The sequence below is a fragment of the Novosphingobium sp. BL-S-32 genome (genome assembly GCF_056857055.1).
In genome coordinates this window covers 1935075-2050417 of sequence record NZ_CM166477.1, presented here as the reverse complement: position 1 = coordinate 2050417, position 115343 = coordinate 1935075, and the positions used below count along the sequence as shown (strand labels likewise).

Below are 115343 nucleotides of genomic sequence, written 5' to 3'. Positions count from 1 at the left end.
AACTGCGGGTTCACCAGCGCGAACTCGGCCGGCCCGAGCGGGAGCAGCGGATTGCGGAGGCTGCCGCCGATGTCGGTCTGCCGGCCAACGCGGAATTCCTTCGCCGCTTTCCGCATCAACTTTCCGGGGGACAGCAGCAGCGGGTCCTGCTGGCGCTAGCCGTCCTGCTGCGGCCAAGGCTGATCGTCCTCGATGAGCCGACCACTGCTCTCGACGTCAGCACGCAGGCGCGTGTGCTTGCGACGATCCGTGACCTATGCCGCACGCGCGATATTGGCGCAGTCTATGTTTCGCACGATCTGGCCGTAGTACGCGAACTGGTGGACCGGGTAGTCGTACTCTACGCCGGGCAGATCGTCGAAAGCGGATCGCGCGACCAGATCTTTGATGCGCCGACGCATCCTTATACGCGCGGTTTACTGGATGCCGTTCCGGACATTTCCGGAAGGCACTCGGTTCGGGCCATTCCCGGTCATGCGCCGGCGCTGACGGAGCGCGGTGAAGGGTGCACCTTCGCACCGCGCTGTATCTTGCGCAGCGCGAGTTGTAACTCGCGGCCGGTGCTGCGCGATTTCGGCGACAGGCGGCTGGCGGCCTGCCACCATCCGATCCGTGCGAAGCGGGACGAGGCGCCCGTTTCCCTTCAAAACGGGGGGGCGGGAGGTGGCTCGACGCCGCCGGTGCTCGCGGTCATCGACGGCATTTCTGCAAGCTATGGGGATAATCAGGTCCTGTTCGATGCCAGCCTCGTGCTGCCCAGGGGCCAATGCACGGCACTGGTGGGCGAGAGCGGTTCAGGAAAGACCACTTTCGCGCGCGCGCTGGTGGGCGCCGTGGAAGACGTCGACGGCGTGTTCACCTATGATGGGCAACCGGTTCCGCTCTCTGACGAACGCAGCAAGGAACTGCGGCGGCGGATCCAGTATATCTTCCAGAACCCGTTCCGCGCGCTCAACCCGCGCCAGACCGTGGGGCAGATCCTGCGCACGGCGGTGCTGCACTTCTTTCCGATCCGTTCCGCGGATGCCGACAAGGAAGTCGCGCAGGTTCTGGAGCGCGTGGCATTACCGCCCGACCTGGCGGGTCGCTATCCGCGCGACCTGTCGGGGGGAGAGCGGCAGCGGGTGGCGATCGCGCGCGCCCTGATCTGCCAGCCCGAACTGCTGATCTGCGACGAGGTTACCTCCGCGCTCGACGTATCGGTACAGGCCGCGATCATCGACCTGCTTCGCCGTCTTCAAAAGGAGTCTGGGCTGACGATCCTGTTCGTGACCCACGATCTGGGGGTAGTACGGGCGGTCTCTGATTTCGTGGCGGTCCTGCGCCATGGCCGCATCGTCGAGCACGGGGAAAGCGAGCGCGTGCTGGACCGGCCGGAGCATCCTTATACCCATGCGCTCGTGGCAGATTCCCCGCGTTTGCGGGATACGGCAGCGTAACCGCATCAGGCTTGAAAGCCCAGCTTTCGGGCGCTCAATAATTCTCAACTGTTTTAGTAGACAATCTGTGTTAGCCTCGTTCTCGACAAGTGGAAGCGGACCACCGCACTGGCTTGAATGCTAGGAGCGACAAAAGTGGGACCTTCGACATGCGCGACACGATCCTGAAATTCGAAGTTTCGGCCCTGGCCATCCGGGCGCGGACGTTTATCTTCTCAGACCCTCGATCGAAGGCGCTGCTGCCGCTGATCGAACGCACGGCCCCCAGCAATGCCACGATCCTGATCACCGGCGAGACGGGCACTGGTAAAGAACTGGTTGCCCGACACGTCCATCAGCAGAGCGGAAGGGCAGACCGGCCATTCGTAGCGGTGAACTGCGGGGCGTTTTCCGAGACGTTGATCGAAAGCGAACTTTTTGGGCACGAACGAGGGGCCTTCACTGGTGCGCACAACGCCCGGGAAGGATGGTTCGAGGCAGCCAACGGAGGGACCCTGTTCCTTGATGAAGTGGGCGATTTGCCGCAGTCGCTTCAGGTCAAGTTGCTGCGCGTCCTGCAGGAACGCGAAGTGGTGCGCCTTGGCGCGCGGCGTGCCGTCAGTCTCGACGTGCGATTGATCGCGGCGACTAACGTCGATCTGCGCGCGGCAGTGGAGGCCGGGAAATTCCGTGAGGACCTCTATTACCGTCTTGGCGTGGTCACCCTGCCGTTGCTCCCGCTGCGCGAACGGCGAGCTGATATCCTGCCGCTGGCCCGGCACTTTCTGGGGGTCTATGGGGAGAAATCCGCTTCTCCGGCGATCGAGTTGAGCCCGGATGCGGAAGATCTTGTTTTCCACTACGCATGGCCCGGCAATATTCGCGAGCTGGAAAACGTCATCCAGCGGGCTAGCCTGGTTGCTCCGGGCAAGCTGATCGAGCCCGAACACCTTGGATTGCCCAGCCACAGGCAGGTCGAGGGGCCGATGCCTGCGCGGGATGCCGAAGGCTTCGATCAGATTCGCGCCACACTTGCGAAGCTCATCGGTTGCGGAGAGCCACAGTTACTGGACCGGCTGATCGATCTTGCCGTTCGCGAGGCCTTTGCCTCGTCGAATGAAAATCAGGTTCGAACCGCGCAGGCGCTTGGCGTCACGCGCAACGTAATCCGCACTTATTTGAAAAATGCTGGGCTGATCGGCGAATAAGGGAACGCGGCGGATGGCAGGATCCGCCGCGCCCCTCACAACTGTCAGGATGCTGCCGAGAGCGTGGGGCGCTCATCGATCAGGTCGCCGCTCTGGCGCTGATAGGCTTCGTAGAGCGCTGCGTAAGCGCCGCCTCTAGCCGTGAGATCGGCATGACTGCCTAGTTCGACAACCTGACCTTCGCGTATCACGGCGATGCGGTCAGCATCGCGGATCGTGGCAAGGCGATGGGCAATGATGATCGCGGTGCGCCCTTCGCACAAGCGGCGCAGCGCGCGCTGGATCATGCGTTCGGTATGGACGTCGACGGCGGACGTCGCCTCGTCAAGCACCAGAACGGCAGGATCGGTCAGGTAGGCCCGAACGAGGCAGACCAGCTGACGCTGACCATGGCTGAGGTTCGCGCCAAGCGGCCCGACTTGCGTGTGGTAGCCATAGGCAAGGCGTGCCAGCACTTCGTGGGCATCCAGCGCGCGCGCGGCAGCGACCAGTTCATCGTCGCTCGCCTCGGGGCGGGCCTGACGCAGATTGTCGAGCACGGTGCCGCTGAACAGCACGTTGTCTTGAAGCACCACGCCGACATGGCGGCGCAGGTCAGACTGGCGCATGTGTTTCACGTCGATCCCGTCTATCAGGACCTGGCCGCTCTGGGCTTCGTAGAAACGCGTCAACAACTGGACCAGCGTGCTCTTGCCGTGGCCCGTAGCTCCCACCACGGCCACGACTTCGCCGGCATGGATGTGCAGCGAAAGATCGTGCAGCACTTGTGGCAACGTGCCGGGGGCGTAGGAGAAACCGACCGAGCGGAATTCCACTTCGCCGTGCAGGACTGGGACCGGAATAGGCTCTTCGTGGTCGAGGATATCGGGCCGGGTATCGAGCAGGAGGAAGATGCGTTGGGCTGAGGCAGAGCCGGAGGCGTAGCGTTCGAACAGGTCGTTCAGGTCCTGCAAAGGGCCGAGAAAAAGCATGACGTAGAAGAGGCTCTGCGCGAGCTGGCCCAGAGTGATCTGCCCTTCGAGCAGGCCATAACTGCCGACCAAGAGGATCATCGCCATGCCGGCGGCATTGAGCAGCCCACTGAGCGGGGCGAACCATCCTGAACGCATATTGCCGCGCACGAGGGAGCCGTCGAAGTCCGAAAGCAGTTCGCGGTAACGTTTCCTGTTGGGCTCCTCGCGCACCAGTTGCTGGATCATGCGCACCCCCGAGACTGTCTCGACGAGGTGGGATGTGAAGCGGCTGCGGTTTTCCGCGACTACAGCCCAGCTCTTCTGGGAAACACGCTTGAACAGCCAGGTGCCGGCCACAAGGATGGGAACCACGCTCGCCAGCGCCAGCAGCAGTAGAGGGGACATGACCCACAGCATCAATGCCGCGCCGGCAAACCGCAGAATCGCCGAAAGCATGTCGGGAGGGCCCTGCACCAGCAGGGCTTCCAGCGCGTCCACGTCGCGGTCCGCACGGGAGAGAATACGGCCCGCCTTGGTCCGGTCGAAATAGCCGACGCTGAGCGCCTGGATATGTTCGAAAATGCGGATGCGCAGGGTGTTCAGTACGGTCAGTGCGGCGGAACCGGCAAGATAGCCGGACAGTCCCGCGAAGACGAAACGCGCCAGCCAGGTGGCCGCAAGGCCGAGACTGAGCCAGGCAAGCAGGCGTTCGTCCAGCGTCCAGCCCCCGGCATCCTTGACAAGGCCATGGTCCAGAAGCTGGCCGATGAACCAGGGGCGGGCGAAGACGATGCCGACCAGCAGCGTCTCCAGCGCGAAGACGCTGACGACTTGGCCGCGCACCGGTCCCAGCAGCGGCACGAGGCGCCCGAACATGCCGCGATCGAGCGCGTTGCGCGCCAGCATTTCCTCGATTTCGATGTCACTCAGGACACGTTTGTTGTCAGGCGGCGGCACGGTCGATTCCCAGCAGGTCGCGATAAAGCGGGTCGTGAAGAAGGTCCTCGTGCGCGCCGCTGGCGCGGATGCGGCTGGCGGCAAGAACGAGTGTGCGATCGGCGAGCAGGACCGACGACAGCTTGCTGGTGATCAGCAGCACCGTCATACGCCCGCCATGGGCAGCGCGCAGGCCGCGTATACCCGTCAGCACATGGCGTTCGGTGACGGCGTCGAGCGCGCTTGTGGCATCGTCGAGGACGAGAATATCGGGCTGCGCCAACAGCGCGCGGGCCAGACAGAGGCGTTGGCGTTGGCCGCCGGACAGGGTAACGCCGCGGTCGCCGATCCGGGTTTGGAGGCCATCGGGCAGGCGCGCAAGCAATTCTCCGGCCCCAGCAAGGGCAAGCGCCTCTTCCAGTGCGCCGTCATCGGCATCGGGCGCGGCGGCGCGCAGGTTTGCGGCCAGCGTATCGGAGAAAAGGAAGATGTCCTGCGGCACGACATGGACGCGCTTTCTCAGCGTGGGAAGATCGAGCCGGCGCACATCGTGCCAGCCCAGCGCGTCGGAGCCGATCGCCACCGAACCGCCGTTTACATCGGCAAGGCGGGGCAGCAGCGACGCCAGCGAACTCTTGCCTGCTCCTGTCGCCCCGACCAGAGCGACGATCCGGCCCGGTTCGACGGTGAGACTGCAATCCTGAAGGACGGCGGTGTCGCCGCCCGGCGCCAGCAGGCGCACCGCTTCTAGCCGGAAGCCGAGCGGGCCGCCGGGCAGAACCTCGCGTCCGCCGACGATCGCCGGCTGTTCGTCCAGCAAATCCCAGATCCGTGCGGCGGAGGCGCGGGCGTCGGCAAAGATGCGCATGACGCGGCCCACCGTTTCGACCCGGAAGACCAGCGTGGTTGCGATCAGCAGGGCGGAGACCAGCGCGCCCACGCCCAGCCGGCCGGCGGCGACGAGATGGGCTCCGCAGGCAAGGATCCAGACATGGCCCAGTGCCACCACCGCCTGCGGTATCGGAATGCGCGAACTGCACCAGCCCAGCGCATGGCGGGACTGATCGAGAAAGAACCCGACATGGCCGCGAAACTTGCGAATGCGCCCTTGTTCCAGCCGGAAAGACTTGATGACGCGGACGCCGCCGATGCCTTCAGACAGGTCCTGGTTCACCTGATCGTAGGCATCGCTGACATTGCGGTCGAGCACGACGAGCGTGTCGGTCTGCCGCACGAAGATCAGGAAGCCCAGCACGGTCAACAGGAACGGCACGAGGCCAAGGCGCCAGTCGTACAAGAACAACAGACCCATGGCCGCGCCCACCACCAGCGCGGTCTCCACCGTCTGGCGCCAGAAGGCGACCAGTGCGTCGCGCAGCTTGTCGGCATCGCGGGTGGTGCGGGTGATCATCTCGCCCATGCCGTGCTGCCAGTGGTAGCCGAGATGAAGCGACTGCACCTGCAGCAGTATCTTCTCGCGCAGGGTCGAGAGCAGCGACTGGCTGGCGCGGATGCTGCACATGCCCGCGATGTACTGCACCACGCCGCGCGTTGCGGCGAGAGCTATCAGCAGGGTGGCCCAGTGCAGGGCAATTCTGAGGTCGATGCTGCCATCGGCAAGCCGCCTTGCGGCTTTGCCACTGTTTACCGCGTCAAGTGCACGGCCGACCAGCCATTGCTGGAGGGCGAGGCTGAGATTGACGAATGTAAACAGCGCCAGCGTGACGGTGAACAGCACTGGGATCGTCCGATAGAGGGCGAGACTGCGGAGCAGCGGATAGCCGGCCAGCGGTGAAATGCTGCTACGGGGCGAAGATGGCTTTCCGCCTTGGGGTTCTGCATCCTCGGGCTTGAGATCCGGGGCAGCGGTAAGGGTTGCGATTGTCATGTCGGCCTGGGTCAATCGCCGGACGGCGGGGCAGGGCGGCGCACGGCGGCGGCGGAGTATTCATGCGGCGGCGTACCGTTCAGGTAGTAGTCGCCAACATGATGCAGGCGCCACCGGACGGGATCGTGCGTAGTGTGGACGCGTACGTCGACCCAGAAGCGATCGAGATTGAACTTGCGGTAGGAAGAGCTTGCGCCGAGTAGCGAGAACATGTCGCTGGAGATCAAGAGTGCCGCCTCGTCCGTTTTCACGCGCGCGGCGGCGACCGACAGGATCAATTCGTCGTCCAGCGCTTCGGGACGACCGGCGACGATATAAGTGTCGTAGAGTGCGGCAGCGTCGCGCAGCAGAGATTCTGCGACGCGCAATGCCACGGCATAATCCCCAATGCGCTTAATTATGAGCGGTTCCTGCACCGCGCGCTCCACATCGGCGTCGATCCAGACGTTGGAATGGGCGTTGAGATAGCCGATCGCCGCCTCGAACGCGCCTCGAGCGATGCCAGCATCGATGGCGGCGTGAAGGATCTGTGCCCAAGTCAGGCCGGTGCGCTCCGGCTTTGCCGGTGTGCCGGCGGCGGGAGGCGTTACCTGCTCTGCGTCAAGGACCAGATTGACGAAGCGTACGCCGCCGCTCATCGAATGGCGCTGACCGAAAGCATTCCAGTCGTTGTCGAGTAGCAGGCCCTGCGTATCGCGATGGATGATGAAACCGATTTGCCCTTCTTCACTTTTGGCACCCGAGAAGATCCACTGCGCCAGATAGCTGCCGGTGGCATAGAACTTGGCGCCGTTGACCACCCATTTGCCGTCGGCTCGGCGTTCGGCTCGGACGCGGGTATCGAACTTGTGCTTGCCGCCCACTTCGGCCGCAGCATGTGCCAGGCGCTTGCCCGCGCGGACATCAGTCAGAATTCGGTCGCGCAGGGGATCGGCAGGTCGGCGCAATAGGCCGCGCAGCATCATGAAGTGGATCTGGACCAATTGACCGACGCCGCCATTGGCCGCCGAGATGATGCGCGTGATCTCGACGACGGTGGCGACCGACGCGCCGATCCCGCCGTACTCGGGAGGCAATGCGACAGTCGTGATCCCAGACCGTTCAAGGATGGCGCTCTGCTCATAGGGAATGCGGTTGCGCTGGGCAGGATCGCACGAGATCGCGGCGATCAGGGCAGCAGCGTCGTGCGCCGCGGCAATGGCTTCCGCCTCGCTGGAGAACCCACTCGCGCCGGGCGGCGAGGGAGGCGTCGCGTGGTCGAGGACCTGGCTTTCGGGTGGCACGCTCATGACGGCGAATTCTCCCTTGCGACGGTCTGCGTCGCCGTTTTCGATTTGGGGATGTGAGAATGCGAGGGGTTGGAATGCGTGGCGATGGCGATCTCCTGCTGACGCAGCCTTGCCGCGCGCCCGTATTCGTCAGGCGGGACGCCGTTCAGGTAGAAGTTTCCGATGTGGTGGATGCGCCAGCGGATCGGGTCATGGGTCGTATGGACGCGCGCGTCGGCCCAGTAACGGTGGAGGTTCCAGCGATCGAGCGTGGAGTTGGCGCCCGTGAGCGAGAACAGGTCGCTGCCGATATGAATTGATGCGGCATCCGACTGGGCGCGGGCGGTGGCGACGGCCAGGATCAGTTCGTCTTCGAGCGCCCGGTTGTCCTGATCGTCCTTGAACCGATCGAAAGTCCGCGCGGCATAGCGCAGGGAGGATTCCGCGGCGCGGACCGCTACCGCGTATTCGCCGATGGTCTTGATCGTGTACTGCTCGTCCGCGGCGCGGGCGACACCGGCTTCGGGCCAAGGGCGCATGGCGTCACGGATATAAGCGGTGGCGGCCTCCAGCGCGCCGCGGGCGATACCGGTATCAATGGCGGCGTGCAGGATCTGCGGCCAGGTGAGGCCGGTGCGCGGCATGAAATTCGCAGCGTCTCCCGCTCTGGGCCCGGGTGCGAATCGGGGATCGACTTCGACATTGTCGAAGCTGATGCTGCCGCTGACCGAATGCTGCTGGCCATAGGCATCCCAGTCATCCGCAAGGACAAGGCCCGGTGCGTCGCGGTGAAGCAGTACGCCCACCGGCCCCTCGTCGCCGACGGCAGAGATCGAAATCCATTCGGCAAGATAGCAGCCGGTGGCGAAAGTCTTGCGGCCATTGAGGCGTAAGATGCCTTGATCGTCGCGGGACAGGCGCGTGCCGCCGCCCATGCCTTTCCCCTTGCCTTCGGCGAGCGCGTTGCCGAAGCGTTTGCCCGCGAAGATGTCGGCGATCAGGCGTTTGCGAAAGGCATCGTCCGGGCGGGAGAAAACGCCCCGGATCATCACGTTGTGGATCTGCAGCAATTGCCCCACGCCGCCGTCCGCCGCAGAGATGATCCGGACAGTTTCGACGACCGTTTCGATCGATGCGCCAAGGCCGCCGAGTTCGCGCGGCACGTAGATGCTGGTGATGCCGGAGGCGGAAAGGATTTCGGCCGCTTCGTATGGAATGCGGTCATTCCGGACGGCGTCGCGGGCCAGCAAGGCGATCTTCTCCGCTGCGGCATGGGCGGCGGCGATGGCCTCGGCTTCGCTGGCAAGGCGGGGGGGAAGGATGGTTCCGGTCATTCTTGTTCCCGCTCAGGCCGTTTGCAGTTCGTGCGCGCTGGCGGCCGCCAGTTCGCGGCGGCGGACTTCCTCGCGCACGGCGGGGATGATCCAGCGGCCATAGTCCACGGCATCGTATAGCGGCTCGTAACCCCGGTTGAGGAACGTGGTGACGCCGATATCGTAGTAGTCGAGCAGCGCGGCGACGATCTGGCCGGGCGTGCCGACGAGGGAGGTGGAATCGTGGGTTGCGCCAACGGCCGTCGCGGTGCCCATCCACAGGCAGCGGTCGTGCCGCTCGCCGCGCTCCGCCGCAGCTAGCAGGCGCTTGGTACCGGTGCCCTGGACGCCGTGAAACAGCGGGTTTGGCGGAGCATTGTGGCGGTTGCTGGCCAGTTGCCCGGCGATCCAGTGTGCGCGTTCCCAGGCCTGTTCCTCGGTCTTGCCGATTATCAGGCGCACGGAGAGGCTGATGCGGGGGGCAGGCTTGCCGATAGCGGCTGCTGCGGCGCGCAGTTTGCCGATCTGCTCCTTCACGTCCGCCAGCGGTTCGGCCCAAAGCGCATAGAGGTCGCAGTGCCTAGCAGCGACGTGGTAGGCGGCATCCGAAGAGCCGCCGAAGGACACCGGGATATGCGGCTGTTGCAGCGGCTTTATCGGGGTGAAGACGTTTTTGAGCTGATAGTATTCGCCTTCATGATCGAACGGTTCGTGAGATGTCCAGGCGCGGCGCAGGACATCGAGATACTCGCTGGTGCGGGCATAGCGGGCGTCCTTGTCAGTCAGAAAGTCACCGCTTCCAGGCTCTGCGGTGATGCCGGTGATGGCGTGCACGCGGATACGACCACTGGTTACATGATCGAGCGCGGCGAGCGATTTGGCCGCGTGCAACGGCGTCGTCAGGCCGGGACGATACGGAATCATGAAGCCCAGCTTTTCGGTGTGGGCGGCAGCGAAGCCGGTAGCGACGATGGATTCCCCGCCGCCGAGCATCAACACCCTGTCAAAGTCGGCTTGCTCATGCGCGCGGGCCAGGTCTCGTAGAAAGTCGAGATCAAGGTTCTGCCCACCACCGGCCGGCCCCAGAAACTGATTGCGGGCGGCCAGCGCCCCGACAAACTCCACCGGCATTCTTGTACCTCTGACTGGGGCGCGAGACGCGCAATTCGCTCATCGCCTATCAAGAGGTGTGCCAATTTGGTGATAGTGGCCGTTCACCGGCACTGTCGCCAGTTCGATTTCCGTAAGGGTACCGCCTTTAGTTCAGATTTGCGCAGTAATCGTTGGGTAGGTGTTGAAAAATCAGAGCAGGCTGCTGTCCGGAGTGATGTTGCAACCGTCGCCCCCTAGCCTATGAGCAGGATGATAAATCTTGCCAGATTTGAGATCGGGTAGGGGGAAAATCGATCGATGGAAGTGACGGCCGGTGTTGGCGCCGCTCGGGTAAGTGCTGTGACAGGGAGCAGCATAACCGCATGTCTCCCCAGCGAGAGCCGGACGATATGCGTTGCACCATTGCGATTTGGGCGTCGCGAATTGCTTCGGCGTTTTAATCGGAAATCTGCCATTCCGGACACGCCGACAAAGCCGGCATATTCGACATTGCCGAACATCCCGATAGCGGCCATTCTCGCGGGAAATTTTTGCGGACTACGAGAGGCGGCGGTGCTTTCCAATTCGACGAATAGGCTCAAATTGGCGGGTCTAAGTTTCCTATATGCCGGCAGTGTGTTCGTTCTCGACAAGCTGGGTGTTCATGACCTTGCCAGTCCATGGCTTTGGGTTTCCCTCGTCCCTCTTATTGTAATCTACGTAGGCGAGCGCGTCGGCTGGATTTCGATGTTTCGGGGAATATCACTCCCCGCGCTGTTACTGTGGGCCTCCGCGGACGCTGTGGTCTGGCTTGTGAACACCCAATCCACGGTGCCCGTGTGGATCGGATATTTCATAATGGGCTTGTTTTTCGGCGCTGCCGCCTTCGCTTTGATACGTACATGGACCTATCAGGATAATCCGCGCCACGTCCGCTAAGGGCGATAGGGCTGCTAAAAGCCGCCATTCCGCTTCCCCAGGCAAAGCGGAATGGCAGATTTTCAGGATTTTAATCCGAAAGCCGGCTATCCGGATCAGCCAACTTTGCGGACGTAGCTGAACTGGTGCATTGCACTTTCACGGAGGGCAAATGATGAACGAAGACGACCGCGTCGCGCTAGAGCGCGTCCAATCAGAATCGTTTGGGGCTTTGGCCTCGATCCAGAGCTATCGCGATATTAGTGCGGAATACTTCGACAGGTTTCGCCGGGCGGTTATCGACACAGGCGCATATTTTCAAAACAAAGGCCATACTCCGGCCGCTCTGTTCGAAGAGTTAGGCACTGCGGCCAACATTTTGCGCAACGAAGCTACGGCCTTCCCCGGTAGAACAGCCGCCTGTAATGAGATGGCTGAATGGCTGGATCAGCAGCAGGGGTACTTGCCGAAAGATTGATCTCTCTCGTCAACGTCCACTTCCCCAACAAAGCAGAATGGCAGATTTTCAGAGTTTTAACCGGAAACCTGCCTTTCCGGACACGCCGACATCGCGGTCATTGCCCACCTACTTGCTTGGCCCCCATAGCGGACCTAGGTTCGCATAGCCGGGTGGTTGAACAAACGCCCAAGGGAGAAGGCGTAGAAAGTGGGCGAAAAGCTGAAACGGAAAAAGAGGGGCGACGAAAATGCTTATGTTCGTCGCATCGCTTTGCAGTCGCGCGCCGTTCTCGTCCTCTATGAGATCGTTGTTGGAGCAATCACCTGCTACGCGCTAGCCGACCTCGTTTTGGGGCTGAACCAAGGTTATAGCTGGAATGACGTATTAGTCGGCGCTGGAATGATGGTCTTTGGCATCGCCCTATATCTGGCCGGCCAAGGGATTTTCAGGTTCGTCGCTGACAACTACTGACCACTCACGCATTCCAATCGAATGGCGGCGGGCCAGTGGCAGCTATCGCGCTTTCTGCGCGCGAAACCGGACTGACCGGACACCCCAACATCCGAGACGTTCGGGCGGGTCAGACAGATCGCCATTAGTTGCCGTTCGCCAGGGGCTATTCTGAAAAGCAGAACGTCAGCTCTGGGTGTCGTCAAAATGGCCGCTGAGCGACCGGAATGGGCGCGTAGCCGACCGGCTGTCTTTAAATGATTTAATCCGAAACCGGCCTGACGGCAGACGCCGTCGACTCTCGCTGAATAGGTGCTAGATTTTTCTTTGATAAAGCAGGAGTCGAATGATGATCGCCCGGCACTACATATTTGCGATTTTAAGCGTAACAGCTCCCGCGGAGGCTCTCGCTGCAAATGGCCCAGTTTCAAAATTCGACGATCGCCCTTTTGAAGAGTACGTGTCCGCAGGGGCCATCTACGACATAGAGCGCTGCCTGATCGATGCGCCCGACAGCTACGTGCCGTTCGTTTACCAGCAGCCTGACCGTCCGGACTTCGTTCGGCTGCTTTATTTTTCAGTAAGCGATTACGCAGGCGGTGCGAAAGTGCGTGTAGACCTGACGCGTGAAGGTAGTGGCACCCATGTAAAAGCTTGGCCTGCCAGCACCGGCTTGACCCTGACTAAGCTGACCAACTGCGCGCCAAAATAGTAGCGGCAGCAAGCCCAACATTTCTGTCATTCAGCGCCTGCTCAAGGACTTCCCGATAGCTGCCAATCGTTCAGGCAATTCTATCCTAGCGGCGTAGAAACGCAGACCGACCGCTCTTATGTTCGTTTTCAAGAGCGTTTGACATGACAGTCTCCTTTCGTCGCTGACGACGAAATTTGAAAGTAAAGTTTGGTGCACGAAGTAGGAGACAGGGCTTTAGACGACGGTTGGCACACTCTTATTCGCGGGTTGGATACCGCATTTCCGTATGTTCGTCCGGGGCTGCCTCGGTCTTTTGGTCGGGCATAGACTTTAATAGTCCGCCACAAAGCGGACGCGAGGGTTCCCCACCGGGGCCCTGTCCCCAACTTCGTACATCAAACAGATGATATCGGCTTCGATTTTCTCCTTACTATGTTGCAGGCGTCCGCCTCAGTCCTGTGCGGCGGGTGAGACCTCTTGCCCAATGGCCCAAAGAAACGCCGCCATCTCGCGCGCAATCGCGGTTACGGCGACCGCCTTTCGCTTCCCGGCCGCCATAAGCTTTCGATAGCGAGCGCATAACCTGACTTGCGCCTTCCAGGCGATTTCCCGCACAGGGATTGGCAGATCTTCCAGGCGAGCTTGAAGCGTGTGGCTCACTCTAGCCGGGAAGCGATATGTCCACGCGCCCTCGACCAGCACCCGGCGCGCCCGCATGTTGCCTGCCTTCGTGATGCCGCCGCGCCTCACCCGTTCCCCAGTCGAACTTTCTGAGGGCACGAGTCCCAGATACGCCATCAACTGCGGGGCGCTGTCAAAGCGACGTATGTCCCCGATCTCGACAACAAAAGTGACAGCGGTGAGGAATGCAACGCCGCGCATCGCCTGATAGGCGTTGACGACGGGGGCCATCGACCAGGAGGCTGCCGTTTCGGAAACCTGTTTGGTGATCCTTTCGAAGCGGACTTCAGCATCCTCGATCGCTCGCATATATTCCTCGAGCACAATGTGGTGGGCTGGGTGCGTGAAGCTTTGCTTGGCCAGCCATCGACGATGGATCTTTGTCCATGTCGCCTTGCCTTTGTAGATCCGACCGTGTCGTAGCAGGAATGCCTGAAGCTGCTGGCGTGCTCTTCTCAGCGCGTCGTTGGCGGCTTCGCGCGCCCGTACAAGATCGCGTACTGCTTCATGCGCTTCGTCGGGCACCCATACTCGTGTCAACTCGCCAGCACGGTGGAGCCGCGCCAAGCTTAAGGCATCACGCCGGTTTGTCTTCACCCTGTCACCGGGACGCTTGGGGATAAGTGACGGTGCCACAACCTCGCAGTCATGACCCAGCCCCAGGATCTGGCGATAGAGATCGTATCCGGTCGGTCCAGCCTCGTAGCAAAAGTGAAGCCTGCCCCCGCGCTTTGCCAGCTTCGCCACCATCGCGGCTACGGATGCAGGCTCCGACGAAATGTCACCAAAAAACCGCACTTCGCCAGTCCGATCACCTTCCGCAATTGCGACCGAGATCTTCAACTTTGACGTGTCGAGTCCGACGAAAAGTTCGCTATGCTCTTCCATGGTCCGCCCTCGCTTAAGCTTGGGGCACGGCGCCGGCCCTTCCGGCGCAACCCCCGATCCTAGCTTACCGTGGGGGCGGGCCACCTTCACCAATCGAACATACGGTCTTTCAGGTTCATCAAAGCAGCTGCCGAATGATTGAATCGGGGCGCGCAGCCGACCGCGGACTCAGCCTCACGGCTAAATAAGTGGGATTGGCAGTTCATTTCTACCATCCTCCGGGACACGATCTCGCTCAGAAAGTCCAAGCCCTGGCCTTGGTGCCGGGATGGTGTCCTTCGCGGAACTTCAACAGCGTCAACCTTGCTGGGCAGAGGCGCGTGGCCGAAGCTCGCTAACGATGACACCGATCACGATGAGTAGAGCGCCGAAGAGAGCCAGACCCGGCAATCGATCGCCGGCAATACGCCCAACGATACCGGCCCATACTGGCTCACCGGCATAGATGATTGTTGCCCGTGCAGGTGACACGGACTTCTGTGCCCAGTTCATAGTCAACTGGATTATCGCGCTCATGATCCCGAGGCCCAGCGCAGCCGCAGCCCACGTGTAGGCGAAAGTGGGAATAGCTTCCCCCGCGAACGGCATCGCGAGGAATGAGAGTGCGCTGGCAACAAGGAGCTGGATGGTCGTAATCCGCGCACTATCAACTTGGGACGCGAACTGCCCGATGAGCAGAATCTCGCCTGCAATCGCCGCGGCACTGACAAGAGTCGCGAGTTCGCCAACGCCAAGCCCGATATGGAGAACACCAGGACCGGCGAGGCAAACAAGACCCGAGAAGGCGAGGAAAATGCCGAGCCAAGTCATTGCTCTCGGGCGGCGGCGCATGATCACCCACTGCAGAAGCGGTACCATGGGGACGTAAAGTGCAGTCAGGAAGGCAGAGGTGCTGCTGTTGATCGTTTGCAGCCCGAATGTCTGAAGCGCGTATCCCAAGAAGATCGATGCGCCGATCATACTGCCTGCAACGAGCTCGGTCCGGGTCACGCCCAGAAGCGCTTTGTGGAAGAAGACCAGGCTAAGCGCGCCCGCGGTCAGAAACCGGACGCCAACAAAGAAGAGGGGGCCGACCTGCTGGACAGCGAGATGGACAATGAGAAAAGTCCCGCCCCACAGGAAAGTGATCGCAATCAAGGCCAACTCCTGGCGTGAGAAGGCCACTTTACGGGACAGTGGTTGATGCATCATAATGCGCGTCTATGAGCAGTATATTGCACAGTCAAGTTGGCCGAGGCGACGTCCTCGCACACGTCGCCAGCAACCTCAGGCGGATCCGTCTGGCAGCAGGGCTGAGCCAGGAAGGGCTTGCGAAGGCTTCCGGGGTCAGCCGGCGGATGATCGTCAATCTGGAAGGCGGTGATGCCAATGTCAGCCTGTCCAATCTAGAGAGGCTGGCTGAAGCGCTCAATGTCAGTCTCGCGGCGATGATCGCGGATCCTGCTACGCGTAAAGAACGTATCGATGCTGTGACTTGGCGCGGCGTGGACAAGGCAAGCATGGGATTGTTGCGTGCGAGCATTCCGGCAGTTCGCGAAACGCAGCTTTGGGAATGGAGTCTTGCTCCTGGGGAGCGATATCCGGCTGATCCCGATCCTGATGGATGGCGACAGATCATCATAGTCTCGCAAGGAGAGCTGCGGCTTGAAAAACCCGATGGCAATGCAACCATCAGGTCAGGAGACTTTCTGATCTACGAAAGCGATCAGACCTACGCTTACGTCAACGAAGGCAGAAAGGTCGTGCACTTCGTCAGCCTCGGAGTTTTTTGATTCCGGGAAGAGGTGCGCGGATAATTTCATTTTTGGCCGTAGTTTTTTGCGCCGGTCACGGTCGGAAATTTGCCGCCGGCCGCGACCGTCGTGCATCCTTGCAAGGATAATGTGCGCGAGAATTTAGCCGCCGCAGTTCTCTTGTGACGAATGTCGATTGAGGGACGTCGGAATTCCGCGCGCTTCTGAGGATTGCGCGCAACGGTCTAAGGCTGCGCGGAAAATCTCCCGACTTTCAAAAAAATACTCAACGTAGCGATTGACTAGTTCAAAAATTGAATCAATATTCCTCCCAACGACAAAATAGCCGGACGGGAGAATGCCATGAGAGCCATTTGGCCGACGGGCGCAGCTATGCTGGCGCTGGTTGCGATCGCCACGCCCCTGATTGCCGCACCTGCCGATACGATCCGATCGAGGGTGGACAATTACCGCGAGCTTGGGGCGGCGTTCAAAGCGGTGAACGATGGTCTGCGCGGCGATATTCAGTGGGTGCTGCTGGCGCAATCCGTGCGCCAGATCCGGAATGCCTCGCGCGGTCAGTATGAATGGTTTCCTCAGGGCAGTGGGCCTCAGGCGGGCGTGAAGACACGCGCCAAACCGGATATCTGGGCGCAGCCGGCAAAATTCAGAGCCAATCAGGATGCATTCGCCAAGGCGGCCGATGACCTGCAGCGAGCGGTCACCGCCAAGGATGAAGCAGCCGTCAAGGTCAGCGCACGAAACCTCGGCGGAGCCTGCAAGAGTTGCCACGACGCTTTCCGCGCACCGGAGGGCTGAGGTGAGCCGGGAGCCTGCGGCGATGCTTGCCGCATTTGCCGCCACGATCACCGCCATTGCTCCGGCCGGCGCAACCGCGCAGCCCGCCGATTTCGCGATCGCAGCGGCAGACAGATCGCAATTGCCTGCCGGTATCCGCACCAAACGGACCGATGATGGCAGCGTCTATGTCGATGCCCGGGGCGAAGTGCTCTATGGCATGGACATGCGCACGGTCCTGCGCTGGGCGCCGGATCCGAGCAAGTATTGCGCCGGAGCCTGCGAACAGGACTGGCAGCCACTGCTTGCACCGGCCGGTGCCGCGCCGAATATCCGCTTCCCAGGTGGCTCGGGCAAGGCTGTCGATGCCGACGGCTATGTGGATCCTCGCAAGGCACCCGATTGGACGGTCATTGTCGGCGCGCAGGGGCCGCAGTGGGTCTACAAGGGATGGCATCTCGTGTTCACCCGGCATTCGGGTAACCGGGCGTCGACGGCGTTCGACGGAACGGACGGCATGACCTGGAACACCCTGAAATACGTGCCGGCCGTCCCGCAATTGGATGCACCGAGCGGGATTACCACCGCATTTGTCGACGGCGCTTACGCGCTGACGGACAAGGACGGCCGCGTCCTGTTCACGGGAAAATGCGAGCGCGATTGCCGATGGCACCCGCTGCCGGCGCCGATGGCGAGCAGCGGCTCCAGGGATTGGAAAGTCGCCCTCGCCGGCGATGGCCCGGAATGGACATTGCAGGGAAAGCGCGTGTTCGTGGCAGCGGAGAGCGATCCCCATGCCGTGCCGCCGGGAGCCAAGATCCTGCGGCCCTGAGATTGTAAGGGAGAGGCAAGGTGAATAATCGAAAAGTGCGCGGGCGCCTGCTTTTAGGGGTCATGGGCTGCACGTTCGTCGCAGTGATCGGTGTCGGCGCCTTACTGTCGCCGCAAGCTCCAGCGCAGGCCGATGCGATGGGAGGCAAGCTGCCGGAGCCTCCGGCGGACGGGGTGATGGGCTTCGTCGTTCAGGACTTCGTGCCCCCGGTGCTTCAGGACAAGGCTGCTTGCCCAACCGGAACCAGCCCCAAGATCCGCGAGACCTATCTTGCGTCGCTGTCGCCTGACGAGCGCGTGCGGTTGGAGCGAAAGGAAAATGAGCCCGAACTGACCAAGCGCTGGCAGGCAACGGTGTACGGACCGAACGGCACCAATATCTGTTCACAGCCCGATCAGTTCGACCGGCCGCTCTTGAAGACGGTGCAGAGCGCGAATGCGGGCGGCCTCGATCTCGACGGCGACGCTCCGGGCCAGAGCTGCAACCACGAAGAGTTCACCGCGCCAGACGGCCGCACCGGCATCGACAATCAGGAATACCGCGTGATGGGCTGCACGCTCGAATGGCGCGGCAAGGACGGCATCGGCGGAGACCTTCTGACCGGCATGCGCCAGTTCCATGCCTCGGGCGAATGGACGCAGGTCATCCTGCTGCGCGGTGTAGACAGTCTTGAGAACGACGACGATGTGGAGGTGATCTACGGCAATACGCCGGACCGGCCGCAACTCGACAGCCACGGCAATTTCCTGCCCGGTTACAGTTTCACGATCTCCGACAAGCCGCCTCGACACCGCAACGTGCTCCATGGCCGGATCGTGGCCGGCGTTTTGATGACCGATCCCCAGGACATCAAGCTGACGCAGACCTGGGGGCAGGGGGGCGCGCGCGATATTCGCGGTACGCGCACGGCCTATGATCTGCGCCATGCCAAGTTGCGTCTGGCCTTCCAGTCGGACGGGTCGCTGCGCGGTCTGGTCGGTGGCTATCGCCCGGTTTTTGACGTGATCCAGAGCCCGTCGATCGGCGGCGTGGGGGCCGCGCTGGCGGCCGGGATCGATTGCGCTGGAACGCTTGCGACGCTGCGCAAGTATGCGGACGGCATCCGCGATCCCAAGACCGGTAAGTGCACGGGCGTTTCAAGCGCCATGGAACTGCGCGCTGTGCCGGCCTTCGTCAACGACGTGCCGGTAGCGGCCCGTCCAATCAGGAATCAGGCGCTATGAGACCTTCACGTTTCGTGCCGCTCGGGATCGCTGCCGCTGCGCTTGCCGGTGCTCTGTGGTTTGGCGGAGCAGGGTCGACCATTCCACAGGTCCATGCCGAGGCGAACGCTTCGCAGACACTTCTGGAGGGGCCGCAAGTCGTCGGCATGCGCCGGCTGACCGAAGCCCAGTATCGCAATTCCATTGCCGACATCTTCGGCACCGATATCCGCGTGGCCGGGCGGTTCGAGCCTATCGTTCGTCCGGCGCATCAATTGATCGCCTCCGGCGCGCGCAGTGCGGCAATTTCGCCATCGGGGCTGGAGCAGTTCGATGCGATGGCCCGCGACATCGCCCGGCAGGTCTTCGATGAGCACCATCGCGGGCAGTTCGTGGCATGCACACCGAGCGATCCGGCGAGTGCGGACGCCGATTGCGCACGGCGGACGCTGGCGCCGCTGGGCCGACTGCTGTTCCGCCGCCCGCTGACCGAGCAGGAACTGGCGCTCTATGTTCGCATCGCGGGCGAGGGGGCTGGCCCCACGAAGTCCTTCGCGAAAGGGCTGGAACTCGCGCTCAGTTCCATGCTGGTTTCGCCCTGGTTTCTCTACGTGGTGGAGACGGCCGAGGCCGATCCGGTGAAACCCGGCATACTGCGGCTCGACAATAGCTCGCGAGCTGCGCGCCTCAGCTTCATGCTCTGGAACTCGACGCCCAATGCGAGTCTTCTGGATGCTGCGGCGGCCGGCAAGCTGACCGATCAGCCGCAACTCACGGCAATCGTCCAGCACATGGTCGCCTCGCCCCGCTTCGAACAGGGCCTCAGGGCCTTCTTCTCCGACATGCTGCTGTTCGAGAAGTTCGACGAGCTTGCCAAGGACCCGGTGATCTACCCCTACTTCAATCAGGACGTGCTGCAGGCACTCCCCGAACAAATGCTGCGTACGATCAGCACGCAGCTGCTCGACGGCGACGGGGACTACAGGGAGCTGTTCACCACTCGCAAAACCTGGATGAATCGGCCGCTGGGCGCGCTCTATCGGGTTCCCGTCAGCCAATCGCAGGGCTGGGTGCCTTACGAGTTTTCCGCAGGCTCCGATCGGTCCGGGCTGCTGGGGCTCGCCGGCTTCCTGGCGATGTATTCCCATTCCGGCCGCAGTTCGCCAACGCTCCGAGGACGGGCGATCCGCGAGCTGCTGCTGTGTCAGCCCGTGCCCAATCCGCCGGGCAATGTGAATTTCACCGCAGTGCAGGATGTCACCAACAGGGCGATGCCGACGGCCCGCATCCGCCTCGATGCGCACACTACCGACCCGGTCTGCGCAGGCTGTCACAAGATCACCGATCCGATCGGACTTCCGCTCGAACGCTTCGACGGCATCGGCGCATTCCGGGCGAGCGAGAACGACGCGCCGATCGATGTCTCGGGAGCAATGGACGATGCCCATTTCACCGGGGGCGACGGCCTTGGGAAGACCATCGCCGCCAGCCAGGATGCGACGATGTGCGTGACCTCGCGCGTGCTGGAATACGCGACCGGCAGGTCCAGCGAGGACGGTGAACTCGTGGAGAAGCTGGAAAGCCGTTTTGCAGGCGACGGTTATCGCTTGCGCAAGCTCGTCGAGGCGGTCGCGACATTGCCTCAAACCTACGAAATTCCCCGCGAAGACCTGAAGGCCGGCCCCGCGCAAGTGGCCAGTCGGCGCTAACGACAGGAGGATCATCATGGCATTCGACATGTCCCGCCGCTTTGCCCTCAAGGGCATGCTGAACGGCGCCGCCGTTACCGTGGGCGTTCCGCTCCTCGATATCTTTCTCGACAGCAATGGGGAGGCGCTTGCCGCGACCGGCGCGCCGATGCCGGTCCGTTTCGGCACGTGGTTCTGGGGGCTTGGCGTCAATCCCACCCGCTGGTTTCCGGACAAAGCCGGGCCGGGATATGACCTCAAGCCCGAACTGGAAGTGATCAAGCCGCATGCCGGAAAGATCAATATCCTGGGCAACTTCAATGTCATGCTGGATGGAGCGCCGAACCTGCCGCACGTTTCGGGCGGCCCGGCGATCCGGACCGGACGCGCGATCACGGCGGAGGGCGGGCTCCCCGGCGAAAGCTTCGACGTCACCATCGGCGACCGGATTGGCTCGCGCACGCGCTTTCGCAGCCTTGAGACCTCGGCCTCGGGCGATCCGCGCAACTCGCTGAGCGGGCGGGGTGGGGGCAATCTCAACCCGTCGGAGGGATCGGCGGCCGGGCTCTATCGCCGCCTGTTCGGCACGGGCTTCAAGGATCCCAACAGCGCCCAGTTCACGCCCGATCCCGAAGTGATGGCGCGCCGCAGCGTCCTTTCGGCCGTGACCGAACAGCGCCAGTCGCTGGAAGGCGCGGTCGGGGCGGCGGACCGGCAGAAGCTCGACCAGTATTACACGTCGGTACGCCAGCTTGAGAACCAGCTTGAAGTGGAACTGACCAAGCCCGAGCCGCTTCAGGCCTGTCTGGTGCCGAAGCCCGTTGCCGATCGCGCGGTCAATGCGGAGATCGAGAATGTGGTGAACAACCATGCGCTGATGACCGACCTGCTCGTCATGGCGCTCGCATGCGACCAGACGCGCGTGTTCAACATGATGTTCAACAACGGCGCTTCCTCGCTCACGCGGATCGGCAGCACCATCACCCACCATCAACTCACCCATGAAGAAGCACTCGACAACCGGCTCGGCTATCAACCGGAGGCCACCTACTTCCTCAATCGCATCTTCGAGGCGTGGACCTACTTCGTCGGGGCGCTCGACAAAGTGCAGGAGGGATCGCGTACCCTGCTCGATAACACGCTGGTCTTTGCGCATTCGGAGACCGAATTCGCCAAGTTCCACACCATCGACAATATCCCGATGATGACGGCAGGGAGCGGTGGCGGGCGGATCAAGACCGGCATCTACGTGGACGGCATGGGGACCCCGGTCAGCCGCGTGGGGCTTACCTTGCAACAGGTAATGGGTGTGCCGGTCGACAAATGGGGGGCCAAAAGCATGGAGACGGGCAAATCGATCGCGGAGCTGGTTGCATGAGGCCGTATTCGTCCATCGCTATTGCAACAGCGGCGCTCCTTTCGGCGTTCGGGCCCGTGATTTCCCATGCCCAGCAAGCACCGGCTTCGAGCTCGGTCCGAATGGTGGGCACAGTGCTCAATGCCGCCGCCATCGACAAGGAGCTTGCCTTCTACAAGGCGGCGTTCGGACTTGAGGTGGGCATGACTCTGGATCACGGGACGCGGCGCGAATACATGCTGCGCTTCTCGCGGGACCCGATGGAAGCCGGGCTGATTCTGGTTCACGACAGCGCCCCGGCCAGTCCCGCGCGCCTGACGCATGGCAATGCGTTTGATCGCATCGTGCTGCGCATCAGCGACATGGATGCGCTGGTTGCCCGGCTCGATGCCGGCGGTTTCCCTCATGAAATGGTACGCCAAGTCGCACAAGGGTATTCGGTTCTCCAGCTTCTGGATCCAGAGGGCTATCCTATCGAAGTGATCCAGAGCGGCGGCAAGGAGCATGCACAATGACCGCTTCTCGCAGACAACTTCTTGCGCAGGCATTTGCCGTGGCGGGCGCCGCATCCGTGGGAATAGTCCTTGGCAGCGATGCTTTTGCCCAGGGTGCCGCGCCCGTTTGCTACGATCCGGCGTCGCTGCCCTTCACGCAGAAGAGCCGCCGCAAGTCGCTCGGTTATATCGAGGCCTCGTCCGATCCCGCGCGGCATTGTTCGGCTTGTGCATTCTTCACGGCAACTGCGACAGGCTGCGGGACCTGCCAGATGCTGTCGGGCGGGCCGGTCAATGATGGCGGCGTCTGCAATTCGTTCGCGAAGAAGGCGGCGAAATGAGTGCTGGAACGAGCGTCCGAGTCTGGGATCTGCCCACGCGGCTGTTCCACTGGTTTCTCGTGCTGTTGTTCGCGTTCTCCTGGTGGAGCGCGGAAAACCGGCACATGGACTGGCACTACATCTCGGGCCTGAGCCTGCTTGGCCTGCTGGCGTTCCGCTTGATATGGGGCTTCGTCGGCGCCAGCACGGCTCGCCTGCACGCCCTGTTCGCGTCCCCGCGCGCGGCGATTGCCTATTTGCGGGGACGGGGCAGTCCGCGCCTGGGTCACAATCCGCTGGGCGGTTACAGCGTGATCGTGATGCTGCTTTTGCTGGCCGTACAGATCGGCACGGGACTTTTTGCGACGGATGTCGATGGCCTTGAATCCGGCCCATTGTCGTTCCTGGTTACCTTCGATCAGGGCCGTCTGGCGGCAGAGGTCCATGCCTTCAGTTTCAATCTGCTGCTTGCGCTGGTGGCGCTGCATATCGTCGCCATAGCCTTCTATCTCGTCGTTCGGGGCAGAAACCTGGTTGCGCCGATGCTCAGCGGGCGGGATCCGGGGATCGGCGACGCGCAGCAGCAAATGAAGCCGGGGCACCCGGTTGCCTTTGTCATTGCCGCCTTACTTGCTACCTTGCTGGCCTGGTCGGTCAGCAAGGGTTTCGGTTTGTGAAAGGTACACCGCGCGAAGAGCTTTTAAGGCGCGCGTTTTCCCCCCAGGAAGGGGATACTGAGCGACCGAAAGGTGCCGATGACGAGATAGAATGGAGCGATATCGCCCCGGTCATCGAAGGGCTGGTCTTTGCGGGGCGCCCGATTGGCGATGCGACGGCGGAGGTCACGGAGCGATACGATCTTGGGCCTCGCGGATGCTACATCCTCAGCGCTATCAATCGCGGGATTACCTACCCGCAAGACCTCGCTTCGCTGCTCCGGATCGGGCGAAGCTTGGTGACGGCGGAACTGAATCGGCTCAATGCTGCCGGACTTATCGGCAGCACGCCCGGCAAAGATGATCGTAGGCGTGCCGAACTCAGTCTGACCGCGCAGGGCCGGGAGGCCAGTGAGGAGGTCCGACGAGCACTGGAACAGAGCATCCGCGAAAATTTGCGAGAATATTCGTTGGAAGAGATCAGATTGTTCGCGCGGATGCTGATGAATGTCTCTCGTCCTCGCGACGCCGCAGGTGATGACGGGGCTCTCGACCGGTCCTGATCGTCCATCTTATCGTTACCGGGAAGCCAACCTGAAGAATGGACATCAGGTCGTTGATTGGGTGATAAGCCGATAGCTAGCGCGTCGTAGTCGGCTCACTGCGGATCCACGTTTACGACGAAAAAAGGGCGGAGGTCATGAGACCCCCGCCCAGTTGTTAGCTCGGAGAGAGCTTACTCGGAGGTATCAGCGAGAGCCAAAAGCGTAGCGCACGTTGATGCCGAATTCGCGAGGCGCCGTTGCCGTTACGCCGGTGTATGTGCTGGTCGCGGTGGCCGCCATGGTGCTGGTGGCGCCTGTCGGGATCAGATAGCTCGTGGACAAGGGATTCGTTCGCGAGAGTGTTTTGGTCGTGTCCAAAATGTTCTTGGCGAACAGCGACACTTCCCATGCTCCCTTCGGATCCCTGATTCCGGCGAACAGGTTGAGCAAACCGTAAGCGCCGACGTCGTCGAACTGGTTGGTCGGATCCGTCTGGGAGTGCCCGTTAAAGCTGAACAGACCGCGCAGGTACCCATCCACCTTGTGGGAAATGGGGAGCATATATTCGCTGGTCACTGACGCGCTGAACGGCGCCTGGAAACCGGAACGCTGCGAAACCTGGCAGGATGCGACATTGTTGGCGCCGACAGCTGCCTGCAACTGAGCCAGACTGGGAGCAGATGTGACCGAATCCGGTACGCCGTCTCCGTTCAAATCGTTACAGGGCACTGTCCCGTTCTTGATCTTGCCGAGCGAGTAGCTGCCGACGAGGCCGACAGACCACTGCGGCGTCACGCTGAAATTGAGATCGCCCTCGAGGCCATTCACTTCAACGGGAACTGCCCCGACGAAATTGAACTGCGATACCTGCTGTGCAAGCCCGGTCACGGCACCCGCTGCATTGCGAAGGGCAACGGTGTTGATGAAGTAGACGCCCTGGCCGCCAACGCGGTACGGATAATTTTTGAACTTCTGATGGTAGGCGGTGAGGTTGGCCCGCAATCTGCCGTCCATCAGGGTGCTTTTGACACCGAGCTCATACGACTTGGAGGATTCTGCCGGCAAGTTCGTGAACGAATCCTCGAGCGCGGAGCGGGCAAGGTTGAAGTCGCCGACTACATTGATGCCTGGGCGCCACGAGCTTCCGGTGCTTACATAAACCATCAGGTCGTGATTGATGTTGTACTTTGCCGATGCGGAGTAAATCCACTTCTTCGCATCCTGGCCGTCCGTGGAAATCGTATTTCCGTTCACAATCGTTTCGTCATTCGACGTGTAGTCGATGTGGCGCAGGCCCCCCGAAAGCTCGAACGCGTCGCTGATATGTCCCGTCAGGTTGCCGAAGAACGACTGTTCATGGGAGGATCCGACGCGTTCGATCGGCGTATAGACCACGGAAAGCAGCTGCCCGGTTGGCAGGCCGATCATCGTGGGTGACGTCAACTCGGTTGGTGAACTGTTCTTGTAGTCGAAGAAGCCTGCCACATAGTCCAAAACTCCGAACATGCGCTCGCTGTTCTGGATGCGAACTTCATGCGATGTCGAAGCCGGGTGAGAAAACGTGGTCTGATACACGTCCCCAGGGAAGAAGTTGGCACCATCCTGGTTGGCCGTGGAAAATATCTTCTGTGTGTAGTGCTGCCCCTGATAAATCAGGGTCTGCCCCCACTGGTTCGCTTCCGCGCGCCAATTGTAGATATCGTAAACCTGACGGATTTCTCGGGCGTTCTCCTGATCGGAGAGGCGGTCCTTCGTCGAAATGAAGATCGGGCTTGCCGGAGCGTCGGGATTGACCTCGCTAAAGGATGCCACCTGATCATAGGCATAAGACAGTCTGTCCAGGCGCTGATACAGCGCCTCAGCCTTGAACCAGTCAGTTGGCTGCACCAGCGCGGAAATCCGTCCGCTCTTGGTTCGCGCAAAAGGATCTTGATCCCTGAAGATCGTGCGAACGCGGTCGCCATCGCCTTCGTCCCAGACGCCGGCGGCACGGATTGCGGCAATACCCTCGATAATCGGAATGTTGACGGCACCCTTGAAGTTGGTGGTGCCGATGTCATTTGCTGTCAGGTCGACTGTGCCGCCGAATGAATAGAGATCGGGCTTCTTGGCGGTGACAGTGATGGAGCCAGACGGCGCAGCCCTGCCGCGAAGCGTGCCTTGGGGGCCGCGTTGGACCTCGATCTGCCCGATGTCGTACATTTGCTGCAGGATTACACCGGCAGTGATCGGAGCATCGTTGAAATAGAATTCAACGGTCGGATTGTTACCGCTTGCCGTGATGTCGAAATTGACGCCGCGCATGCGCGCGTTACCGCCGGTGCCGTTGGATTCCGTCGTGAGTTGCAACCCCGGCACGATCGTGGAGACATCCTTGAAATCGCGCAAGTTGAGCTTGCTGACTTCATCCGAGGTCACGGTATCGATGACGGCAGGTACATCTTGCACATCCTCATCGCGGCGCCGTGCCTGTACGATGATGACGCTTCCGACTTCTCCATCGCTGACTTCGGGTGATTTGTCCTGCGCCACAGCAGGCGCCGAAAAACCCGCCAATGCCGCAGAGCACAACCAAAGCGCATGAACCCTCATTCAATCACTCCCATATATTGTACGACTCGTTTAATTGCTTTGGCGGATAGGAGGGGGGTGTCAATTTTTTGTCGGACAAGTTCATCCCGATATAGCCGTATTCGCTACGGCGATGGCTGGGGCACCTTCGTCGAGATCAGGCTTGGTTGAGCTTGTCGCCGATATGGGCTCTGCGCTGTACAGAGGCGACCTTCCTACGAGGGGCAGGGCGTCTCCGCGTTGAAATTGATCGCCGATTTAACTGCTTTCGGCGGAATTTTGCCGACTTCGGCTGAGGTCAAATCGTTCAGCGTGCGACGAGCGTAGTCGGACAAATGTCGAGTGACGCGCCGAGCAAACTGAAAGGACCGGGCAGACAAATAAACAGAGCGGTTCGCCACCTGCTTCTTTCGCCTGCCCGATAAGGTTTTCAGAGGGTTCGGGGTTCAGGCGAGCCAAAGGGAGGGAGGTCCCTTCTGATATCACTACGGATAGTATAATTGAGTTGAGTGTCAACGCGAAGTTCGAACGCAATCGGCCCGTATATTTGGCAATCGCGCGCGCGATCCGAACCAGGCTTTCAGGTACCCACCATCAAATTCAGCCGAATGCGATGGTGGGGACCCGCCATAGCATGATGCAGGTGAAGGCACCTCCCAACGATCAGCTACCCTGGATCAGACCTCAGGGGGCTTTGACGAGGCCACTGCTTCGCACTTCCCATGATCCGTTCTTTGGAAAACCCGGTGCTTTGCCGTCCGGCGCGCCGTCCCACCCACCAGCCATCATGGCCACGGCATAGAGCAGGGATCCATTGCTCGGAAGGTAGAGCGGGATGGCAGAAAACTGCGGCGAATGGCCGTTCGGGAGGTAGGTGTTCTTATCGGATTCCATCATCAGCGCTTCGATTGCCAGATCGGGTTCGCCTAGACGCGCAGCAGTCATTGCCATGACAGGAAATTGCCAACCGATGTCGCCATGCTTGGCGTCGAGTATCTTGCGGAAGGTGCGTCGCATCACTTCGCGATCGATGCCATCGCCGTTGAGCATTCCCAAGCTGCCGATGATCATCGGCATGGTCGTGTCGGTGGCAGTTTCACCGGTTACATAGACGCCGTCGCGAATTGGGAGGGGCGGCATGTTAGCGAGAATGTGATCCCACTTCTCTTCCCGGGGCAGGCCCAGCCGCTCGCGCCATAGCTGTGCTGTTTTAAGCCCATAGCGCCAGTACGTCAGTTCGAAGACGTGGTTCCATTGGCGATCGTGATCCTGGGCGTAATGTTCATTGGCGTCCGACAACGGAGGGCCGAGGCGATAGTAGCCGAGGCCTTTATCGAAGACGATGAACGACGCCATGAACTTGGCGCTTTCAAACACCATCTCCTGATGGAGCATCAGCGTTTCGCGGGTTGGCCGGTCGCGATAGCACAATTCGGCGAGACTGATCGGGTGAGGCTGCTGCCAAACGAGAAATGGCTCGATGTCGTTGGGCTTGAGATCGCCTTCGGGTCCGCAGCTTTTTGGCCAGCGCGCCCCGTCATAACCCTGCTTTCTCGCTAGTCGCTGCGATTTCGCAAGGATCCGGCGATAGAATCCGAGACTGCGTTCGAGCAATTCGCTGCGTCCCCACAGCGCAAAGTGCGCGCTATGGAAGAAGTGCATTTCAAGGTGAAATTTGCCGTACCAGCTGTTCGTAGTCAGGCCGGTTTCTTGAGGGGGCGTCGTGCCGCACGATTGAATGCGCGTCAGATATTGCGACAGTACAATGCGCCGTTCCAACTCCTTGGCGCGGGGGTCCGTGCAGCCTGCCAAATCTATCGAACCACGCGAACTCCAGAAATTCTCCCACATGGCCGTCGAAGCGGTGGCCGTTTTTGTGGGACTTGGAAGGTTCGCGGGCAGCGCCGACGGGGCAAACGCAGCAACAAATTCGAGCGTGCGGGCAGATGCCGATGGAGATAGCAGGAACGTATGGGGCGCCGTCTCGGCCAGAGAGGCATTGCCCTGCCACTCGAGCGCAACATCGTACTGGTCACTGTCCAGATCGCGAGCAAAGTCGGCGCGCGACTTCCTACTCCGTCGCATGACGGTGCGATGGGCAGTAGGGCGATCCCATATCGCGCCATCCCCGACAAAACCGGGGAAAGCGAAAATCGGGCCTTTCTTGTGGGCTGCACCGGGACCGTATGGAAAGGCGATGCTGACGGCCAACTGCCCCTTACCGATAAGCGCCGATTCCACGCGGACCGCGATTTGAGCCTGCGTGGGATGGCAACTCGTCGTCACCGTCACGGGTTCGCCGTCGAACACGAAATGGCTTTTGATCAGGCCCTGCCACAGATCGAGCTCCTGATGGATTTCCGTCAGATCGCTCAGCTTTGCAGGCGTTCCGGCCTTGTCTTTTAGCATCATCGCGATGCGCCCGAGATTCATTCTGCCAGGCGTCGAGTACAGGTAATTGGAGGCGGCCTCCAATTCTGCCGGTGTGACACCCTTTTGGTAGACGAGATAGGGGACGTCCCGTCCATCGACCTTGCTGTTCGTCCAGGGGAAGTCTTCCAGTTTGAAGCCCTCTGGGCTCGGTTCTGTGTGGAAGCCCCATTGGGATTGGGTGGCGAGCGGAATGCCCTTTTTGTAATCGCTGGCAAAGGACTGGAGGCCAGTGACGTCTGTGGTGAATGCAAACTCGCCGTTCCCTACGGAGAGAGGGCAGTGGATGTCGACAGCGTTGAGAACCACTTTATGCCGATCGACAAGCGCGCGCCTGTCAGAATGGATATCGGCAGCGATCGCTTGTTCAGGATTCAAGCCCAAGCCGATGGCGGCCGCGCCGACCCCGCCAATTGTGCCCACTGCAAACTGTCGGCGGCTCACGCCTGCAACGTTTCGAATTCCGCTCACGTCAGTTGCCTCTCCATGGCCAAGCTCTCCGGCCGTAAGCCTACTTAAACGTCGAGGCGTATTTTAAAAGGCGCTTATCGAATTAGCGTTGATCGTAATCGGCAAGGCGATGGAGGGTGCCCGATTGTCTGCAACGTTTTCGGGTTCGTTACGTCGGCAATCTCCTGACAGCACAGACGGATTGAGGAGTGCCGTTAATTGCTGGTGTGGAGATTTAGGATGATGCGCCGGTAGCGAGTCAGCGCAGGAGTGCCGTTGTCAGTCACTGCAAGGATGACATGAGCGATGCCGCTCTTTGGGCAAGTGTGGGAGTCAATCCAGGCGGGGCGGCACGTAGAGGTGGCGATTATCTGGGGCCGGGCGGCGTGGGAAGCTGCGATAGTCACGGATCCGAGCGACGCGCCGGTGACGGCCCCTGCCTCACTGTACTGAAACCATTCGAACGCGAGTCCGTCATGGTCCGGGTCTCTGGAGTCGGTCGCATCAAGTGCAATGGGCTGCCCAATGGTCGCATCGATTGTGATCGGCTCATTGCCGCCCAGCCCATTCACCACGACTTGCGGTGGATGATTGGCGTTGGCGTATGATTTCACTGTCCAGTCCATGCGGGCGGCGAAGTCATTCTGGAATGCCGTTCGCCAGCGCCAGATTGTTGCTTGATCCGAAGTATGGCCATCTACAGTGTCGGCCGATGTAACCCTCGAGAATGAATCCCCACCCTGCGTCCATATAGGTCGCGTTTCCCCGTACGGCTTGCGAAGCAAGTATCTTCCGCCCCAGCCTCCCCAGTCGGGGTGGTCGGACGATTGGAGGCCGTTGGGGATGAGACCCAAAAAAGACGGCGTATCGCCTTCCATGATGAAGAGGTAGCGCGGGTAGTGCTTTCCAAGAGGCCCTTTCGACCTGACGTTCGCGTCGAGCCATTCATTGCTGACGGATGTGAAATCCGCGCCCTCGCCGTTGCGGTAAAACCGGTCTCCGCTGATCCCGGTCCATGTCGCGCTCGCGTATTCCTGGCTGTCGACCGTCGAAGGCTTTACGATGTAGAACAGCTTCGGGAATTCCTTGCGGATCCACGCTCCAGCATCGTCCTGGTCGGAAATTGCGGAAACTCGCAATTTCTGGACGAAACTGTCGACTTCGCTCGGGCTCCGAGTTGCCTGTACACGTTGCAAGGCTTCCGCGAGTGTGCTTGCTCCGCCCCACAAGGTCACCCACAAAGGGCGGGCGTCGTTTCGGTCTGTAGCTGCAATCAGTGCCTTGGCGCCGTCGGAAAGGGACTGCGTGCCGATCGCCTTCAGCCCGTAGCCAGCGACGCCCTTTGAAACTCGCGCCTTTAGAACTGCCGCATCGGGCCAACCGCTTGCATGCTTGCGCAGATTGGGCAGGACCTGGGCATAACCGTCGATGACGCTTAACGCGATGTCTGGGGAAACCTTCGTTGGCTGCCAAACGGAGGTTGTTGCCGCGATTCCCTCGATGTCGAGTTCGTTGGAATAAACCAGTAGACGAACCAGTGACATTTGATCGTCGGGCTCGTTGCCTATGTCCGAAAGGACGAAGATCCTTGGCTTGCCGAGAGACTCCGCAGCCAGGACGGGTGAGGGCGCGATTGCAAGACAGCCCACCGCCGCCAGAAGCCATCTGGATAACGCAGATCGCTGCTGCACAAATGCCTTGGACATATGGGGCTTATGAGCAAACGCGAGACGAGTTCTCGATCCAGGTGTCATGAGGTGTCCAGTCGATTAGTCTGAACACCTCATCGTGGAATCTACGAATCAAAGCAACACGGCGTTCGTTTTTGTGAGCAATTGATGCGAGTCATCATTTTACAACGACGCGCACCCGTCCAAGATTTTGAATGCGCCCGAATGCCGTTTTGCGATCGCCATCTCGCTGGGAAATTCCGCGCAAGGCCGGAAAGTATGTGCCCGGCTTATCAAACCTATGGGTGATTGTGACGCTCGCGGTCTTGAGACCGGGCTTCACGGGTGATTGTACGGCAAACGTTCCAGCTCCTTCGAAATCCCATTCCGCCGCAATGACTGTGCCGGTTCCCGGAGGAACCTCGATCGTGCCCGTGAACGTCACGGTCTGGCCAGCGGCGATATCGGCACGTTCGCCCCCATCCACCTTGAGTGCGACGACGGGCTGGATGCCCCGTCGTTCTGCCGCGGTTGGCGGAACGATGATCTGCCCGTCGTCATAGCGGTAGTTGGTTGAAGCTGGAGGAGCGATGCCTTTTTCAACCCACAGCGCCACGTCGCGAAGCGCCTGATTGAGAACCGGTACGTAGCTAACGGTATGGATCGCATCCTCTTGCGAGTCGCTGTCGCCGTGCAAGGCGTGGTCCGTGAACCACAGCCGGAAATGGTCATCGGCTTTTGATCCGAAATGCTTCTCTACACGCGCGCGATACCAATCCGCCGACCAGGGATAAGCTTCCCGATCCCACAGCGATTCGACCAGGATCATCTTGCCCTCGAAATTGCCCTCGGGGATCGATCCTGCGGTCGCCTTGGTGAACAGCGGGCCCAGCAACATCGGTCGTTGAGGGTAGATCGGCTTGCCGTCAGCGCCGCGGAACTGGTCCCACACCTTGAATTCCGCTTCCGGCACCTGGTGCCGGTGATAGGTCTGAGCGGCCAGGAAGTTGCTGTTGTCGACCTGGACCTCATCGCCCTGGGCGAGCTTTGCAGCCACAGTGGGATCGACGATTCCGAATACAGCGGTATCGCCTTCGATCCTGCTCAACGTCAGCCGCGCGCCTTTCGCGGCTCCGGACAGGACGATGAGATCGCCGCCCAGGAATTGGATAGCAGGCGGCGGTGAGGACAGGCGGACGGCGACGACATACTGCGCCTCCTTGCCTTGCGCCGCGGCATAGCTGTCATCGACATTGCCCTTGGTCTTGCCGTTGGTCACGCTCGTTTCAAGCTTCTGGCGCGCGGCGTCGGCGCCGGTCACCAAGCTTGCGATCGTCGCCTTGTGCTGCATTCGGTAGCCGGTGAAACTCTCCGGGTGATCGAAACCATAATAGCCCGGCTTGGTCCAGAAGTCGGTGAAGTAGCCGGGGTCCGCCATGACGACGCCGCCGTAGAGCGCCGCAAAGCCGTGGATCCCCATCGTCTTCCATCCGAACCAGGACTGGAGCGGGAAGCCCATGCGCGTCACTTCATGCAGCGCAGCGGCCTGTTCGGTGTTCAATCCCGCATAGGGATCGCCGCTGCCGCCGGGTTCCATAGCGTCGACAATCTGCGGGAACTTGTCCTGCAGCAGCCGCATCGCGTGCATGCGAATGGTGAAGCTGTTGGGGATCGCCATGCTGGACCCCAGCACATGGGGTACGGCACCGTCCCAGACGCCGCGTGTGTTTTCCATCGAGCCGACAGTGCGATAGGCTCCGCCACTACCCCCATAGGCGTAGCCGTAGGGCCGCTTGCCGCCGTACATCTGGAGAGCGACGACGCGCGAATACTGAGCGGCAGCTGCGTTGGCGCGATAGGCGCCGATTGTTGGATCCTGTGAACCGAAGCCGGCAACGGCAGGGCCGCCGCCGTTGGTTTCGACGAAATAGCCGCCGCTGGCGATCGAAAAGCTGATCTTGTCGTTTGCCGGCGAACTAGGCTGTTGGGCCAAGTTCTCGTTGTCGGGAGCGGGCGTAAAGTGCTGGAAGAACCGGCCCTGGTATTGCGCCTTTGGCGGGAAATAGAAGGAAAACCGCGTGTCGGTGCCCTTGAAGCCGCCATGGACATAGCGATGGCGGACCGGTGCATCGCGCCATTCGTCCTTGTCGATGTAAGGCTGGGCAAAGAGAGGATCGGGCGCCGGAGCGGTTGCCGGGGAGGCGTTGGTATCGGTAGATGATCCCTGCGCCATGGTGCCCCCTGCAATTGCGGCCGAGGCCAGAGCAAGCCTGATGAGTGTGCCGGTGATGCCGTTCTTGTTGCGCGCGCGCTTCATGCCGCAGGCTCCGTATTCTCGGGATGGGAAGGGTGCCGCCGCCGCCCAGGAGAGAGGACGGTGGCGGCAGATCGGGCGATCAGAACTTCTTGCTGATTCCGAACTGGAACACGCGCCCGATGGAGGTGACCGCATAGCCATCCAGCGAGTTCAGTGAACCGTTGTAGGGCGGCGGATCCTTGTCGAAGAGATTGTCGACATTGAAGGTGAGCGACAGGTCATTCATCACGCCGCTGCCCTTGAAGTCGTACTGTGCGAACATGTTGATCGTATCGAACGCCTTAATTTTCGACTGATTGAGGTTCGACGCGAGCGGAGCGACGTCCCAACCGCCAAGGTGGCGCCAGGTGGCCTGAGCACGCAGATTGCCGAAGGTTGCGCCCAGCGTACCGGTCAGGATGAAGCGCGTCTGGGCTTTGACCGTGTCGACGAAGTCCGCCCCCGCGACCGACTGCTCCTTGCGGTTCAACACATAGTTGCCGTTGATCTGCGTGTATACCGAACCAAAGCCTGTCGGGTGATCGTAGGCGAGCGAGAAGTCCAGGCCATCGGTGTTGACCGCGGCGAGATTGGTGCGCCGTCCGTCGGCAATCGAATAGACCTGCCCCTCGGTCACCGTATAGGGCGAGACTTGCGCGAGGCCGCCCGGCACTTGCGAGGCCAGCGCGTTCACCTGGGCGATCGTCGGGTTCATCACGTAGTTGCCCGTGAAGAGCGTGTAGAAGGTCGACGGGTTGAACACCGGCGGTATGTCGATGAGGTCCTTGAACCGGATATTGTAGTAGTTGAGCGTGGCGGTGAGCCCGGGCAGCGAAGGCGGCGCGATGTCGAAGCCCAGAGACCAGGTGGTAGCCTTCTGCGGCTTAAGATCTTCACCGCCACCGCCGAGGAAGATCTGGGCCTGGCCCGGCTGCGGGGTTACGGCCGGGTTGGCGAACAGGATGAATGGGAAGGCGAAGATCGTGGCGGGGGCTGCTTGGGCGCCGTCGGCAAGGCTGGGGGCCTGGAACGATTTGCCCCAAGTGCCGCGCAGCTTCAGACCGTCGAGAGGCTCATAGGTCGCGCCGAACTTCGGATTGAAGGTGCCGCCGAAATCGTTGTAGTGGTCGTAGCGTCCGGACGCCGATAGGCTCAGCGAGTAGAGGCCGCCGGTCCGGTTGTCAGGGCCGACGACAGGGACCTGAACTTCGCCGAATACAGCTGCGATCCGCCGGCTTGCCCGGTTCAACGGGATATCGTCGACAGCGCTTGCGCTCACCGTGCCGTTGATCCGGGATTGGTAGCTTTCGTAGCTGTACTCGCCGCCGACAGCGACTTTCACATCGCCGCCAGGCAGGTGAGCCAAGCTGCCGTCGATAACCACGCGCGTATTGGCCATCTCGTTCTTGCCCAGACCGTAGTCGAGGAAGTTCGAGATTAGCGGCAGGACGCCGCTGTTTGCCGGGTTGGACAGATTGTAGGGATCGAAGTTGCCGGTAAGGACCAGCGTCGACAGCGTGCCGTCGTCGATCTTCTCGTTCGCAACCTCAGATCGGCCGCGCCCGTAATTGGCCAGCCAGCGCAGTTGCCAGCCGCTGCCGAGATCGGCGGTCATGGTGGGGGTGAAGCCCCAGGTTTCCAGCTTGGTGCTTTGCCGCGTGTGCTCCCCCAGCACCGAGGAGAAGTCCATTGAAACGGACTGGGCCTGGAAGCTGTTGGCATCGCCGGTGTTGCGGTAAAACGGGTTGAACACGAGACCGGGGGCGAAGGGATTGATTGGCGCGATCGTGGCGGTCGCAGTGACCGGGCCGCCGTCGCCCTTATTCACGCGGTTCATGTAGAACGCGCGAACGTCGAAAGTGATGGGGCCGCCGTCGTCGATGGAGAGGCCGGCAAAGACCGAATGGCGCTGTTCGCTGGGATAGAACGTACGATTGTCGCTGACATCGCAGCGGTTGCCATTGCCAAGCGTCAGACCCGGAAGAGCGTAGATCGAGGAGCCGATCGAGACGTTACCGGCACCGCAAGTGAGGTCGAACGGGAGCCCGGTCGGGTAGTCGAGCCGGCGGACATAGTCGCGGTCGCGGCCATAGAGCGAGTCGTGCCACGAGTAGTCGTAACTGGCGTAGACGGATACAGAATCCCAGGTCTTGCCAACGGTGAGATCGGCATTGACGGATTGATAGTCGTCACCGACGCCAAAGCGGCCCTTCGCTTCGATGCCGTCGAAGCGCTTGCGCGTGATGAAGTTGATAACGCCGCCGACAGCGTCCGCACCGTAGATCGAAGAGCCGCCGTCGAGCACGATTTCGACGCGTTCAATAGCACCAGGCGCAATGGCGTCGGGGTCAGGCACGGTCTGGCGGACACCCATGCCCGGCAAGCGATGGCCATCAACGAGGATCAGCGTGGACGAGCCGCCACCCGACGCGCCGGGCAGGTTGCGCAGATTGGGGCGGTTGATCGTGATCTGGCTCGAACTGATGGCCGAAACAATCGGCGCCGAGTTGAAAGAGGCGGCCTGCGGGACGGTGGCAAGAAGCTGTGCCGTGGAATTGGCGCCGATGGCGGTGATCGCCTCGGAATTGATCGAGACCGCTTCCGATCCTGCCGGTGCCACGCCGCGCAGCAGCGTCCCCGTGACGATGATTTCCTTGATTTCTTTGTCGGTTAACGCCGACTGACTGTCCTGGTCGGGCGCGGCTTGCGCCAGAGCGGCGATGGGTGCGAGTGCCGCCAGCGAGACGCCAAGCAGTGCGCACTGACGGACGGCTCCGAAAGTCGTTTTCATATCCACTCCCCTGTATGGCACCTGCGGATTTTGTTCCGGGTTGCCGGTCTTTTTTTGGCGCCTGCGATATTCCTCCGAAGGTTTTCGCCCGCGTCCGTTCATAGGGGTGACAGATTCGCGGTCGGTTGTCTTGCTAAAAATTTAGATACTAAAATAAATATCCACGGGTCGGTATTGCCCGGGAGGCTGAATTGGCCGATTGGGTGGTGATGCGTTTAACCGATCAGGAATATAACCGCCTTCTGTTGCTCAAGAAGGTGCGGATGAGCGAGCCAGTGGCACGAATCGATCTGGTCGGGCTCACCGGGCTCACGGGGGGCACTATCACTGCGATTACGGCCGATCTCGTCAGTCGGGGGATCGTGATCGAAGAGAAAGTGGCGTCCAGTTCGCCGGGACGACCCCGTGTGAACCTGCGCATCAACCCGACCGGCAAATACGTCGTTGGCATGACTGCGACGGGCGAAGGCCAGGTGGTGACGGAACTGGTCAATCTGAGAGGCGAGAGCCTTGGTGCGTTCAGCACAGCCCTGCAACCGGCGACCAAAATTGCAGATCTGGCGCATCAATTTGTGTCGGCACTCGAGAATGCGGTCACCGATTGGCCCGTGAAACGCGAAGAAATCTTCCGGATTGGCGTTGGTCTCCCTGGCATCGTCAACAGTCGTACAGGAATTGTCGAGCACATCGTCACGCTCGAGCCGGGGCCTTGTGACTTTGGCGGGATCATCTCGCAGGCCTTTGGCATTCCAACGCTGGTCGATAATAACATCAACCTACTGGCCCGTGCGGAGCACTGGTTCGGGGCTGGTGCTCATTCCGATGATTTCACGTTGATCAATGTCGATCTCGGTATTGGTGCGGCGCTCTACAAAGGCGGACAGCTGATCACCGGTGCCCATGGGATAGCTTCGGAGTTCGGACATACCAAAGTGTTGCCGGATACTGGACTTCCGTGCTTCTGCGGGGCGCGAGGATGCCTTCAGGCCTATTGTTCCGTGCAATCGATCGTGCATCAGTCTTGCGAGCTGTTGGGAAGAGAGATCCCGTCTCATGAAATCATGCATGCTTGCTTCGACGGTTTGATGCGAGAACACTCGGCTGACTCAATCGACATTTGGCCGGTGCTGGAAAAGGCCAGCCACTATCTTGGAATTGCTGTCGCCAATCACATCACCATGCAGGATCCGGAGGCCGTGATCATTCTTGGGCCGCCTATAGCCAAAATGGAGAAGCTGCGCGGAGCGTTCTTCACCGCTTTGGAGCAGAACACGTTCCCGGCGCTGCGCCGGCGAACCAAGCTCCACTTCAAAATTTGGGACAAGAGCGCATTTGCGCGCGGTGCGGCCGCAATGGTCCTGGAACATGTTTACGCGGTGTCCTGAGGGAGGGTTGGTAGCCGGGTCAGGACCTAGGCCGTCGCAGCCATATGAAGCTTTGCATAGAAGTCGGCAAACATGAGTCGGGTATCAATGCTGCGGTAAAGACGCATCTTCCTCGTCCCGGTTTGCTCTTCGCGTTTTCCCTTCGCATCAAGCCGAGGCGTCGGAATTTCATCGAATTCGTGCGAGCCCCTGCTTCCCGGTATTCCGGACGTCAATGCCGTCACGGCGACGAGGGGACTATCGCCCATGGTCCAGATTTCCCCCATGTTGACCCTGTAGCGAGCAAGCATTTCAGGGCCTTCTAAGGCTCGCGCATAGAGCCAAGCACCTATCTTGCCGAGAGGCGCGACGGAGACTTGTAGTTCGGTCTGGGATACCGGGCACATAGCGTAAACTTCCGAGGGGATCTGCCAGATCGTGACATTGCTCTCGTTGAAGATGTACTGCGCGGCAAGCGGGTCCAGACTGAAATTGTACTCCGCCCCGAAATTGGCTGCGTTGCCACCAATCCAGACCAGCGTCATCTTTGCAGCGATCTCCGGCTTGATCATCAGAGCGCTGGCGATCTCGGTGAGACCACCTCCGACGGCGACAAACAGGGGGAGCTTGGTATCCGTCCGCATCGCTTCATCGATGATCTTCTGAGTGCCGGGCGAGAGCATCGGTTCAGAGGCAGCGGCAAGCTTGCGAACGGCACCGGCAAAGACGGGGACACGCTCAGTGGCGCCGGTCAGCGCGAGTATCTCGCGCGCCAGTTCGCTTGATCGTTCAGCCGTTTCCTGAGGGAGCAATGCCTTGGTTGCAATGATCCCGCGCAGATCAATGGATGGTGAAAGCACCGCATGGACGGCGGCAAACAGGCCGTCGAGGTCGCCGCTCAGATCATTGATGAACAGCATTCGCAGCCTGGGGCCCATCTCGGGCGAGAACGCCTTTGCCGAGCGGGAGGCAGTCCCGTCCAGGCTGGCGGCGCGGGCGGTCGATGAGAGAGAGGAGACCACTCCGGTCGCGGCCAGGATTTGCATCAGATTGCGGCGATTGATTGCCATTGGGCCAGTCTCCGGGCTGGTATGATTTGTCTGTTCTTAAGCGAATCTAGCAGGGGGCGACTTCACCGCCCGCCGCCCGTTATTGATGGTAGGCTTGTAGTTCGACCGGCCCGATAAGCCCCGCCGGACGAAGAGCTGCCTTCGGCAAATACGTTGGGAACGCCGTCCAGGTAATCTTGGTCGCGCCAGGCTGAGCATCGCCGATCAGGCGGTTGACCCAGAGATTTGCCACGCGCACTTCGAGCTGGTTGGATCCCGAATGCATCTGGTTTCCGATGTCCAGGCGATAGGGCTTGTGCCACACCGTCCCGACAACCTGGCCATTGACTCGTACTTCGGCCAGGTCTCCCACGTCGCCGAAGTCGACGGTCAGGCGCCGGCCAGGCTCCCATCCCGCAGGCGCGGTGAAGTCCTTGGTGTAGGTAGCAATACCGGAGAAGTAGCGAATGCCAGGTACATCGCTTTCGTTCAGCGGCGTCAGGCTCGGAAGTGCCGCACCTGCCGGTGCGCCTCGCCCCTCCTGAAACTTCACATTCCAAGAACCGTCCAACCGGATGGCGGGATTTGCTTCTGTCTGGGCGTAGGTCCGCGCGGAAGTTGTCGCTCTCTTTCGGAAGACCACGTGTACTGACTCTTCGGGGCCAAAGTTCAGCGGAATGATTGTTTCACCGTGTTCGATCCTGAAGCTGACTGGCTCGCTGCGGCCTGTGTCCGCGTGCCACAGCTCCGGCTCTTTTCCAGTCACGCGGAAACGAGCCTCGATGTTCTCCTGCCGATATTTCCTGTTCACGAGGAAATAGGTCTCGCCTTCAGGAAGCGCGCGATGAACGAAGAGGATCTGGCTATCGCCCTGTCCTCCATCGAAGTGGAAATCGGGTGCGACGCCGGCTTGCTCGAGCGCGGCACCAGCGTCTGACGTGGAAATGACGCGGCCCCGGCCGTGCCTGGTTTCCGCGCTGCCCGGCCACAGTCGTTTCACCAAGGCATCGAACGCGAGGCGGTTGTCTCCCAGGCTCGGGTCGGTAGTTGGGGGAGGGCCGGCGACAGTGGCGCCGCCTGCGACCAACGCCTCAATTTTCTTCAATACCTTCAATGTCATATGAGTGGAAGTGCCACCCAGAAAGAGCAGCTTGTAGCGCGCGCCGGCAGGTGTGATCAGGTCGGACCCTTCGTTCTGCAGCAAATTCACCAGTGCATCGGGGTTGATCAGATCGAAGGCGTTTGATTTGGGGGCACCCGAAATGCCCGACTTGCTGAAGAGAGAACCTGCGGGGGCCTCCTCACCGTAAAAGTAGGCGAGGTCCGCCACGTTCCGGCCTTGCTGGAGCATGAGCGCATTGCGTGCGATGTAAGTGACCCATGGCGCGGCAAGCTCAGCCCAGGTCTCGTGCCGGTTGAAATACTGTCCGAAGACGCCGAGCGAGAGGCCCGGCACTTTGTCGTCGGTTGGTTGGTGAACCGAGGTATGGATGACAGGCAGGTTGATACCCTGCGCAAACTCCAGATCGATAATCGGCCTCAATTCGGAAGGGCCGGTGGCCCAGGGCATGAGTATTGAGGTCATGGATTCGGCCGCAGCAATGTTTTGGCCGTAGAGATGGGCGACAGACGATGCCCCCTTCATGTCTGTCAGGAAGGAATTGGAAGGCGCAAGGTCGCGCGGACTGTACCACATGGCTGCCATTGGATAGTCGGCATGACTGCGCATGGTCATGTCGTCGCCAAGGGAAGGGCGGCCACCTTCCAGTGACTCGCCATAGACTTTGAGCCCATTCTCATGCGCAACTTGCGCCACAGTTCCGTAGTGCGCCGATGCGTGGAGATCGGCGATCGTGCGCCTGAAATCGTAGAGGAAGCCATCCCGCTGCTCGGACGTGCCGATCACTCCTCCGCTAAGAACCGGAAGCCACGGAGTTGGATCGTAGCCGCGCAAGCGCTTGAATTCATCAATCAGGCCGGGAGTCCAATTGAAGGCGCCGACTTCGGTCGAATCCGTAACGAGGGCACGAACCCCGCGCTTTCCGATCAACGCCGCTCCGGCCGTCGATCGGTACATGTCCAGATAGTGCTCCAGGTAAGACCGCACCGCGCGCGCATCGAGCTTGTCGACTTCAAGCCCTGTTGCCTCATCCGTTGCAGGATGGTTCGTCTTGCCCACCAGCGACCATCCGAGACGGACAATCCGCCACTGGCTGTCGTCCGGTAACGTTGGCGGCGTCCACTCAATAGATCCGTCAGCGCGCATCCGCTTGGTCAAATTGACGACGGCCTTAGGCGACGGGCCGATCTCTTGGCCGGGTTGGGCCCCGGAACCGAAGGCGTAGTAATCTCGCGCGACGGAGAAGCCGGCCTTGGTTTCAAATTGGTCGGTCCTCGGCTCGCTCGACAATCGCAGCTCAGCGATGCGCAAGCCACTCGGCCCGCGTCCAATCCCCAAGGAAGACAAGGCGGACAAGTCGACGCCAGAAGGTAGGCTAAAGCCGGAAGATGCCGTGCCGGTCCCGCTCGCCGCGGCAAAGACCACGCGAAAGCGCTTGCTGGTCACGGCAGGAAAGCTGATCGTCGAGGGAACATTGCTCACTTCGATATCGGCGACCGGGGACCAGTTCATGCCATCCTCGCTGGCCTCCAATCGAGGGCGAAGTCCCGCACTCATCGGCGTCGCGGCAGTGCCGGGGGCAAACAGTGTGAGAGAGCGCACGGTTTGTGGCTGCTCGAATTCGAGTTGCAGCACCGCCGGTTTTGCTTTGGTTCCGTTGGCCAAGGTCACTGCCGTGAGCAGGCTTGTGTCGAGCAGCGGGCCCGCATCTATCGGGTTGCCGTCGATGTCCGTTGCTCTCGGTGTCGGCAGTGGGCGGCTGGCTTTTACCGGGTACGCGAGAACGAGCGCATCCCTATAGAATTCCGTGATCGATTTGGCAGTTTGGTCGCTTCCTTCGGGCGGCAGATCTCCATACAGTCCGATCGTGCCTGCTGGCCTGGGGAGTGTGCCCGAGAACCGGCTTCCACCCGCAACCGTCACTTCACTCCAGACCAGTTTTTTCATCCCGTCTTCGGGCTTCATCCAGGGACCCCCGGTCTCCGACCAGCCAGGAGACGAGGCGATGCCCAGTTCCAGGCCCAGGCGATCTGCTTCCTCGGCTGCGAAACGGAAAGCATCTCGCCATTCCGGCGTCATGTAAGGAAGGCGTTTGTCGACAATCTGCGGTGTGGTCTGATTTGCATCGAAGTTCTGGACACCGCCGATCCCAACCCTCTTCATCCAGGCGAGGTCCTTGGCGATGCCCTCTTTGGTGATGTTACCATTCATCCAATGCCACCACACCCGGGGCCGGGCCGATTGGGGAGGGTTTTGAAATGCCAGGTTCAAAGGATCGGTCGATGACGTGCTTTCATTCGGGCGAACCGAAGGCGCAGTATCTTCTGCCTGTATAGACGTTCCCTGCACCGCAAGCATGGCTATCAGGGATAAATTAAGCAGGCCGTATAATTTAATGCAGGCCATCGACAACCCTCTTCCAAACTCATTTTCTATATCGGGCGCGATGAGCCACATTCACTGACAATCCCGATGGTGATCGAGGAAATCTCGTCAAATTATCGGCCGATGGCATAGTCGCCGCGGCTACCGAACCAATATCACCCCTACGCTCAGGCGCCGACTTTCTGGTGCCGAATCAAGCTTCCGCCAACTGAATGCAGCTACAATCGCAACGACACGTATATTAAGTGGTTTGCGCGCACGCGCCATAAAAAAACGCTGCGTGGTGCGAGTTCAAGATTTGGACACGGAAGGTCTGGGCGAGCGGGCGAGTGAAACCCGCATCTTTGGATCTGCGCTTCCAGGACCACCGGCCGTTAGGGCCGGTAATGCCGAACCAGCTCCCTGAAGACTGGAAGCCGGGTCGGCGTACGTCCGGTGGGGCTGGGTTGCTCAGGTAAACTCGGCCAGTGCCTGGCTTTCAAATGCGATCAGGTCCTCAAATCTTCCGGATTTCACTTTGAGGCTCCAATCCGGATCGACAATGAGCGCCCGGCCAACTGCGATCATGTCGAACTCGTCTCGTTCCATCCGACCGAGCAATCCGTCGATGCTGGTGGATGCAGCATTTTGGCCTTTGAAGACCGAGAGGAAGTCGCTGTCGAGGCCGACGGATCCGACGCTAATTGTGGCCTTGCCTGTAAGTTTCTTGGCCCACCCGGCAAAATTGAGGCCATGCTCGCCATCGATTTCCACAAACTCTGGCTCCCAGAAACGGCGCTGCGAGCAATGGAACACGTCGACCCCGGCATCGGCAAGTGGCTCAAGCCATGCCGCCATGCAGTTTGGTGTGAGGGCAAGCCGGGCCGTGTAATCCTGCTGTTTCCATTGACTGACCCGCAATATCAGCGGGAAATCGGGACCGACAGCGGCTCGGATCGCGGTGATAATTTCGGCTGCGAACTGGGAGCGCTCCGACAGCGACGGCCCGCCGTAGCGGTCAGTGCGCAGATTGGTCGCCGACCAGAAGAATTGATCGACCAGATAGCCGTGTGCACCATGAACTTCGATGCAGTCGAAACGGATGCGCTTTGCTTCAGCCGCCGCATTTGCGAAGGCCGCTACGGTATCGGCGATGTCCTCCTCGGACATTTCCCGTCCGCGTAATTGACCCGCCGCCTGAAGGCCGGACGGGCTCTCGACGGGGACGTCGGGCTCCCAATCATGGGTGTGGCTCTTGCACGCACCCGTGTGCCAGAGCTGGGGCCCGATCGCGCCGCCGGCACCATGGACGCTCTCGACTACTGATTGCCATCCCCCAAGCCTCTCGCCGTAGAACAGCGGGACATTGGGCTCATAGCGCGAGGCGGGGCGTTCAACCACGACACCTTCGGTCAGCAGCAGCCCGGTTTCCCCTTCGGCACGGCGACGATAATAATCGACGTGAGAGGCGGCGACGTAGCCATCCATGGCGAAGCCGCGCGTCATGGGGGCCATGACAATGCGGTTCTTGAGATCCATGCTTCCGATACGAATGGGCTGGAATAGCACGGCGGGATCGGCACTCATTAATCGGGCTCCAGAGCTGCTAAGCAATGGCCTAATTATGCATGTGGCCACGCGCGCCAGCCAAGGCGAGATTGTTTTGCCCCCTAAGTATCGGATCGCCGCTCGGGCACAAAGTCGCGGTCAAACATGGTATGCAAGCGTTCGATCACGCGTTCGAGATCGGCGCGATCACGATCATCGAGCTTTCGAAAATGAGCTAGGAAACGCCCCTGCGTTTCAAGCATGGTGGCAACCGCATCGACACTTGACCTCCCGGCATCGGTCAAGGCGAGCAGAAATGCCCGCCGATCGTTCGCGATCGGTTGCCGGATAATCAGGCCACGCTTCTCCAGCTTTCGGGCGCGCTCGGAGAGAACCGCGTGCGAGACATGGAGCGCCCGAACGAGATCGGTTGCGCGCAGGGCCTGTGGCTCGGCCATCATGATGGCGCCGAGCATGTGAAAGTCTGCGATGCTCAGCTCTTGCCCGGCTGCGATCCTGTTGAGATCGTTGGCCATGAGTTCACCGACTTTGAAGAGGTGCCAGATAGCGCCAAAGTGGGCGACCTCAAATCCGCGTTCGGCGAAGTACTGCTTGCCGCTCGCGATCTGCCGGGCCGGGCTTGTGGTATCGGAATTGCTCATAGGGCCTCATGTGAGTGGTTGCCGCTGTGCTCGTGGATACATGCATTCCCCGTCAAGTCCGGATCCGGATTGGATCGACGTTCTAGCTGACTGGCAGCCTGCATCAGCTCCAACTCGCTGAATTTCGCTGAGCCGGGCCAGGATGCAGGCGCCATCGCCGATCGGCTAGGCCGAGCCCATGTAGCGCCCGCCGTTCACACTGATGGTTTGGCCTGTCACGTAGTTGGCTCCTTCGGACGCGAGATAGGAGCAGGCAGCAGCAATATCCTCGGGCTTTCCTGGCCGCTTCATGGGCATGGTCGCCGCGTAGGTGTCGATGTCGACGGGCGTGTTGCTCTGCAGCATGGGCGTATCGACAAAACCGGGCGGCACCATGTTGGCCGTGATGCCCTTATCCGCATATTCGATGGCAAGGACTTTAGTCAGACCCATCAGGCCGGCTTTGGCCGAAACATAGTGCGCCATGCACGGCGCGCCGGTCTGTATGGACGAAGAGGTGATGTTGATGATCCGGCCCCATCCGGCCGACAGCATGTCGCCGACAATCTCCTGCGTGCACAGGAACGGCCCTTTCAGATTTACCGCGATCATGCGGTCCCAGTCAGCCTCGGAAAGCTGCTGGAAAGGTACGGTCCCGGTGATACCCGCATTGTTGACGAGGATGGTAACTGGCCCGAGTTTGCTGCGGGTTTCCTGTGCGGCCGCTGCGATATCAGAAGTATCTGCCGCGTTGACGCGCAAAGCCACGGCTTTGCCGCCTTCATCGCTAATACGTTTGGCGGTTTCCTGAGCACCACCTTCATCAAGATCCCAAATGGCGACGGCAGCGCCATCCTGGGCCAATCGGAGAGCAATGGCCCGGCCAATGCCTGAACCGCCGCCTGTAACAACCGCATTCTTGCCTTGAAGCGACAACATTCGTTCCTTTCAATCTTTGCCCCACTGACGCAGGCAGCCTGCCGGAGACGTCACCATCGCGGCCAACTTGCGTCTGGACGCCTGACCCGGGCATTGGGCCGACGGCTCTTCCATTATTGCCTCGTCCACGGATACCGCGGGTCGCCGGGAATTGGCGCAGTGAAACGGGCAGCACCAAGACAAAATTAGTCGTGACGTATAGCAAGGTGATATACCATTGGGCCATTCGGGCTCCGCGTGGGGCCAAACCCTGACGTTCCCAGCAGAGGGGGCTGGGGTCGATCGTTGCAACAGTCGGTGAGGGCCGCTTACCGGCTCAGGCAGCTGTCACTATCGCTCGGACACAGGGATAATATCGCGGATAATCACGAAATTAGAGCCATACCAATGATCGTTCCCCGACCTCCGACTGTCGCCAACCGATTGGCGAATCGGAAGACGAGAGGGTTTCATTTTCATCCGGGCATTTGCGGAATCGGTGCCATCGTGATGGGTGCCGGGTTCGGGCTGCTTTTTAGATATCATTGTATCGCAACGGATTCCCGAGGCGGGATACTCCAAAATTTTGAACAACGCGACGTTGCTTTGCTGCGATTCTGATGATAGCATCGGGACAGACGACCTGAATTGGCCACTTGGCAATAAAAGAGGGCGACTGGGATGGGGAAATCAGAAACAATCGTGACCGAGTTCCGATTGTAAAATCCTGACATGCAATAGTTATCGCGCCTTTTTGGTGCCGATGTAAGCTGTCTAATTGCTTCGCAGTAGATTGCGAGCGCCGCCTTCGTGCGTCCAAAAGACCCGCCAGAAAGATAAATTCTGCGAGCAAATCGCAGAGCGGGGGTAATAATTCATAACAGGGAGAGTGTCTTGAAATCCATAGCTTTTGTTTTGCTGGCTTCGACGGGCGTATCGGCGCTTTCGGCTCCCGCTCTGGCGCAGCGAGCCACCGAAACCACCGCAGAAAGTGCCAACGTCATTATCGTTCAGGCACGTCGCCGCGACGAAGATGTACAGGACGTGCCGGCGGTAGTGGATACCGTTACGTCGGAGTCCATCGCAAAGCTCAATATTCGCGACTTCAAGGAAGTGCAGACACTGGTTCCCGGTCTGCAACTTGGCACGGAAGTCAACGGTGTGGGCGGCAGTGCAAAGCTGCGCGGCGTGAATTTCGACATCAATGCAAGCGGCTTCAATTCGACCGTCGAATTCTACATGAATGACGCTCCGATCACGGCCGGCGTTCTGCTTCAGCAGATGTTCGATATTGGGCAGATCGAAGTCTTGCGCGGACCGCAGGGCACCTTGCGCGGCCGCGCGTCGCCGTCCGGTTCCATCACGGTAACGACCCGCAAGCCGGACCTGATCTCATTCGGCGGCAACATGGACATGACCGCCAACGATATCGGCACGATCAACGTCAAGGGCGCGCTGAACGTGCCGGTAATCGAAGGTATTGCAGCAATCCGCGTCGCCGGCGTCTGGGATGAGAACGAAGGCGATCGTGTGCGTCCGATTACCGCCGGCCGCGATCCCTTCGAGCGCACGAAAGCCGGCCGCATCAGCGGTCTCATCGAGCCGGCCGATTGGCTCAAGTTCGAAGGCGTCTACCAGTACATGGAACGCAATGCGGTCGGATGGGACCAAGTGGCGTCGTTCAGCGAAGTTAATCCCGATGCGCTCCCCAGTCCGGTCTTCATTTCTACAAAAGACCGGCTTTCGATCCAGACGCTGCCCCGGACCGTTCATCAGGTCTACAACGTCTACAACTGGCATGCAGAAGCAAGCCAGTGGGGACAGTCGCTGATCTATCAGGGCCAGCACTATACGCAAAAGGTCTTGGCCCGAAACACACAGGATGGCGCCAACCTCTTCCCGGGCGAGGATGTTCGGCAGGTTACGCAATCCCAGGCCATCGCGACCTCGCACGAAGTGCGCCTGCAGAATGAGACGCGTCTGTTTGACGCGCTCGACTACGTAGTCGGTTTCTTCGACCAGAAAAATGACTCTCCTACCGATCTGACGCGGCCTACTCCCGTTCGTCTGCCGATCGCGTTCGGGGGCGGACTTGCTGCGGTTGCCCAGACGCCGATTTCCCGCCTCGGCGGTTCACATGAACAGTCCTTCTTTGGGAACCTTACCGGCCACATCGGCGACGCAACCGAGATTTCAGGCGGCGTCCGGCACATCGACTATAACTCGGACAACCAGCTTGTGGTGGCGGGGCAGACGATTTCCAGCGACGGCCAGGATGCCAAAAAGTGGATCTACTCCGCTTCGATCAAGCACAACTTCACGCGCGATCTCATGGTCTATGCCAGCACCGGCAGTTCGTGGCGCCCCGGTCTCAATGTCGTTGGCGATTTCAATATTACCCCTTCGGCGTTGGAACAGAGCTTCCTCAACCTGCCCGCAGAGACGTCAAAGTCATATGAAATCGGCTTGAAATCGACGTTTCTTGACGGCCGCATGAGGTTCAACCTCACAGGCTATCATCAGAAATTCAAGAATTACCCATACCGCGTTCCGGGCAACGGTGTGTACTTTGTCAACACGGCGGTCGATCGCAATAGCGCCGGGCAGGTCATCGGCACGCACCAGGAAGTGGCGCAGTTCAATTTTGTTGGCGCGGTCCCGGTTGAAGTGAACGGCGTCGAAGGCGATCTTTCGTTCGACATCTCTGATCGCTGGAATCTCGATCTCGTTGCCAGCTACTCGCTGGGCAAGGTCAAGGATGGCACCATCCCGTGCACCGACCTTAATGGCGACGGCATTCCCGACGTTGTGACCTCGGCGCCTTCGCTTGACCAACTCAAAGCCGCCGTTGGTGTGAACAACGTTTCCGCATGTCAGGTGACGCAGCGCTCGGCATTCCAGGCACCGTTCTCGGCGACCATCCAGAGCGAGTACCGTGTCCCGGTCTCGAACAAGGTAGATGGGTATTTGCGCGGCCTCGTGTCGTTCAACGGCAAGTCGCAGACCGACCCCAGCAACATCTTTGACGACGTCGGTGCCTATGCGCTTGTGAACCTGTTCGCTGGCATTCGCGACCCTGACGGTGCTTGGGAAGTGTCGCTGTTTGCCAAGAACATCTTCGAAACCGAGAAGACGCTCACTCGCACAGATCCGCTGAGCACAAGCTATCAGCAGCTTGGCTTTGGTGGGTTCGGTCCGAACGGGCCCATCCTGACGGGCCCCACATCGCAGAACACGACCAGTACGTATAACGGCGTCACCATGACCGCGCCCCGCGAGTTTGGCATCAACGTCCGTTACGCATTCGGGTCACGCTAAAGGCGCAGCAATGCGTCCCTCCGGCCTGGAGGGGATGGAGCAATCCATCCCCTCCTTTTTTGTGCCGGACAGACCAGCTTCCGTCCGGTCAAGTAGGCCAGGACCAAGGGCGAGTTACGCCATCGCTAGAGAGAGGTTTGCGCCGGCGATGCCTTCGCTGGAGAACTGAAGGCTAGCTGGACCGGTTGTACCGGTGCCCCGAAGGATAAGCAGGGCACGCCCGCGATAGGTTTGTGCAAACGGCGCCTGGAATGATCCCACCGCCAGCGGATCGGCGCTGCCGAACCCCGCGAGCGCCGCCGGGCCGCCGATCTGGACATCGATCCTGCGCTTATCGTCGGGAAGGACGCGCCCCTGCGCGTCGACGACTTCAACAAGCACATAGCTCAGCCGATCTCGCTCAGCGCCGCCGGTAGCGGTTTCGACGGTGGCCTTGAGGCGTACGGCAGCGCCAACGGTTTCGATAGTACGCCGCGCCAGCACTCTTCCGCCTTTGTATGTCACGGCTTCGAGTTTGCCCGGCGCGTATGGGACTGCGAATTCGGCCCGCCGCCTGTCTTGCGCAGTCATGTCCTTCGTGCCGACAGTCTTGCCATCGACAAGGAGTTCGACGCGCTCACCGCTTGCGTGAACGCGCACATTCAACTTCTGTCCCTCGGAACCGGGCCATGTCCAGCTCTGGAGCTCGTCGGACCAACCCCAGTTCGAGACGTACTCGAACATTCCCTCGCCGACCGGGCGCTGCACGGCCATCTCCAACGGGCTGACACCCCAAACAACGTCGCGCGCCAGGGAAGACGCCTTCTGATGACCGATCAGATCGATGTCGCCGCACCACGCGTTCACCCAGGGGAAACTGGGCATATAGAAGGGCATAGCGTTCAATTTGAGCTGCTTGTTCGCTCCAATCCCTGCTTCGCCAAGGTAATCCATCGCGGTCCAGAGGAACTCGCCGAGGAAATACGGCGCCTTGTCGGAGAGCTCCTGATAATCGTAGACGTCCCGAGCGAAGGTTTCAGACGCATAGATCACGCGTTCAGGATGACGCGCCTCTTCCTCGACGATGTCCTCCAGCCTGTAATTGTAGCCCGGCACGTCGAGGAAAATGGTCGAGGCATTGTCGGCCTTACCGGCCCGTCCGGCATTCGCCGTCCCTTCGTCCGCCACCATTTCCTGACCCAGGACGCCATTCAGCGCAGCGGTGACAGGGCGTGTCGGATCGATCCTGCGCACAGTATTGGCAAGCTTCCATTGCCATTCGACACCTTCGTCGGTGGCGCGGAAGGGTATTTCGTTGCCGATGCTCCACATGATGACAGAGGGGCTGTTGCGTGCCGACTTGACCATAGTCTCCAGCACCGCTTGCCAATGCGCCGCAAATTTCACCGAGAAATCCTGCGGTTCCTTGGCGACATGCCAGGAGTCAAAGGCTTCCTCGATGAGATAGACACCGAGGCGATCGCACGCTTCGCGTAAGCTACGCGATGCAGGGTTGTGGGACGAACGGATGGCATTGAATCCGCGCGCTTTCAGCAAACGGAGCCGGCGTTCATCGGCATCCGGGAATGCACATGCCCCCAAGAGGCCGTTGTCGTGGTGGATGCAACCGCCGCGCAGATGCACTCGCTCCCCGTTGACCGTCATTCCGAGCTTTGGGTTGAACGAAACGATCCTGATCCCGAATGGCTGGCGAATGAGGTCGATCGTGCGTCCGCCGCGAACGAGCTCACTTTCGAGCGTGTAGAGTTCAGGCTTGTCTGCAGACCAAAGGCGCGGACCGCGCAGGCGCAAGGTCTGCGATGTGGAGGTCGCCGCCGGCGCCGTAACTTCCACAGCAACGCGCCCGCCGGGTTCAACAAGCCTCGTCTTGAGGACATCGCCGGGTTTGGCATCGACTACAGCGGTACCCACCTCGACAATGGCCCGGCCCTGTTCGAGCTTGCTGGTCCAAGCGCCAATGCCCCAGCGGTCGATATGGCCGGACCCATTGAGGACTTCCAGGTCGACGGAACGATATAGCCCGGAACCACTGTACCAGCGGCTGTTCCGGCCTTCGTTGCGCAAGCGTACGGCGAGAACGTTGTCGCCGGCGCGGTCCAGGTACGGCGTGAGGTCGTAGGCGAACGGCGCATAACCGAACACATTGGAGCCCAACAGCTCACCATTGAGCCAGACATCGCTGTCCAGATAGGCACCGTCGAAGACGATCTCGATGCGGGCGTCAGCTGGAAACTGGGAGACTGTGAAATGCTTGCGGTACCAACCTTCGCCGCCTTCCGTGAAACCCGTGGCGGTGCCACCGATTGCACGCTTGTTGAATGGACCGACAACACCGGGAGGGGCCTGGTCGGGCAGATCTTCTACGCTCCAGTCATGCGGCAAATGCACAGTTCGCCAGCTGGCATCGCTGAAATTGCGCGCGGACGCGTCCTGGGCGCCGCGCATAAAGAGCCAGTTGTCGTTGAAGTTTTGCCGCCGGCCACTTGGCGAGGGGCTTCGCCGCGTCTCTTGGGCAGCGAGTGCCACTTCAGGAAGGCCCGCAACCGCAGAAACTGCTGCGGCGGCTAGAACCGTGCGGCGGTTGGCCAGGAGGAAATTGGTAGCCATCAGCGCTCTCCCAGCGTCTTGAGCTTCACGTCGATGCGATCAAGCGCATCTACCTTCACGATCCCGAACTGGATCAGCGACCGGAACGAGAAATTGCCGAGATGCGGTTTGATCATCTCGTTACCAATCATCGCGTTGATGTTGGGGATTTCGGCGAGAACGATGGCCCATGCCTCCGGAATGTTCCTGAGATCCGCGATTGCGGTGTCGCGGGTGCTGAGCACGCGCGGAGTTCGCCGTGGCGCCGTGAAGGCGCGGGCGGCCGGGTAAATAGGTGCTTCCATCAGTTTCGTCCGTATTGAAGGATGGGAAGGGCGACCGTCGCGGATTTCGGATCCGGCAGGAAAATCGGGTTCGGCGCCGACGCTAGCTCATATTCCTGCTGCCGCATCGGCTCGGTCCAATCGCGGGTGATCGATGCCCTTCGGTTCAGATTGAGGGCGGACAGCCGGAGTTTCTCGTCCGATTTCCTGCGAAAGGGCAAGGAAGCGCGCGATCCTCGCGACTGGCAGGACGAGAACCTAACGTCCGGATACCGGTAGCGCCGGGCGGTTATGGGCGCCGCCGCATTTGCCGCCAGTGCCTGGATCGTCGCCCACCATCACCGTCTGTCGAGGCACATGCTATGTTGGCGCTTGCGGTTCTCATCGAGATGAGACTTGAGGTAAGCACGGAGCAAAGTGAATGCCTCCGGTGTCATCGCGTCAAAGAAGCGAAACGCGAGGAGACCCATCCGGGCCGTCTCGCGTCCCCCGCCCCACCTACTTCTTCGCGGGAAGCTTCGCGAGCTCAGCGTCGATCGAAGCCAGCTTCTGATCGGTCACCATATCACTCGCGTATTGCTGGATTCCCCGCAGCGTCATGCTGCGGGCCATGTCAATCTGGGAGCTCTTCACCAGGTCCGGCAGGTACTTTACGAGAATGGCCTTTGCCGCCGGGTCATCCAGCAGTGTGCCAAGGTCAGTATCCTCAGTCGTGTAGTGCTGCGCGGCTGCCTGCGATTTTGCAGGCGCCTGGCTCGTGGGCGCCTGTGCGCCAGCTGCGGTGGCAAGGCCGAGGGCGAGCGCGGTGGCGATGATCATACGCATGGAAATTGCTCCTTCTCCAATTTTTTTGTTACGCCGAATCCTGACGTTCAAAGCCGAATTGGCGACACTTAATGTACAATGCGTATATATCAATGGCGCGGGTGGCTAGAGGGGAAATGAATGGGACGTGCGAAATCCGTCCCGGCAATGGATGTCATGCGCGGTCCATAATCGCGTCGTTCACATCTTGGGTCGCCAACGCGGTCCCCACGATCCGGATTGGTTGAGCCGTAATCGGTAGACAACCGCGATGACGAAGGCGGGTGGGCAAACGCAGCACCGTCGGATCCCTGAGGCTTTCAGGTCTCACCGACATGACAAAGACGCGCGCTCGGCCAAGATCCCTGATCAACAAGGCCAGCGATTTCTTGCCTCACGAAATTCTCCACTTGAAGAATGGCGCGTGCCGCCTCTGCGTCGGGTCGCAATGCAAGAAACAGCTGGCGTTTCACCGCGGGCTTTCTCAAGCGCGCAAAAGTCAGCCGACCGAGCGCCGCTTCCCGGAGAAACGCGCTGTGGGGCAGGGCCGTGTATCCAAGGCCCGACTCGACGAGCTCTTTCATCAGGCCGTAGCTATCCGCCTGAACGGTCACATTCAGCTTTATCCCGGCCTTCGCGGCAACGGTGTCCATAAGGATGCGCAGGCCGTGGGAGGGGCTTGGTAAAATCATTGGCAAATCGGCAAGCCTGCGCAAATCGACAACGCTCTCCGTTGCAAGCGGCGAATTTGGCGGACCAACCAGCATCATCTCGTCTTCGAGCAGGCGGACCGCATTCACGCCATTGGGTGTCGGGCCATAGAGTATTGCTATGTCGAGCTCACCTGCATGCAGCCATTCGAGCAGATGGCCGGTGTAAGCATCGACGATCCTGAGTGAGATGTTGGGAGCCGACGCCGCAACGCGGCGGGCAAGGGCACCGGCCAACATTTGAACGACCGTTGGCGGCATTCCCAACACCACGTTGCCTTGAGCTTCTGTGGGCAGGGAGCGCACCTCATAGATGGCATGGCCGATTTCGCGAAGGGGTCCCGCGATCCTCGTGTAGAGCATTTCTCCGGCCTCAGTCAGGTTCATTCCTCGTGCGGCGCGTACGAACAGGGTGACTCCCAGTTCCTCTTCGAGCAGTCTCATCTGGCGACTGAGCGAGGGCTGCGAGATTCGCAGGCGTTCAGAGGTTCGGGAGAGCGATCCCAGCTCAGCGACCTGGGCGAAGTAACCTAGCCGTTTGAAGTCCATGCTGCGCTTCCTCGACGAATACGACCTATAGACCCGTTCTATATCACGCGACGCGTTTTGTCATGGTTCCGGCCAATGCCGCTTGATAAGCCGCCTCCATAAGACAGACCCATTGCCGAGAGAGACGCCATGAAGTTCGAAACAGTTGACCTCACGCCGCGCATCGGCACTGAGATCAAAGCCAGCAAGGCGGAGCTCCTTAAAGGCGGTCTTGCTGAGGAAATTCGCGAACTGCTCGAACAGCGCGGGGTCCTCTTGTTTCGCGAGTTGGGTATGACGGATGAGGAGCAACTCGCGTTCGCATCGACGCTTGGCGAGGTGATCCCGCAAGGGATACGCGGGATCTACAAGATCAGTCTCGATCCGGAGGTCAACGATACCGCCGACTATCTCCACGGGACCTACTACTGGCATATCGATGGCGCTCAGGACGAAGTGCCGACCCGCGCTTCGTTGCTGAGTGCACGGGTGCTTTCAGAGGTCGGCGGCCAGACCGAATTTGCCAACACTTACGCGGCTTACGATGAACTCGAACCCGCCATGAAGGCCCGTGTAGACGGGCTTCGAGTGATCCACAGCCAGGAATACATTCAGCGCGTAGTTGTCCCCAATCCGACTGAAACCCAACTTGCGCGCTGGCGCGAGCATGCGGAGAAATCGCATCCGATGGCCTGGACGCACCAATCGGGTCGCAAATCCTTGGTGTTGGGACTGACCGCCGGGCGCGTCGAGGACATGGATCCCAACGAAAGCCGAGCACTGCTCGACGAAATGCAGGCTTGGGCCACGCAATCGCGCTTCGTCTACCGTCACCACTGGACCGTTGGCGACATGATCATCTGGGACAACACTGGGGTAATGCACCGCGTTGAACCCTATCCCGCTGACAGCGGGCGCCTGCTCAGCCGGACTACGCTTCTGGGGGAAGAAGCGCTGGTCTGACGGCTCGGCCAATTTTTGGAGTGTGCGCCGCAACTGGCGCAGGCAGGCGAAAATAGCCCTGCGGCGAGGAGAGCGCCGCAGGGCTATTTTGCGTGAACAGCAGCAAAAACGCCTAAGGTCGGTTTTTTCGGCGGAAAGCCTCGCGCACCTTCTCCCCGTGGCGTTTGAACGTTTGTCGGTCGTTCGTGCGCGGAAATGGCGTGTCAGGCACGGGTACGCCCAGGAATGAGCAGAGCGGCTCCCAGCCTTGTTTGACATCGAACACCAGCAGCCGTTCCGAAGGAATGCGGGCTCGAACCTCTGCATTGTGGCGCTCGAAGGTAGAGATGGCATTGGTCTCGCTGATATCGTTGTGAAACGTTTGCTTCAGCACGATGGTCGACACGAATTGCATCGGGAACCTGGCCAGCGCCATCAGCAGACGTGCGGCCCGCCCTGGCATGTTCTGGAAGATGGTCTCGTTCATGCTGACATACCACGCGCGGCTCTCACGTACCGTCAGGATGACCTTGGCTTCCGGGAAGGCCTCGGCCAGTTCTGCATAATAGTGGCAGCCGGGCCAGTCGACGGTGGCACGATAACCATCGTAGACCTCTCTCCAGTCCCGTTCCTTGCCGCTTGCAATGCCATTCCAGATTGGTCCTTGGCGATGCATGTCGTCGATGACCTCGGTCATGTGGTGGCATGGCCCAAAACCAAGCTCTTCGAGCGCGCTTTTCAGCGACAGTGTACCTGTGCGTCCAAAGCCGGCGCCAATGACTTCTAAGCCCAAGCCTCTTCTCCACATCGGTTGAACGTGAGTTCGCTTTTAGGTCGTGAACCCATAAAGTCGGAATGGCCAGACTGTTGGCCTGGGAGGGGGATCCTTGTACGATTCTGCGATGAGGGTCGAGGCATCTCCCCACTGGACGGCCGCTGCGATGAGGTGAGCTGATGCTACTGATTGTTGGAACAGTGCGCCTACCGGCGGAGAACCTTGAGCTAGCGCGGCCCGTGATGAAACGCATGGCCGACGCCAGCCGTGCCGAAGACGGTTGCGTTCAATACGGCTACGCTGAGGATGTTTTTGATCGCGGCCTAATTCACGTCAAAGAGCTCTGGACAACTCAGGCGGCCCTTGATCGCCATTTTGCCTCTACGCACATCGCTGAATGGCGCGCAGCTTGGCCAAAGCTCGGGATTGGTGAGCGTGACCTGTGTATCTACGAGGTTGGCGAACCTCGGCGGACGTAAACTGATGGCGTGCGGATTATTAACAGCTGCGCCAGTTTAAGACTTTTTGCCTTTCATCTCGGAGCTGATCCTGATTCGGCGATGGAGTTCGGGCAGAATGTCAGTCGGCTTACTCACTGCTGCTCGGGGGCATACACTGCTGGAATGGCAGAGGGTTCGTGGCGGGGCGAAACACCTGGACGGCTAATCCCGAGTTTTCCGGCCGAATTTGTCCCTGCGGCCAAGGGAGATGCCTTCTCACGAAGGTGCCGATCGATGCTGGATTTGGGATGATCGCTCGTTCGATCCTGGCGTCCTCCGCCGTGCTGTCTCTTGACAAAACGCATAGGACGTAAATAAACGCGACGTATGTTATGCGGCGGATGGGATTCGTATTCCCTTATCGACCGGCAGGAGAGCGATCGTGTTTGAAGCAATGACGTCAGGGGAGCACATGCTCCGCCTCTGGTTGACAGCGTTCGTGGCGGTCGGGGTCGTGGCTGGCATCGTCAGCGGCTATTTCAAGGCCCGCAAGATCCAGCCTCGCGGATTCAAATGGAAGACTCTGCGCACAGAGGCCTTGGTGGCAGTTGTCACTATTGCGATCTCAGGCAAGATTATCGGCCTGTCGACCGGATGGCTCACGACGCATGGCTGGATTCGGTTCAACCCCGGCGGCGCCACATGGTGGGTGATCGGCCTGGAGTACGCGCTCTACTTCTTCCTGTTCGACACCTGGTTCTACTGGCTCCATCGCTGGATGCACAAGGAGCCCATCTACACCTGGGTCCACAAGCTTCATCACAAGTCCACGTCGCCGAATCTGCTGACGACACTATCGGTCAATCCGCTGGAATCGATCATCAACGGCGGGTTTGTGCCGCTGTTTCTGACCGTGTTCACAGTGCACGATGCAACGCTGGCGCTGATCCTGCCCACTAACATCTTCATGGGTCTCTATGTCCACTCGGGCTATGAATTCATGCCACGGTGGTGGAATCGTACATGGGCAACGAAATGGTTCATCACGGCCACATTCCACGACCAGCACCACCGCTATTTCAACGGCAACTACGGGGGCTACACGACGATCTGGGATCGCCTGTGCGGTACGATGCGCCCCAAGTTTGAAGCCGATTTTGACAAGATCAAGGCACGGACCGAAACGGTCGACCCGGCTGCAGAAGCGGCAGCCTAGGGTTTTGATCCACAGCGCAGGGGATTTCAGCAAGCCGATCAGCGGGCGGGCTTTCAAAATATACGAATCGTAGACATTGTGGGGCAACCGCCTTTGGTCGGTGCTGAATACACTAAGAAAATTCATGGGAGATCTTGGCATGTCGAATGCACGGCTACGGATCGGGCGGCGAGGTTGCTATCCTGATACCTCGCTCAGGCTTCTCCCATGACCCAGGCGCTTGATCGGCGGACGCGAAGCGACCGGGACCGCCGTCGCACGGTCGATCCAACGGCATTCTTTGCCACCGAGTTGCCGCGCCTTCTCGAACGCAACGGTCCTATCGCAGCGCAAGGGTTTCAGGCGCTGAACGCACCTCCCTTGACGCTGGAAATCAGTGGTGAAAGCTGGACGCTCACGTGCTTCGGCCAGACCATGTCATTGTGTCCCGGCGGCAGCGACGGTGCTCTGGTTATCAGTCTGACGCTCGGCCAATTCTCTGATTGGGCCCAGAACCAGATCACCTTCAATGGCTTGCTGGTCGCGCGACTTCTCGAATTCAGCGGCGGCAATTTGCGGGATGTGTCGGTTTGGGACTCACTGTGGATATGCCTTCTCGAAGGCTGGCCGCTCATTGACGAGGGTTTTGCCTTCCGCGCGCTCGATGGCTCTGCGCTCGATCTCGCGCAAACATTCACACTGCATGATGACCCCAGCTCCATCGCGCATTTCCTGCGCGAAACAGGGTTTCTTCATTTGCGCGGAGTTCTCGATGCTGACGAGGTCGCGGAGATCTCAGCGGATATGGATCACGCGCGCCACCGCTATGTCGAAGGCGATGGTCGGTCATGGTGGGCGACGCTTGTGGACGGGACCCGGACCTGCGTCCGGATGCAACATTTCGCAGAGCTCTCAACTGCAACGACACGCTTGCTGGCGTCGGAACGCTGGGAGCGCATGATTGCCATCCTTGAAGGGCCGGAAAATTTTGCGCGCAAGCCGATTGAAGGCAACATCATTGAGGCGCTTTTCAAACCTGTCGGCGTGGTTGCTGGGCCTTCGGACCTGTCGTTCCATCGTGACTGTCATCTCGGACGGCATAGCTATGCCTGTTCCCGGATGACGGTGGGCGTTGCAGTGACGGCGGCGGACCCTGCGAACGGCCAACTACGTGTGGTTGCCGGATCCCACAGGCTGGCAATGCCGGTCGAGACCGCCAAGTTGGCGCCGTATCTACCTGTCGTGGCTCTGGAGACCAGTCCGGGCGATCTGACGATTCATCTCTCGTGTACACTTCACGAAGCGACTGCACCGCAGTCTGCCGAGCGCCGCGTCATGTACACCGAGATTCCGCTGCGTGAACCGGACGACAGACTGATCGATACGTCGGTGGCTCAGCTGCGCGGGCAGGTCAACGAACTGCATCGGGACAAGGCGTGATGGACATTCGATGGCTTGCCAGCCTCGGTCCCATATATCCGTCGCTTACCGGTATCGGGAGTACGGACCGCGACGCTCAGCCGACCGTTCGAGGGCCAGGCCGGAGACTGCGAGGCTCGGTCGTCCAGAAGTTGGGACGCGAAATCGTATCCGGGCGTTATCGTCCCGGTGACGTCCTTGCAGGCGAAATTGCATACGCCGGGGAACTGGAAGTGTCTCGCGGTGCCTATCGTGAAGCGATCCAGGTCCTGACTGCCAAGGGTCTATTGGAAAGTCGGCCGAAAATCGGAACGCGCGTGCTCGATCGGTCTCACTGGAATGTGCTCGATCCAGACGTACTTTCCTGGGCATTCAGCGACCAGCCCGAGATCGGCCTCGTGCGGGATATATTCGAGCTTCGCGCTGTCATCGAACCGGCAGCAGCAGGCCTCGCTGCTGCGAGGCGAGAAGATCATGATGTCGCTGCGATGAAAGGCGCGCTCGATGTGATGCAGCGCAAAACCCTTTCGACCGACGAGGGCAGGGCTGCCGACCGCGATTTTCATCATGCCATTCTGCACGCCACCCAAAATGCCGCGCTCATCCATCTGACGGCCAGCGTAGGGGCGGCCGTCAGCTGGACCACGCAGTTCAAGCAGCAGGCAAAGAGCTTGCCGCGCGATGCGATAGCCGATCATGCGATGGTTTTTCAGGCCATTGCAGACAGGGACTGCGCGGCGGCCGCCGCGAACATGAGGGCTCTGGTCGAAATGGCCCTCGAAGATACTCAGCAAGTTATGGAGGGCATGTGAGGGACTTATCACGGCGAGGTGTACTCGCAGCGGGCGGTGTTCTGGCCGCAGGAGTTGCCACGCGAGCTCTGGGACAATCGGCACGGAGCGAGAGTGAATACAAGTCCTTCCGGCCGGGCGAAATCTGGCTCGACACCAACGGCAAGCCGATCCAGGCCCATGGCGGATCCATGATCCACGCGGACGGTCGCTTCTACTGGTATGGCGAGAACAAGGAGTTCACCGCCGGCAAGTCGGATATCTGGACTTGGGGTGTGCGATGCTACGCCTCAAGCGATCTCTATAATTGGGAAGATCTCGGCCTTATCATTCCGCCGGTCGAAACCGATCCAAAATCGCCGCTCAACCCGCGATCGGCCAAGCTCGACCGCCCGCACATCATCTACAACCAGCGCACCAAACAGTTCGTGTGCTGGATCAAGATCATGGGAAAATCGGACCAGACAAGGACCGTCCTGGTCGCGGACAAGATCACCGGACCTTATACGATCGTTCGGAGCGACATTCGGCCGCTTGGCATGAGTGCGGGCGATTTCGATCTCATTGTGCACCCCGCCGATGGAAAGGCGTACATGTACTTCGAGCGCGTCCACAGCGAGATGATCTGCGCCGATCTCACCGACGATTACACGGATTTCACCGGATACTATTCAACCCACTTCCCGCATCCGGCGCCGCCGGCGGTTCGCGAGGGGCCGGCGGTCTTCGCCCGGCGCGGCAAGCTCTATCTCGCGACGTCGGGGACCTCAGGCTATTTCCCCAATCCGTCGGAGATTGCCGTAGCCGATACCTATCACGGCCCCTGGACGGTGCTGGGCGATCTGCATCCGCAGGATCGCTCGCGGACGTCATTCAACTCGCAGATCAGTTGCATCTTCAAGCATCCGGGCAAGCAAGACCTCTACATCGCCATGGCCGACCGGTGGATGGGGCCGCAAGATAGCGATGCGTTTAAGAGCGGAGAGACTTCGCGCCTACTGCAAAGCGCAATCACCAAGGCCATGAGCCGTCCTCGCGGCCAGCTAACACCTGAAGAAACGAAGGCGATGCCTTTGTTGGGCTTGAACGTGGCGACCGCCCAGTCTCGTTACGTCTGGCTGCCGATCCGCTTTCAGGACGACCGACCGGTGATCGAATGGCGAGCCGATTGGACGCTTGACGAATTCGCCTGACACTTGGTGAGCGGGCTGCTCGAGAATGGATGCTGGCACGTGCGCTGTGCCAGCATCCGCCTCCGCTTCATACAGGGATGGTTGCTAGAAGGTCCGGAAGATCGAGCCGCTCTGCGTGTTCCGTGAAGACTGGTTCCAACTGAGCTTCGGCAGTGTTCAGAATGCAGGCTAGCGTGAGATAGGTGCCTATCACGTAAAGCAATTCCATCCGCTCTTGCATCGAATAGAAATTGCCAAGCTTGCTCCAGGTCTCCTCATCGATCCGTTGATTGCTCCAAAGCCCGTCTGCGGCAGCGATGATCAGCCGGTCTGGCGTGTCCCATCCTTCGCCGGGATCCTCGGATTGCAGGGCCCGGAAATTCTCTCGTGTCAGACCTTCGCGCAGGCCCGACAGCATGTGATGGACCCATTCGTAGTTGCTGCGGGCCCTCCAGGCGATGCGCAGGATCGCGATTTCCTTGGCGCGCGCGGCCAGAACCACGCCGCGTGAAACTGCCGCGTTGAACCGCAGCCAGGGTGCGGACAGCTGCGGATGGTTCGCGAGGACCAAGATCGAATTGAAATCAGACCCCTTGGCGCTTGATCCTGGCGGCAGCATGATTGGAAACAGATCCCGGACCTCCTCGGTCCACTCCTCTTCAGGAACGTTGGGAATACGCTGTTCTGCAAGCGGCATCGAATATCCTGACGTTGGTCCGCGCTGCAGCCGGGAGCGAACCGAGGCTGCGTGCGAAATTGAAGTGAGATCAATCGGGCGAGCGCGGCCAGGCAGTCGCGACAATGCGAGTGCGCTGCAGACGCAGCGTTTGGATCAGCCACAGACCGTCCCTTAGCGTGTATGTCTCGAAGTAGTGGCCGAAGCCGGCAAGTTCTGCAAAAGCGGACCCGACCGGCAGAAACAGCCTGTCGGTCATTGCCCAGATCCCGGTTGCCCCGGCATCGCCAACAATGTCGATTTCACAGTTGGGGGCTTGATGGCAGCTGACGATACCTGCGGCAGCAAGGCCATTGCCGGCGTAGGCGGCACGGCCCTGCAGCACAAGGCTGAGCTCAGGGAAGAAGTCCCTGCCACTCGCCGGATCAACGAAGCAATCAGTGTAATCGAGGACGCAATCAGGCGCGAGCACGCTACGAACGAGCCCGCCGTCGCCGGTATCGACGCCGCGAAGATAGCGTGCCTTGATCTGCTGGATCGCTTCGATCGCCGATAGCCTGTCGACGCAGGTCATGCAGTTGGGGGAGCCGCGTCGAGCCCTTCAACGATGATCGTGCGCCAGGTAGCGGCTTTCTGACGGAACGGGAGTGCATCCTGGTATGCATCGCTGTTGTACCATGCGCGAGCGGCGTCAGCGTCGGGGAACTTCAGTATCACGACGCCATCGGGCGCGGTTCCCTCCAGAGCCTCGATCTTGCCATAGACGACCAGCGGCTGCGTCCCGAAGTCTGCCTGCGCCGACCCTGCATTTTCACGATTGCGGCGCGAATATTCCGCGATCGCCTCAGGGTCGGTAACCGGGCTTTCGCGATAGACGATCAGATAAGCGCTCATTCTAATTCTCCCAATGTGCCGTACGGGCCTTCCCGCCGGCTAGATTGTCTCTGCTGGTCCAGTTTGACCTTACAGAAGATTGATGGCGATCTTGCTGAAGCTTGCCCCCGCTTCGAGATGCCTCGCAGCATCGCCAAGACGTTCCAGGTCGAAGACGGCATCGATGACGGGGCGGGTCGCGTGCTGCGCAGCAAAGGCGAGCATCGCCACGCACTGCTCCCGGTTGCCCACTACGATAGGAACGATGGGCTTGCCGATGTCCTGGCCCCAACTCGCAGCTCCCTCGAGCCTACCAACCGCCGAAATGATCCCGCCATCGTTCAAAGCGCGAGCGCAGGCAGAAACCTCTGTCGCGCCGACAACATCCACTACGATATCGTAGCCCTGACCGTCTCTGGCCTGGCGGGCGGCCTCGCTCCAGTCGGGCATTTCGCGATAGTTTATCAGGACATCCGCACCCAGTGCCTGGGCCCGCGCAAGCTTTGCATTGCACGAGGAGGTAATAGCGACGTGCGCCCCGGCAGCCTTGGCCCATTGCAGCGCCGCAATCGAGACGCCGCCAGTACCTTGCAGCAAAACCCATTCTCCGGGACGCAGTGGCCTTGCCGCGAACAGCGCATTCCATGCGGTGAGGCCGGCACAGGGCAGGGTGGCAGCCTCGAGATCGCCGAGAGCGTCGGGCAAGTGGCACAGGCTTTCGGCATCGAAAACCGCGTACTGACGGGCAACTCCATCGACCGGACCACCGAGCATGGTTGCAGGCGGTCGTTGTCCGCTCAACCATCCTTGAGCAAACAGAGGGGAAACACGGTCACCGGCTGCGACGCGCTCCACGCCTTCCCCCACTGCGACGACGTGTCCGGCAGCGTCGGATAACGGAATATACTGGCGGCTTTCAATTCCAGGCAGCTGACCGCGAAGTGCCAGCAAATCGCGATAATTGAGACTTGCGGCCGTGAGCCGGACAAGCGCCTGCCCGGGACCTGGAGCGGGAATGCCGACCTCCTTGATCGTAATACTTTCGATGCCGCCGCCGCTCGTCGCGAAGGCTGCTTTCATCGTGGCCATTGGTTTCCCTTTCTCGCTGGGCGCGATCCGTGCCTTCGTTCGTTCTCCACCTGCCAAGGATGGCATGTGGAGCATCCGCCGAGGCATCATCCGGCGTCGTAGCGCCGCTTGATTTCCGCCATGCAGGCGATGTGGGCGTCGATATCGGCACCGAGTCCCTTGTCCGTAGTACGCACGCTGCCATGAGTACCGCCTGCGTCGCGAAACTGGCGCAAATGGTCTGCCGCTTCCTGCTCGCTGCGAGCAAACAGCGCGAGCAGCTCGCTGCCAAAGCAGTCTCGGTCGCGGCCCAGTTGTTCGAGGTGGTGCCGCACGCGGCCGAGCGCGGCGACACCGTTTGCACCGTCGGCGGCAAACACAAATCCATCGCCGAGCCTCGCGCCACGTTCATACGCGACTTCCGAATGCCCGCCGATCCAAATCGGAATCTTACGGCGCGGACGCGGGTTTATCCCGGCCCGGTCGATCCGATCGAAGCGACCTTCGAAGCTGAGTACAGGAGTCTGCCATAGCTGCCGCAAAAGCCCGATTTGTTCCTCGAACCGCGCAGCCCGCGTCCGAAAATCCTGGCCGAGCGCATCATACTCGACATAGTTCCAACCGATGCCGACTCCGAGCCTCAGGCGTTGCTTGGAGAACAAATCCAGGTCTGCTGCTTGCTGAGCGACCAACGCCGTCTGGCGCTGCGGCAGGACCAGAACGCCAGTCACGAACTCAAGGCGGGTCACACCTGCGGCAAACGCAAAAAAGATGAACGGATCGTCGAAGCTGTCTTTCTCCGTGTAGGGGTCAGTAAGCTTGGGCTCCCGACCCTCATGCGGACATTTGACTACGTGGTCTGGCATCAACAGGTGATCGAATCCGAGGTCTTCGGCGGCCCGGCAGAATGCGCGAAGGGCATCGGGGTCTCCCGGGACTTCGCGGGTTGGATATTTAACGCCAATTTTCATTGCGGACCTGCTCAGACGTGCCGGCGGCACGCTCCTCTCGAATATCGCGAGGATGCATAGCAACGTGAGAGGTGAGCGAACCAAGTCAAACTATGTCGGCAAGATATATAATTTCTCTATACCTTCCGCAGCCCGATTTGGACGTCCATGACGCGTCGTCTCCATCGAGTCGTGCGCTTTTGGCCATGTTCTTGGCATCTCGGTTGTGCGAGCACCCACCAAATGGAGCCCGCAAACGGAACCTTGAGGCCTAAAAATCGCTAGACAGTCGGCTAGATTGATCGCCGACCAGATATCTCCGTGGGCTATGGCTTCCCACTGATCCTTGTTCTCGGTAGCGTCAGGCTAACGGCCGCACAACCGAAACGGCGAGTGTTCTTCGATCAAGGTCGGTCAGGCGAGTACGAAGGCGAATACAACCACGTAAACGAACACGGTCACGGCCATGCCCAAGCCACGGAACCGAATTGAGAATGCGCTTCGATACAAGGATCTTCGACCTGCTGCTCGTCAATATGAAACGGTCTTGTATCGACAGACGCAGCAGCGCGATTGGCGGGAAATGTTCTTTCGCAACGATTGTGCGATGTGGGCCAAATGGACGTGGTCCGGGGTTTTCCCCGTTGGCGTTCCGCAGAATGGGGAGGACAGCGTGAGTTGGATCCGTCAATTCCTGCTCGAACTCTGGGCAATGCTGATTTTTGCATCAGTTATCGGATTTCTGGGACCGTTTGGGACCTATGTGGAATCCGATCTGCCCGCTCGCATTTGGGAATGGTGGACTCACCTGATGGGCGCCTACGTCCTTGTTCGGCCAGCGATCATCATCTGTAGTATCTTGGCAGATGCTACCTCGCTGCCCAAAAAGGCGACAGTTTTCTGGGGCGTCGTTATCGTCAGTCTGCCGCTTACATTGGTGTGGCAGTGGGGCGCCCATGTACTTTTTCACGCGCTCGGCGGCTTCACAGGAATATGGCCCTTTGCGCTGTTAAGTTCGGTGGCTGTGCTGGCAGTAGCGTGGTGGGCGCGGCGGGTTGATGGACAGCTTCGCAGCGAAGGTATCGCGACTGCCGCCGATGCGGTTCGATCGGTCCCAGCTAATTCTAAAGTGGCAGATAGCGCGACAGGTTATCGCGTAGAGACCGATTTGGAGCACGCTGTGGTTTCAACATCTTTGACGCCTCGCCTGGCGCACCGGCTCCCACCGCACTTCAACGGACCAATCCTCGCGCTCCAAAGCGAAGATCATTATGTCAGAATCCACGGCAGTGAGGGAAGTGAACTGGTTCTAATGCGCCTTCGCGACGCCATAGCTGAGATGGACGGTGTTCCCGGAAAGCAAGTCCATCGCAGTTGGTGGGTCTCGCCGGATGGAATCGCGTCGGTAAAGTCCGATGGGCGAAACCGAATCCTGGTACTCAAGAATGGTGCTTTTGCGCCGGTTGCCCGAGAATCAGTCCGTAGCCTCGAACGCAGCGGTTTTTTGCCCGGCGAGCGCTGACGGCCAAATTAAGCGTAGAAGGGCGGAAAGTCTTGCATTACCAGACGGACGCTCCGTTCATAAGCAGGTCGACAGTGAATGTCGCCTGTTGCCGAGCTTCTGCCTCGGTTACGGTCTGATCCAGCCCGCGCCGTTGCAGCCATCCCGAGTTGATGGCCATTATGGTCTGGGCAATCGAACGGGGGGCCTGGGACTGGATACCGGACGTTGGCCCATAGGTGTGGATCTCGTCGCGTAGATAGTCGACCATGTCATTGTAGGCGAAAAAATCTGGTCCCTGGGCATCGGCTCCTCGGCCTGAAGCGCTCAGCGCGAGACGTGTGAACGCCCTCACCTCGGGCTTGCCGGACCAGACGAGGATCGTGGTGATGAACTGGATAAGTCGCTCACGCAGATTGTCGCTGAGGAATTGGTCCTGCTTCGACGTCACCTTGGACCATGAGGCCACGCGGTCCCGGAGCACGCCGTTGAGCAGGGCCATTTTGTCGGGAAAGCGCTTGTAGAGCGTAGTCTTCGGGACACCGACTACATTCGCCACCATTTCCATGGTCGTGCCGTCAAAGCCTTCGCGAAGGAAGACTTCGGCTGCTCTGGCGAGAATCTCATCGGTGATCGCTTGGGACTGAGCCTGCGAAGGACGTCCTCGACCAGTGGGCCGCGCAGCCGTGGCCGTCTTCTTGACTTGGGTCGTGGCCTTCGCTTTGGTCAACGCATTTTCCTCTTACCGTCTGAGGCACATTAGCGACACGCGGGTTTCGAGCAAGTTGCACTTGCGAGTTCTCGGCGGCTGAAATGCGATCACTCCGACTGTTAAACTTAATATACGAAAAGTATATTAAGTTTAACACGGCGCCGAGTTTTATCCCATCGATTGAGCGGATGCGATGCCAACGACGAGCATCGATCAAGTCGAGAGAGGAAATGCTATTTCGCCGTCAGCTCTTAGGCAGCGGGGCCATGGGCCTTGCCTTTACCAGCCTCAGCGGAACAGTCCGGGGCGCCAGACCCGCTGAGCCGATCGAAATCGATACCCGGGGGACGATCGGCAATCTTGCCCATCTCTGGGAGGAATGCGTCGGTTCCGATCGCGCCGCCATCTCTCTACGCGAAGAGTGGCGCCAAGATCTGCGTCTTTGCGTGGCCTAGGCTGGTATCAAGTGGGTTCGATTCCATGGAATCTTCGGCGACGAGTTGGGGGGTAAGAGGATCCTCGAAATGCACCGCAATGGCGGACTGAATTGGCAGAATGTCTAACGCGTCTACGACGAGTTGCTCGGGAACGGGGCCAGGCATTGAACGTTGGGCGCGGCGATCTATTTCGAAGTCCGTAAAAAGCTTAGCGGGGAGGCCCCGATATAGCGAAGCGACTTCAAAAAATTAATTCTGCGTTCGTCTGTATCAGATGCAGTATCTTGCCGATCGTGGCGGCGGTGCAACTTGATAGCATTGAGATCGCTTTGCATCGCACGAGATGACAGCGGAAGCCGTCATCAGGTGAATAGGCGCAGTAGAGTGGTCTGGAATCGTCCGGGCGGCTGAGACGTATGTCCAAGTCTTATGTGACTAAAGGTCTCGGCCCATGTCTCAAGACAATGGTGTCCCTCACGCCCGGCACTTTTCATGAAAACTGCCGCTTGCCTTGATGAGCTTCATCCGTATGGTTGCAAATGCGCCTTCAAAGGGTGTGAAGGCGAGCCAACTGCCTTGCTGGAAAAATCGCTCGGTGCATGCATCCGGGCCGCTGGCGTGAATGTCCAGGCCTCAGGCTAAAGACGTCGGTAAACGATTCCAAGTGTTGGCCCCGCGCGGCGAATGCCTCGCGGTCTCCGGCTGGAGAACTGCCCGTGTTTTTGGGCAAGAAGAACGCGTCTTGCGTGCGCGTATTCAAAACCCCTCTCATTGCAGGAGGGGTGATCTCATGCGGCTGAATATCGACGTAGATTGTTCGCGAGGCTCGACGCTCGGCGAAGGTGATCCGCTGCCTCCTGAAGATCGGGCTTCATTTCCGAAGGGGAACTGGATCGACCGGCTCTACCGGTCCCACCGCGATAAGCTTGTGCGATTTGCCATGCGCCACACCCAGCCTGATCGCGCACCTGATGTGGTCCAGCAACTCTTCGCCCGGCTCGCTGCAAGGGGGCAGGAAAATCCGCTCGAAGTGGACGCGCCAGGCGCTTATTTGCAGCAGGCTACGATCAACCTGATCCGGAGCGAGGCAAAATATGACCGGCGTCGCTGTGCAAGTCTCCACGTCTGTTCGGATGACGTTCCGATCGCCGACGTTGACGCTGTCGCGGCCTCCGAGGCCCGCGACATGCTGGTCCGGCTCGAAGCGATCATGGCCGAATTGGCCCCTCGTACCCGCGAAATCTTCCTCGCCCACCGCTTCGATGGCTTTACCTACACAGAAATTGCGGTCCGGACGGGTCTGAGCGTAAAGACGGTCGAGAAACACATGAGCCGCGCGATCGGGCATGTCACTCGAAGGCTCGATCCATGACGCCGTGCAGGAAAGCGATGGGAAGGGAATGAGCCTCGAGCAGGATGCCGATGACTGGTTCGTTCGGATGCGGGGACCGGATGCGGAGGCCGTCCGCGCCCAGTTCGAAGAATGGCGCGCTGTGCCTGGCCATGCAGAAGCGTACGAACGCAGGGTGCGGTCGTTCGACACGACCATGTTTCTTGCCAGCACAGGCACTGTGCGAAACCGGAATCTCGATATCGCGAAACCCTGGACGCTGCGAAAGTACGCAGCCGCGGCGGTCGGTCTCATTCTGCTAGGGGCGGTCGTTCTCATTGCAGTGCATCGTGAATGGGGGCCGGAACCGATCTCCCGCATGGAAGTGGCTTCGCTGGAGGAACCCCCTCGGCGAATTTCTCTTCCTGACGGGTCGACGGTAATCCTGGACCGCGGATCGAGGATGCAGCTTTCCTTCGATCGGCATCGGCGGCTGCTGCGGTTGCTGGCCGGGCGCGCGCGCTTTGCCGTCGCGCACAACCAGGCGCGGCCATTCGTGGTCGAGGCAGGCGCGGGCAGGGTGATTGCGCACGGTACGCTCTTCGATGTGGTGCTCTCGCCGAACGTTGTGAGGGTTGCTCTTCTGCGGGGCGCTGTCGAAGTGCGCGACGCCAGTGCCGAGCATGGCAGTAGGAGACTGGACCTCGCAGCCGGGCAGGGAATTGCGATCGAAGGAGGCTCCGTGGGCAAACCCACGCCGATCGTTGCTGCCGATAGCCAGTGGCCCAACGACATGCTGGTTCTTGACGGGGTGGAAATCGGCCAGGCTGTCGCCGCTTTCAACCGGACCGCTCCCACTCCCGTCCTGTGCGAAGTGTCGTCCGCCCGGTCCATGAGGGTCACCGGGGCGTTCAGGCGATCGGATTCCGAAGGCTTCGCTCGGCAAGTGGCTGCCACATTCGGCTTAGGCTTCGAGACGCGCGAAGATGGCAGTTTCGCGATTGTGGGCGGCGCGCGTTCAGGAAAGTAAGGGCACGCCGCTCAAGCGGCGACAGGCGAAGTGGGCAGGCCGTCAAAGCGCGGGCGGGCCATGTGCCTCGAGGTCGACCGAACTACACCTCACGAAAGTGTTGTCGTGCACCCGAACTTGTCTAGAATCAGGTGATTATGAAGACCGACCTCGATCACCTTCCCGAACAGAAGCGCGCCGACCTCAAGCGCGTAGTCGAGATTATCTTCTCCGAGTTCGGCGACGTTCTGGGGCTCGCGACGCAAGGGTGGAAAAAGCAAGGGCGGATCACGAAAGTGATCCTCTACGGTTCCTACGCAAGAGACGACTGGGTGGCGGATCCGGTGGGCGGGTACTTTTCGGACTACGACATCCTAGTCGTCGTCAATGACGAGCGCCTGGCCGACGAGGCTGAATACTGGGGCAAGACGAAGGATCACCTCAACCGAGCATACGACATCACCAAGGTGCTGTCGGCGCCGGTGGGGCTCACCGTTCATTCGATGGCGGACGTGAATTTCCAGCTGGCGCGGGGAAGGCCGTTCTTTGTCGATATCGTGCGCGAAGGCATCGTGCTCTACGAACTCGAGGCCCAGCAGTTCGAGCTTCCTAGGCCGCTCGATACCGGACTGGCGCATATCGAGGCCGAGAACCATTTCAAGCAATGGTTTGAAAGTGCGAGCGCATTCTTGCGTGCCGCGAAATTCCTCGTTGCCGACGGGGCGAGCAATCAGGCGGCATTTCTGCTGCACCAATCGACCGAAAACTTCTATCACACGGTACTTCTCGTGCTGAAACTCTACAGCCCGAAGTCGCACAACCTCAAATATCTCCGCGGGCGGGCCGAAGACATCGCGCGCGACCTGATCCCTGTCTGGCCTCGCGACACCAAGTTCGGGAGCCGGTGCTGGGAACTGCTCTATCAGGCCTATGTCAAAGGCCGCTATTCGCCGCACTATGTCATTCGCGACGTGGAGCTTGAGTGGTTGGTCGAGCGGATCGAACTGCTCGAGGCCGAAGTGAAGGCGATCTGCGAGAGGCGCCTCGAGAGATCTCGAGCTACGTAACAGCCCGTTTTCATAGCATTGCCGGTGAGAGTTGGTGGCGATGCCGGCCGGTCCCAAAAAAAATTTGCACTTAGCGTAGGGTGTTTCTGCACGGAAGGCGCTTCGCCTCCGAAGGGTTCTGCCAAGAGCAGACCTCGGGGATGGAGGTTCATACGTGCGTTACCACCTACTGGCGTGCTGCAGCATGGCTGCGGCCGCAACGATGATCTGTGCGCCGGCTGCTGCGAAAGCCGATGCGAGGATCGAGGTCCATCTTCCGTCGCAGCCGCTTTCCGCATCACTGCGCGACCTGGGGCGCCTCTTCGGCCGCAATGTCAGCGTCGATGATGCGGTGGTCAGGGACCGGGTTGCCACCGCCGTCGATGGCAACCTGACATTCGAGGAAGCGATCGGCTCTGTCCTGGCTGGCACCGGATTGAAGGTCACGCCTTCTGGCGGCGGCGTGATCGTCAGCAAGCGTGCCGAAAGCGATGCCGATGAGGGCGGTATCGTCGTGACGGGTTCGCGCATTCGCGGAGCGCCGGTCGCCTCTACGCAGCTCACATATGGCCGCGAGGAAATGCGCAATGCCGGGCAGTCGAGTGCGGACGACGTGATCCGCGCCATTCCGCAGAACTTCTCAGGCGGCCAGAATCCGGGTGTGGGCGCCAACCTGCCGGGCGGAAAAAACCTGGACGTTGGGGGCGGGGCCTCGATCAATCTGCGCGGGCTGGGAAGCGACGCGACGCTGACGCTGCTCGATGGCCGCCGGCTCAGCTTCGATGCTGCCCTGCAGAGCGTCGATGTCTCTGCCATTCCCTTCGGGGCCATTGAACGTATCGACATTGTCCCCGACGGCTCGTCGGCACTGTTCGGCTCCGACGCGGTTGCGGGCGTTGCCAATATAATTCTACGCCGAAACTTCGACGGGTTGGAAACGACGGCGCGCGTGGGCGGCTCGACCGATGGGGGCAACTTCCAGCAGCAATATGGGGCAACGCTCGGCAAAGTGTGGTCGTCCGGCAGCGCCATGGCCTCGGGAGAGTACGGGAGCAACTCCGCGATCAAGTCGAGCCAGCGCTCCTATCTGAAGGACACGTCACCGGGCCTCGAAGTCTTCCCGGCGATGCGTCACTACAATGCCGCGCTGACGCTTCGTCAGGACATCGCCTCCAATCTGACATTCGATCTCGACGGCATCTACAACGACCGCCGGCGCGAGCAGGTGATGCCGCTCGATGCGACCGGTGACCTCTCGGTCAGCCGATACGATACGCTTCAGAAGGCCGAATCCTGGGCCTTGGCGCCGAGCCTGACATTGTCGCTGCCGGCGCAGTGGGAAGTGACGCTCGCAGGCAGCTACGGATGGAACAAGGTCTATTACGAAGGGACCGTGACCTACGGCGCGACCTCGGCGAGCGTGGGTAATGGCTTCTATCGCAATGCGACCGCCAATGTGGAAGTGAGCGGCAACGGCAAGCTTGTCGATCTTCCTGCGGGAGCGATCAAGGCCGCATTCGGAACGGGCTATCGCCGCGACGAGTTCCACCGTGAGACGACCCTTGGACCCAGCCAGTTCGTCGATAAATCCCGCGACAGCTATTACGCGTTCGGGGAGCTCAGCATTCCCATCATCGGCCCCGATCAGAACTCGCCTCTGGGCAGAAGTCTCAATCTGAGTGCGGCCGGGCGCTACGAGAAGTATCCCGGCATTGCTTCGGTGGCGACGCCCAAGCTGGGCCTGATCTACGATCCGACGAAGGATGTGTCGATCAAGAGCAGCTGGGGCAAATCCTTCCGGGCGGCGACCTTCTACGAGCAGTATACCGCCAACCCCGGATACCTTGAGGACTCCTACTACTTCGGCGGTACGAGCGGGACGGTGATCGACTTCCAGGGCGGAAATCCCGATCTGAAGCCCGAGCGATCGACAAACTGGTCGGCAACGCTTGTGCTGCATCCGACCGCTCTCGACGGTGCCGAACTGGAAGTGAGCTACTTCGACATCCGCTATCGCAATCGGATCGTGACGCCGATCACCTATACGCGAGAAGCCCTGACCAATCCGGTCTACGCGCCATACGTCACTCTCAATCCCACGGTCGACCAGCAGAACGACGTCATCTCGCGGCTCATCACCTTCACCAACCTGACCAGCGGGCCTTACGATCCCGCCAGTGTCGTTGCGATCGTCGACAACTCCAACGTCAATGCCGGGCGTCAGGATATCCATGGCGTCGACATTCTTGGCCACTACAGCTTCGACGTTGGCGAGGGACGTCTGAGCGCCTCGCTCAATGCAAGCTATCTCGACAGCAAGCAGCAGCTCGGAGCCGGCCAGGATTGGACTCAATTGGCGGGCACGCTTTTCAATCCGCCGCATGTTCGCGGCCGGGGTGAACTGAGCTGGACCGGCGGCGACGTGACGGCCACTGCCGCGGTCAACTACATCGGGCCGGTCCGCGACATCCGGTCGGCGCCGTCGATCAAGGTCTCCGGCATGGTCCCGGTCGACTTCACGCTGCGGTTCCATCCCACCGGTCTGCATGGAGCGCTCGGCGGGATCGACGTGATCGCTTCGATCCAGAATGCCTTCAATGACAAGCCGGATACGATCGCCACCAGCTCGTTCCTCGACACGCCCTACGACAGCACGAACTATTCCCCGTTCGGCCGGGTGGTCAGCCTGTCGGTGACCAAGAAATGGTAATTCGCGTTCCAGCCATGCTCGCGGCGCTTGCCGCGGGCATGGCCTCGCCGCCGGCGCATGCCACCTGTGAAGACCTTATGCCACCGGCTGCGGGCGCGGATGGGAAGAGGGACATTACCACCCAGGACCTCTCGCGCTTACGCGATATCGGATATCCGGAAGTCATGGGTGGGACCGCAAGTCCGTTTGCTCTCTCGCCCGATGGCAAGACCATTGCTTTCGTAATCACGCGCGGCGACCCGAAAACCAATTCGATCTGCTCGGCGCTGGTCACGGTCGCGACCGACGGCCGCTCTTCTCCCAGAGTGCTCGATAGAGGCGGCGCACTTCCCAAACTGGCGGGCGTATTCAGGGGCGTGTTCATCACGACCGGTTTGCCTGAACTCATCACGCCCGCCTGGTCTCCCGATGGCAGGTCGCTTGCTTACCGAAAACTGGTCGACGGCGTAGTCCAGATCGTTCGCGTCGGAGCCGGTGGCACCGGTGCACGGGTGGTGACGCAGTCTCCGGTAAATATCGAGGATTTCTCCTGGTCGCCCGACGGGTCGCACATAACCTACCTCGCCAGACCAGGGGAGCTCGAGTCGAAGCGAAAGGCGGTGGCAGATGGCCTTTCCGGCTGGCGCTACGACTCGAGCATACTTCCCCAGCAATCCTGGGAGCCGCAGCCGTGGGCGAGCGATATTCCGCAGCAGGCCTTCATCGTGGATCTCGAGACCGGGGTGGTTCGGGCGGCAACCGAAGACGAGCGAACACGCTCGTGGCCGCCGCCCGTACCGGGTACCCACGGCGGCGCAGCGGTAAGGGCGAGCAATGGGGCGCTCGCCTGGACCGCGGGGACTACCGATCATCCGGAAGCGCCGCTGCGAGTGTGGGCACAGGTGCCCGGCGGGCAGGAGCTTCCCTGCGGGCTGGAGCAATGCGCCGGGCGCATATCGCGGATATTCTGGGAACAAGGCGGGCGCTCGGTTCTGTTCCTCCGGCGTGAAGGTTGGAACGGCGAGGACTGGGCGCTCTATCGTTGGAAACCGTCATCGGGCCGCATCTCGCTTGTCATGCGGACGCGCGATGCACTGACCGGCTGCCTCCAGGCATCCAACGAGCTCATATGTGGCCGTGAAAATGCGACCACGCCGCGTCGCATCGCCGCGCTCGATTTGAAGACCGGGCGCTTTAGACCTATCTTCGATCCAAACCCGGAATTTGCCGGTCTCAGGCTGGGGGCGGTTCACAGGCTGCGCTGGGTCAATGACCGGGGCCTCCCGGCCTGGGGCGATCTTGTCCTTCCGCCGGGGTATGATCGGCGTGCCAAATTGCCGATGGTGATCGTGCAGTACCATAGCGCAGGCTTCCTGCGCGGCGGCGTCGGCGACGATTATCCAATCTATCCGATGGCCGCGAAGGGCATGGCGGTTCTGAGCTTCGAGCGGCCACCGTCCTCCTCCTCGATCATCCCCGGTCTGAAAACCTGGGAAGAGACGCTTGCCGCAGATCACAAGGACTGGAATGAGCGGCGCAGCCTTCTCTCGTCACTCGATCGTGGCATCGACGCGGCAATTGCAACAGGTGTCATCGATCCCGGCCGGATCGGCATCACCGGGCTCAGTGACGGCGCCTCGAGTGTCCAGTTTGCCTTGGTCAACTCGCGCCGGTTCTCCGCGGTAGCCATGAGTTCATGCTGCGACGATCTGCTGAGCTCGCTTGCATTGGGAGGCTTTGCCTGGGCCGACGAGAACCGAAAAACAGGCTTGCCACCTTCGGTGGACGATGACCGGGAATTCTGGAAGCCGCTATCGCTGACCGTCAATGCGCGGGCGATTAACACGCCAATCCTCATGCAGCTTGCCGACCGGGAAACGCTGCTGGCGCTGCCCGCGTTCACCGCACTTCGCGAAGCCGGAAGGCCTGTGGAACTGTTCGTCTATCCCGACGAGTTTCATGACAAGTGGCAGCCGGCTCATCGCCTCGCGACGTACGATCGCTCGATCGACTGGTTCGCGTTCTGGCTTGCGGGCCGTGAGGACGCGGACCCGTCAAAGCGGGAGCAATATTCGCGATGGGAGGCTATGCGGATTGCCGGGAAGCGGGCGCAAACGCCCTGAATTCCGCTTTCCTATAGCCGCAATCTCCCCGCTGAAGCTGGCGCCGTGGGGTGCGTAATCCGAAATCTGAGATAGCTGTCGTCTTTGGTGAAGTGGCCGATTGGCCATTGTCCGGTTCGGGGCTGCAATAAGGAGATGGCTGCCGTTCGTCCGGTGTCGGATTTTACCCGATGGACCGAAGCACCGCGATCATCCCACTGGACCAGGTTCGACATGAGTATTAATTAGGCTCATGGGCACCGCTTCCTCGAACCAGTCTAACATTTCCGGCTCCTGTCTATGCGGAACCGTTCGCTTCAACATCAACGGCTCCTTCGACAGCTTCTTCCTCTGCCATTGCTCGCGGTGCCGAAAGGGAAGCGGCACGGCCCATGGCGCCAATCTCTTCGCGACTGACGCATCACTCCATTGGGAAGCCGGAGAGGCTGAAGTAAAAATTTTTCGGCTGCCTGGCACCCGGCATCAACGCAGCTTCTGCCTCGAGTGCGGGTCAGCGCTCCCGGATGTCCAGATGGATGGCGCACTACTCAAGGTTCCCGCAGGCTGCCTCGATGGACCCATCACAATTCGGCCGACGGCACACATCTGTTGCGCCAGCCGTGCAAACTGGGATGTCGATCTGGATGAAATTGTCATGATCGATGGCTTGCCTGGCTGAACGCCCCAAGTCCCTGGACATCAATAATGAGGATCCCTCGAAGACTTCGCCAATCACGTGTTTCCAGCTCGTCTGCCGCCATTCCTGAAGACGAAAGAGGAGTAGGGGGAGGCGGGCAAGCCGGCGCGTCACCCCAACCGGGCGCCTATCTATGCTGAGCAGCCAGGCGCAGTTCTGCGAGTCCTTCTTCGACCGAGACCAGCGGCGAATAGCCCAGTTCCTGTCTGGCCCTGGTGATATCGAGCGTCACTTCCACCGCCATTGTCGCCAGATCCTGCCGCGTTGCCGGAGGTTTCATTTTGCCTCTGGTCAGCTTGGATAATATGTCGCCAACCCTGGCGACGGTATGGACCACCCATGAGGGCACTTCTTTGGCCGGCGGTGTGATGCCCTCCGTTTCCAGAATTCGCGATACCAACTCGCGAAATGCGATCGGCTCGTCATCGGTGACGAAGTAGGCCTCGCCGCTTCGGCCGCGACGCAAGGCAAGATCGATACCGTGGCAGGCATTGGCCACGTGCGTCGCCGAAGTCAGATATCGCCCGCCGTCGATCCAAGCCAGGTTACCCGAGCGAGCCGCTTCCACGAGGATCGGCAGCGCTGTCGTATCATCTCGTCCCCACACGAACCGAGGGCGCACGGCCATAACATCGAAACCTTCGCCCGCCGATGCGAGTGCGATGCGCTCCGCTTCGGCCTTGGTGCGCGAATAGGCACCCGGAAACCGTTTCGGGAAGGGGCGGTGCTCGTCGGCTTTGATCAGCGGCTTACCGTCGAGCAGCACGGATTCCGTGCTGACATGGACCGCGCGCGTGATACCGGCCTTGCGGGCCGCGGCAAACACGGCACGTGTTCCTTTGACATTGACTGCAACATGGTCAGGCGTTTCCGGACCATGACTGGTATGGGCCGCCGCATGAACCAGTGCGCAGCAACCTTTCATAGCCTCTGCCAGTTGCGGGTCGGCTAGCCGTCCCTCAACGGGTTTCGCTCCAAGCGTACGGACAACGCTTGCCGCCTCGGGCGAGCGCACGAGCCCAACCACCTCACACCCGACGTTCACGAAGTGCCGTATGAGATTGCGGCCGAGATAACCGCTCCCTCCCGTGAGGAAGATGTGCGAGCAGGGGCCAGGTGCGGAGGCGTGATTGCCTCCCTCCGCGATGCGGTCGGTCATGATTTGAAAGTGCCTTCGGTTGGGGGAGTTCGGCGGAATGTCGTCAGGCCGGGCGTGCGGTCGCCAGCCAGCGAATGTCCGCCAGCAGGGCAGTGCGCTCCGCTTCGGGCCATTGATGATAGTCGAGAGATTCTAGCAGCTTGAGGCCTTCAAGTGCGAGATAGGCCAGCATCGGACCGCGCGCACCTTCCGCCTCTTCGCGAATGCGCGCGATCACCGCATTCTGATTTTCCTGGATGGCAGAGCGCAGCCCCCGATCCTGCGCCAGCGCCGCGCAGATGTTGAGAGCGACTGCTCGAAAAGCATCGGGAAAGGGCTCGGCCGCCGCCGTGATACGCCCATGAAGCGTGCGATTTTCGGCAGCGTCGCAAGCTTTCGCCGCTGCCTCGTTGAAGGCATTGTCACGGGCAACTGCGCGTTGGACCATGGCCTCCAGCAGCGCCTGTTTCGACCCATAGTCGTAGACGACGCTGCCCTTGCTGATCCCGGCTTCCTTTGCGACACCTTCCAGCGTTAGGCGCGCGGCGCCAGCGCTGGCGACGACCGCTTCTGCAGCATCGAGGATGCGATCATTATCGATGGATTTCTTGCGGCCCACGGGCATTCCAATTTATATCTGACCGGATGGATATAAATTGGAATGCGGTCGTCCGTCAATGATTCAAAGATGCGGCTGGAGCGGTTTTGGGATGGGCACGCAGCGTAATGAATTGCGAAAATGGCGCTCGGCTGCCGATGCCGCAGCCGACCCAATCCGGTCGTTCCGTGGCCAAATTTTCTGCCCTAGGTGCAGCCCTTCCGCTCTTCATTCTGAACGCCCAAGATTGGGCTAGTAGGTGCCGCCCGTTGCTGAGGCGCTCCTGCCCCTGTGGAGTTGGCCCGGCGCGGCGACCTCGCTGCCTCGGCGAAAACGGGCGCAGGCGTGCGATCTTCGAAACTGAATCGGGCCGCGTGCGCCGCATATTTGAGAAGCTTTTCACCGTTGCTTGGGCCGTAAAGGACCCGCGCTTGGTACAAGCCCCCTTACATCTATGGACGCCGATGAACGTAGCTTCTGCAAGGGGGGTAGCGCATCGTTGCACAACGATGCCAGGAACCGGGCGCCTTCGCCTCCACCGCAGGTGCCGATGGCAAGCAACGTCATTAACGCGCGATAGCCGCTGGCCTCAAGATCCGCTACATCGTCCCGTCCGAGGCTTGCCTTTACGAGCCTGTAGCTGTTCACGAATCGCAATGTCCGGCGCGGCGAACGGTCGAGGATCTCGGCGACCATGCCCATGTAAGCTCGTTCGTCCGGCGTGACGAGAAGACTGCGGGCGCGGGGCCTTGTCTCCTTGACGCTTGCCCCCGCCGTGTCGATGTCATCCTGCGGCATGGCGTACTGATGCAGCTCTCTTTCACGCGTGGTCTGCTCGGCCCTCTGCCAACATTCGGTCTTCCAGAAAGTGGCTGATAATCGCTGTACAGTGAATATGGACTTATTGGCGAATATACGCTAGAGGGCCGTTATTCACTGGACAGAAAATATGCTAAAATTCAAAAATGAAGAACAGGAGCTGCTGGACGGGCTCGTCGACGCGATCGGCGGATTGCCCGAAGGACAAGCCTGGATCGAAGGTCGGGAGGTCGCGCTGACGCCGCGCGGCGGCCGAGTCGATGCCATTATCGAGGCGATGATCGCGGGTCGGTCGCTCAAGCTTCTAGTCGAAGCCAAGCGCGAGGCCTTTCCGCGCGACGTGCGCCAGGCGGTTTGGCAGCTCCGCAGCCACCTCGCTCATCAGAATGACCTCGAACGCGAGGTGGTGCCCTTCTTCATCGCGCGCGCCATCTCACCCGGCGCACGCGAGATACTGCGGGAGGAGAAGATCGGGTTCTACGACCAGGGCGGAACGCTCTACATCCCGGCACCGAACACCTTCGTCTATATTGATCGCCCCGTCCCGCCCAAGGACAGCAAGGCATTCGGGGCGATTTTCCAGGGCCAGCGCGCTCGGGTGGTCCAGGAAATCTTCGCGAGACGCCCGGACTGGGTGAGCGTCAAACAGATCGCCGAGGATGCCGAAGTCTCATCCGCCACCGCATCCGAAACGCTCAGCGAAATGGAGCGGCGTGAATGGGTGGAGGTCGAAGGCGCCGGGCCTTCGAAATTGCGCCGGCTGCGCGCACCGAAGCTTGTCCTCGACGCCTGGGCCGATTTCCTCGCCGATCAAAAGCCGCCGAAGTTCGAGCGCTACTATGTCTCGAGCACCAATGCCGAAGAGCTCGCCCAAAAGCTCGATCGGGCATGCGGTGAGGCGAATGCTGCTTATGCGGTGACGTCGGAGGCGGCCGCACAGGCTTATGCGCCCTATCTCTCGAACGTCTCTCAACTCCGCTGCCGGATCATCCCCGGACCCCAGCGCGATCTCGCGCTCGAACGCCTCCACGCCCGCCCGGTCTCGGAAGGCTGGAACCTCGCCGTGATTGAGACCAGAGCGCGCGGCGACGTCACCGTCGGCGACCGGATCGAGGGGATCGCCCTCGCCCGGCCGCTGCAGGTCTATCTCGACCTGCTGCAGGGCTCTGGTCGAGCCAAGGACATGGCCGCCCATCTCCGTACAGAAAGGCTCGAACAGTAATGGCCAAGCCCCGTACTATCGGTGGCTATGGCGCCGTTGTCACCGAAGGCTGCGAGCGGGTTCTCGTCACGCTGCTGCGCGGGCTCGGCCCGTGGAAGGAGTCGGTCTTCCTCATCGGCGGGCTCGCACCGCGCTACATCATCACCGCCCGTCCGCCGTCCGTTCCGCAGCATGCAGGAACAGGCGATGTCGACATCGTCGTCGACATCGCCATGCTCACCGACACGAAGGCCTATCAGACGCTCGAGAAAAATCTTCGCGCGATGGGCTTCGACCGTGCGGAGAACGACGCCGGTAAGAAGCAGTCCTGGCGCTGGAAAGCGCAGGTAAGCGGCGGCGCGACGATGATCATCGAATTTCTGGCGGACGCGCCCGGACTCAGCGGTGGACGCGTGACCGAGCTGCCGACCGAAGGCAACGTGACCGCGATCAACATCCCACACGCCTCGATGGTGTTCGACCTCCATGATCAGGTCGAGATCACCGCCGAGTTGCTCAATGGCGGTGGCCGCGCGACGGAGGTGGTCCGCTTTGCGGACATCGTCAGCTTCACCTGCCTCAAGGCGTTCGCATTCGACCAGCGGGCCGAACCCAAGGACGCGCATGACCTCGTCTATTGCCTGGAGCATTACGAAGGCGGCCAGGACGCTCTCTACGGCGCGTTCAGCGCCGCTATGGAGGGAGAGCACGGCGCTGTAATCCGAGAGGCCCTCGGGCGTCTTGCGGTCCGTTTCAGCGACCCTAATCCTGACGAGAGCTATCTTCGTGACGGGCCCACCGCCGTGGGGCGCTTCGAGGATGACGACGCCGACGTGGAGACTGAGCCAGAGCTGCGTGACCAGCGCATTCTCCGTCAGCGGCGTGTGGCCGACGTGATGAAGGATTTTCTGGCTGCGCTCGACCCGTCGGTGTCGAAATAAAGAGGTGATGGTGCTGAACCCGGTTACACCGGGAGAGGCACGCAAAGAGAGAAACAGGGCATATGGATATCGCCGAAGCTCGTCATCTTGATAGTGGCGCCAAATTATTCCGGGGCGATTTGCGCCTCCACAGTTTTGGCGGATCGCATGATGTCCAGGACAGTACGGCGACACCTGCTGCTATCGTGCGCACCGCCATCACCGAGCAACTCGATCTGATCGCGATCACGGACCACAATGAGATCAGCGGAGTGGGCGCGGCCACGTTCGCCATCGAGGGAACGGATGAGGACACATGGATCGACGCTATGCTGCCGGCCTGGGGCAAGATCGCCGCTGCCTTTGGAATCGATCAACCGCCGCGCGAGGTCATATTGAGACAGATGCGGCACGGCTGAGGGTCCCCGCTTTGTTTCTCCGCCGTCCCGAAAAGGGAAAAAGTCGCATGTCCGGTTCTATAGAGCCCGGCATTCGATGACTCGACTCTGAACGGCAGGTATGCCCCAGGACCCAGCGGTCATTCCCTACAAAAACGACCCTTCCCAGCCACTCAGCCGCCGATTTTCACTCCCCAGGTGCGGCCCGTCAGCTTTTCCGTTCTGAATACCCAAGACTGGCCGTAAAGAGACCGTCGGGCTTTGGCATCGACACGACGACAGCCGCCGTTCGTGGGCCGAAGCCCCCTCCATGAAGCCCGCTTTTTGTTAATGCGGCAAAGTGCAGGGAGTTCTTGCCGAAAATAGTCCCCCAAGTTGCCGTCTATCTGCGATATTTGAGGACAGTAGGATTCAGCAAGAGCTCAGTCGAGCGATTGCACGTTTCAATCGAACTTGCCCGGACAACCGGAAGCAAATTACGGCAAGACCGGCTTCAGCATCAACATCCGCGCCGCACACGAACAGATCGACCGCCGCAATTCCGTTTTCAGGCCAAGTATGGATGGAGATGTGAGATTCCGCCAGCAACGCAACACCGGTAACGCCCATGCCGGGGCCGAAGTGGTGCAATCGGATGTCTATCAACGTCGCGCGCGCGGCGGCGGCAGCTTCACGTAACGTCGCCTCGATCAGCGGCAGATCGCTCAATCCGTTGCACCCTTCGATATCGGCGATTACGTGGAGGCTGTTATCGGGGGTATGCGCCATTTCAGGCAAGACTTTCGAAAGGATGGTCGAGCTCGGAGAGCGCAGCTTCAGCGGCGCAGACGCCGCGATGATGGGCTTCTTCGAATAGCGAAAGGCCGCTCATGTCGGAATGGGCGAATAGCACTGGTGGATGCGCGGCGACGGCGCCTAAACGTGCAGGATCGGAGAGGAAGCCTGGCGTTGGCCGGATCATCGCATGGCCCCAGCGCCAGACGTCGATGCGCTCTATAACGCCGTCCAGATCGGGGTTCATCGCCAACAGGTCATCGCGCACCATGGTCTGCCATTCGCGCAGCGGGCGCGTCATCATGATCTTGCGCGCTTCTGCCGGGCTCTCTTTCGACAACGGCAGATACCATGTGAGTACGGTCGGCCCGCCGTCGTTTGCCTCGCTTTGATGCGTGGCGACCACGTAGCCCAGCGCTTCGCTGGCAGTCGAGACATTGTCCCACGCCAACGACACGCCCTTGCCTTCGGGATGGCGCCCCACGGTGACATTGGCGACTACCCACGGGGCATAGGACATGGCTCCCTCGGCCGCGAATTGCGGGGCAACGCGCGCGGCGACGAAATGCGGCATGGCCATGATCACCGCCTTCGCACGCAGTCGCCTGCTTCTGCGCGCGGTGTGATCGAACAGGTCCACCAACGCGCCGTCTCCATCACGTTCAACGTGAAACACGCTGTGCGCCGGTCGCAAGTGCGGGCGGATACGCTGCGCCATCAGGCTGACGAGGCGGCCATTTCCTTCCGGCCATGTCAGTTCGCGGTCGCCGTCGCCCTGGGTCGCCCAGCCCCGACGACCGGCGAAATAGTGGATGCCCGCCCATGCGGAGACATGCTCCGGCTCGCTGCCGTAATCGTCCCGGCAACAGTAGCGCAGATAGGCGCGCAGCACCGGAGAGGTGAAGCCTTCGCCATCCAGCCACTTTGCGAAGCTCACACCATCGAGCGCGCGGAAGATCGGATCGATGCTGGAATAGGCCATCGGAATGGCAAAGGCCGGGCGGCCGTCTGCGCCCACCGCCTTGCGATATGCGTCCATCCGCCGGTCGAACGCTGCGCGCTGATCGCGGTCGGCAGCGGTTACGCCGGAAGTGGGGTAGAGCCCTTCCTGCCAGCGCCCGCGCCACAGCAGGCGCTCCTCCAGGTCGGTGCAGAGCTGGTAGGGATCGTAAACAGGCACGCCTTCCTGCTCGCCCGTCATCATACCGAACTGGCGCAGCATATGGCGCAGCGCCGTTGCCTCGCGATTGGGTACCGGAAGGTAATGTGCGCCGAGCGGATAGGCACTCACGGCATTGCGGCCGGACCGCGCATTGCCGCCGGTCAGGTCTTCCATTTCGAACAGGGCGAAACGATCGAACCCCGCCTCTCCCAGCCGCCAGCCTGCGGCAAGGCCCGCCGCGCCGCCGCCGGCGATCAGGACGTCGATCTCCTCGACCGGTCCTTGCGGCGCGGGAAAACGGCGATCGCGCAACAAGTGGCCGCGCTGCCAGTCGGCGCCGCCCAGTTCGCCGGCAATCGCGGCTTCGCCGCAGCCGCCCAGCATCGCCGCACCTGCTGCAAGCGTACCACCGGCCAATAGCTGCCGCCTCGTAGGCTCAGCCTTCATATTTGCCCCATTCCTCGGCGAAGCTGCGCACGAGGGCCTGGTTGTCCAACCGGTTCACCGGTGTGGGGCGGCGGGCCATGTCGGGCGGAAAGTCAAACATCGCGCGTTCGCTAGATGCGGTCAGGAAGCGCAAGCCATGCGGCAGGCTCACCGCGTCGGTCAGCGGGCGATGCGCGGCCAACGTGAAACCCCATTCGCCGAAGCTGGGCACGTAGGCATGGTATCCGCGCGAGGAGAGCCCGGCCGCTTCCAGCGTGCTCGCCACCGTCCAGTAGGAGCGCGGAGCGATCAGCGGGGATGTGCTCTGCACTGTCATCACCCCTTCGGGCGCGAGCAGGCGGGACACTTCGCGATAGAAGGTTTCGGTGTAAAGCTTGCCCAGCGAGAACTCGGTGGGATCGGGAAAATCAACGATCACCGCGTCGTACTGCCCCTGCGCCTCGCGCACCCAGCGAAAGGCGTCGGCATTGTGCACGGTGATGCGCGGCGAGGAGAGCGAGTGGTTGTTCAGCGCGGCCAGTTGCGGCGTATCGCGGAACAGATGCGTCATTTCCGGATCGAGATCGACCAGCGTGACATGCCGCACGCGCGGATCGCGCAGCACTTCGCGCGCGGCAAGGCCGTCTCCGCCGCCCAGGATCAGCACTTGCGCCGGATCGGCAACGCGGCCCAGCACCGGCCAGACCAGCGCCTCGTGATAGCGATACTCGTCCCGCGTGGAGAACTGGAGATTGCCGTTGAGATAGAGTCGCAAGTCCTCGCCCCGCCGGGTGATGACGATGCGCTGGTACGGCGTGGAGCGGGCGTGGATCACCGGCTCCCCATAGAAGGCCACTTCGGACCAGCGCTGCATCCGGTCCGCCATGGCAAGGCCGACCAGCAGGCTGGCTGCAACCACCAGCGCCGCCGCCATGTCCGCGCCGATCCGCCGTTGGCGGCGCAGGGCAAACAGCAGCGTCAGCGCGACCGCCACGTTGGCAAGGCCGAACACGAAGCCGGTCCGGATCATGCCCAGCCACGGCACCAGCACCAGCGGGAACAGCAGCGATGCGATCAGCGCGCCGACATAGTCGTAGGTCAGCACGTTGGACACCAGTTCGCGGAAAGCGAAGCGGTGGCGCAGGATGCGGATCAGCAGCGGAATTTCCAGGCCCACCAACACGCCGATGGCCAGTACCAGCGCGTAGAGTACCACGCGGAAATCGCCCACCAGCGGGAACAGCATGAACAGGCCCGCTGCCGACCAGCCGCCCAGCGCGGCGATCATCACTTCCACCCGCACGAAGACGCCGATCTCGTCGCCCCGTACATGGCGCGAAAGCCAGCTGCCCACGCCCATCGCGAAGAGGTAGGAACCGATCACGGTGGAGAACTGGGTGACGCTGTCGCCCAGCAGGTAGCTTGCCAGCGTGCCCGCAAGCAGTTCGTAGATCAGACCGCAGGTCGCAACGACCAGCACCGAAACCAGCAGGATGATCGCGAGCGAGGCGGGGGCCTTGTCATCATCCCCCATGCCCTCACCGCCCGCGGCGAGATCGCTTTCAGCCATGAACGGCCGCGGCGATGATGTTCGAGATGCCGATGGCCACCGCGCCCGCCAGCAGGGCGACGGCCGTGTTTTTGCGCTCGATGATCTCGCGCCAAAGTTCGCCGGGGGTCAGTTTGTCCACCAGCACGAAGCTGACGATGAAGATGACAATGCCCAGCAGAGCATAAAGCAAAGTCGCGAGGAAGACGGAAAGCGTGAGCATGTGTGGGCTCCCAAAAATCGATATTGCCGGAAAAGGACTTGCCGAAAATCACTTGTGCGTGGGGCCGCCGCCGCGTGCGCCGAAGCCGCTGCCAGTGCGAGCTTCTCGCTGCTCGTCGGAATAGGGGGACCAGGCGTAGAAACTCGTCAACGCGATGCCCCCCAGAAGCATCAGGCAGCACAGCACGTGGAAGATCAGGCGCGGGCTCATCGGTTTTTCCAGCCGCGATAAATGGCAAATGCCGGCATCACCATCACCAGAATGCAAAGCGTCCAGAAGTTGCCCTGCGGCATCGTGTTGGTCTGGACGACGATCTCCACGGGCACCGGATTGGGCTTGTCCGCTCCCCACCCGCCATAGGAACCGGCGCTGGAATTAGTGGAAGAATCGCTGGCGGACGTCGATGCCCATGGCGAGGGCGTGCTGTCCGGCGGGACGTCGGTGGGCCAGCGGTGCGCGCCGGCGTCTACGAAGACGTCGTAAGAGCCCCTGGGAATGTGCCCGAACTGGGTCGTGGTCCTGGTGCTGCCTTCGCTCCACGGGCCGTCGCTGTCGCTGCCGGTATAATGTTCGACAAGGCCGTAGGCATCGATGGACTGCCCCGTCGCCCGGTCGACCAGACTGTAATCGAGATCGACCCACTCGTTTTCGATCGTGCTGGCGCGCGCGCGGATGCTCACGAATTGCCAGGGACGGCTGACAGTGATGCGGCCCACCCTGATGCCTTCTGCCGTCCGACCGAAGGGCGCTTCGATATCGCTGGTGCCCGCCGCCGATCTGCCTGCGAAGACCCACATCAACAGCGCGGCGGCCAGGATCGTCAGCATCGAAGCCCCGAGCATCGCGGGAATGTCGGAGGTATCGGATCGCCGTTCCGCCTGGAATAGTGCATAGCCGCGACCGCTGGAGTTGCCCCGCTTCGTTTGGCGTGCCGGTTCGGGCATGGAAAGACCGAAAGCGCTTTCCACCTGACCGCCCGGCAGCGCGACGAGCTGGGTCCAGTTGATCTCCCCGTCGGCTTCCTCGCGCGAAAGCGTGAAATCTCGGCATGTGTAGGAGGCGCAGAGCGCCCGATCGCCGCTGGCGATGCGCCAGTAGAATTCGCCGATCACCTTGTCGACGGTGGCCTCGCTGGCCTCGTCCTCCTGCCGGAAGCGCTGGCCGCGCCACTGGACGGAGCCTTCGCTTTCCTGTGGCCGATCCAACAGCATCGTGCCGAACTGCCAGTCGCCGTCATACTCGACGAGCCAGCGATAGCCGACATAGGGGTTGATCAGGAGGTATTCGCGCCAGTTGGACCACGCATCGCTGCGTTCCAGCGCGCCGATCACTTCCCACTCGGTGTCGAACAGCTGCCCCCGGCTGCCCAACTGCAGTGTGAAACCGGCGGCAGCGCGGTTGCGCCGTTCGATGATCTGCACTTCGGGCCGCGAAACGTCGAGAATCGAGCCGCAATACTGGCAAGCAAGGTTGATCGACCAGCCCGCCGCCCGCACTTCCAGCGTGCCGCCGCAATTGGGGCAGGAGACCGCGCGCACGGCGCTTTTCGGCGGGTTCACCGCATCTGCTCCGGGATCGTCCAACCCTCGATCTCGCTCAACACGCGGGGCGCCAGATCGGCGAGTTCATGCCAGCTGCCCAGCCACGCCGTCGCGCCCTGCCCGTCACGTTGGAGAGACAATGCCTCTCCGCCCGGCGTGCGGAAATCGACATTGGTCATCGTCCAGCCGGCACGCGGCGGAAACGGCAGATCGCCTTCTCCGCCAAGGCATTCCGCCTGCTTCACATCAGACACGGCATAATCCGCACCGTCCAACGTCAGAATCTGGCCCAGGACCAGTTCTCCCCCGTTCGCAAACCGGTGCGCCAGCGGCGCTGCCATCACATCGGGCCGCTCGGCGGTGAGCATGTACATGCCCATCGCCTCCCCCAGCCAGCGCGTCTGCCCATCAGCCGAGGCCAGCAACCATTCGTTCCACGAACCGCCGCTCCAGCCCCAGCGTACCCGGCCGGCGGCAACGAATTCGCTACCGCCGATCCGGAAGTGCGTGCCGATCTGCACCGGGGAAACATCGTCGGGCACCACGGCAACCTTGCCGATCTCCTCGACCGACTGTTCCAGTCGCAGGATCAGAGACTGGCAGTGGCTGCATGTCGTGTAAGGCGCGGAGAGCCCCCGCACAGGCAGGGCCGCGCCGCAGGACGGGCAATTGATCACGCCGGTGTTCCCCCCGATACTTTCGCGTCAGCGGATGCGCGAGAGCAGTTCGGCCTTCTTGGCGTCGAACTCCTGCTGGCTCAGCGCGCCGAGCGTGACCAGCTTGTGCAGCTTTTCGATGGTGGCGATGGGATCTTCCTCGGAAGCCGCTACCGAGGCTGCAGCCGCCGTGCCCAGTCCGGCCGACATCGCACTGCCCAGCGCCGTTGCCGCCGCCACGCCCGCGCCGATTCCGGCAACGCCGCCGTCCGCGCCCGCTGCCTGCTCGATCGCCTCGGCCGCCTGAAACCGGGTGTATTGCGCCAGATCACCCAGCACGCGCATCGACGACCCCTTATCGAGATGGGCCTGCACTACCTCCGGCAGCGACACGCTTTCCACGTAGAAGCTCAGGCATTCGAGGCCCCACTGCGCGAAGGCCTTGTCCACTTCCACCTTGATCCGGTCCGACAGCGCCTGCTGGTTCGCCGCAAGGTCAAGGAAGGCAATGCCGCTGCCGCCCAGCGCCGTCGCCAGCGCGGTCTGGATCGCGGCGCGCAGTTGCGGCTCCAGTGCGGCGACCGAAACGCCTGCTAGCGTGCCCAACACACGCGAAACGAAGGGCTCCAGATCCGCCACGCGGAACGAGTATGATCCGAAAGCGCGGATGCGCAGCGCGCCGAACTCAGCATCGCGCACCGTCACCGGCTGAGCAGTACCCCACTTCAGCCCGTGCTGCTCCTTGCGCGAGAGGAACACGACGTCGGACTTGAAGGGCGACTTGAAGCCCTTGTCCCAGTTCATCAGGTTGGTCAGCACCGGCAGATTGGCGGTGTTGAGCGTGTGCAGGCCGGATTCGAAGAAGTCCGCCACGCAACCTTCGTTGACGAAGACAGCGGCCTGGCCCTCGCGAACCGTCAGTTGCGCGCCATTCTGAATTTCGCGATCCTCGAAAGGCACGCGCCAGGCGAGTTCGCCCGGGTGTTCCAACCATTCGATGACATCGACGAACTGCTTACGAAGAAAACCGAACATAGGGGGGCCGCACCTTTCGCGACTTACCCTAGAGGCTTTCCCATCCCGTGCAAAGAAGCGCGTGATGTGTATCGCATTATGCAGCCCTTCCGGCCCCTCAGAAGATCCCCAGAATTGCGATTTTCTGTAGTCTAAACCGACTGCCAGTTTCAGGCCATTCCGACCGTGGCGAAGACGTCAGTTAAGTTGAAATTTATGTGCCGATGCAGAGCAACGGGACAGGAATCTAAACCGACTGCCAGTTTCAGGCCATTCCGACCGTGGCGAAGACGTCAGTTAAGTTGAAATTTATGTGCCGATGCAGAGCAACGGGACAGGAATTTAGACTCCAATCTACCATCAACGTGGGAGATCCTGAGCAACTGTTTTTTTTGGGTTCAGCGTACACGGAATAGAAAGACGGCAATGGGGTGCGCATTTTCGGACAACCAGCCGATGACATCGGAACCAAGCCACGGAACTTGCGGTAGGTGACGTCGTCTTTTTCCGCTAGCAGCAGGCTATGAGCATCGTTCAGATCATACGAACTCGGGACTGCCCCGAAATGCCATGGAAGAACGGTGGCGGAACGACCCGAGAAATCGCAGTCTTTCCACCCGGCGCCGGCATGGACGACTTCCTTTGGCGGCTCAGCATGGCAAGAGTGGAGCATGGTGGCGCCTTCTCGACGTTCCTCGGTATCGATAGGACACTTGCGGTGCTGGAAGGCACCTTGCACCTTGAAGGCGACGGAGTGGATATCCGGCTTGATCCGCAGAGCGCACCCTTTCCCTTCGATGGCGGCGCACAAATATATGGAGAACCTGCGGGCGGTCCGGTGCTCGATCTCAATGCCATGACCCGGCGCGGCGAGTGTACCGTAAAGATGGCCCGCCGGGGGCCAGGCATAGTCACGGCAAGCTCAAGCGCTTCCTTCCTTGTCCTGCTGGAATCGCAGGATCTGGAGAGTTCGCCAATGGAAGCGCTGGACTGCGCCGTGTTCACTGGCAAGATCTTACTTGAGGGTGACGCGATACAAATTGATTTCATCAGCGAATGCTAAGTTGTTGACCGAAAGCAGTCTTTCAAGTGGCGGGGCTGGAGCGACGGCTGCTTCCCAGCTTCCGCCTACCGATGTCGACCCAAGCCGGTCATTCAGCGTTCAATTGCTGTTCCCTAGGTGCGGACGGTCCGGTTATCCATCGGAACCGATCCAAACAGGCGGTGTCACCGGCAAAGCAGCGCTTGCCGGCTAACATGAACTCCTTGGACCAAATGTAATACAGGCTCTGGGCAATGCCTTCGGGGCGACATAGTTCGGCGATGCGGTCCTCGCGGTGCAATCCGTCCAGCACGATCGGATCTTGTCCTCGACCGAGAAGTGCCGCCGCGCCTGTCGGCGAATGTCATTCACCCAGGGTTTCGGTAGCGGCCTTGGTCGGCGATTTTCGCAAGGAGGGTAGGCTTCATCTGCGTTCCTTCGTCACCACGACGAGGCCCAAACCCTTTTTAAATCTCACCCCTGATCGATGCCTTGAGCGCTGACGCCGGACAGATGCTAGAATCGCCCACATTGAACGGCAATGTAGTCTATTCTGTAAATCACTTCGTCGCCGGAACGACAGAAGGCGCCGCAGCGACGGGAGGTGTGGTAGGTGCAACTGACTTCGGTTCACCCACAGCCAATGGTGCTGGCGCTGCGCTGGCAAAAGCAAGCGGCACGTCTTCGTCAACAAAGCCGCTGACCGCAGCGCCGACTGGAAGTTTGGCGCTCGTACCGGTCATGAAGAAACCTGCAGGCAGAAAAACGATCGCCGAAGTCGCGACAGCACCTACACCACCTGCGACGCCCTTGTCATCAAAGGCGCCTGACAGTCGAATCTGCCTGCCATTGACCATGACATATAGCAATTCGGCTGACAGGTGGCCTGACTTTCCCCACATGCCCTTGTTGCTCACGTCAGTAACTTGACCAACAGCAGGACTCCCCCCAGGGATCACAACTCGGCCGTCGACCAGCACATCGCCAGAAGTTTCCAGTCGAAAACGCTGTCCAACCCGAAGCTTTTTGCCCTTCGTCGTCAATTCCTCAACCAACTTGAGCGGAACCGCTGTACCCGTACGGAGAACCGCGTTTTGTGGGTTGGAGACAGGCAGCACCACGTTTGCGGTTTGAGCGCTCGTAGGATTTACCGCTTGCGCACAAACGGCGGTAGGAACGAGCGATGCAGCGATAATCACTGCGAGCGAAACCGATTTCATTAAAAACTGCCCCCTAAAGCCTTGATAGGCGGCGCTAGCTATGTGCTCGATAAGTTTACGGTCAAGTTCCAAGCATAATTACATTTCTGTAACTGCGGGCCTGTCGCTTTCGGGCTTGAGATAGTACCGCGCATTCGCGTCACTCACGAGTGCCGCTATAAAGACCAATCCGAATGTTATATTTTTTCATCTGGCAGATAGAAGCGATCGGGCTGCTGCCATCCCGATTGCAGGACTGGATGGGCTCGCGCGACATCTTTCATGCTGCTGACTGGCCAGATCAGCCGGCGACCCTTCCGAGACACTCAGCGGCCAAATCTGTGTTTTCAGGAGCGGACGGTCGGCTCTTCGGCGACTGTCGTCCAATTCCCTCAGATCGATGGCGACTACGCGGACGACTGTACCGATGACAGCAGTCGCCCACTGATCGTAAACTATGGTTATTCGGCTTCTGCCATCCACTGCACGGCGTCCTCACCGGCAGGAATCTTCAGCGGTGCGTTCGGATCGGTGGCGGCCTGCCAGACCGCCGCGGCCACATCGGCTGCATGGGTTACCGGACCACTCTCTTCGCGGAAGCCGGCGATCATGCCTTCGATCATCGGCTTGTAGTCGGCATTATCCAGACCCCGCAGATGCGGCATGGCATTGCTGCCGAAGCTTGTCTCGGGCGAGCGCCCCGGCAAGACGATATGCACGCGCACGCCGAAAGGCTCCATTTCGACCGCGAGGCTCTCGGTAAGCGCGTTCACGGCCGCCTTGCTTGCGCGGTAAACACTGACCAGGGGCAGCGGCTTAAGCGTTGCCGAGGAGGTCACATTGATGATCGTGCCGCTTCGGCGTTCCCGGAACTGGGGCAGGATTGCCTGCAACATGGCCAGCGTTCCCAGCGTGTTGGTTTCGAACAACTGCCGCGCGGTGTCGGGCTCGATCAATTCAATCGGGACGGCGGCGCCGAACCCGGCATTGTTGACCAGCACATCGACCGTGCCGGCTTGCGCGAGTACGCTCGTGATGCTGCCCGGATCAGTAACGTCGAGGGACAGAACGGAAAGATTGTCGGATTGGGGCAGGATATCGGCCTTGGGCTGGCGCATCGTCGCGATGACGTTCCAGCCGTTTTGGAGGAACAGTTTCGCAGTTTCGAGGCCAAAGCCAGAGGAACAGCCGGTGATGAGGATGGTAGGCATGACAACGTTCCTTTTGGTTTGCGGTCGTCCCACATATGGCCATGGATCGTCAGACCATCTATGGTCAACTGTCTCGAATCCATTGGTGATAGTCCTGTAATGAATGTCGATCCGCTTGCCGAAATCGTGACGCTTCTCCAACCCTCGGCGAGTTACTCCAAGCTCGTCGAATATGCCGGGTGCTGGCGCATTCGCCGTGATGTCGAGGGCAAGCCAATCTTTCTCGCCGTCCTGGAGGGCGAATGCCGATTGGTGTCGCCGGGTCGGCCGCCAATCATCGTCCGCGAGGGCGATTTCGTGCTGTCACCTTCGACCAATGATCACATCGTCGAAAGCATCGATGCGCCGTCGCACGCAGTCGCAATGGTGCCGACGGAGATCGGCGAAGGGCGGTTTCGGGTCGGACAGCTTGGCGATCCTGTCAATCTCAGGATGCAGGTGGGCATTTGCAGCTTCGCCTCGCCCGATGCTGCTTTGCTCGTATCCTTGTTGCCGGCGATGATCGTTGCCCGCGGCGAGCCGCGGCTCGCGCTTTTGCTGCAACTGGTTGCGGACGAGACCCGGATGTCCCGACCGGGACGCGAGCTGGTGTTGGAGCGCCTGCTCGAAGTGCTGCTCATTGAGGCGCTGCGATGCGGGGCCGATGTAACGTCGATACCCAGCGTCTCGCGCGGGCTGGCCGACGACCGCCTGGTCTCCGCCTTGCGCGCCGTACACGCGCGACCCGCACATAGCTGGACCGCAGCCGATCTTGCGGCCGAGGCTGGTATGTCGCGCTCGGCCTTCTTCGCACGCTTTAATCGGATCGTCGGGATGCAGCCGATGGAATATCTGCTGGCCTGGCGCATGGCACTTGCAAAACGCCTCCTCCGCACGCGCGAACTGGCGATAGAGCGTATCGCCGCACAGGTCGGCTATGGCTCAGCCAGCACGTTCAGCACTGCCTTCACTCGCCACGTTGGAATGCCGCCGATGCGATACGCTCGGGCAGTAATCGCTGAATAGCAAAAACGGCGGGATTCCGTCCGAAACTGCCATTTACTTTGGGAGTTGGAACGGCGACATAGTCCCAACTGCCACCTACCGATGTCGACCCCTGTCGGTCGTTCAGCCCGTGGTTTTCCGTTTCCAACTGCGCCTGCCGGCTTCTTCATTTTGGATGCTCAAGACCGGCCGGAATGTGCGCACCGGTCGTCACACGCCCTATTGGACCAACCCGCATCATGCGCTAGGCGACAGGAATGCGGGGGCTGAACATTGCGATTGCCGGCTGTGGGCCGTGCGGACTGGCTGCGGCCCTGTTGCTTCACCGTGCCGGGCATCACGTTTCCCTGTTCGAACGGTTCGAGACACCTCGGCCTATCGGGTCCGGACTGATGATCCAACCTACGGGGATGGCGGTCCTTGACCGGCTCGGCCTGCTGGACGCGGTGCTGGCGCGCGGCGCGCGCGTTGACCGCCTGTTCGGCATGGCGGGCAAGCGGGTCGTGCTCGATGTGCACTACGCTGCGCTGCGCCGTCCAGACACCTTCGGCATTGGCATACACCGCGCCAGCCTGTTCGCGGTCCTGCACGAGGCCGTGCTGCAATCGGGCATTCCCCTCCACTCGGGACGTACCTTGGCCGCGAGTACGCTGCTGGGAAACAAACGCACGTTGCGCTTTGCCGATGGCCAGACGAGCGGCCCCTACGATCTCGTCGTCGATGCCCTGGGCACACGAACGCCGCTTGCTCAACCGACAGGCCGGGAACTGGCCTACGGAGCACTGTGGGCCAGCCTGGACTGGCCTCAGGGTGCCGGATTTGATCCCCACGCCCTTGCCCAGCGTTACGACCGTGCGAGCATCATGGCGGGCGTTTTGCCCATCGGAACACCACCGGGCGCGACTGTGCCGAAGGCCGCTTTCTTCTGGTCGCTCCGGGCGGATCGGCTGGACGACTGGCGCGACGTTGGACTTGCCGCCTGGAAGGCGCAGGTCGCCGCGCTCTGGCCCGATTGCGCTGCGCTACTCGATCAGATCAACGATCCGGATCAACTGACTTTCGCGCGCTATGCGCATCGCACCCTGAACTCGCCGGCGGAACCGGCGCTGGTCCATATCGGTGATGCATGGCATTCCGCCAGTCCGCAACTGGGGCAAGGCGCCAACATGGCGCTGCTCGATGCCTGGGCGCTGGCGCGTGGTCTGGAGCATGCGGACACGGTCGACGAAGGCGTTCGGCACGGCATCCGGCTGCGCCGTCGCCATGTCCTGACGTATCAATGGCTGACTGCGCTGTTCACCCCGGTCTATCAATCCGACAGCCGGTTGCTGCCGTTGATCCGTGACCGTCTCGTCGGCCCCCTGTCGAAGCTGTGGCCGGCCACTGCCATACAGGCATCGATGGTGAGTGGACTGGTAGGCAATCCGCTCCGCCCGCTGATTCTGGAAGACGATCTTCAGATGGCCCGGCCCGTTGAGGAAGCGGCATGACTGCCACTTCGGACAATGGCGATCACCCGATCATCGTGTTCGACGCGATGTGCGTGCTGTGCTCCGCCAATGCCGCCTTCGTGCTGCGGCATGACAAGATCGGGCGGTTCCGACTTGCCTCGATGCAGGGGGAGGTCGGAGCCGCGCTCTATCGACGGTTCGGCATCGACCCAGCCAATCCAGAAACATTGATCGTGGTGGAGGGCGACACGGCCTTGCGGAACAGCGATGCGGTGCTGGCCATATGGGCAGGCCTCGATCGTCCGTGGAACGTGCTGGCAATGTTGCGGATGGTGCCGCGCTGGCTGCGCGATCCGGTCTATCGCTGGATCGCACGGCATCGCTACCGATTGTTCGGGCAGAGGTCGGCCTGCTGGATACCGACGCCCGAGCAGGCCGGCCGCATCCTGTGACCCGCATTCTGCTCCTCGGCGGCTATGGCGGCTTCGGCGGGCGCATCGCCCGGCGGCTTGCTGCTGCGGGGCATGAGGTGCTGGTCGCGGGCCGGTCCTTCGACAAGGCGCGGGCCTTCTGTGGGGAAACGCCGGGCCTGATACCGCTGGCACTGGACCGCAGCCGGATCGCTCAGGCTTTGGGCGAGCACCAGCCTGGCATGGTGGTGGATGCATCGGGTCCGTTCCAGGCGATGGACCATACCATTCCGAAGGCCTGCATCGCCGCCGGAGTGCATTATATCGACATCGCCGACAGCCGCGATTTCGTGTGCGGTATCGCGGTACTCGACGCTGCGGCGAAAGACGCCGGGATCGTCGTCCTTTCCGGCGCATCAAGTGTGCCAGCCTTGTCGGGCGCGGCCGTACGGCATCTCGCCGGGGGCATGGACAGGGTCCGTTCGGTCGAAATGGCGATCAGTGCGTCGAACAAGGCGGCGGCGGGCCCGGCCGTGTCTGCGGCGATACTGGGCCAAATCGGGCAGCCCATGCACCTGTGGCGGGGGCAGCGCTGGACGCAAGCCTTCGGATGGCAGGAGATGCATACCGCGCGGTTCGAATGCGCGGGGGGCGAAGCGATCGCGCGGCGCAGTGTTGCGCTCGTCGACGTGCCTGACCTTTCCCTCCTGCCCCTCAGGCTGGCAGGCCGTCCCGCCGTCGCTTTTCGCGCGGGCACGGAACTGGGGTTTCAAAATTGGGCGCTGTGGTTCGCAAGCTGGCTAGTGCGCACGCGCCTCGTCGCATCTCTCGCGCCGTTTGCATGGCTCCTCAACCCGCTCCAGACACTAACCCGTTCGCTCGGCAGCGATCGGTCTGCCATGATCGTGCGCCTGTTCGGCGATACGGCCGGACAACGAGTGGAGCGGCGATGGACACTGATTGCGGAACGGGGGGACGGGCCGGAAATACCGACCTTGTCGGTCGCGCCGATCGTCGCGCGCATCCTTTCGGGCAAGGCGGCGGCGGGCGCGCGCGATGCCGGCGAGGCGCTGACGCTCGACGACTATGCCGATGCGTTCAGGCAATTGACCATCCACTGCTGCACGCAGGAACTGACGGCATCGCCCTCCTTGTATGAGCGCGTGATGGGCGACCGCTTCGCGCAACTGCCGCTGGAACTCCGCACAATCCACGATGTGCATCGCGATGCGGCCGCGGCCGGAGAAGCGCAAGTAACGGGCGCCGCGAACCCCATCGCCGCATTCGTCGCCCGGCTCGTGGGCTTCCCGAAACCCGGCCTCCATCGCCTGCACGTCCATTTCCGGGAGAGCGGCGGGTGCGAAACCTGGACACGCGATTTCAGCGGACGGCGTTTCCGCAGCCATCTCAGTCAGCGCGGTTCCCAGCTTGTCGAGCGGTTCGGTCCCCTGTGCTTTGCCTTTGACCTTCCCAGTGACGCTCAAGGTTTAAGTATGGTGATGCAGCGGTGGTGGATCGGCCCGCTGCCTTTGCCGAAATTCATGGCTCCGCGTTCAATCGCGAAGGAATGGAGCGAAGACGGGCGTTTCCATTTCGACGTCCCCATCGCGCTGCCGGTAATAGGACGACTGATCCATTATCGAGGATGGCTGGAGAAAGCGTAAAGGGCGAGATATCCAAGCATCCCGTTTCTTTGTCTGACTGCCACCGACCCATCTTTGTCGTTCATGGACAAAATTTCGATCCCCAGGTCCGGACCTTCAGCTATTCAAACCTCGCACCCTCCAATGACGGCAAGGGACTGATCGCCTTCGAAACAAAGACACTCCAGCCGTCCGTTGGCTGGCAGATTCGCGGGGGCAGAATCCCTACTTGGTACTCCTACTATCGACCGTTCAATTCCTACCGGGACGGATCCTTCGCATCCGAGACCAGCTAAGTCTTTCCCCCCAAGCGTCTGCGGGTTCGCCCCGATTGGCGGGAACCAAGAGGGCAGGCGACTGTATTGCCCGGGCTGTCGACGAATTCGCGATGGAGCAGGTATGACAGGATCTACGGCAACCGTTCCGGTGACGGTGGACAATTTCAGGCGCGCCGAAACGGAGCTTTACCTCAAACAATTGTCTGCGCAGGGCGCGTACGGCCAATTCAAACATGATCGCGACGCGCCAGCCGCGGACAATCAGGCCGTCATCCGCCTGAACCGCGACACGCTCTACAGCTATGCGGTGCTGGACCTGACTTCGCCCGCGACCATCGTGAAGAGCGATACCGGCACACGCTTTCAGTCGCTGATGGTGATCAACCAGGACCATTATATCAAGCTGGTCGCCTACAAGCCGGGTACCTACCAGCTCACCCACGATATGGTGGGCACGCGCTATGCGGTAGTGGCCTGCCGCACCTTCCTGAACCCGGCCGATCCGCTGGATGCACAGGCCGCGCACGCCGCCCAAGATGGAATCGTTTTGAGCCAGGCCGACGCGGGGAGGCTCGAACTGGTGGATTTCGACCAGACCCAGCGCGCCAGACTGCATGACCTGCTGAACGAGCTGGCCGCGTTCGAACCGGATCCGAAGGGGCGCTTCGGTGACGAGAAGGTTGTCGATCCGGTGCATCACCTGATCTACACCTCGGCCGGCTGGGGCGGGAACGCGGCCGAGGACGCAATGTATATCTCGGGCAGCGTACCGGCGAACGACGGCACGACCAGCTATGTGATGACGCTCGCGGACGTTCCGGTGGACGGCTTCTGGAGCCTGATCGTCTACAACAAGGACGGATTTTTCGAGGCCCCGGTGGACGCTGTTTCCTTCAACAGCGTCACCGCGAGACCGAATGCGGACGGCACGGTGACGCTGCATTTCGGCGGCGATCCCAAGGCGCCCAATTACCTCCGGATCATGCCCGGCTGGAATTACATGCTGCGCCTCTATCAGCCGCAACAGCCGGTCCTCGACGGCAGCTGGAGCGCACCGATTCCAACGCTGGCAGAATAAGGGGGAAAGGCATGACTGCGAACACGACGATGGCCGCCGCGCCGCTGGTACCGGTCAATCTCGACAATTTCATCCGGATCGAAACACATCATTATATGAAGCAAGCGGTTGACAAGGGCTGCTTCGCCAAACTCTTGCATGCGCGTGGCCCTACGCCGGTGGACCAGCAGATCATCATCCGCCTTAACCTCGACACGCCCTACAGCGAAGGCGTGTTCGACTTGACCTCGCCACTGACGATCACGATGCCGGACCCAAAGGACCGCTTCCAGTCGCTATTGGTGATCAGCGAAGACCATTATATCCAGCATGTCAGCTATGGCGCCGGCACCTACAGCTTCACGGCTGACAGCGTCGGCAGCCGCTTTGCCTATGTCTTCATACGGACCTTCATGGACTCGCTCAGCCCCGACGATCTGGCGGCCGGCGCCGCCCTGCAGGATCAGATCCAAGTGGAGCAGGCGTCGGTGGGTTCATTTGAAGTGCCCGCCTGGGATCCGCAGAATCTCGCCAATGTGCGCGCGGCGCTTCTGGCCGGGGCTGTATACATGCCGGATGCAAAGCGGGCCTTCGGACGGCCGGACCAGGTGGACCCGGTGCGACGGCTGTTCGGAACGGCGGGCGGCTGGGGCGGCAATAACGAGCATGACGCTTTCTATTTCCCGTTCCAGCCCGCCGATAATGACGGCAACACGCCCTATGTGCTGACGGTCGGGGCTGTGCCGGTGGACGCCTTCTGGTCGATCACCGTCTATAATCAGAAGGGCTATTATGAGGCGCCCGAAAACGCGATCTCAGTGAACAACGTTACCGCCTGCCCGAACGAGGATGGCACGATAACGGTCCATTTCGGGGGCGATCCCCAGGCACCCAACTACCTGCGGATCATGCCCGGCTGGAATTATCTGGTGCGATTGTACCGTCCGCAGCAGGTGATCGTGGACGGCGACTGGCATTTTCCCACGGCCTCTCCAGCGGCAAAGTTATGAGCGGCATGACCAACTCAGGAACAGGGTGCTGCTCACAGCTAATCGCAACTCTTAAGGCTGCACTTGAGTTTCGAGCGACCAAGGTGGGATGATTTTTCTGCTGTCGTGCGACGACCCTTCCCAGTCACTCAGTCGCCGATTTTGACTCCCCAGGTGCGGCCCGTCAGCTTTTCCGTTCTGGATACCCAAGACTGGCCGTGAAGAGACCGACCGGTTTGGGCAGCACGTTTCGAATAGCAGCCGGTACGATTCGGCCATTGCATCCATCATAAAATCGGAATGTTTGGCGGAAGTTTAAACCCCGACGATTCCTCAGTCACGGAATTCCTCACCCAGGTGATGTCCAGTGCGGAGACGGCCAGTTCGTCCTCATATCGAGGATGAATGGTGAAATAATGGATATTATTACTAAAAGCAAATCGTAGATATAAAGAATTGTAACTTTACTTTTGGCCTATTTGTGATATTTTAATGATGGTCGTTAGGGATTAACCCTAGCTACTCTGCCGACCTGCCGCGTGTTGTTCGCTTTCACTGCGCCCCCAAACAACACATGGCGGGTCGGCAAACGGTCCGACGGTTGAATTTCGCGCTGGGGCTGAAACCGGCTTTTCTGCAGCAGTGCACGAGCAGCCGTGGCGGCAGCCACAACAGAAGCTGGGCGTGACCTTCTCTCTCATCCGAGACGTTAGGCGAGGGCGCTTCTGCGCTCAAATGAGCAATGATATTAGGCGTGAGTAGCAGGCATTCCGCATTCAATGCCGCAAGAACATTCCGAGGTGCGCCTCAGCGAAATGCTCGTCCGTCGCAAAAAAAAAGCAGGATTCAAAACAAGGCAGTTAGGACGCCGGCATCGAGAAATTCGAAAGCCGGCGTTCTCCAGTTCCAATCCAGGTTCGCCTGGTCGCCGCTCAGGGCCTAGAAACGGTAGTCGAGCCCCGCGCGGAACAAGTGCGACTTGAGGTTCGTATCCGTCGCGAGCGTGAGATAGCCGTTCGGCGATGTCTCCGTCGACCTTTGAGTGCCGAAGTCCTGGTAGAGATATTCGGCCTTCACCGAGATTTGGGGGGTGATTGCATAAGCCGCACCGCCGCCGAGCGTCCACCCGGTCCGTGTCGAGCTCTTCGTCGAGCTGAACGAATTGGCGGTGGAGGAACTGTCGGTGAAGCTCGCATCGTAATGTGCTTCCGTCAGCGCCAGGCCGCCGGACGCAAAGATCAGAAACTTGTCCATCGCGTAACCGACCCGGGGGCGCAGCGTCCAGAGGAAGTCAGTGCTGGCTCTCTGGCTTGCTGTATAGGTGACCCCGGGATTGAGTGATGATGGTACCGTCTCGGTCCTGCTGCGATTAATGCGGAAGTAGCTGATGTCGGTCTCGATGCCGAACAGCAGGCCGTTATTCAGCACGTAATTGTAGCCCGCCTCGCCACCGCCGGTGAAGGTATTGTGGTGCCCGCTGTCGAGATGGCCCTTCACAGTGGCGCCATTGAGCGAAGAGGCATCTCCGCCCGCAATCGGGTTGGACGGTACGTTGGGGAGACTGTTGACCGTGAGCACGGAGTCTGCGTCGGAATTGCTCCAGGCGCCGCCGGCATTGAGACCGACGTAAAAGCCGCTCCATGGGCTGGTCTGGTTATCCTGAGCCATGGCGGGAGCCGAAAGCCCCAGAATGCCGAGGCAAAGAACCGTGGCGGAAAGCGGCATCACGCCAGCTAGTGTTTTTTTCGAGGAGATCATTCCCTGAGCCTTTCTCGGTTATCTAACAATTAAAGCTAGAATCAAATCCAAATCAAGGCAGTCGCACAAACGTAGGGTCAAAACCGTAGGCAAGCCTATACTCAAACATGGACTTGTCAATATTGGGAAAGATGGCTTTTTTTCCAAGCAACTCCATATAATTCGGCTGGACGATATGCACAAAAATCGGTGCTTTTTTTTTAAAACTGGGATCCTCAGGTCGAGGTTGATCGACACCGATGAAGATTGTTCGGTTTTGATCGCGAAAATGAGCGCGTCGCCGCCGTTCACGCAATCTTCCAGACATGCTGCTCAACAACATCGGCCCGCATGACTGGGTCGGTTATATCATTGCAATCCTTTCCGGGATCAAATTCTGCGGGTAGCGCCCGGAGCCCCAAAACATCTATACACGAATCCAATAACCTCAATTGCCCCTAGTTTTCGAAGGTTACGGCGCATCTAAATGATTGTTTATAGGACGACCAAGTCATTACGCAGGGCATAGCGCACAATATCTGCGGTCGATCTCAGTTTAAGCTTGTGCATCAGCGACGCGCGGTGTGTCTCCACCGTCTTGACACTGATGGTAAGTTTATGGGCGATAGACTTGTTGATATTGCCTTCCGATATGAGTTGGACGATCTCGCGCTCCCGTGCGGTAAGCACCGGCGCACTTCCTTTGTTGCGGCCGTGCTCCATGAAATAGCTCTCCAGCCTGCCCGCTATTCCGGCCGAGAGATAACGCCTGTGCTTGGTCAACGCCTCAAGCGCAGCGATCAGGTTTGCGATCGCATCGGTTTTCAGCACATAGCCAAGCGCGCCGGCGTCCAGCGCCTCGATCAAAATGCTCTCTCGGTCATGCATCGTGTAGATCAGGACCTCGGTACTCGGCAGATCCCGCTTGATTGCGCGGGTGAGCGCCAACCCATTCATCTGCGGCAGTGAATAGCCGAGAATGGCGATGTCAGGCTGAGTCTCCCGGGCAAGTCTCAACGCGTCGAGGCCGTCTGCCGCCTCGCCAGCGATCTGCCAACCTCGATGGCCTTTGAGAATGACGCGAACGCCTTCACGCATTGCTTCGTGGTTGTCAGCGATCAGTATCCGGCAGCATGAAAGAGACATCCCCATTCTCCCCATATTTTGCTGTTTTTTCTCTGGCCCTTTTGCAAATTTCTATTTGTATGGAATCGGTCGTTGTCGTGGCGCAATTTCGCGCCGATCGCTAGCAACGGCTTGAGCATAGCGCGCAGGGCACGCGAAGCTTCCAAAGCGTTAAAATGTCCGTTGAGATGTAGCAGGTTGCAGCACTGAGGTGGAGTTTGTGGAGCTATAGCACCAAAGGCGGTGCAGAATTATGATCATACGGCGCAGTGCGTCTTTGATCACTCCACGTGGCGGAAAGCCGCTCGGCGAATTCTCATGATCAGACGCGTGCGCCATCGTTTGTCCCCTTACCCCCGTGTAGGTTCGACGATAACTCTAGTATCTACCTTTGGAAGTACCTCAAAAGTATTATTCAATACCCAATTGTTGTTATAAAAATGGAAATGCACTCGGATTCGTTGCCATTAAAATGAATATAAATAATATTTAATTCGCGAGTCGGTAGCGAAGTTAACTATTGGTTCGCACAAAAATCTCCTCGGCTGACGCGTAGCCGGCGCGGATAGGTAACTATAAACTTCAATGAGAGGCGTGTATTGGACTGAATTTGCGGCCGATTGCCTTTGCGCGTCCCCCGAGAAAGCCTGCTGCGGTGTGTTCACCGTAATAAGCGAAATTGCGCCCTTGCCTAACGGAATGAGCCATATGCTTCGGCGCTGATCTTCCGCCGTCCATCGCGATGCTCATGGGAGGCGGCGGAGCGAAACGTTGTTTGGCGATGCAATCCGCATCAACCTCTATCGGCGTGACAGCACTTCCTGATGCGCCCTGGGGCGAGAGATTCCGGAAAAACCAGCGTTCGCCTTGGACGCATCCCCGAGTATCGCTGGGAACGTCCGCATTCTTAGGATTGCTTGCCCGAACCGGACAGTCGCGAAGGTCCCAAGGACAGTCATTCAAACCAACCGAGCTTGTTCCCCGGGAGCGACAGCTTACCGGAACTGCATTGGGTAGACGGGATGGCTGGATGGAAGCATTTCGGACCAACACCTGTTCAGATATTTGAACATCAAACCGTCATCTAAGCACTTGCCATAGGAAGTCGGCCTAAACACCAAGGCGCTTCCTCGATTTCCTATGGGCGTCCGGCAATGCCTCTTGCCCAACATTCCGCATCGAAAATTTGCAAGACGCGATTGTAATCCGTGCCCGTAATGGGATGCGGGTCATCGATGGTCTTCAGCACGGCTCGCATGTCGAGGATCCCGGATTGAGCGAGCAAGCCCGAGGCAAGCTCTTCACGGATGATCTGCCGGTTCTGGGCGAACATGGTGATGGCGGCGCTGTCCGGGGCACCCTTTGAGCGTCGCCACGCGACGTTGTGGGGCAAATGGTTTTCGAAAGCGCGTCGCGCCGCCGCGCGGTTGCAGCCATTCTCGAACCAGTACCAGCTCGGAATGGCAAGGCAGTGTTCGACAAGCGGCTGCGCAAGGAGTGGCGATACGGCATCGGTCCGGGCAGCGTAGGGGCCATCTTCCGCCACACACTGGGCTGCCACGATCATGGCGATGTGCGCCGCGCGGCCGGGAAGGGGGACGCTGTGAGCATCGATCCAGGGATGGCGGGCCGCCTCGCTGGCAAGGTTGGCTGCGTCATTGCTGAGGAACAGCGTGTCGACAGGCCAGCGGAAGGGCCTCGTTGCCGACCAGGCGCGCCGCCGCGCTTTCCATGCGACTTTCCACCGCGGGGCCTGGACTATGCTGGCGATTGCGGCGCAGACCCTCCTGAACTCGCCTGCCCCGGCAGGGTCGAGCAGGCAATCGGCAGCAGGCGACGCCGACATCAGGGCTCCAAACACGTTGTCGCCGGCACCGCCGTCGATAATACCGTCGCAGCCGATTTCGCGGGCAACGCGGTCGGCTTGACGGAAAAGAAGCTGCTCGAAACTCCGCGCCGCCGGGCGCGGCAGCCTGTTCCTTGCGAATACTCGAATGTCTCCAGGGTCGTCGCCCATCGTCCGTTCGGCAAGTTCCGTGTGAATGTGAGCGGCGACCAGCCTCGCGTACTCGCTTTCATTCCCGGCATCGTCATGGGCCGTTACGAGGTTGAGGCACGAGAAGGACCGCGCGTTCGCGGCCAGACAGGCTGCAGTCACCGAGGAATCGAGACCGCCCGAGAGCATGAGCAGGGGTTTTTCGAAATGCTCGGTGCGCCTCGCGACGCATGCCATGGCGGTATGCCTGAGGCGCATTGCTCCGTCCTCGCGGTCGAATATCGTCCGGTTGCTCGCCACGAACTTCCAGGGCGTCCAGACCTGCTCCCGGCGAGCTGTGGCTTGGTGGTCGGTGCAGATCCGGTCGCCGCCGCGCAGGTCTTCGATGCCTTCGAGGCATGTCCAGGAATGCCGCATGCTTCCCGCGATCAATTGTTTCGCAATCCCTGAGTAGTCGAGCGAGGGCGTTTTGCCGGCGACAGCCAGGAGCTCGTCGAGACGCGATCCTGCGAACAAGCCGTGCTCGGTCACGCAGTAATGGCTCGCGAGGCGTCCGAACGGACTGCGGAGCATGGCGGTCTCGCCGCCCGTGCGCACGACCGCAACATAGTCGCCCCAGAACATCTCGACGAGGCGTTGTCCGCGCGACGAGCGGATTGTGCTCACCGTGTCGGTGTCGATCGCCTCAATCCGGTGCCGGATGCCGGATGCGTAGACCGCGCCGATTACCGCTCCCGCATCTCCGAGCTCAATGATGCGCGTTTCCGCGCTTGCGGCAAGAAGAATGCCCGGTTCATCGAAAACGGGTTGGAGATCGAGCTCGGCGATCCGGGATTTCGCGCGCTCGAGCTCGTTCTCGTGGGCGCTCAGGACCAGGACGAAGCGATCCCGGGTCATACGACAAGGATTGGGGTGAACGCGCGCGTCGCATCGATGCGTTCGTTGACGAGGCGGTCGCCCCATTGCACCCAGGCATGGGCATGAAACGGGTTGAGGCGCACGCCGACGACAAAGTGGGCGGCCAGGCCGAGATCCAGCATCCGGTGTGCGGCGGCCAGCGAGCGCGGCAGGCATTTGTCCCTGCTGCCAATGAGATTGTCGCAGGCATCGAACGCAGTCGCGACGCGAAGCGCGGCGAGATCGTTTTCTTCCGACTGGATGGGTTCAGAAGGTGTGCCAAGTTTTCTGTTCTTGCGCCCGGCAAGACCGACGACAGCGGCAAAGAAGCCCCGCCATTTGAGCGAAGCGGTTGCAATCGCAAGCCTTGTCAGTGCCGGTAAGTTGGCGCGCGTGTCCGGCAGCGCGGCATCGAGCAAGCTGGAGGTCGGAGGTGCAAGAGCGCCGCAGGCAGCGAGGTTTGGCGTGTTGGCGGATTCGACAAGGCGCGTTTGCATCAGGCAGGCTGTAAGCGCGTCGTCGCTGCTTGCGCCTTCGCTAAGGCCAATGAAACAGGCCTCGATCGCGGGAGGCAGGCAGAGATAACGGTCCGCGATCAGGTCGAGAAACAGCAGTCTCTCGCCGACGCGGCAATACGAGACGCCTCGAGATAGGGCATAGGACATGGCAGGTATTTCCCCGCGAACGACAGATGCGCGGCCCCGGGGGGAGCCGCGCATCCAAATGGTCAGTCGTCGGTGAGCATGGTCTGGGGCTGAAGCAGCACCCCGTCCTGCTTGGCACCGATGCTGCCGCGGGTCTCGATGCTGGCAGTGCCCAGCTCGATGACGGTCAGTTCTCGATTCATGGTATACTCCTCATTGAAACCGCACCATTGCGGCGCCAACAAGTGTATTGCGACCGAATGACCATCTGAAATTTATAAGTAAAATATAGAACGATTGTTATTTGGGTGACGACGAGTGTTGAATTAAGGTATTTATTATGTCGGAAAGATGTAACATCCTTCGCTTGTGATAGTTCTGAATGAATGCTTTAGCCGCAATCGATGAAGCGGCGAAAGCGAACCAGATTTCCGAAACTTCATCCGCGATACCCTCAAGGACTACCGATTCGGCGCGCCTCGCGGCCGACAGCAATGCATTGGCAGAGGCGACCTGCACGGCAATTGCATGGCTGCGCGTCGCTTCGCCGATCATGGTGAAGACACCGGCAGCGTCACCGGGCTGGACGTCGCTCAAGGGAGCAAGGGGCCGTCTTCGGCGCCTGAGCGCGATCTTCATGAGTTCGTCGTTCCAGCGATAGAGATCGCCCAGGTTGCCTTCGGTAAGGAGCGGCAGGTGGAAGCCGTCGCTCGTTCGCATGTCGACAAGGCCTTCGCCGGCAAGCCTGTGAAGGGCGTCGCGGACGGGGGTCGCGCTGCTGGTGAGCCGCGCTGCAAGGCGGGCAGGTTCGAGCCGTGAACCAGGACGGATGCACCCCGACAGGAGAACGTCTTTGAGCTCCTGATAGACCCGCTCTGCTGTGGCGCCCGCGTTCATGAGAGCAGCCGCCGGCTTGCGGACCTCGTACCCCATTCGAAACGGGGCACGCTGGAGCTATCGAACTCGCCCGACCGCTGCGGATCGAGCACGACGGACGGGCATCGGCCCTCGAAATTTCCAAGGTATGCAAAATGTCTGCGATAGCCGACCAGGGCAGAAAGTTCGGACGAGAATTTGCGTGCCACCTCCGGTGAGTAGGCAAGCCACGGATTCTCGGTCGGTTTGAGCCAGCCGGGGCAATAGCCGCTGGCAGTCAGCTCGCTCGAGATCCTGCCCGCCTCGTGGGACAATGGTTCAGTGAACATGGGGTGTCTCCCCATTTGATCCGCGCCCATGTGCGGGCGCGTAGATGCCCCCGCGTTCGAGCAGGGTCGGGGTGTCCTCGTCGATCTCGATTAGCATCGCGCCGAGTGTATTGCCGTCCACGATCTTGGGCATGCCGAGCGGGCGGGATCGCCAACCGAATGTCAGTATCTGGCGCAGCCATGGCAGATCGGCGACACCGCTATAGCGCTCCACGCCGTTGGCGAGGGCGAAGGCGACAAGGGCGTGCACGAGCTCGTTCCTTGCCGCGCGCCGCTCGGCCGCTGTCGACCGGCGCTCGAGGCAGAACCGCGTGATTTCCATGGTGGTGGGCCCGCGCGGGATGGCCTCGTCGCACAGGGCCGGAAACAAGGTGTCCAGTATATGCGGCGCGGTGGTCGGCAGCAGGCGCGCCGATGCGCGGTGCGCGCCATCCTTGTCCGTAAGCACGATATACATCGCCGCTTCGTTGTCGAACTGGTCAAGCTCGAACCGGCCGGCAAGTACGGGCAGGTCCCAGCGAAGAAGATCGATGAAGACGCGCTTGCGCGCCTCGAACATGTTTCGAAGCACGGCGTGCTCGCTCACCTTCGGAGCTTTGGACAGGCAATGGATCATAGCGAACCTCCTTTGAAAAGGTTCGCAAATCTTCCTCCGGAAATTGATCCAGCGTTATACCCGGTTCCGGGTATAGGCGCCGAACGGGACCTCGGGGTAGCTGATCACTCCGCTCCGATACGCGAGGAAAGCCAGCAATGGTCTGCTCTGCGCTCCCAGCCTTTTCCCGGCGTCAGTGATATGGCGCCGAACCGTTTCCTGACTGATGCCGAGGATTATCCCGGTCTCCCAGTCGGTCTTGCCGGCCATCATCCAGAGCAGGCACTCGCGCTGGCGTTCGGTCACGAGCGGAGAGTCGATGCATTTCATGACTTCGGCAAGGCCGACCAGCCGCCGCGCGGCGGAAAAGACTTCGGGCGCAATGAGCCGGGCAAGGATGAGCCCATCCTCGTCGAGCGGCCGTCCCGGCGCTGTTGCGAAAGTGCACGAACCGTGGAACTCGCCCGGCACGTTGGAAGGAACCGTGAAGCCGTCGCAGACCCCGTGCCGCCTCGCAAGATCGAGGAAGCGTTCGTCGTTTGCGCTGTATTCGACGAATTCTGCAGCTTCGCGCCACAAGAAGGGATTCTGCGTCCGTCCGGACGCTCGGTGCACGAAATCGCGGCCAACAAAGCCATTGCGATCGTAAAAGTCGATCCAGGCTTCCGGGTAGTTGAGCAGCCGAAAGGCCTGCGGCTTGCCGGCGCCCCAGTCGATGTGGTGGCCGATTGCGTAGTAGTCGCAGCCGACATCGTGGGTGATCTTGCTGAGAGTGAGGTCGAGGCTGCCCAGGTCTTTGGCCGCCCGGACGAGGTCCTTGTATTTTCGGAACGCTGTAGTGACGCCCATGCGCTGACCCGGCTCTTCGCGGCGTCTCAAGCCGCCAGGACGCGTCGAGCCGTCCTTTCCGCTTTGGTGCGAAATCGCCTCGGGCCCTCATTCCCTCCGCGATCCGCGTTTCTACGTAGTACGCAACATATCGCCGTTCCGACGAGCGACAATGTGATCTGTGTCACACAGCTGTCATGAAGGCGGTGGGCAGGCCGCGCGCGCTGGTGACGGGCCGGTGCGGCAATGAGCGGAATTGGCGCGATGCATCGTCCTACCGTCATCTTGCCAAGCTCGATCGTGCTGCGCTGATGTGGGAATGGCTACGCCGCGATCCCGCCTATGTGGAATGGTATGCCTGTGCAAGCGATGCGACCCGGGGCGGCGGCGATGGGGAGGTGGCCCGAAAATGGGGGCTTCACTTTCGCCGAGGACCCCGCAGTCGGTGCCTGCGGGGCTAAGCTTATCTGGAGTGCGGAGCTCGATCCCGGAGCTCTCGAAGTCGAGGCGCGGCATATACCCGCGGGGGATCAGGACGCGATTGATCCGCTGTGCTTCAAGGCATGGCTAAGCCTGGTGACTGGGCCCGGTGGGTTCGAACACGTGGTCCTGGCGGACGGACCGTATCGGATACGGCTCGATGTTGTTGCCGGAACGCTCCGGGACCGGCCGGTCGTTCTCCATTACAAATTGGCGGGCGTGCATTCCCTCCGCCAACGGATTCTGCCGCTCCGACGTCTGCTGGCTCTGTGCAGCCACAAGCGCTTCATGAGCTCGCTGTTCCCACCGGATCCCCGGATGGAGCGCTTTGCACATGCGCTGAGAGTGGGTGACGCGCTCACCGATGGTGCAAGCATCGCGCAAATAATGGAGGCTTTTTACGGGACAGAGCGTACCGCGCAAGACAGTGGATCGGAATCTCTCAGATCCCGTATCCGCCGCCTTGTCCGCGAAGCGCGGGCGATGGCGGCGGGTGATTATCGGTGGTTGATGCGCAAACCTGGCTGATGTCCACATAGCCGAATTTCGAGAGCCTTTGGGTTCCGGCTAGCGCAACGATCCGAACCGAACGGGCTATCAATAAACGCAGATCTTGCGGTCGGTCCCTTGCACCCAGCATGCAGGATCCTGACGGCTGCGCGTGAACCTGCCCTGCGGGACCAGCCTTGCGCCGTTGTCGTAGTCGACGACGATCTCGTTGGCAGAGACCTTGTCGGCATAATAGGCCATCCGCGCGACATCGATTGCAAAACTGCCGTTGCCGTTGCGCGGATAGAACGTGCAGACTTCCGGTTCGTCGGCGTCGAGCACGCATTTTGCCGCGCGCCCGGCGCCGATGGTTCCGCCGTCGTAATCCGCAGAAGGCTTGATGGGGAGGCCAATCTTAAGCGCGTTGCCATGACTATCCTTGACCTGGGCGGAAGCCGTCGCTGCAAGGAGAATGAGCGGGCAGCACAAGGCTGCGTAGATGGCACGCATGAGGCCTCTTTCAATTTAGCTTGATGATCCAGGGAATGTGAAGTGCGGGGGCAGGGGGTACATACGCCCGCACTTCGCCGACAGTCGTTTACGCTGCGGAAATTCCCAGCTTCTTGCGTCCGCGGCTCTTGGGTGTTGGCGGCGTCTCTTCGACGGGTGCCTTGTGCGCCTTTGCTGCTTTCGCGGTGACCGGCAGGGGCGCTTTTGTGCCAACAGCCGGCTCGCTTGGGGGCACCGGAGCTTCACCGGCCTTTGCATGCGCAGAATTTCCTGCCTTGACCTTGGTGCCCTTCTTGCGGCCGAGACCGATGGTCTTGGCAAGTTCGCGGCGCCGCTCGGCATAGTCGGGCGCGACAGTCGGATAGCTCGCCGGCAGGTTCCAGCGGCTGCGGTATTCGTCGACCGAGAGCTGGTGGTCCGTCGTGAGATGCCGCTTGATCGTCTTGAACTTCGAGCCGCATTCCAGACAGACGATTCCATCGGGCTTTACCGAAGCGCGGATCGAGACGGCGGGCACGCGCTCTTCTGCGACTGGCTCGGGAGCCTTGCCGAGACCGGCGAGCGATGCATAGACCGTCTCGATTAATTGCGGCAGCTGGTCCGATGCTACGGCGTTGTTGCCGACATGTGCAGAAATGATGTCGGCCGCGAGGGCAAGTAGAGCTTCATCAGCCATTTGTTGTGATCGTACCCGAATATTTTAGTTGGAGAAGTCGATCTCGGACATTCCCTGCCGTAGCGCAAGTACATTGAGAAAATTATCGTACGAAATATTGTCATAGCCGGGACGACCGGGCGAGCGAGATGGGGGCGCGTTGTGGCCCCAGGCGGTGATGTTTGCAGCCCATTCGGCTGACAGCGCGCCCAATACGGCGATGGATCGCAATGCCCGCATTTTTTGGGCGATGGTTGAGGGAAATGGGATCGTTTCCGGTGTGACGCTGCGCGAGAGCGTTCGTCGCGGCGGCCCGCCTCAAGGCCATCAGATTAGTCCGGGAATGCGCTGGCTGGCACTACAGTTCCGCTCTGCTGGGTCCAGATCAGCTGCGACAGGTCGAAGTCCATGGCGGTTGCTGTCGCGAGCATGCCGTCAACTGTTTCGGGGCGAGGCTGAGAGGTCTTCGACAGAACCCAGAGGTGATGGCGATCGGGCGTTCCGACGAGCGCAGTCTCGTAATCGGGTGTGACCGCAAGCACCCAGTAGTCGCCCTTGGTGAAGGGGATCCACTGCAGGTATTCAGGCAGGAAGCTGACCTTGAGCTTTGCCTTGCTGGCGTCCACCGCCTGCGCCTGGCCAATCACCCTGTCGGGTTTTCCATCCTCGTCGATGAGCCGGTTTTCGACGCGAACGCTGCCGTCGTCATTCAGCGAATATGTCGCCGTGATGTCGGTGGCCTTGGCATCCTCGTACTTGAGCGGCAGCCGGCAAATCTCGAACCAGGTGCCAAGGTAGCGATCAAGATCGAGTTCGGCGACGGCGCGGACTTCGTTGGTTGGCTGGGACATCAGATACCTCCAGCCTTGTAACCAGCGAATTGGCGGGGAGGTTGCGCATGCCTCGTCACAATCCTCTCGCCGAGCGATCCGCCCGGGATCGAGGAGGATAAGGGACGGCGGCGGCTCAGGGGTTTGGAGAGCCTGCCGCCGTTGCCGGGATCGGCTCCCACCTTCCCAGCTCCCTTCTTCCTGCAAGGAAGAAAGGCAATATGAACGATCCGAGTACTTCTGCAATCATCTAAAGGGGTTAGGTGATTATCGGGAGGGTCGAGGTCGCCATAGATACAGGGGAGGTCGCGCTCCTTAGGGCTTGGCCTCAGTGTGATCGAGATGTGCTATTCGGCCTCAAATTCGCCGGCCAACCAGCGGGTGATTTCCTTGGCCCGGGCGAGCGATGCCTCGAACTGTCTGAACTTCTCCAGCACGTCCTCGTCGAGGATAGCCTCGAGGTTGCGGATCGTGACCGCTGTCCCCTGCATGTTCACGGTTGCCGCGTTGTTGGCGGTCGTCCCGTAGTCGACGTCTACACCGATGATGCAGTTCGCGCCCATCGCCATTGCCTTGGTGACGAGGATCGAGCGGGCCGTCGCCTCACCGCTGTTGACCTTGAGCGCCATGCCGGAATTGACATTGGTCGCACCGAACATGTCGGAGAAGCCCTGGCTGAGTTCGCTGAACATGCCCGTGCCAACCGTGACGTTCGCGGTCACCATCGACTTGATGCGGCAATCGGCGCCCGGCGGGACCTGCGAAATCGTCATCATCGGAAAATCGATGACGTTGGCCTGCAGGTAGTCCTGGCACGCCTGGCGCTCGGCTTTCAAGTTGAGGATAACGGCTTCATATTCACCCCTACCGCACTTTTCGCAGATTTCCGCGTACTGCGTGCCGGAGACGAAGTTCAGGATCCGGGTCTGCTTGGGGCCGTACCGGCGATTTGGGCCCTTGATGATGCCGCCGCTCGTGATTTCCGCGCCGCAATTCCCGCACGTGTCGCTCATGTAAGCCCCTGATTTTCCGAACAGCGCTCATGTCGATTGAGGGGAGGGCTTGCAAGGGGCTTGCGCTGTGTTCCTTATTTGTTCCATTATTGGGGTATGGAACGAATCGACGCCCAGCAGCTATCGGATGCCATTCTGAATGCGCCTGCCTGGGCGCGGGTCGGCATCACAATGCGCGATGAGCGCATGCGGATGAAGGCCGCAGCCGAGCTTGCCCAGTCGATCAAGGAACGCCTGGAGGACTATCCTGCCATACCAGATCCCGATCAGCTGAAGCTTTTTCCGTGACGGCACTTTGATCGAGAGTGGAAGCCGCAGGCCGGGCCATGGGGCGGCCGCCGGCTTGTGCGATTTTCAGGCCGGCAGTTGGCGCTTCGGCTGTGCTGAAAGCACTGAGAGAGCAAGGTCTGCCTCTGCGATCCGGGTCAGCAGCGACCAGGACAGCACGGGAGGCGCGAGCAGGAACTGCACGTCGCGGTAGAGCTGTCTGGCCGACGCCATCGCAAGGCGGCGGAATTTGCCGGGCGCGTCAGGTGAGGCGACGATCCTCGCTCTCCCGATGAGTTCCATCAGGTATTCCTGAATGCCCGGTTCGATACCCGCCATGGCCACGGCACTGGCGATAGCCTCGATAGTCTCGCACTGCCTCCGCAATGCATCCCGCCTGTCCACCCTGATATCCCCGACTGCCCTTGGGAATTTATAGGGGACCCGCGTACGGTATCGTTCGGTAAATAGGTCGGTCAGACTATTGGATGAGTAGAGGTTGGATGGGGCCGTCGAGGCCATTATGCCTTGCGTCTTCGCTTGTCGGACAGGGTGCTTCAATCCCGTTGAGGGCGCGGGGAAGGGCGGGAACCGGGCATTTGAAGACGGCGTCTTTGCGAAACAGCCATGAGTTATTGGATCGATCGCACCTCAAGTTGCCCGTCGGCAACCGCCCGAATGCAGACATACGGGGGCCATTAGGGCAATCCTAAAAGCTGACGCTCCGGTTTAGCCTCCAATCGCGTGTCAAACGACGCCGGGAATTGGGCCGGCGTATTGCCTCACGACGCAATGTTACCAGTCAATATTATGACGTTTCCATCTCGGCCGCACCTTCGCTCCCCGTCGCGGCGGGGAGCGAAGGTGCGGCCGAGATTATCCATTCCCCTTCGAGGATAAGGCTCTTCGCCCGGATAATTCGCCAAGCCTTCACCGACCGCTGAACGGTCCGCAGATGTCTGGCGTTGAAGGTTAGGGGTGCAATTCGGATCAATCGCTCAAGAATCTCCACTGCCGGCAGAGTGGGAGCCGCCGCCAGCCATTCCCGAATTTTCTCGGCGTAGGGATCGAGCATGCTGGGCTTTGGGGTTCGAGCCTTTCGGCGGATGTAGGGTCGTCGATGCGTCGAGCGTTCCTCTCCAGACTTCCAAACGGTCTCCAAACTGCTTGCAAAGCAGGGCAGATCGATTGCTGTTGGCTTTATCGGTTCTCTGGGCAATCCTCGTTGATCAACTCGCCGACCAAGATCCGCTTGAGCCGCGCGCATCGCCGCCAGCAGTACGACTGGATCCGCTGTCATTCGCATTTTTTCGAGCGCGGCTCTCGATAAGCGTGGAAGCTCGGCTTGTTCAAGGACGCGGGACACGGGCGTCACCGGTGGGTGATAACGTTTGGTGACCTTAGCGCCGATACGCTTCTTCTCGAGAAGCTTGAAAGAGGGCTGGAATAGATTCACGTGCAACCGAGATGCTGCGTAAAGTCTGGTCAGAGCCATGACGGCATCTTGCCCTTCGAAGCGACCGTATCCAACCAACCGGCGCACGATCGCACCGTTCTTCTGCTCGACCCATGCCTGATCGTTCTTCTTGTATGCCCGGGAGCGCGTAACCTCGAGGCCTTGGGATCTGCACCAATCGACCACGAGCTCATTCATGAACACCGAGTCATTGTCAAAGTCGACCCCGCGCAAGCGAAATGGAAAGAGCTCTTGCGCCTTGTGAATGGCCTCGATCACCAAGCCGCTTTCTCTCATCAGGACCGGGATACATTCCGTCCAACCTGTGGCGATGTCGGTCAGAACAAGCGTCTGTACAAAGCCGCCACCGGCGCTCACCCCGGAGTGAGCTACGAAATCTGCTTCGACATATCCCGGTAAAGGGGCGTTCCAGTCGTTGAATGTACGAACAGGTACCGCTCGTCGGATCGCTGAGCTGGAGCCAGGCCGTCTGCGTCGCCGGCCTGCAGCCACAATCCTTAATTCTGACAACAGCCGATCTATCGTTGCGGCGCTAACGGTGAGTAACTGCGTCCGGGTCTGTTCATCGATCACCAGACTCCCGTGTCGCTCAAGGGACGGCAGCAAAAGAGGAATCATAACCTTCAGACGCTTTGAGCAAACGCGGTCCGAGGTCTCCCATAGGACTGCCAGCGCGTCGCGTATGAGTGGGCCATATATGGCTCGTGCAACCTTGGGCTTTGGTCGTCCCGCGGGCTCCCGGAGCAACCGGATCGCATGCTTCCGATGATACCCTGTCACCGCGACGAACTCATCGAGGACGCGGCTCTTCTCAGACCAGGAACAAGCCCCGTACCGCAGCCTAATCGATTCCAGCAATTCCTTGCGCGTTGCCATGCTGATCCGCCTCAACATCCCGGGCTCCCTGCCATGCTCGCTCCGGGTTGCACTTTTGCTGAGGCAACGGGCATGGCGGGTAACTATTCAGGTGAGGCAATACGGGGGGCCAGTTTTGCACGTCGCCTGACAGCGGGCTCGTTACATCACATCGGGCGGCTGAAGCGGCAGGTCTGTAATTGGCTTGCACACCCGACCCCAGGTTTGTCGATGCGACGCCGTTGACTGAAAAGGACGAAGTTTGCATCCTCAGTCTCTCGGAATTTGGCAAATATTTCTCCAAGTAAACGAGGCCTGCGTGGGCGAGAAACATCGATGATAACAGAAGAAATTGACGGATCTGACTTCGAGAGATTGAATGCGCCGCTGCTGCGTCACTTTACGGCCCTCGTCACGGAACTGGGCGGTGATCTGCCAGCATTGTTGTGCGAGGCGGGTATATCCACCCATAGCTTCTCGGAATGCTCGGGGGTTCTGACCTATACGCAGGCGATTCGTCTGCTCGATATCGCCTCCCGGCGAGTCGAATGCCGAGATTTAGGCATGCGGCTTGCGTTGCGACAATGTGGGGGCGCCGGTTTTGGCACTCTCGGCAATGTTATGCGCAATTCGAAAACTTTCGGCGACGCCCTCAGGTCGGCCAGCGAACATTGCCGCGCGCACAGCCGGGCCGCGCGGGTCTGGCTTTCCAGCGACACCGAACATTCGACGACGTTTGCAGGCCATGAATTGCTGCTCAGCGATACGGCCAATCGGGCGCAGCTTATCGAGCAGATCTTGCTTATCGGTCACCTTGAAGCATTGGAAATGACCGGCGGATTTTCAAGAGCGCGGCGAGTGCATTTTCGCCATGAGCCGGTATCTTCACCTGCTCTGTATAGGCGCAATTTCGGATGCGATGTCCTGTTCGGAGAACCGGCCGACGGCATCACTTTCTCTTCCGAGGACCTGAGCCACCACGTCATCAATCAGGACGCCTACGTCTACCGGGACATGATCCGCCATCTGGAAGAGAACTTTCCGAAGCGCGGGCTTCCCGTCGACGCGGAAGCGCGGGGACTGGTGCTTCGTTCGCTGGCTATGGGGGACAGCTCGAGCGACAGTGTGGCTCAGGCACTGAACCTCAACCCTCGAACGCTGCGGCGAAGGCTTCGGCAGGAAGGCATAAGTTTTCAGGAACTTAAGGACGAGGTTCGCTGCGAGCTCACGCGCTATTATCTTGAGCGAACAGACCTCGAATTTCGCGAGATTTCCGAAAAACTGGGGTTTGCGGAACAGTCGATTTTCTCTCGAAGTTGTAGGCGTTGGTTCGGAAAATCACCCACGGAATTCAAAAGCGCATTGTGTCCGCGCGATGAGCCTGTCCGGAAAGGTCAAGCCAAATGCGGATGAGTTGGCGCATGCTCCACCCAATGAGAACATAAACTGTGCGTCGGACGAAATCGTCCGGCTCTCGGATCAAGGGAGGGAGAGCAGGGTGCGACTGCAATCCCCTATGCACACGACAATCATGAGCTCGGCCTGGCGCTGAGCTCTGGCTGTCCATCATGACCGGCCGTGCTGCGATACACGGCGCGATGGGCCGTGAGCAGGGGAAATCAGCCAAATCCTGAACTCGTCCCGAGGAATCGAGGACGAAAGAACGAGTCCAAATCAAGGCGTCTTGTTGCCTCGATCGGCCGCAAAGGTCGGCGAGTCGGATCTAACTGGGAGGAAAAATAAGTGGCAAGAATGTACAAGTATTCGGCCCGTCGATTTGCGCTTGGGGTGGCATCAATTGCTGTCATGCCGACTGCTACGCTGGCGCAGACCGATGCCCCGCAGCCCGCGCCGGACCAATCGGCTGCCGAGCAGGTAACAAGCGAGCCGATCGTTGTGATCGGCACGCTCATCCGCGGCATTGCTCCAGCCGGTAACAATGTTATCGACGTCGACACTGATCGAATCCAAGCGACGGGCGCTGCCTCGACCAGCCAGG

101 protein-coding genes and 1 pseudogene (2 of these 102 cut by a window edge) are annotated in these 115343 nt (G+C 60.5%); 45 read left to right on the top strand and 57 right to left on the bottom strand.

All coding sequences use genetic code 11. The annotated features are described in order from the left end of the window. Together AC1VVK_RS25460 and AC1VVK_RS25455 are read left to right on the top strand one after the other, a co-directional pair. Positions 1-1439 carry the 3' portion of a dipeptide ABC transporter ATP-binding protein gene (locus AC1VVK_RS25460; RefSeq protein WP_482905939.1) on the top strand. It extends 355 nt beyond the left edge of the window, so 1439 of the gene's 1794 nt are visible here — the last part of the coding sequence; the start codon falls outside the window, past its left edge; its stop codon occupies positions 1437-1439. A 149-nt stretch (positions 1440-1588) separates the two neighbouring features. Then, positions 1589-2626, top strand: coding sequence for a sigma-54 interaction domain-containing protein (locus AC1VVK_RS25455; RefSeq protein WP_482905938.1), 1038 nt, complete (start codon positions 1589-1591; stop codon positions 2624-2626). Between the two features lie 44 nt (positions 2627-2670). Here AC1VVK_RS25455 and AC1VVK_RS25450 read toward each other — a convergent pair whose 3' ends face one another. Genes AC1VVK_RS25450 through AC1VVK_RS25430 form a run of 5 tightly spaced genes read right to left on the bottom strand, consistent with a single transcriptional unit; the run spans position 2671 to position 10115 of the window. Further along, the gene (locus AC1VVK_RS25450; protein ID WP_482905937.1) at positions 2671-4536 is read right to left on the bottom strand and encodes an ABC transporter ATP-binding protein; all 1866 of its coding nucleotides are present in this window, start codon (positions 4534-4536) and stop codon (positions 2671-2673) included. Beyond that, positions 4523-6403 carry an ABC transporter ATP-binding protein gene (locus AC1VVK_RS25445; RefSeq protein WP_482905936.1) on the bottom strand — a complete coding sequence of 627 codons (1881 nt, stop codon included), beginning with the start codon at positions 6401-6403 and terminating at the stop codon, positions 4523-4525. Before AC1VVK_RS25445 ends, AC1VVK_RS25450 begins: the two co-directional genes overlap by 14 nt. A gap of 11 nt (positions 6404-6414) precedes the next feature. Further along, positions 6415-7692, bottom strand: a complete 1278-nt coding sequence (locus AC1VVK_RS25440; RefSeq protein ID WP_482905935.1) for an acyl-CoA dehydrogenase family protein — start codon at positions 7690-7692, stop codon at positions 6415-6417. Further along, complete coding sequence (locus AC1VVK_RS25435) at positions 7689-9005, bottom strand: acyl-CoA dehydrogenase family protein (RefSeq protein ID WP_482905934.1); 1317 nt, start codon at positions 9003-9005, stop codon at positions 7689-7691. The genes AC1VVK_RS25440 and AC1VVK_RS25435 overlap by 4 nt, the downstream gene beginning before the upstream one ends. 12 nt (positions 9006-9017) lie before the next feature. Further along, positions 9018-10115, bottom strand: a complete 1098-nt coding sequence (locus AC1VVK_RS25430; RefSeq protein ID WP_482905933.1) for an LLM class flavin-dependent oxidoreductase — start codon at positions 10113-10115, stop codon at positions 9018-9020. A gap of 1051 nt (positions 10116-11166) precedes the next feature. On the opposite strand from AC1VVK_RS25430, the gene AC1VVK_RS25425 reads away from it, so the two are divergent. The 3 genes from AC1VVK_RS25425 to AC1VVK_RS25415 all read left to right on the top strand — a co-directional run bounded on the left by AC1VVK_RS25425 (position 11167) and on the right by AC1VVK_RS25415 (position 12616). Continuing rightward, on the top strand, positions 11167-11472 hold the full coding sequence (locus tag AC1VVK_RS25425) for a hypothetical protein (protein WP_482905932.1): 306 nt from the start codon (positions 11167-11169) through the stop codon (positions 11470-11472). A gap of 189 nt (positions 11473-11661) precedes the next feature. After that, positions 11662-11925 carry a hypothetical protein gene (locus AC1VVK_RS25420; protein WP_482905931.1) on the top strand — a complete coding sequence of 88 codons (264 nt, stop codon included), beginning with the start codon at positions 11662-11664 and terminating at the stop codon, positions 11923-11925. A gap of 325 nt (positions 11926-12250) precedes the next feature. Beyond that, complete coding sequence (locus tag AC1VVK_RS25415) at positions 12251-12616, top strand: hypothetical protein (protein ID WP_482905930.1); 366 nt, start codon at positions 12251-12253, stop codon at positions 12614-12616. Between the two features lie 432 nt (positions 12617-13048). Here the strand turns inward: AC1VVK_RS25415 and AC1VVK_RS25410 are convergent, their stop codons facing one another. Both AC1VVK_RS25410 and AC1VVK_RS25405 read right to left on the bottom strand, forming a co-directional pair. Next, on the bottom strand, positions 13049-14167 hold the full coding sequence (locus AC1VVK_RS25410) for an IS110 family RNA-guided transposase (protein ID WP_482905929.1): 1119 nt from the start codon (positions 14165-14167) through the stop codon (positions 13049-13051). A 297-nt stretch (positions 14168-14464) separates the two neighbouring features. Continuing rightward, positions 14465-15304, bottom strand: coding sequence for a DMT family transporter (locus AC1VVK_RS25405; RefSeq protein WP_482905928.1), 840 nt, complete (start codon positions 15302-15304; stop codon positions 14465-14467). Positions 15305-15369: 65 nt separating this feature from the next. On the opposite strand from AC1VVK_RS25405, the gene AC1VVK_RS25400 reads away from it, so the two are divergent. The 10 genes from AC1VVK_RS25400 to AC1VVK_RS25355 all read left to right on the top strand — a co-directional run bounded on the left by AC1VVK_RS25400 (position 15370) and on the right by AC1VVK_RS25355 (position 23810). After that, complete coding sequence (locus AC1VVK_RS25400) at positions 15370-15939, top strand: helix-turn-helix domain-containing protein (protein ID WP_482905927.1); 570 nt, start codon at positions 15370-15372, stop codon at positions 15937-15939. A gap of 354 nt (positions 15940-16293) precedes the next feature. Then, entirely contained in the window at positions 16294-16719 is a 426-nt protein-coding gene (locus AC1VVK_RS25395; RefSeq protein ID WP_482905926.1) for a c-type cytochrome, read from the top strand. Between the two features lies 1 nt (position 16720). After that, a complete protein-coding gene (locus AC1VVK_RS25390; protein ID WP_482905925.1) occupies positions 16721-17530 on the top strand; it encodes a COG4315 family predicted lipoprotein in 810 nt (269 codons plus the stop codon). Between the two features lie 20 nt (positions 17531-17550). Beyond that, positions 17551-18753, top strand: coding sequence for a hypothetical protein (locus AC1VVK_RS25385; protein ID WP_482905924.1), 1203 nt, complete (start codon positions 17551-17553; stop codon positions 18751-18753). Continuing rightward, a complete protein-coding gene (locus AC1VVK_RS25380) occupies positions 18750-20441 on the top strand; it encodes a DUF1592 domain-containing protein (RefSeq protein WP_482905923.1) in 1692 nt (563 codons plus the stop codon). Before AC1VVK_RS25385 ends, AC1VVK_RS25380 begins: the two co-directional genes overlap by 4 nt. A gap of 16 nt (positions 20442-20457) precedes the next feature. After that, positions 20458-21798: a DUF1552 domain-containing protein gene (locus tag AC1VVK_RS25375; protein ID WP_482905922.1), complete on the top strand. Its 1341-nt coding sequence runs from the start codon at positions 20458-20460 to the stop codon at positions 21796-21798. 101 nt (positions 21799-21899) lie between these two features. Then, entirely contained in the window at positions 21900-22292 is a 393-nt protein-coding gene (locus AC1VVK_RS25370) for a VOC family protein (protein WP_482905921.1), read from the top strand. After that, entirely contained in the window at positions 22289-22612 is a 324-nt protein-coding gene (locus tag AC1VVK_RS25365; protein ID WP_482905920.1) for a high-potential iron-sulfur protein, read from the top strand. Before AC1VVK_RS25370 ends, AC1VVK_RS25365 begins: the two co-directional genes overlap by 4 nt. Next, a complete protein-coding gene (locus AC1VVK_RS25360) occupies positions 22609-23268 on the top strand; it encodes a cytochrome b/b6 domain-containing protein (protein WP_482905919.1) in 660 nt (219 codons plus the stop codon). The genes AC1VVK_RS25365 and AC1VVK_RS25360 overlap by 4 nt, the downstream gene beginning before the upstream one ends. Further along, positions 23265-23810, top strand: a complete 546-nt coding sequence (locus AC1VVK_RS25355; RefSeq protein WP_482905918.1) for a MarR family winged helix-turn-helix transcriptional regulator — start codon at positions 23265-23267, stop codon at positions 23808-23810. The genes AC1VVK_RS25360 and AC1VVK_RS25355 overlap by 4 nt, the downstream gene beginning before the upstream one ends. A 186-nt stretch (positions 23811-23996) precedes the next feature. Here the strand turns inward: AC1VVK_RS25355 and AC1VVK_RS25350 are convergent, their stop codons facing one another. The 5 genes from AC1VVK_RS25350 to AC1VVK_RS25330 form a co-directional block, all read right to left on the bottom strand. Then, positions 23997-26384: a TonB-dependent receptor gene (locus AC1VVK_RS25350; protein WP_482905917.1), complete on the bottom strand. Its 2388-nt coding sequence runs from the start codon at positions 26382-26384 to the stop codon at positions 23997-23999. A gap of 663 nt (positions 26385-27047) precedes the next feature. Continuing rightward, positions 27048-29264: a hypothetical protein gene (locus AC1VVK_RS25345; RefSeq protein WP_482905916.1), complete on the bottom strand. Its 2217-nt coding sequence runs from the start codon at positions 29262-29264 to the stop codon at positions 27048-27050. A gap of 194 nt (positions 29265-29458) precedes the next feature. Further along, a complete protein-coding gene (locus AC1VVK_RS25340) occupies positions 29459-30949 on the bottom strand; it encodes a DUF1593 domain-containing protein (protein WP_482905915.1) in 1491 nt (496 codons plus the stop codon). A gap of 142 nt (positions 30950-31091) precedes the next feature. Continuing rightward, positions 31092-33230 (bottom strand): PKD domain-containing protein, encoded by a 2139-nt coding sequence (locus AC1VVK_RS25335; protein WP_482905914.1) that lies wholly within the window; start codon positions 33228-33230, stop codon positions 31092-31094. A gap of 79 nt (positions 33231-33309) precedes the next feature. Continuing rightward, positions 33310-36000 carry a TonB-dependent receptor plug domain-containing protein gene (locus tag AC1VVK_RS25330; RefSeq protein WP_482905913.1) on the bottom strand — a complete coding sequence of 897 codons (2691 nt, stop codon included), beginning with the start codon at positions 35998-36000 and terminating at the stop codon, positions 33310-33312. A gap of 191 nt (positions 36001-36191) precedes the next feature. Between AC1VVK_RS25330 and AC1VVK_RS25325 the strand changes: the two genes are divergently transcribed. Continuing rightward, positions 36192-37385: an ROK family protein gene (locus tag AC1VVK_RS25325; RefSeq protein ID WP_482905912.1), complete on the top strand. Its 1194-nt coding sequence runs from the start codon at positions 36192-36194 to the stop codon at positions 37383-37385. A gap of 26 nt (positions 37386-37411) precedes the next feature. On the opposite strand, the gene AC1VVK_RS25320 is transcribed toward AC1VVK_RS25325, so the two are convergent. The 5 genes from AC1VVK_RS25320 to AC1VVK_RS25300 all read right to left on the bottom strand — a co-directional run bounded on the left by AC1VVK_RS25320 (position 37412) and on the right by AC1VVK_RS25300 (position 45025). Next, positions 37412-38434 carry a nucleoside hydrolase gene (locus AC1VVK_RS25320; protein WP_482905911.1) on the bottom strand — a complete coding sequence of 341 codons (1023 nt, stop codon included), beginning with the start codon at positions 38432-38434 and terminating at the stop codon, positions 37412-37414. A 79-nt stretch (positions 38435-38513) separates the two neighbouring features. Next, positions 38514-41990 (bottom strand): glycosyl hydrolase, encoded by a 3477-nt coding sequence (locus AC1VVK_RS25315; RefSeq protein WP_482905910.1) that lies wholly within the window; start codon positions 41988-41990, stop codon positions 38514-38516. Positions 41991-42368: 378 nt separating this feature from the next. Continuing rightward, complete coding sequence (locus tag AC1VVK_RS25310; protein ID WP_482905909.1) at positions 42369-43484, bottom strand: NADH:flavin oxidoreductase; 1116 nt, start codon at positions 43482-43484, stop codon at positions 42369-42371. 83 nt (positions 43485-43567) lie between these two features. Next, entirely contained in the window at positions 43568-44107 is a 540-nt protein-coding gene (locus AC1VVK_RS25305; RefSeq protein ID WP_482905908.1) for a MarR family winged helix-turn-helix transcriptional regulator, read from the bottom strand. Between the two features lie 165 nt (positions 44108-44272). Next, positions 44273-45025: an SDR family NAD(P)-dependent oxidoreductase gene (locus AC1VVK_RS25300; protein ID WP_482905907.1), complete on the bottom strand. Its 753-nt coding sequence runs from the start codon at positions 45023-45025 to the stop codon at positions 44273-44275. Between the two features lie 873 nt (positions 45026-45898). Here AC1VVK_RS25300 and AC1VVK_RS25295 point away from each other — a divergent pair. Beyond that, entirely contained in the window at positions 45899-48322 is a 2424-nt protein-coding gene (locus tag AC1VVK_RS25295; protein ID WP_482905906.1) for a TonB-dependent receptor, read from the top strand. Between the two features lie 114 nt (positions 48323-48436). Here the strand turns inward: AC1VVK_RS25295 and AC1VVK_RS25290 are convergent, their stop codons facing one another. The 4 genes from AC1VVK_RS25290 to AC1VVK_RS25275 form a co-directional block, all read right to left on the bottom strand. After that, positions 48437-50929, bottom strand: coding sequence for a glycoside hydrolase family 2 TIM barrel-domain containing protein (locus AC1VVK_RS25290; protein WP_482905905.1), 2493 nt, complete (start codon positions 50927-50929; stop codon positions 48437-48439). Then, a complete protein-coding gene (locus tag AC1VVK_RS25285) occupies positions 50929-51213 on the bottom strand; it encodes a hypothetical protein (protein WP_482905904.1) in 285 nt (94 codons plus the stop codon). Before AC1VVK_RS25285 ends, AC1VVK_RS25290 begins: the two co-directional genes overlap by 1 nt. 477 nt (positions 51214-51690) lie before the next feature. After that, positions 51691-52017, bottom strand: coding sequence for a hypothetical protein (locus AC1VVK_RS25280; protein WP_482905903.1), 327 nt, complete (start codon positions 52015-52017; stop codon positions 51691-51693). Positions 52018-52316: 299 nt separating this feature from the next. Continuing rightward, the gene (locus AC1VVK_RS25275; RefSeq protein ID WP_482905902.1) at positions 52317-53255 is read right to left on the bottom strand and encodes a LysR family transcriptional regulator; all 939 of its coding nucleotides are present in this window, start codon (positions 53253-53255) and stop codon (positions 52317-52319) included. A gap of 129 nt (positions 53256-53384) precedes the next feature. On the opposite strand from AC1VVK_RS25275, the gene AC1VVK_RS25270 reads away from it, so the two are divergent. Further along, on the top strand, positions 53385-54197 hold the full coding sequence (locus AC1VVK_RS25270; RefSeq protein WP_482905901.1) for a TauD/TfdA dioxygenase family protein: 813 nt from the start codon (positions 53385-53387) through the stop codon (positions 54195-54197). 112 nt (positions 54198-54309) lie between these two features. On the opposite strand, the gene AC1VVK_RS25265 is transcribed toward AC1VVK_RS25270, so the two are convergent. After that, complete coding sequence (locus tag AC1VVK_RS25265; RefSeq protein ID WP_482905900.1) at positions 54310-54969, bottom strand: sulfotransferase family protein; 660 nt, start codon at positions 54967-54969, stop codon at positions 54310-54312. Between the two features lie 161 nt (positions 54970-55130). Between AC1VVK_RS25265 and AC1VVK_RS25260 the strand changes: the two genes are divergently transcribed. The 5 genes from AC1VVK_RS25260 (at position 55131) to AC1VVK_RS25240 (ending at position 59989) form a co-directional block, all read left to right on the top strand. Further along, positions 55131-55430, top strand: coding sequence for a putative quinol monooxygenase (locus AC1VVK_RS25260; RefSeq protein ID WP_482905899.1), 300 nt, complete (start codon positions 55131-55133; stop codon positions 55428-55430). A 403-nt stretch (positions 55431-55833) separates the two neighbouring features. Next, positions 55834-56607, top strand: a complete 774-nt coding sequence (locus AC1VVK_RS25255) for a sterol desaturase family protein (protein ID WP_482905898.1) — start codon at positions 55834-55836, stop codon at positions 56605-56607. 207 nt (positions 56608-56814) lie between these two features. After that, positions 56815-58026: a phytanoyl-CoA dioxygenase family protein gene (locus AC1VVK_RS25250; protein WP_482905897.1), complete on the top strand. Its 1212-nt coding sequence runs from the start codon at positions 56815-56817 to the stop codon at positions 58024-58026. After that, entirely contained in the window at positions 58026-58817 is a 792-nt protein-coding gene (locus AC1VVK_RS25245; RefSeq protein ID WP_482905896.1) for a FadR/GntR family transcriptional regulator, read from the top strand. The genes AC1VVK_RS25250 and AC1VVK_RS25245 overlap by 1 nt, the downstream gene beginning before the upstream one ends. After that, positions 58814-59989 carry a family 43 glycosylhydrolase gene (locus AC1VVK_RS25240; protein ID WP_482905895.1) on the top strand — a complete coding sequence of 392 codons (1176 nt, stop codon included), beginning with the start codon at positions 58814-58816 and terminating at the stop codon, positions 59987-59989. Before AC1VVK_RS25245 ends, AC1VVK_RS25240 begins: the two co-directional genes overlap by 4 nt. 67 nt (positions 59990-60056) lie before the next feature. On the opposite strand, the gene AC1VVK_RS25235 is transcribed toward AC1VVK_RS25240, so the two are convergent. The 5 genes from AC1VVK_RS25235 to AC1VVK_RS25215 all read right to left on the bottom strand — a co-directional run bounded on the left by AC1VVK_RS25235 (position 60057) and on the right by AC1VVK_RS25215 (position 63556). After that, positions 60057-60665, bottom strand: a complete 609-nt coding sequence (locus AC1VVK_RS25235; protein WP_482905894.1) for a carboxymuconolactone decarboxylase family protein — start codon at positions 60663-60665, stop codon at positions 60057-60059. 70 nt (positions 60666-60735) lie between these two features. After that, positions 60736-61218: a nuclear transport factor 2 family protein gene (locus tag AC1VVK_RS25230; RefSeq protein WP_482905893.1), complete on the bottom strand. Its 483-nt coding sequence runs from the start codon at positions 61216-61218 to the stop codon at positions 60736-60738. Further along, on the bottom strand, positions 61215-61538 hold the full coding sequence (locus tag AC1VVK_RS25225; RefSeq protein ID WP_482905892.1) for a DUF1330 domain-containing protein: 324 nt from the start codon (positions 61536-61538) through the stop codon (positions 61215-61217). Before AC1VVK_RS25225 ends, AC1VVK_RS25230 begins: the two co-directional genes overlap by 4 nt. Positions 61539-61607: 69 nt before the next feature. Further along, entirely contained in the window at positions 61608-62606 is a 999-nt protein-coding gene (locus AC1VVK_RS25220; RefSeq protein WP_482905891.1) for a zinc-dependent alcohol dehydrogenase family protein, read from the bottom strand. Between the two features lie 86 nt (positions 62607-62692). After that, the gene (locus AC1VVK_RS25215) at positions 62693-63556 is read right to left on the bottom strand and encodes an LLM class F420-dependent oxidoreductase (protein ID WP_482905890.1); all 864 of its coding nucleotides are present in this window, start codon (positions 63554-63556) and stop codon (positions 62693-62695) included. Positions 63557-64001: 445 nt separating this feature from the next. Between AC1VVK_RS25215 and AC1VVK_RS25210 the strand changes: the two genes are divergently transcribed. Continuing rightward, on the top strand, positions 64002-65057 hold the full coding sequence (locus tag AC1VVK_RS25210; protein ID WP_482905889.1) for a LytTR family DNA-binding domain-containing protein: 1056 nt from the start codon (positions 64002-64004) through the stop codon (positions 65055-65057). 37 nt (positions 65058-65094) lie between these two features. Here the strand turns inward: AC1VVK_RS25210 and AC1VVK_RS25205 are convergent, their stop codons facing one another. Next, the gene (locus AC1VVK_RS25205; RefSeq protein ID WP_482905888.1) at positions 65095-65766 is read right to left on the bottom strand and encodes a TetR/AcrR family transcriptional regulator; all 672 of its coding nucleotides are present in this window, start codon (positions 65764-65766) and stop codon (positions 65095-65097) included. Between the two features lie 1209 nt (positions 65767-66975). Here AC1VVK_RS25205 and AC1VVK_RS25200 point away from each other — a divergent pair. From AC1VVK_RS25200 to AC1VVK_RS25175, 6 genes are all read left to right on the top strand, one after another. After that, positions 66976-67557 carry an RNA polymerase sigma factor gene (locus AC1VVK_RS25200; protein WP_482905887.1) on the top strand — a complete coding sequence of 194 codons (582 nt, stop codon included), beginning with the start codon at positions 66976-66978 and terminating at the stop codon, positions 67555-67557. After that, positions 67532-68545 carry a FecR family protein gene (locus tag AC1VVK_RS25195; RefSeq protein ID WP_482905886.1) on the top strand — a complete coding sequence of 338 codons (1014 nt, stop codon included), beginning with the start codon at positions 67532-67534 and terminating at the stop codon, positions 68543-68545. The genes AC1VVK_RS25200 and AC1VVK_RS25195 overlap by 26 nt, the downstream gene beginning before the upstream one ends. Positions 68546-68682: 137 nt before the next feature. After that, positions 68683-69591 (top strand): HEPN domain-containing protein, encoded by a 909-nt coding sequence (locus AC1VVK_RS25190; RefSeq protein ID WP_482905885.1) that lies wholly within the window; start codon positions 68683-68685, stop codon positions 69589-69591. 184 nt (positions 69592-69775) lie between these two features. Then, a complete protein-coding gene (locus AC1VVK_RS25185; RefSeq protein ID WP_482905884.1) occupies positions 69776-72280 on the top strand; it encodes a TonB-dependent receptor domain-containing protein in 2505 nt (834 codons plus the stop codon). A 14-nt stretch (positions 72281-72294) separates the two neighbouring features. Beyond that, positions 72295-74382, top strand: a complete 2088-nt coding sequence (locus AC1VVK_RS25180) for an Atxe2 family lasso peptide isopeptidase (RefSeq protein WP_482905883.1) — start codon at positions 72295-72297, stop codon at positions 74380-74382. A gap of 232 nt (positions 74383-74614) precedes the next feature. Continuing rightward, positions 74615-75040, top strand: a complete 426-nt coding sequence (locus tag AC1VVK_RS25175) for a GFA family protein (RefSeq protein WP_482905882.1) — start codon at positions 74615-74617, stop codon at positions 75038-75040. 145 nt (positions 75041-75185) lie between these two features. Here AC1VVK_RS25175 and AC1VVK_RS25170 read toward each other — a convergent pair whose 3' ends face one another. Beyond that, positions 75186-76217 carry an NAD-dependent epimerase/dehydratase family protein gene (locus AC1VVK_RS25170; protein ID WP_482905881.1) on the bottom strand — a complete coding sequence of 344 codons (1032 nt, stop codon included), beginning with the start codon at positions 76215-76217 and terminating at the stop codon, positions 75186-75188. A 43-nt stretch (positions 76218-76260) separates the two neighbouring features. Next, positions 76261-76815 (bottom strand): TetR/AcrR family transcriptional regulator, encoded by a 555-nt coding sequence (locus tag AC1VVK_RS25165; RefSeq protein ID WP_482905880.1) that lies wholly within the window; start codon positions 76813-76815, stop codon positions 76261-76263. A gap of 928 nt (positions 76816-77743) precedes the next feature. Between AC1VVK_RS25165 and AC1VVK_RS25160 the strand changes: the two genes are divergently transcribed. The 3 genes from AC1VVK_RS25160 to AC1VVK_RS25150 all read left to right on the top strand — a co-directional run bounded on the left by AC1VVK_RS25160 (position 77744) and on the right by AC1VVK_RS25150 (position 80153). After that, positions 77744-78835 (top strand): hypothetical protein, encoded by a 1092-nt coding sequence (locus AC1VVK_RS25160; protein ID WP_482905879.1) that lies wholly within the window; start codon positions 77744-77746, stop codon positions 78833-78835. Further along, complete coding sequence (locus tag AC1VVK_RS25155; protein WP_482905878.1) at positions 78835-79755, top strand: antitoxin; 921 nt, start codon at positions 78835-78837, stop codon at positions 79753-79755. The genes AC1VVK_RS25160 and AC1VVK_RS25155 overlap by 1 nt, the downstream gene beginning before the upstream one ends. A 62-nt stretch (positions 79756-79817) precedes the next feature. Continuing rightward, complete coding sequence (locus AC1VVK_RS25150; RefSeq protein WP_482905877.1) at positions 79818-80153, top strand: hypothetical protein; 336 nt, start codon at positions 79818-79820, stop codon at positions 80151-80153. A 390-nt stretch (positions 80154-80543) separates the two neighbouring features. Here the strand turns inward: AC1VVK_RS25150 and speD are convergent, their stop codons facing one another. From speD to AC1VVK_RS25110, 8 genes are read right to left on the bottom strand one after another with little or no spacing between them, the layout of a single operon-like run. After that, the gene (gene speD, locus AC1VVK_RS25145) at positions 80544-80900 is read right to left on the bottom strand and encodes an adenosylmethionine decarboxylase (RefSeq protein ID WP_482905876.1); all 357 of its coding nucleotides are present in this window, start codon (positions 80898-80900) and stop codon (positions 80544-80546) included. Between the two features lies 1 nt (position 80901). Beyond that, positions 80902-82515 carry an FAD-dependent oxidoreductase gene (locus AC1VVK_RS25140; RefSeq protein WP_482905875.1) on the bottom strand — a complete coding sequence of 538 codons (1614 nt, stop codon included), beginning with the start codon at positions 82513-82515 and terminating at the stop codon, positions 80902-80904. Continuing rightward, on the bottom strand, positions 82505-84064 hold the full coding sequence (locus AC1VVK_RS25135) for a polyamine aminopropyltransferase (RefSeq protein WP_482905874.1): 1560 nt from the start codon (positions 84062-84064) through the stop codon (positions 82505-82507). Before AC1VVK_RS25135 ends, AC1VVK_RS25140 begins: the two co-directional genes overlap by 11 nt. Further along, positions 84057-84266 (bottom strand): DUF350 domain-containing protein, encoded by a 210-nt coding sequence (locus tag AC1VVK_RS25130; RefSeq protein WP_132392472.1) that lies wholly within the window; start codon positions 84264-84266, stop codon positions 84057-84059. The genes AC1VVK_RS25135 and AC1VVK_RS25130 overlap by 8 nt, the downstream gene beginning before the upstream one ends. Positions 84267-84314: 48 nt before the next feature. Next, positions 84315-84476 (bottom strand): hypothetical protein, encoded by a 162-nt coding sequence (locus tag AC1VVK_RS25125; RefSeq protein ID WP_165912368.1) that lies wholly within the window; start codon positions 84474-84476, stop codon positions 84315-84317. Continuing rightward, the gene (locus tag AC1VVK_RS25120; protein WP_482905873.1) at positions 84473-85825 is read right to left on the bottom strand and encodes a DUF4178 domain-containing protein; all 1353 of its coding nucleotides are present in this window, start codon (positions 85823-85825) and stop codon (positions 84473-84475) included. The genes AC1VVK_RS25125 and AC1VVK_RS25120 overlap by 4 nt, the downstream gene beginning before the upstream one ends. Next, the gene (locus tag AC1VVK_RS25115) at positions 85822-86484 is read right to left on the bottom strand and encodes a DUF4178 domain-containing protein (RefSeq protein ID WP_482905872.1); all 663 of its coding nucleotides are present in this window, start codon (positions 86482-86484) and stop codon (positions 85822-85824) included. Before AC1VVK_RS25115 ends, AC1VVK_RS25120 begins: the two co-directional genes overlap by 4 nt. A gap of 27 nt (positions 86485-86511) precedes the next feature. Continuing rightward, positions 86512-87498, bottom strand: coding sequence for an SPFH domain-containing protein (locus AC1VVK_RS25110; RefSeq protein WP_482905871.1), 987 nt, complete (start codon positions 87496-87498; stop codon positions 86512-86514). A 502-nt stretch (positions 87499-88000) separates the two neighbouring features. Here AC1VVK_RS25110 and AC1VVK_RS25105 point away from each other — a divergent pair. Next, the gene (locus AC1VVK_RS25105) at positions 88001-88540 is read left to right on the top strand and encodes a HutD/Ves family protein (RefSeq protein WP_482905870.1); all 540 of its coding nucleotides are present in this window, start codon (positions 88001-88003) and stop codon (positions 88538-88540) included. 157 nt (positions 88541-88697) lie between these two features. Here AC1VVK_RS25105 and AC1VVK_RS25100 read toward each other — a convergent pair. The 3 genes and pseudogenes from AC1VVK_RS25100 to AC1VVK_RS25090 form a co-directional block, all read right to left on the bottom strand. Beyond that, positions 88698-88891, bottom strand: a pseudogene (locus AC1VVK_RS25100) (transposase); the annotation flags it as partial. 188 nt (positions 88892-89079) lie between these two features. Beyond that, on the bottom strand, positions 89080-89811 hold the full coding sequence (locus tag AC1VVK_RS25095) for a hypothetical protein (protein ID WP_482905869.1): 732 nt from the start codon (positions 89809-89811) through the stop codon (positions 89080-89082). A 368-nt stretch (positions 89812-90179) separates the two neighbouring features. After that, a complete protein-coding gene (locus AC1VVK_RS25090) occupies positions 90180-91070 on the bottom strand; it encodes an SDR family oxidoreductase (protein ID WP_482905868.1) in 891 nt (296 codons plus the stop codon). Here AC1VVK_RS25090 and AC1VVK_RS25085 point away from each other — a divergent pair. The 6 genes from AC1VVK_RS25085 (at position 91029) to AC1VVK_RS25060 (ending at position 97762) form a co-directional block, all read left to right on the top strand. Further along, on the top strand, positions 91029-91934 hold the full coding sequence (locus AC1VVK_RS25085) for an AraC family transcriptional regulator (RefSeq protein ID WP_482905867.1): 906 nt from the start codon (positions 91029-91031) through the stop codon (positions 91932-91934). The genes AC1VVK_RS25090 and AC1VVK_RS25085 overlap by 42 nt on opposite strands. A gap of 236 nt (positions 91935-92170) precedes the next feature. Then, the gene (locus AC1VVK_RS25080) at positions 92171-93403 is read left to right on the top strand and encodes an FAD-dependent oxidoreductase (RefSeq protein WP_482905866.1); all 1233 of its coding nucleotides are present in this window, start codon (positions 92171-92173) and stop codon (positions 93401-93403) included. Then, positions 93400-93816 (top strand): thiol-disulfide oxidoreductase DCC family protein, encoded by a 417-nt coding sequence (locus AC1VVK_RS25075; protein ID WP_482905865.1) that lies wholly within the window; start codon positions 93400-93402, stop codon positions 93814-93816. Before AC1VVK_RS25080 ends, AC1VVK_RS25075 begins: the two co-directional genes overlap by 4 nt. Next, positions 93813-95438, top strand: a complete 1626-nt coding sequence (locus AC1VVK_RS25070) for a saccharopine dehydrogenase family protein (RefSeq protein WP_482905864.1) — start codon at positions 93813-93815, stop codon at positions 95436-95438. Before AC1VVK_RS25075 ends, AC1VVK_RS25070 begins: the two co-directional genes overlap by 4 nt. Before the next feature lie 405 nt (positions 95439-95843). Further along, the gene (locus AC1VVK_RS25065; RefSeq protein WP_482905863.1) at positions 95844-96773 is read left to right on the top strand and encodes a DUF1214 domain-containing protein; all 930 of its coding nucleotides are present in this window, start codon (positions 95844-95846) and stop codon (positions 96771-96773) included. 11 nt (positions 96774-96784) lie between these two features. Then, a complete protein-coding gene (locus tag AC1VVK_RS25060) occupies positions 96785-97762 on the top strand; it encodes a DUF1214 domain-containing protein (RefSeq protein ID WP_482905862.1) in 978 nt (325 codons plus the stop codon). 918 nt (positions 97763-98680) lie between these two features. Here AC1VVK_RS25060 and AC1VVK_RS25055 read toward each other — a convergent pair. The 10 genes from AC1VVK_RS25055 to AC1VVK_RS25010 form a co-directional block, all read right to left on the bottom strand. After that, a complete protein-coding gene (locus AC1VVK_RS25055; RefSeq protein WP_482905861.1) occupies positions 98681-99499 on the bottom strand; it encodes an outer membrane protein in 819 nt (272 codons plus the stop codon). A gap of 52 nt (positions 99500-99551) precedes the next feature. After that, positions 99552-99815, bottom strand: coding sequence for a hypothetical protein (locus AC1VVK_RS25050; protein WP_482905860.1), 264 nt, complete (start codon positions 99813-99815; stop codon positions 99552-99554). A 158-nt stretch (positions 99816-99973) separates the two neighbouring features. Beyond that, a complete protein-coding gene (locus AC1VVK_RS25045) occupies positions 99974-100624 on the bottom strand; it encodes a response regulator (RefSeq protein ID WP_482905859.1) in 651 nt (216 codons plus the stop codon). Positions 100625-101741: 1117 nt separating this feature from the next. Further along, complete coding sequence (locus AC1VVK_RS25040) at positions 101742-103496, bottom strand: asparagine synthase-related protein (protein WP_482905858.1); 1755 nt, start codon at positions 103494-103496, stop codon at positions 101742-101744. Continuing rightward, entirely contained in the window at positions 103493-104161 is a 669-nt protein-coding gene (locus AC1VVK_RS25035; RefSeq protein WP_482905857.1) for a lasso peptide biosynthesis B2 protein, read from the bottom strand. The genes AC1VVK_RS25040 and AC1VVK_RS25035 overlap by 4 nt, the downstream gene beginning before the upstream one ends. A 62-nt stretch (positions 104162-104223) precedes the next feature. Continuing rightward, a complete protein-coding gene (locus AC1VVK_RS25030; protein WP_465140244.1) occupies positions 104224-104343 on the bottom strand; it encodes a benenodin family lasso peptide in 120 nt (39 codons plus the stop codon). Positions 104344-104440: 97 nt separating this feature from the next. Further along, a complete protein-coding gene (locus AC1VVK_RS25025) occupies positions 104441-105037 on the bottom strand; it encodes a GntR family transcriptional regulator (protein ID WP_482905856.1) in 597 nt (198 codons plus the stop codon). Further along, positions 105034-105345, bottom strand: coding sequence for a hypothetical protein (locus tag AC1VVK_RS25020; RefSeq protein ID WP_482905855.1), 312 nt, complete (start codon positions 105343-105345; stop codon positions 105034-105036). Before AC1VVK_RS25020 ends, AC1VVK_RS25025 begins: the two co-directional genes overlap by 4 nt. Continuing rightward, a complete protein-coding gene (locus tag AC1VVK_RS25015; RefSeq protein WP_482905854.1) occupies positions 105335-105961 on the bottom strand; it encodes an acyl-homoserine-lactone synthase in 627 nt (208 codons plus the stop codon). The genes AC1VVK_RS25020 and AC1VVK_RS25015 overlap by 11 nt, the downstream gene beginning before the upstream one ends. Positions 105962-106015: 54 nt before the next feature. Then, positions 106016-106789, bottom strand: coding sequence for a LuxR family transcriptional regulator (locus AC1VVK_RS25010; protein WP_482905853.1), 774 nt, complete (start codon positions 106787-106789; stop codon positions 106016-106018). 176 nt (positions 106790-106965) lie between these two features. Between AC1VVK_RS25010 and AC1VVK_RS25005 the strand changes: the two genes are divergently transcribed. Further along, positions 106966-107229, top strand: a complete 264-nt coding sequence (locus tag AC1VVK_RS25005; protein WP_482905852.1) for a transcriptional regulator domain-containing protein — start codon at positions 106966-106968, stop codon at positions 107227-107229. 307 nt (positions 107230-107536) lie between these two features. Further along, positions 107537-107776: a DNA -binding domain-containing protein gene (locus AC1VVK_RS25000; protein WP_482905851.1), complete on the top strand. Its 240-nt coding sequence runs from the start codon at positions 107537-107539 to the stop codon at positions 107774-107776. A 69-nt stretch (positions 107777-107845) separates the two neighbouring features. Here the strand turns inward: AC1VVK_RS25000 and AC1VVK_RS24995 are convergent, their stop codons facing one another. The 4 genes from AC1VVK_RS24995 to AC1VVK_RS24980 all read right to left on the bottom strand — a co-directional run bounded on the left by AC1VVK_RS24995 (position 107846) and on the right by AC1VVK_RS24980 (position 110745). Continuing rightward, positions 107846-108247 (bottom strand): hypothetical protein, encoded by a 402-nt coding sequence (locus AC1VVK_RS24995; protein WP_482905850.1) that lies wholly within the window; start codon positions 108245-108247, stop codon positions 107846-107848. 88 nt (positions 108248-108335) lie between these two features. Then, the gene (locus AC1VVK_RS24990) at positions 108336-108923 is read right to left on the bottom strand and encodes a Ros/MucR family transcriptional regulator (RefSeq protein ID WP_482905849.1); all 588 of its coding nucleotides are present in this window, start codon (positions 108921-108923) and stop codon (positions 108336-108338) included. Between the two features lie 311 nt (positions 108924-109234). Next, positions 109235-109753: a lipocalin family protein gene (locus AC1VVK_RS24985; protein WP_482905848.1), complete on the bottom strand. Its 519-nt coding sequence runs from the start codon at positions 109751-109753 to the stop codon at positions 109235-109237. 326 nt (positions 109754-110079) lie between these two features. After that, entirely contained in the window at positions 110080-110745 is a 666-nt protein-coding gene (locus AC1VVK_RS24980) for a heavy metal-binding domain-containing protein (protein ID WP_482905847.1), read from the bottom strand. Positions 110746-110841: 96 nt separating this feature from the next. Here AC1VVK_RS24980 and AC1VVK_RS24975 point away from each other — a divergent pair, with 96 nt between their 5' ends. Beyond that, entirely contained in the window at positions 110842-111033 is a 192-nt protein-coding gene (locus AC1VVK_RS24975; protein ID WP_482905846.1) for a DUF6771 family protein, read from the top strand. Between the two features lie 66 nt (positions 111034-111099). On the opposite strand, the gene AC1VVK_RS24970 is transcribed toward AC1VVK_RS24975, so the two are convergent. Together AC1VVK_RS24970 and AC1VVK_RS24965 are read right to left on the bottom strand one after the other, a co-directional pair. Further along, entirely contained in the window at positions 111100-111417 is a 318-nt protein-coding gene (locus AC1VVK_RS24970) for a hypothetical protein (protein WP_482905845.1), read from the bottom strand. 403 nt (positions 111418-111820) lie between these two features. Continuing rightward, on the bottom strand, positions 111821-113062 hold the full coding sequence (locus AC1VVK_RS24965; RefSeq protein ID WP_482905844.1) for an integrase catalytic domain-containing protein: 1242 nt from the start codon (positions 113060-113062) through the stop codon (positions 111821-111823). A 618-nt stretch (positions 113063-113680) separates the two neighbouring features. Between AC1VVK_RS24965 and AC1VVK_RS24960 the strand changes: the two genes are divergently transcribed. Continuing rightward, the gene (locus tag AC1VVK_RS24960) at positions 113681-114757 is read left to right on the top strand and encodes an AraC family transcriptional regulator ligand-binding domain-containing protein (RefSeq protein ID WP_482905843.1); all 1077 of its coding nucleotides are present in this window, start codon (positions 113681-113683) and stop codon (positions 114755-114757) included. Positions 114758-115150: 393 nt separating this feature from the next. Continuing rightward, positions 115151-115343 carry the 5' portion of a TonB-dependent receptor domain-containing protein gene (locus AC1VVK_RS24955; RefSeq protein WP_482905842.1) on the top strand. 2501 nt of this gene lie beyond the right edge of the window, so 193 of the gene's 2694 nt are visible here — the first part of the coding sequence; its start codon is at positions 115151-115153; the stop codon falls past the right edge of the window.

Bases quoted from the DNA above. Each gene is read 5' to 3' on its own strand.
- AC1VVK_RS25455 (WP_482905938.1), top strand. From the start codon at position 1,589: ATGCGCGACACGATCCTGAAATTCGAAGTTTCGGCCCTGGCCATCCGG.
- AC1VVK_RS25445 (WP_482905936.1), bottom strand. From the start codon at position 6,403: ATGACAATCGCAACCCTTACCGCTGCCCCGGATCTCAAGCCCGAGGAT.
- AC1VVK_RS25440 (WP_482905935.1), bottom strand. From the start codon at position 7,692: ATGAGCGTGCCACCCGAAAGCCAGGTCCTCGACCACGCGACGCCTCCC.
- AC1VVK_RS25435 (WP_482905934.1), bottom strand. From the start codon at position 9,005: ATGACCGGAACCATCCTTCCCCCCCGCCTTGCCAGCGAAGCCGAGGCC.
- AC1VVK_RS25430 (WP_482905933.1), bottom strand. From the start codon at position 10,115: ATGCCGGTGGAGTTTGTCGGGGCGCTGGCCGCCCGCAATCAGTTTCTG.
- AC1VVK_RS25425 (WP_482905932.1), top strand. From the start codon at position 11,167: ATGATGAACGAAGACGACCGCGTCGCGCTAGAGCGCGTCCAATCAGAA.
- AC1VVK_RS25415 (WP_482905930.1), top strand. From the start codon at position 12,251: ATGATGATCGCCCGGCACTACATATTTGCGATTTTAAGCGTAACAGCT.
- AC1VVK_RS25410 (WP_482905929.1), bottom strand. From the start codon at position 14,167: ATGGAAGAGCATAGCGAACTTTTCGTCGGACTCGACACGTCAAAGTTG.
- AC1VVK_RS25400 (WP_482905927.1), top strand. From the start codon at position 15,370: ATGAGCAGTATATTGCACAGTCAAGTTGGCCGAGGCGACGTCCTCGCA.
- AC1VVK_RS25395 (WP_482905926.1), top strand. From the start codon at position 16,294: ATGCTGGCGCTGGTTGCGATCGCCACGCCCCTGATTGCCGCACCTGCC.
- AC1VVK_RS25380 (WP_482905923.1), top strand. From the start codon at position 18,750: ATGAGACCTTCACGTTTCGTGCCGCTCGGGATCGCTGCCGCTGCGCTT.
- AC1VVK_RS25375 (WP_482905922.1), top strand. From the start codon at position 20,458: ATGGCATTCGACATGTCCCGCCGCTTTGCCCTCAAGGGCATGCTGAAC.
- AC1VVK_RS25370 (WP_482905921.1), top strand. From the start codon at position 21,900: ATGGTGGGCACAGTGCTCAATGCCGCCGCCATCGACAAGGAGCTTGCC.
- AC1VVK_RS25365 (WP_482905920.1), top strand. From the start codon at position 22,289: ATGACCGCTTCTCGCAGACAACTTCTTGCGCAGGCATTTGCCGTGGCG.
- AC1VVK_RS25360 (WP_482905919.1), top strand. From the start codon at position 22,609: ATGAGTGCTGGAACGAGCGTCCGAGTCTGGGATCTGCCCACGCGGCTG.
- AC1VVK_RS25350 (WP_482905917.1), bottom strand. From the start codon at position 26,384: ATGAGGGTTCATGCGCTTTGGTTGTGCTCTGCGGCATTGGCGGGTTTT.
- AC1VVK_RS25340 (WP_482905915.1), bottom strand. From the start codon at position 30,949: ATGTCCAAGGCATTTGTGCAGCAGCGATCTGCGTTATCCAGATGGCTT.
- AC1VVK_RS25335 (WP_482905914.1), bottom strand. From the start codon at position 33,230: ATGAAGCGCGCGCGCAACAAGAACGGCATCACCGGCACACTCATCAGG.
- AC1VVK_RS25330 (WP_482905913.1), bottom strand. From the start codon at position 36,000: ATGAAAACGACTTTCGGAGCCGTCCGTCAGTGCGCACTGCTTGGCGTC.
- AC1VVK_RS25320 (WP_482905911.1), bottom strand. From the start codon at position 38,434: ATGGCAATCAATCGCCGCAATCTGATGCAAATCCTGGCCGCGACCGGA.
- AC1VVK_RS25315 (WP_482905910.1), bottom strand. From the start codon at position 41,990: ATGTGGCTCATCGCGCCCGATATAGAAAATGAGTTTGGAAGAGGGTTG.
- AC1VVK_RS25310 (WP_482905909.1), bottom strand. From the start codon at position 43,484: ATGAGTGCCGATCCCGCCGTGCTATTCCAGCCCATTCGTATCGGAAGC.
- AC1VVK_RS25305 (WP_482905908.1), bottom strand. From the start codon at position 44,107: ATGAGCAATTCCGATACCACAAGCCCGGCCCGGCAGATCGCGAGCGGC.
- AC1VVK_RS25300 (WP_482905907.1), bottom strand. From the start codon at position 45,025: ATGTTGTCGCTTCAAGGCAAGAATGCGGTTGTTACAGGCGGCGGTTCA.
- AC1VVK_RS25290 (WP_482905905.1), bottom strand. From the start codon at position 50,929: ATGGCTACCAATTTCCTCCTGGCCAACCGCCGCACGGTTCTAGCCGCC.
- AC1VVK_RS25285 (WP_482905904.1), bottom strand. From the start codon at position 51,213: ATGGAAGCACCTATTTACCCGGCCGCCCGCGCCTTCACGGCGCCACGG.
- AC1VVK_RS25280 (WP_482905903.1), bottom strand. From the start codon at position 52,017: ATGCGTATGATCATCGCCACCGCGCTCGCCCTCGGCCTTGCCACCGCA.
- AC1VVK_RS25275 (WP_482905902.1), bottom strand. From the start codon at position 53,255: ATGGACTTCAAACGGCTAGGTTACTTCGCCCAGGTCGCTGAGCTGGGA.
- AC1VVK_RS25270 (WP_482905901.1), top strand. From the start codon at position 53,385: ATGAAGTTCGAAACAGTTGACCTCACGCCGCGCATCGGCACTGAGATC.
- AC1VVK_RS25260 (WP_482905899.1), top strand. From the start codon at position 55,131: ATGCTACTGATTGTTGGAACAGTGCGCCTACCGGCGGAGAACCTTGAG.
- AC1VVK_RS25250 (WP_482905897.1), top strand. From the start codon at position 56,815: ATGACCCAGGCGCTTGATCGGCGGACGCGAAGCGACCGGGACCGCCGT.
- AC1VVK_RS25245 (WP_482905896.1), top strand. From the start codon at position 58,026: ATGGACATTCGATGGCTTGCCAGCCTCGGTCCCATATATCCGTCGCTT.
- AC1VVK_RS25235 (WP_482905894.1), bottom strand. From the start codon at position 60,665: ATGCCGCTTGCAGAACAGCGTATTCCCAACGTTCCTGAAGAGGAGTGG.
- AC1VVK_RS25230 (WP_482905893.1), bottom strand. From the start codon at position 61,218: ATGACCTGCGTCGACAGGCTATCGGCGATCGAAGCGATCCAGCAGATC.
- AC1VVK_RS25225 (WP_482905892.1), bottom strand. From the start codon at position 61,538: ATGAGCGCTTATCTGATCGTCTATCGCGAAAGCCCGGTTACCGACCCT.
- AC1VVK_RS25220 (WP_482905891.1), bottom strand. From the start codon at position 62,606: ATGGCCACGATGAAAGCAGCCTTCGCGACGAGCGGCGGCGGCATCGAA.
- AC1VVK_RS25215 (WP_482905890.1), bottom strand. From the start codon at position 63,556: ATGAAAATTGGCGTTAAATATCCAACCCGCGAAGTCCCGGGAGACCCC.
- AC1VVK_RS25210 (WP_482905889.1), top strand. From the start codon at position 64,002: ATGCCCAAGCCACGGAACCGAATTGAGAATGCGCTTCGATACAAGGAT.
- AC1VVK_RS25200 (WP_482905887.1), top strand. From the start codon at position 66,976: ATGCGGCTGAATATCGACGTAGATTGTTCGCGAGGCTCGACGCTCGGC.
- AC1VVK_RS25195 (WP_482905886.1), top strand. From the start codon at position 67,532: ATGTCACTCGAAGGCTCGATCCATGACGCCGTGCAGGAAAGCGATGGG.
- AC1VVK_RS25190 (WP_482905885.1), top strand. From the start codon at position 68,683: ATGAAGACCGACCTCGATCACCTTCCCGAACAGAAGCGCGCCGACCTC.
- AC1VVK_RS25185 (WP_482905884.1), top strand. From the start codon at position 69,776: ATGGCTGCGGCCGCAACGATGATCTGTGCGCCGGCTGCTGCGAAAGCC.
- AC1VVK_RS25180 (WP_482905883.1), top strand. From the start codon at position 72,295: ATGCTCGCGGCGCTTGCCGCGGGCATGGCCTCGCCGCCGGCGCATGCC.
- AC1VVK_RS25175 (WP_482905882.1), top strand. From the start codon at position 74,615: ATGGGCACCGCTTCCTCGAACCAGTCTAACATTTCCGGCTCCTGTCTA.
- AC1VVK_RS25170 (WP_482905881.1), bottom strand. From the start codon at position 76,217: ATGACCGACCGCATCGCGGAGGGAGGCAATCACGCCTCCGCACCTGGC.
- AC1VVK_RS25160 (WP_482905879.1), top strand. From the start codon at position 77,744: ATGCTAAAATTCAAAAATGAAGAACAGGAGCTGCTGGACGGGCTCGTC.
- AC1VVK_RS25155 (WP_482905878.1), top strand. From the start codon at position 78,835: ATGGCCAAGCCCCGTACTATCGGTGGCTATGGCGCCGTTGTCACCGAA.
- AC1VVK_RS25150 (WP_482905877.1), top strand. From the start codon at position 79,818: ATGGATATCGCCGAAGCTCGTCATCTTGATAGTGGCGCCAAATTATTC.
- speD (WP_482905876.1), bottom strand. From the start codon at position 80,900: ATGGCGCATACCCCCGATAACAGCCTCCACGTAATCGCCGATATCGAA.
- AC1VVK_RS25140 (WP_482905875.1), bottom strand. From the start codon at position 82,515: ATGAAGGCTGAGCCTACGAGGCGGCAGCTATTGGCCGGTGGTACGCTT.
- AC1VVK_RS25135 (WP_482905874.1), bottom strand. From the start codon at position 84,064: ATGGCTGAAAGCGATCTCGCCGCGGGCGGTGAGGGCATGGGGGATGAT.
- AC1VVK_RS25130 (WP_132392472.1), bottom strand. From the start codon at position 84,266: ATGCTCACGCTTTCCGTCTTCCTCGCGACTTTGCTTTATGCTCTGCTG.
- AC1VVK_RS25125 (WP_165912368.1), bottom strand. From the start codon at position 84,476: ATGAGCCCGCGCCTGATCTTCCACGTGCTGTGCTGCCTGATGCTTCTG.
- AC1VVK_RS25110 (WP_482905871.1), bottom strand. From the start codon at position 87,498: ATGTTCGGTTTTCTTCGTAAGCAGTTCGTCGATGTCATCGAATGGTTG.
- AC1VVK_RS25105 (WP_482905870.1), top strand. From the start codon at position 88,001: ATGAGCATCGTTCAGATCATACGAACTCGGGACTGCCCCGAAATGCCA.
- AC1VVK_RS25085 (WP_482905867.1), top strand. From the start codon at position 91,029: ATGAATGTCGATCCGCTTGCCGAAATCGTGACGCTTCTCCAACCCTCG.
- AC1VVK_RS25080 (WP_482905866.1), top strand. From the start codon at position 92,171: ATGCGGGGGCTGAACATTGCGATTGCCGGCTGTGGGCCGTGCGGACTG.
- AC1VVK_RS25075 (WP_482905865.1), top strand. From the start codon at position 93,400: ATGACTGCCACTTCGGACAATGGCGATCACCCGATCATCGTGTTCGAC.
- AC1VVK_RS25060 (WP_482905862.1), top strand. From the start codon at position 96,785: ATGACTGCGAACACGACGATGGCCGCCGCGCCGCTGGTACCGGTCAAT.
- AC1VVK_RS25055 (WP_482905861.1), bottom strand. From the start codon at position 99,499: ATGATCTCCTCGAAAAAAACACTAGCTGGCGTGATGCCGCTTTCCGCC.
- AC1VVK_RS25045 (WP_482905859.1), bottom strand. From the start codon at position 100,624: ATGTCTCTTTCATGCTGCCGGATACTGATCGCTGACAACCACGAAGCA.
- AC1VVK_RS25040 (WP_482905858.1), bottom strand. From the start codon at position 103,496: ATGACCCGGGATCGCTTCGTCCTGGTCCTGAGCGCCCACGAGAACGAG.
- AC1VVK_RS25035 (WP_482905857.1), bottom strand. From the start codon at position 104,161: ATGTCCTATGCCCTATCTCGAGGCGTCTCGTATTGCCGCGTCGGCGAG.
- AC1VVK_RS25030 (WP_465140244.1), bottom strand. From the start codon at position 104,343: ATGAATCGAGAACTGACCGTCATCGAGCTGGGCACTGCCAGCATCGAG.
- AC1VVK_RS25025 (WP_482905856.1), bottom strand. From the start codon at position 105,037: ATGAACGCGGGCGCCACAGCAGAGCGGGTCTATCAGGAGCTCAAAGAC.
- AC1VVK_RS25020 (WP_482905855.1), bottom strand. From the start codon at position 105,345: ATGTTCACTGAACCATTGTCCCACGAGGCGGGCAGGATCTCGAGCGAG.
- AC1VVK_RS25015 (WP_482905854.1), bottom strand. From the start codon at position 105,961: ATGATCCATTGCCTGTCCAAAGCTCCGAAGGTGAGCGAGCACGCCGTG.
- AC1VVK_RS25010 (WP_482905853.1), bottom strand. From the start codon at position 106,789: ATGGGCGTCACTACAGCGTTCCGAAAATACAAGGACCTCGTCCGGGCG.
- AC1VVK_RS25005 (WP_482905852.1), top strand. From the start codon at position 106,966: ATGAAGGCGGTGGGCAGGCCGCGCGCGCTGGTGACGGGCCGGTGCGGC.
- AC1VVK_RS25000 (WP_482905851.1), top strand. From the start codon at position 107,537: ATGAGCTCGCTGTTCCCACCGGATCCCCGGATGGAGCGCTTTGCACAT.
- AC1VVK_RS24995 (WP_482905850.1), bottom strand. From the start codon at position 108,247: ATGCGTGCCATCTACGCAGCCTTGTGCTGCCCGCTCATTCTCCTTGCA.
- AC1VVK_RS24990 (WP_482905849.1), bottom strand. From the start codon at position 108,923: ATGGCTGATGAAGCTCTACTTGCCCTCGCGGCCGACATCATTTCTGCA.
- AC1VVK_RS24985 (WP_482905848.1), bottom strand. From the start codon at position 109,753: ATGTCCCAGCCAACCAACGAAGTCCGCGCCGTCGCCGAACTCGATCTT.
- AC1VVK_RS24980 (WP_482905847.1), bottom strand. From the start codon at position 110,745: ATGAGCGACACGTGCGGGAATTGCGGCGCGGAAATCACGAGCGGCGGC.
- AC1VVK_RS24975 (WP_482905846.1), top strand. From the start codon at position 110,842: ATGGAACGAATCGACGCCCAGCAGCTATCGGATGCCATTCTGAATGCG.
- AC1VVK_RS24960 (WP_482905843.1), top strand. From the start codon at position 113,681: ATGATAACAGAAGAAATTGACGGATCTGACTTCGAGAGATTGAATGCG.